General features: G+C 64.1%; 100 protein-coding genes, 2 pseudogenes and 1 riboswitch (1 of these 103 cut by a window edge). Of the genes and pseudogenes, 40 read left to right on the top strand and 62 right to left on the bottom strand.

Annotated features, from left to right (window positions below; translation table 11 throughout):
- Window positions 1-275: 275 nt before the first annotated feature.
- Both ACUYMZ_RS06480 and ACUYMZ_RS06475 read left to right on the top strand, forming a co-directional pair.
- Window positions 276-1,028: an ArsR/SmtB family transcription factor gene (locus ACUYMZ_RS06480; protein ID WP_442424038.1), complete on the top strand. Its 753-nt coding sequence runs from the start codon at window positions 276-278 to the stop codon at window positions 1,026-1,028.
- Between the two features lie 343 nt (window positions 1,029-1,371).
- Entirely contained in the window at window positions 1,372-2,610 is a 1,239-nt protein-coding gene (locus tag ACUYMZ_RS06475; protein WP_481602491.1) for an IS110 family RNA-guided transposase, read from the top strand.
- Between the two features lie 43 nt (window positions 2,611-2,653).
- Here the strand turns inward: ACUYMZ_RS06475 and ACUYMZ_RS06470 are convergent, their stop codons facing one another.
- Window positions 2,654-3,646 carry a nucleoside hydrolase gene (locus ACUYMZ_RS06470; RefSeq protein WP_481602490.1) on the bottom strand — a complete coding sequence of 331 codons (993 nt, stop codon included), beginning with the start codon at window positions 3,644-3,646 and terminating at the stop codon, window positions 2,654-2,656.
- Between the two features lie 72 nt (window positions 3,647-3,718).
- Entirely contained in the window at window positions 3,719-5,155 is a 1,437-nt protein-coding gene (locus tag ACUYMZ_RS06465) for an MFS transporter (RefSeq protein WP_481602489.1), read from the bottom strand.
- Window positions 5,156-5,290: 135 nt separating this feature from the next.
- Here ACUYMZ_RS06465 and ACUYMZ_RS06460 point away from each other — a divergent pair, with 135 nt between their 5' ends.
- The 3 genes and pseudogenes from ACUYMZ_RS06460 (at window position 5,291) to ACUYMZ_RS06450 (ending at window position 7,574) form a co-directional block, all read left to right on the top strand.
- A complete protein-coding gene (locus tag ACUYMZ_RS06460) occupies window positions 5,291-6,064 on the top strand; it encodes a GntR family transcriptional regulator (protein WP_481602488.1) in 774 nt (257 codons plus the stop codon).
- Between the two features lie 26 nt (window positions 6,065-6,090).
- Window positions 6,091-6,945: pseudogene (locus tag ACUYMZ_RS06455) on the top strand (PfkB family carbohydrate kinase); the annotation flags it as partial.
- A 236-nt stretch (window positions 6,946-7,181) separates the two neighbouring features.
- Window positions 7,182-7,574: a type II toxin-antitoxin system VapC family toxin gene (locus ACUYMZ_RS06450; RefSeq protein ID WP_481602487.1), complete on the top strand. Its 393-nt coding sequence runs from the start codon at window positions 7,182-7,184 to the stop codon at window positions 7,572-7,574.
- Here the strand turns inward: ACUYMZ_RS06450 and ACUYMZ_RS06445 are convergent.
- The 3 genes from ACUYMZ_RS06445 to ACUYMZ_RS06435 all read right to left on the bottom strand — a co-directional run bounded on the left by ACUYMZ_RS06445 (window position 7,571) and on the right by ACUYMZ_RS06435 (window position 9,958).
- The gene (locus tag ACUYMZ_RS06445) at window positions 7,571-7,855 is read right to left on the bottom strand and encodes an acylphosphatase (RefSeq protein ID WP_481602486.1); all 285 of its coding nucleotides are present in this window, start codon (window positions 7,853-7,855) and stop codon (window positions 7,571-7,573) included. The genes ACUYMZ_RS06450 and ACUYMZ_RS06445 overlap by 4 nt on opposite strands.
- A gap of 92 nt (window positions 7,856-7,947) precedes the next feature.
- Entirely contained in the window at window positions 7,948-8,763 is an 816-nt protein-coding gene (locus tag ACUYMZ_RS06440) for a pullulanase X25 domain-containing protein (protein ID WP_481602485.1), read from the bottom strand.
- Between the two features lie 163 nt (window positions 8,764-8,926).
- Window positions 8,927-9,958 (bottom strand): adenosine deaminase, encoded by a 1,032-nt coding sequence (locus ACUYMZ_RS06435; RefSeq protein ID WP_481602484.1) that lies wholly within the window; start codon window positions 9,956-9,958, stop codon window positions 8,927-8,929.
- Between the two features lie 83 nt (window positions 9,959-10,041).
- Between ACUYMZ_RS06435 and ACUYMZ_RS06430 the strand changes: the two genes are divergently transcribed.
- Complete coding sequence (locus tag ACUYMZ_RS06430; RefSeq protein ID WP_481602483.1) at window positions 10,042-10,944, top strand: MSMEG_6728 family protein; 903 nt, start codon at window positions 10,042-10,044, stop codon at window positions 10,942-10,944.
- 171 nt (window positions 10,945-11,115) lie between these two features.
- Here ACUYMZ_RS06430 and ACUYMZ_RS06425 read toward each other — a convergent pair whose 3' ends face one another.
- Entirely contained in the window at window positions 11,116-13,533 is a 2,418-nt protein-coding gene (locus ACUYMZ_RS06425; protein WP_481602482.1) for a Tex family protein, read from the bottom strand.
- An 87-nt stretch (window positions 13,534-13,620) separates the two neighbouring features.
- Here ACUYMZ_RS06425 and ACUYMZ_RS06420 point away from each other — a divergent pair, with 87 nt between their 5' ends.
- Window positions 13,621-13,917, top strand: a complete 297-nt coding sequence (locus ACUYMZ_RS06420) for a hypothetical protein (RefSeq protein ID WP_426006298.1) — start codon at window positions 13,621-13,623, stop codon at window positions 13,915-13,917.
- Between the two features lie 82 nt (window positions 13,918-13,999).
- Here the strand turns inward: ACUYMZ_RS06420 and ACUYMZ_RS06415 are convergent, their stop codons facing one another.
- Window positions 14,000-14,431 (bottom strand): CBS domain-containing protein, encoded by a 432-nt coding sequence (locus ACUYMZ_RS06415; RefSeq protein WP_481602481.1) that lies wholly within the window; start codon window positions 14,429-14,431, stop codon window positions 14,000-14,002.
- Window positions 14,432-14,747: 316 nt separating this feature from the next.
- Between ACUYMZ_RS06415 and ACUYMZ_RS06410 the strand changes: the two genes are divergently transcribed.
- Window positions 14,748-17,024 (top strand): hypothetical protein, encoded by a 2,277-nt coding sequence (locus tag ACUYMZ_RS06410; RefSeq protein ID WP_481602480.1) that lies wholly within the window; start codon window positions 14,748-14,750, stop codon window positions 17,022-17,024.
- A 107-nt stretch (window positions 17,025-17,131) separates the two neighbouring features.
- Here the strand turns inward: ACUYMZ_RS06410 and ACUYMZ_RS06405 are convergent, their stop codons facing one another.
- Window positions 17,132-17,596 carry a nucleoside deaminase gene (locus tag ACUYMZ_RS06405; protein ID WP_426006295.1) on the bottom strand — a complete coding sequence of 155 codons (465 nt, stop codon included), beginning with the start codon at window positions 17,594-17,596 and terminating at the stop codon, window positions 17,132-17,134.
- Window positions 17,597-17,695: 99 nt separating this feature from the next.
- On the opposite strand from ACUYMZ_RS06405, the gene ACUYMZ_RS06400 reads away from it, so the two are divergent.
- Window positions 17,696-21,259 (top strand): TM0106 family RecB-like putative nuclease, encoded by a 3,564-nt coding sequence (locus tag ACUYMZ_RS06400; protein WP_481602479.1) that lies wholly within the window; start codon window positions 17,696-17,698, stop codon window positions 21,257-21,259.
- 120 nt (window positions 21,260-21,379) lie between these two features.
- Here ACUYMZ_RS06400 and ACUYMZ_RS06395 read toward each other — a convergent pair whose 3' ends face one another.
- The 10 genes from ACUYMZ_RS06395 to ACUYMZ_RS06350 all read right to left on the bottom strand — a co-directional run bounded on the left by ACUYMZ_RS06395 (window position 21,380) and on the right by ACUYMZ_RS06350 (window position 31,636).
- Window positions 21,380-22,147, bottom strand: a complete 768-nt coding sequence (locus tag ACUYMZ_RS06395) for a triose-phosphate isomerase family protein (RefSeq protein WP_481602478.1) — start codon at window positions 22,145-22,147, stop codon at window positions 21,380-21,382.
- The gene (locus ACUYMZ_RS06390) at window positions 22,144-23,493 is read right to left on the bottom strand and encodes an MFS transporter (RefSeq protein WP_481602477.1); all 1,350 of its coding nucleotides are present in this window, start codon (window positions 23,491-23,493) and stop codon (window positions 22,144-22,146) included. Before ACUYMZ_RS06390 ends, ACUYMZ_RS06395 begins: the two co-directional genes overlap by 4 nt.
- A gap of 201 nt (window positions 23,494-23,694) precedes the next feature.
- Window positions 23,695-24,459, bottom strand: coding sequence for an SDR family NAD(P)-dependent oxidoreductase (locus ACUYMZ_RS06385; protein ID WP_442423847.1), 765 nt, complete (start codon window positions 24,457-24,459; stop codon window positions 23,695-23,697).
- 19 nt (window positions 24,460-24,478) lie between these two features.
- Window positions 24,479-25,447, bottom strand: coding sequence for a 3-hydroxyacyl-CoA dehydrogenase family protein (locus ACUYMZ_RS06380; RefSeq protein ID WP_481602476.1), 969 nt, complete (start codon window positions 25,445-25,447; stop codon window positions 24,479-24,481).
- A 2-nt stretch (window positions 25,448-25,449) separates the two neighbouring features.
- Window positions 25,450-25,932 (bottom strand): ribose-5-phosphate isomerase, encoded by a 483-nt coding sequence (locus ACUYMZ_RS06375; protein ID WP_426006288.1) that lies wholly within the window; start codon window positions 25,930-25,932, stop codon window positions 25,450-25,452.
- The gene (dhaL, locus tag ACUYMZ_RS06370; protein WP_481602475.1) at window positions 25,929-27,683 is read right to left on the bottom strand and encodes a dihydroxyacetone kinase subunit DhaL; all 1,755 of its coding nucleotides are present in this window, start codon (window positions 27,681-27,683) and stop codon (window positions 25,929-25,931) included. Before dhaL ends, ACUYMZ_RS06375 begins: the two co-directional genes overlap by 4 nt.
- A gap of 5 nt (window positions 27,684-27,688) precedes the next feature.
- The gene (locus tag ACUYMZ_RS06365) at window positions 27,689-28,693 is read right to left on the bottom strand and encodes a sugar phosphate isomerase/epimerase family protein (protein ID WP_481602474.1); all 1,005 of its coding nucleotides are present in this window, start codon (window positions 28,691-28,693) and stop codon (window positions 27,689-27,691) included.
- 265 nt (window positions 28,694-28,958) lie between these two features.
- Complete coding sequence (locus ACUYMZ_RS06360) at window positions 28,959-29,657, bottom strand: GntR family transcriptional regulator (protein WP_426006283.1); 699 nt, start codon at window positions 29,655-29,657, stop codon at window positions 28,959-28,961.
- A 224-nt stretch (window positions 29,658-29,881) separates the two neighbouring features.
- On the bottom strand, window positions 29,882-30,952 hold the full coding sequence (locus ACUYMZ_RS06355; protein ID WP_481602473.1) for an alkene reductase: 1,071 nt from the start codon (window positions 30,950-30,952) through the stop codon (window positions 29,882-29,884).
- A gap of 78 nt (window positions 30,953-31,030) precedes the next feature.
- Window positions 31,031-31,636, bottom strand: coding sequence for a PadR family transcriptional regulator (locus ACUYMZ_RS06350; protein ID WP_481602472.1), 606 nt, complete (start codon window positions 31,634-31,636; stop codon window positions 31,031-31,033).
- A gap of 164 nt (window positions 31,637-31,800) precedes the next feature.
- Between ACUYMZ_RS06350 and ACUYMZ_RS06345 the strand changes: the two genes are divergently transcribed.
- The 3 genes from ACUYMZ_RS06345 to ACUYMZ_RS06335 are packed head-to-tail and all read left to right on the top strand — an operon-like array spanning window position 31,801 to window position 35,284.
- Window positions 31,801-32,904 (top strand): aromatic ring-hydroxylating oxygenase subunit alpha, encoded by a 1,104-nt coding sequence (locus ACUYMZ_RS06345; protein ID WP_426006279.1) that lies wholly within the window; start codon window positions 31,801-31,803, stop codon window positions 32,902-32,904.
- A 17-nt stretch (window positions 32,905-32,921) separates the two neighbouring features.
- The gene (locus tag ACUYMZ_RS06340) at window positions 32,922-33,923 is read left to right on the top strand and encodes a PDR/VanB family oxidoreductase (protein ID WP_481602471.1); all 1,002 of its coding nucleotides are present in this window, start codon (window positions 32,922-32,924) and stop codon (window positions 33,921-33,923) included.
- A gap of 14 nt (window positions 33,924-33,937) precedes the next feature.
- A complete protein-coding gene (locus ACUYMZ_RS06335) occupies window positions 33,938-35,284 on the top strand; it encodes an MFS transporter (RefSeq protein WP_481602470.1) in 1,347 nt (448 codons plus the stop codon).
- Between the two features lie 79 nt (window positions 35,285-35,363).
- Here ACUYMZ_RS06335 and ACUYMZ_RS06330 read toward each other — a convergent pair whose 3' ends face one another.
- The 4 genes from ACUYMZ_RS06330 to ACUYMZ_RS06315 all read right to left on the bottom strand — a co-directional run bounded on the left by ACUYMZ_RS06330 (window position 35,364) and on the right by ACUYMZ_RS06315 (window position 37,523).
- On the bottom strand, window positions 35,364-35,984 hold the full coding sequence (locus ACUYMZ_RS06330) for an SIS domain-containing protein (protein ID WP_481602469.1): 621 nt from the start codon (window positions 35,982-35,984) through the stop codon (window positions 35,364-35,366).
- 28 nt (window positions 35,985-36,012) lie between these two features.
- Entirely contained in the window at window positions 36,013-36,627 is a 615-nt protein-coding gene (locus tag ACUYMZ_RS06325; protein WP_481602468.1) for a hypothetical protein, read from the bottom strand.
- Window positions 36,628-36,735: 108 nt separating this feature from the next.
- Window positions 36,736-37,176 (bottom strand): hypothetical protein, encoded by a 441-nt coding sequence (locus ACUYMZ_RS06320; RefSeq protein ID WP_481602467.1) that lies wholly within the window; start codon window positions 37,174-37,176, stop codon window positions 36,736-36,738.
- A gap of 143 nt (window positions 37,177-37,319) precedes the next feature.
- The gene (locus ACUYMZ_RS06315; protein WP_442423855.1) at window positions 37,320-37,523 is read right to left on the bottom strand and encodes a hypothetical protein; all 204 of its coding nucleotides are present in this window, start codon (window positions 37,521-37,523) and stop codon (window positions 37,320-37,322) included.
- A 129-nt stretch (window positions 37,524-37,652) separates the two neighbouring features.
- On the opposite strand from ACUYMZ_RS06315, the gene ACUYMZ_RS06310 reads away from it, so the two are divergent.
- A complete protein-coding gene (locus tag ACUYMZ_RS06310; protein ID WP_442423856.1) occupies window positions 37,653-38,828 on the top strand; it encodes a zinc-dependent alcohol dehydrogenase in 1,176 nt (391 codons plus the stop codon).
- Between the two features lie 71 nt (window positions 38,829-38,899).
- On the opposite strand, the gene ACUYMZ_RS06305 is transcribed toward ACUYMZ_RS06310, so the two are convergent.
- The gene (locus ACUYMZ_RS06305; RefSeq protein ID WP_481602466.1) at window positions 38,900-40,576 is read right to left on the bottom strand and encodes a purine-cytosine permease family protein; all 1,677 of its coding nucleotides are present in this window, start codon (window positions 40,574-40,576) and stop codon (window positions 38,900-38,902) included.
- Between the two features lie 232 nt (window positions 40,577-40,808).
- Between ACUYMZ_RS06305 and bioB the strand changes: the two genes are divergently transcribed.
- Genes bioB through ACUYMZ_RS06290 form a run of 3 tightly spaced genes read left to right on the top strand, consistent with a single transcriptional unit; the run spans window position 40,809 to window position 42,529 of the window.
- Window positions 40,809-41,834, top strand: coding sequence for a biotin synthase BioB (bioB, locus tag ACUYMZ_RS06300; protein ID WP_481602465.1), 1,026 nt, complete (start codon window positions 40,809-40,811; stop codon window positions 41,832-41,834).
- On the top strand, window positions 41,831-42,040 hold the full coding sequence (gene bsaP / locus ACUYMZ_RS06295) for a biotin synthase auxiliary protein BsaP (RefSeq protein ID WP_442423859.1): 210 nt from the start codon (window positions 41,831-41,833) through the stop codon (window positions 42,038-42,040). The genes bioB and bsaP overlap by 4 nt, the downstream gene beginning before the upstream one ends.
- A gap of 9 nt (window positions 42,041-42,049) precedes the next feature.
- On the top strand, window positions 42,050-42,529 hold the full coding sequence (locus tag ACUYMZ_RS06290) for a very short patch repair endonuclease (protein ID WP_481602464.1): 480 nt from the start codon (window positions 42,050-42,052) through the stop codon (window positions 42,527-42,529).
- Here the strand turns inward: ACUYMZ_RS06290 and ACUYMZ_RS06285 are convergent.
- Window positions 42,499-42,681 (bottom strand): hypothetical protein, encoded by a 183-nt coding sequence (locus ACUYMZ_RS06285; RefSeq protein WP_481602463.1) that lies wholly within the window; start codon window positions 42,679-42,681, stop codon window positions 42,499-42,501. The genes ACUYMZ_RS06290 and ACUYMZ_RS06285 overlap by 31 nt on opposite strands.
- 179 nt (window positions 42,682-42,860) lie before the next feature.
- Between ACUYMZ_RS06285 and ACUYMZ_RS06280 the strand changes: the two genes are divergently transcribed.
- The 10 genes from ACUYMZ_RS06280 to fdxA all read left to right on the top strand — a co-directional run bounded on the left by ACUYMZ_RS06280 (window position 42,861) and on the right by fdxA (window position 52,481).
- Entirely contained in the window at window positions 42,861-43,241 is a 381-nt protein-coding gene (locus ACUYMZ_RS06280; protein ID WP_481602462.1) for an Hpt domain-containing protein, read from the top strand.
- 90 nt (window positions 43,242-43,331) lie between these two features.
- Window positions 43,332-43,931: a helix-turn-helix domain-containing protein gene (locus ACUYMZ_RS06275; protein ID WP_442423861.1), complete on the top strand. Its 600-nt coding sequence runs from the start codon at window positions 43,332-43,334 to the stop codon at window positions 43,929-43,931.
- Between the two features lie 164 nt (window positions 43,932-44,095).
- Window positions 44,096-45,424, top strand: coding sequence for an MFS transporter (locus ACUYMZ_RS06270; RefSeq protein WP_442423862.1), 1,329 nt, complete (start codon window positions 44,096-44,098; stop codon window positions 45,422-45,424).
- A gap of 11 nt (window positions 45,425-45,435) precedes the next feature.
- On the top strand, window positions 45,436-46,800 hold the full coding sequence (locus ACUYMZ_RS06265) for an FAD-dependent oxidoreductase (protein WP_442423863.1): 1,365 nt from the start codon (window positions 45,436-45,438) through the stop codon (window positions 46,798-46,800).
- 5 nt (window positions 46,801-46,805) lie between these two features.
- Window positions 46,806-48,047, top strand: a complete 1,242-nt coding sequence (locus ACUYMZ_RS06260; RefSeq protein WP_442423931.1) for a CaiB/BaiF CoA transferase family protein — start codon at window positions 46,806-46,808, stop codon at window positions 48,045-48,047.
- A 3-nt stretch (window positions 48,048-48,050) separates the two neighbouring features.
- A complete protein-coding gene (locus tag ACUYMZ_RS06255) occupies window positions 48,051-48,848 on the top strand; it encodes an enoyl-CoA hydratase-related protein (RefSeq protein WP_481602461.1) in 798 nt (265 codons plus the stop codon).
- A gap of 53 nt (window positions 48,849-48,901) precedes the next feature.
- Window positions 48,902-49,843, top strand: coding sequence for a dihydrodipicolinate synthase family protein (locus ACUYMZ_RS06250; RefSeq protein WP_481602460.1), 942 nt, complete (start codon window positions 48,902-48,904; stop codon window positions 49,841-49,843).
- Complete coding sequence (locus tag ACUYMZ_RS06245) at window positions 49,843-50,670, top strand: SDR family oxidoreductase (RefSeq protein WP_442423866.1); 828 nt, start codon at window positions 49,843-49,845, stop codon at window positions 50,668-50,670. Before ACUYMZ_RS06250 ends, ACUYMZ_RS06245 begins: the two co-directional genes overlap by 1 nt.
- Before the next feature lie 19 nt (window positions 50,671-50,689).
- Window positions 50,690-52,165 carry an aldehyde dehydrogenase family protein gene (locus ACUYMZ_RS06240; RefSeq protein WP_481602459.1) on the top strand — a complete coding sequence of 492 codons (1,476 nt, stop codon included), beginning with the start codon at window positions 50,690-50,692 and terminating at the stop codon, window positions 52,163-52,165.
- A gap of 7 nt (window positions 52,166-52,172) precedes the next feature.
- On the top strand, window positions 52,173-52,481 hold the full coding sequence (gene fdxA / locus ACUYMZ_RS06235; protein WP_481602458.1) for a ferredoxin: 309 nt from the start codon (window positions 52,173-52,175) through the stop codon (window positions 52,479-52,481).
- A 72-nt stretch (window positions 52,482-52,553) separates the two neighbouring features.
- Here fdxA and ACUYMZ_RS06230 read toward each other — a convergent pair whose 3' ends face one another.
- Window positions 52,554-53,300, bottom strand: a complete 747-nt coding sequence (locus ACUYMZ_RS06230; protein WP_426006259.1) for a response regulator transcription factor — start codon at window positions 53,298-53,300, stop codon at window positions 52,554-52,556.
- Window positions 53,301-53,400: 100 nt separating this feature from the next.
- Here ACUYMZ_RS06230 and ACUYMZ_RS06225 point away from each other — a divergent pair, with 100 nt between their 5' ends.
- Window positions 53,401-55,071: a sensor histidine kinase gene (locus ACUYMZ_RS06225; protein WP_481602457.1), complete on the top strand. Its 1,671-nt coding sequence runs from the start codon at window positions 53,401-53,403 to the stop codon at window positions 55,069-55,071.
- Here the strand turns inward: ACUYMZ_RS06225 and ACUYMZ_RS06220 are convergent, their stop codons facing one another.
- The 13 genes and pseudogenes from ACUYMZ_RS06220 to ACUYMZ_RS06160 form a co-directional block, all read right to left on the bottom strand.
- The gene (locus ACUYMZ_RS06220; RefSeq protein WP_426006257.1) at window positions 55,072-55,320 is read right to left on the bottom strand and encodes a PLD nuclease N-terminal domain-containing protein; all 249 of its coding nucleotides are present in this window, start codon (window positions 55,318-55,320) and stop codon (window positions 55,072-55,074) included.
- 33 nt (window positions 55,321-55,353) lie between these two features.
- Window positions 55,354-56,562: a 5-methylcytosine restriction system specificity protein McrC gene (locus ACUYMZ_RS06215; protein WP_481602456.1), complete on the bottom strand. Its 1,209-nt coding sequence runs from the start codon at window positions 56,560-56,562 to the stop codon at window positions 55,354-55,356.
- 82 nt (window positions 56,563-56,644) lie between these two features.
- Window positions 56,645-58,874: pseudogene (locus tag ACUYMZ_RS06210) on the bottom strand (McrB family protein).
- Between the two features lie 47 nt (window positions 58,875-58,921).
- Window positions 58,922-60,853 (bottom strand): DUF5107 domain-containing protein, encoded by a 1,932-nt coding sequence (locus ACUYMZ_RS06205; RefSeq protein ID WP_481602455.1) that lies wholly within the window; start codon window positions 60,851-60,853, stop codon window positions 58,922-58,924.
- A 1-nt stretch (window position 60,854) separates the two neighbouring features.
- Window positions 60,855-63,899 carry a glycoside hydrolase domain-containing protein gene (locus ACUYMZ_RS06200; RefSeq protein ID WP_481602454.1) on the bottom strand — a complete coding sequence of 1,015 codons (3,045 nt, stop codon included), beginning with the start codon at window positions 63,897-63,899 and terminating at the stop codon, window positions 60,855-60,857.
- Between the two features lie 126 nt (window positions 63,900-64,025).
- Window positions 64,026-64,790: a copper homeostasis protein CutC gene (locus tag ACUYMZ_RS06195; protein ID WP_481602453.1), complete on the bottom strand. Its 765-nt coding sequence runs from the start codon at window positions 64,788-64,790 to the stop codon at window positions 64,026-64,028.
- An 85-nt stretch (window positions 64,791-64,875) separates the two neighbouring features.
- Window positions 64,876-65,292: an acyl-CoA thioesterase gene (locus ACUYMZ_RS06190; protein ID WP_481605824.1), complete on the bottom strand. Its 417-nt coding sequence runs from the start codon at window positions 65,290-65,292 to the stop codon at window positions 64,876-64,878.
- Between the two features lie 38 nt (window positions 65,293-65,330).
- Window positions 65,331-67,415 (bottom strand): ABC transporter ATP-binding protein, encoded by a 2,085-nt coding sequence (locus tag ACUYMZ_RS06185; protein WP_442423873.1) that lies wholly within the window; start codon window positions 67,413-67,415, stop codon window positions 65,331-65,333.
- Window positions 67,412-69,145, bottom strand: a complete 1,734-nt coding sequence (locus tag ACUYMZ_RS06180; protein ID WP_481602452.1) for an ABC transporter ATP-binding protein — start codon at window positions 69,143-69,145, stop codon at window positions 67,412-67,414. Before ACUYMZ_RS06180 ends, ACUYMZ_RS06185 begins: the two co-directional genes overlap by 4 nt.
- A 239-nt stretch (window positions 69,146-69,384) precedes the next feature.
- Window positions 69,385-69,633 carry a ribbon-helix-helix protein, CopG family gene (locus ACUYMZ_RS06175; RefSeq protein ID WP_426006247.1) on the bottom strand — a complete coding sequence of 83 codons (249 nt, stop codon included), beginning with the start codon at window positions 69,631-69,633 and terminating at the stop codon, window positions 69,385-69,387.
- Between the two features lie 186 nt (window positions 69,634-69,819).
- A complete protein-coding gene (locus ACUYMZ_RS06170; RefSeq protein WP_481602451.1) occupies window positions 69,820-71,928 on the bottom strand; it encodes an MFS transporter in 2,109 nt (702 codons plus the stop codon).
- Window positions 71,913-72,422, bottom strand: a complete 510-nt coding sequence (locus ACUYMZ_RS06165; protein WP_426006245.1) for a MarR family winged helix-turn-helix transcriptional regulator — start codon at window positions 72,420-72,422, stop codon at window positions 71,913-71,915. Before ACUYMZ_RS06165 ends, ACUYMZ_RS06170 begins: the two co-directional genes overlap by 16 nt.
- 148 nt (window positions 72,423-72,570) lie before the next feature.
- The gene (locus ACUYMZ_RS06160) at window positions 72,571-73,476 is read right to left on the bottom strand and encodes a LysR substrate-binding domain-containing protein (protein ID WP_481602450.1); all 906 of its coding nucleotides are present in this window, start codon (window positions 73,474-73,476) and stop codon (window positions 72,571-72,573) included.
- 94 nt (window positions 73,477-73,570) lie between these two features.
- Here ACUYMZ_RS06160 and ACUYMZ_RS06155 point away from each other — a divergent pair, with 94 nt between their 5' ends.
- Together ACUYMZ_RS06155 and ACUYMZ_RS06150 are read left to right on the top strand one after the other, a co-directional pair.
- A complete protein-coding gene (locus tag ACUYMZ_RS06155; protein ID WP_481602449.1) occupies window positions 73,571-74,599 on the top strand; it encodes an MBL fold metallo-hydrolase in 1,029 nt (342 codons plus the stop codon).
- A gap of 29 nt (window positions 74,600-74,628) precedes the next feature.
- Entirely contained in the window at window positions 74,629-75,957 is a 1,329-nt protein-coding gene (locus tag ACUYMZ_RS06150) for an MFS transporter (RefSeq protein WP_426006242.1), read from the top strand.
- Window positions 75,958-76,022: 65 nt separating this feature from the next.
- Here ACUYMZ_RS06150 and ACUYMZ_RS06145 read toward each other — a convergent pair whose 3' ends face one another.
- Together ACUYMZ_RS06145 and speB are read right to left on the bottom strand one after the other, a co-directional pair.
- Window positions 76,023-77,726, bottom strand: coding sequence for a thiamine pyrophosphate-binding protein (locus ACUYMZ_RS06145; protein ID WP_481602448.1), 1,704 nt, complete (start codon window positions 77,724-77,726; stop codon window positions 76,023-76,025).
- Window positions 77,723-78,778 carry an agmatinase gene (speB, locus tag ACUYMZ_RS06140; RefSeq protein ID WP_426006240.1) on the bottom strand — a complete coding sequence of 352 codons (1,056 nt, stop codon included), beginning with the start codon at window positions 78,776-78,778 and terminating at the stop codon, window positions 77,723-77,725. Before speB ends, ACUYMZ_RS06145 begins: the two co-directional genes overlap by 4 nt.
- A 222-nt stretch (window positions 78,779-79,000) precedes the next feature.
- Between speB and ACUYMZ_RS06135 the strand changes: the two genes are divergently transcribed.
- Window positions 79,001-80,974, top strand: a complete 1,974-nt coding sequence (locus ACUYMZ_RS06135) for an APC family permease (RefSeq protein ID WP_481602447.1) — start codon at window positions 79,001-79,003, stop codon at window positions 80,972-80,974.
- A gap of 80 nt (window positions 80,975-81,054) precedes the next feature.
- Here ACUYMZ_RS06135 and ACUYMZ_RS06130 read toward each other — a convergent pair whose 3' ends face one another.
- A complete protein-coding gene (locus ACUYMZ_RS06130) occupies window positions 81,055-81,630 on the bottom strand; it encodes a helix-turn-helix domain-containing protein (protein WP_481602446.1) in 576 nt (191 codons plus the stop codon).
- A 265-nt stretch (window positions 81,631-81,895) separates the two neighbouring features.
- On the opposite strand from ACUYMZ_RS06130, the gene ACUYMZ_RS06125 reads away from it, so the two are divergent.
- Window positions 81,896-83,413 carry a sodium:solute symporter family protein gene (locus ACUYMZ_RS06125; protein WP_481602445.1) on the top strand — a complete coding sequence of 506 codons (1,518 nt, stop codon included), beginning with the start codon at window positions 81,896-81,898 and terminating at the stop codon, window positions 83,411-83,413.
- Between the two features lie 130 nt (window positions 83,414-83,543).
- Here ACUYMZ_RS06125 and ACUYMZ_RS06120 read toward each other — a convergent pair whose 3' ends face one another.
- A complete protein-coding gene (locus ACUYMZ_RS06120) occupies window positions 83,544-83,723 on the bottom strand; it encodes an SRPBCC family protein (protein ID WP_481602444.1) in 180 nt (59 codons plus the stop codon).
- The gene (locus ACUYMZ_RS06115) at window positions 83,720-83,986 is read right to left on the bottom strand and encodes an SRPBCC family protein (RefSeq protein WP_481602443.1); all 267 of its coding nucleotides are present in this window, start codon (window positions 83,984-83,986) and stop codon (window positions 83,720-83,722) included. The genes ACUYMZ_RS06120 and ACUYMZ_RS06115 overlap by 4 nt, the downstream gene beginning before the upstream one ends.
- 93 nt (window positions 83,987-84,079) lie before the next feature.
- A riboswitch (SAM riboswitch) is annotated at window positions 84,080-84,199 on the top strand.
- 15 nt (window positions 84,200-84,214) lie between these two features.
- Here ACUYMZ_RS06115 and ACUYMZ_RS06110 point away from each other — a divergent pair.
- The gene (locus ACUYMZ_RS06110) at window positions 84,215-84,511 is read left to right on the top strand and encodes a hypothetical protein (protein WP_481602442.1); all 297 of its coding nucleotides are present in this window, start codon (window positions 84,215-84,217) and stop codon (window positions 84,509-84,511) included.
- On the opposite strand, the gene ACUYMZ_RS06105 is transcribed toward ACUYMZ_RS06110, so the two are convergent.
- A complete protein-coding gene (locus ACUYMZ_RS06105) occupies window positions 84,508-84,702 on the bottom strand; it encodes a hypothetical protein (protein WP_481602441.1) in 195 nt (64 codons plus the stop codon). The genes ACUYMZ_RS06110 and ACUYMZ_RS06105 overlap by 4 nt on opposite strands.
- Before the next feature lie 266 nt (window positions 84,703-84,968).
- Here ACUYMZ_RS06105 and ACUYMZ_RS06100 point away from each other — a divergent pair, with 266 nt between their 5' ends.
- From ACUYMZ_RS06100 to ACUYMZ_RS06090, 3 genes are all read left to right on the top strand, one after another.
- The gene (locus ACUYMZ_RS06100; RefSeq protein ID WP_481602440.1) at window positions 84,969-86,150 is read left to right on the top strand and encodes a VIT1/CCC1 transporter family protein; all 1,182 of its coding nucleotides are present in this window, start codon (window positions 84,969-84,971) and stop codon (window positions 86,148-86,150) included.
- 109 nt (window positions 86,151-86,259) lie between these two features.
- Complete coding sequence (locus ACUYMZ_RS06095; RefSeq protein WP_481602439.1) at window positions 86,260-87,153, top strand: matrixin family metalloprotease; 894 nt, start codon at window positions 86,260-86,262, stop codon at window positions 87,151-87,153.
- 105 nt (window positions 87,154-87,258) lie between these two features.
- Window positions 87,259-88,170, top strand: coding sequence for a matrixin family metalloprotease (locus ACUYMZ_RS06090; protein ID WP_481602438.1), 912 nt, complete (start codon window positions 87,259-87,261; stop codon window positions 88,168-88,170).
- 6 nt (window positions 88,171-88,176) lie between these two features.
- Here the strand turns inward: ACUYMZ_RS06090 and ACUYMZ_RS06085 are convergent, their stop codons facing one another.
- Window positions 88,177-89,310, bottom strand: coding sequence for an LOG family protein (locus ACUYMZ_RS06085; RefSeq protein ID WP_426006230.1), 1,134 nt, complete (start codon window positions 89,308-89,310; stop codon window positions 88,177-88,179).
- A 74-nt stretch (window positions 89,311-89,384) separates the two neighbouring features.
- On the opposite strand from ACUYMZ_RS06085, the gene ACUYMZ_RS06080 reads away from it, so the two are divergent.
- Entirely contained in the window at window positions 89,385-90,227 is an 843-nt protein-coding gene (locus tag ACUYMZ_RS06080) for a gamma-glutamyl-gamma-aminobutyrate hydrolase family protein (RefSeq protein ID WP_481602437.1), read from the top strand.
- A 207-nt stretch (window positions 90,228-90,434) separates the two neighbouring features.
- On the top strand, window positions 90,435-93,269 hold the full coding sequence (locus ACUYMZ_RS06075) for a chitobiase/beta-hexosaminidase C-terminal domain-containing protein (protein ID WP_481602436.1): 2,835 nt from the start codon (window positions 90,435-90,437) through the stop codon (window positions 93,267-93,269).
- A 119-nt stretch (window positions 93,270-93,388) separates the two neighbouring features.
- On the opposite strand, the gene ACUYMZ_RS06070 is transcribed toward ACUYMZ_RS06075, so the two are convergent.
- The 3 genes from ACUYMZ_RS06070 to ACUYMZ_RS06060 form a co-directional block, all read right to left on the bottom strand.
- Window positions 93,389-94,414, bottom strand: a complete 1,026-nt coding sequence (locus ACUYMZ_RS06070; RefSeq protein WP_481602435.1) for a Gfo/Idh/MocA family oxidoreductase — start codon at window positions 94,412-94,414, stop codon at window positions 93,389-93,391.
- Window positions 94,415-94,498: 84 nt separating this feature from the next.
- On the bottom strand, window positions 94,499-95,518 hold the full coding sequence (locus ACUYMZ_RS06065; RefSeq protein WP_481602434.1) for a sugar phosphate isomerase/epimerase family protein: 1,020 nt from the start codon (window positions 95,516-95,518) through the stop codon (window positions 94,499-94,501).
- Window positions 95,515-96,702 (bottom strand): Gfo/Idh/MocA family protein, encoded by a 1,188-nt coding sequence (locus ACUYMZ_RS06060; protein ID WP_481602433.1) that lies wholly within the window; start codon window positions 96,700-96,702, stop codon window positions 95,515-95,517. The genes ACUYMZ_RS06065 and ACUYMZ_RS06060 overlap by 4 nt, the downstream gene beginning before the upstream one ends.
- A 136-nt stretch (window positions 96,703-96,838) precedes the next feature.
- Here ACUYMZ_RS06060 and ACUYMZ_RS06055 point away from each other — a divergent pair, with 136 nt between their 5' ends.
- A complete protein-coding gene (locus ACUYMZ_RS06055) occupies window positions 96,839-97,861 on the top strand; it encodes a LacI family DNA-binding transcriptional regulator (RefSeq protein WP_442423888.1) in 1,023 nt (340 codons plus the stop codon).
- Between the two features lie 56 nt (window positions 97,862-97,917).
- Here ACUYMZ_RS06055 and ACUYMZ_RS06050 read toward each other — a convergent pair whose 3' ends face one another.
- From ACUYMZ_RS06050 to ACUYMZ_RS06040, 3 genes are all read right to left on the bottom strand, one after another.
- A complete protein-coding gene (locus ACUYMZ_RS06050) occupies window positions 97,918-98,844 on the bottom strand; it encodes an ATP-binding cassette domain-containing protein (protein ID WP_481602432.1) in 927 nt (308 codons plus the stop codon).
- A 12-nt stretch (window positions 98,845-98,856) separates the two neighbouring features.
- On the bottom strand, window positions 98,857-99,915 hold the full coding sequence (locus ACUYMZ_RS06045; protein WP_481602431.1) for an ABC transporter permease: 1,059 nt from the start codon (window positions 99,913-99,915) through the stop codon (window positions 98,857-98,859).
- A gap of 79 nt (window positions 99,916-99,994) precedes the next feature.
- Window positions 99,995-100,990, bottom strand: a complete 996-nt coding sequence (locus ACUYMZ_RS06040; RefSeq protein WP_426006221.1) for a substrate-binding domain-containing protein — start codon at window positions 100,988-100,990, stop codon at window positions 99,995-99,997.
- Window positions 100,991-101,329: 339 nt separating this feature from the next.
- On the opposite strand from ACUYMZ_RS06040, the gene ACUYMZ_RS06035 reads away from it, so the two are divergent.
- Together ACUYMZ_RS06035 and iolB are read left to right on the top strand one after the other, a co-directional pair.
- Complete coding sequence (locus ACUYMZ_RS06035) at window positions 101,330-102,070, top strand: GntR family transcriptional regulator (protein ID WP_426006220.1); 741 nt, start codon at window positions 101,330-101,332, stop codon at window positions 102,068-102,070.
- A 16-nt stretch (window positions 102,071-102,086) separates the two neighbouring features.
- The gene (gene iolB / locus ACUYMZ_RS06030; RefSeq protein WP_481602430.1) at window positions 102,087-102,980 is read left to right on the top strand and encodes a 5-deoxy-glucuronate isomerase; all 894 of its coding nucleotides are present in this window, start codon (window positions 102,087-102,089) and stop codon (window positions 102,978-102,980) included.
- A gap of 57 nt (window positions 102,981-103,037) precedes the next feature.
- On the opposite strand, the gene ACUYMZ_RS06025 is transcribed toward iolB, so the two are convergent.
- The 11 genes from ACUYMZ_RS06025 to ACUYMZ_RS05975 form a co-directional block, all read right to left on the bottom strand.
- Complete coding sequence (locus ACUYMZ_RS06025) at window positions 103,038-103,907, bottom strand: sugar phosphate isomerase/epimerase family protein (RefSeq protein ID WP_481602429.1); 870 nt, start codon at window positions 103,905-103,907, stop codon at window positions 103,038-103,040.
- 10 nt (window positions 103,908-103,917) lie between these two features.
- Entirely contained in the window at window positions 103,918-104,931 is a 1,014-nt protein-coding gene (locus ACUYMZ_RS06020; RefSeq protein WP_481602428.1) for a Gfo/Idh/MocA family protein, read from the bottom strand.
- 33 nt (window positions 104,932-104,964) lie between these two features.
- Window positions 104,965-105,882: a sugar phosphate isomerase/epimerase family protein gene (locus tag ACUYMZ_RS06015; RefSeq protein WP_442423894.1), complete on the bottom strand. Its 918-nt coding sequence runs from the start codon at window positions 105,880-105,882 to the stop codon at window positions 104,965-104,967.
- A gap of 64 nt (window positions 105,883-105,946) precedes the next feature.
- Window positions 105,947-107,458 carry a CoA-acylating methylmalonate-semialdehyde dehydrogenase gene (locus ACUYMZ_RS06010; protein ID WP_481602427.1) on the bottom strand — a complete coding sequence of 504 codons (1,512 nt, stop codon included), beginning with the start codon at window positions 107,456-107,458 and terminating at the stop codon, window positions 105,947-105,949.
- 34 nt (window positions 107,459-107,492) lie between these two features.
- A complete protein-coding gene (iolD, locus tag ACUYMZ_RS06005; RefSeq protein ID WP_481605822.1) occupies window positions 107,493-109,421 on the bottom strand; it encodes a 3D-(3,5/4)-trihydroxycyclohexane-1,2-dione acylhydrolase (decyclizing) in 1,929 nt (642 codons plus the stop codon).
- A gap of 24 nt (window positions 109,422-109,445) precedes the next feature.
- Window positions 109,446-110,408 (bottom strand): Cgl0159 family (beta/alpha)8-fold protein, encoded by a 963-nt coding sequence (locus ACUYMZ_RS06000; protein ID WP_481602426.1) that lies wholly within the window; start codon window positions 110,406-110,408, stop codon window positions 109,446-109,448.
- Window positions 110,405-111,412 carry a 5-dehydro-2-deoxygluconokinase gene (gene iolC / locus ACUYMZ_RS05995; protein ID WP_442423896.1) on the bottom strand — a complete coding sequence of 336 codons (1,008 nt, stop codon included), beginning with the start codon at window positions 111,410-111,412 and terminating at the stop codon, window positions 110,405-110,407. The genes ACUYMZ_RS06000 and iolC overlap by 4 nt, the downstream gene beginning before the upstream one ends.
- Before the next feature lie 161 nt (window positions 111,413-111,573).
- The gene (locus ACUYMZ_RS05990; RefSeq protein WP_481602425.1) at window positions 111,574-111,978 is read right to left on the bottom strand and encodes a tautomerase family protein; all 405 of its coding nucleotides are present in this window, start codon (window positions 111,976-111,978) and stop codon (window positions 111,574-111,576) included.
- Window positions 111,979-112,163: 185 nt separating this feature from the next.
- Window positions 112,164-113,066: a succinate--CoA ligase subunit alpha gene (gene sucD / locus ACUYMZ_RS05985; protein ID WP_426006211.1), complete on the bottom strand. Its 903-nt coding sequence runs from the start codon at window positions 113,064-113,066 to the stop codon at window positions 112,164-112,166.
- Window positions 113,067-113,078: 12 nt separating this feature from the next.
- Window positions 113,079-114,248: an ADP-forming succinate--CoA ligase subunit beta gene (gene sucC, locus ACUYMZ_RS05980; protein ID WP_481602424.1), complete on the bottom strand. Its 1,170-nt coding sequence runs from the start codon at window positions 114,246-114,248 to the stop codon at window positions 113,079-113,081.
- A gap of 262 nt (window positions 114,249-114,510) precedes the next feature.
- Window positions 114,511-114,876, bottom strand: partial view of a hypothetical protein gene (locus ACUYMZ_RS05975; RefSeq protein WP_481602423.1) — the 3' portion only. It continues 315 nt past the right edge of the window; 366 of the gene's 681 nt are visible here — the last part of the coding sequence; the start codon falls outside the window, past its right edge; it ends in the stop codon at window positions 114,511-114,513.

The raw sequence follows: 114,876 nt of genomic DNA, 5'->3' as shown, positions 1-114,876 counted from the left end.
TAACTTAGCGGCCCTTAATCGGCGCTGGCGTAGGACTTTCCGGCGATGGGTTGGCGTGGTGCCAGGGATGAATCGCAAAATTCCCACAGAATTTGGCTGTTTGTTTCTGCGATAATTCGGAAACTTTCCGGCTGCCGGGCCGTACTCGCGAGTTCGCGGGAAGCCTTCGAATGGGCCCGGAAAGGAACAGCGACCTCGGCGCATTCCCGCGATTGTGCGGAGAAGCTCAGGATAATCCGTTGACACGTGACTAAATGGTCACCTATTCTGAACCCATGGACGCCGTGTTTAAAGCACTGGCAGACCCCACCCGGAGGGAACTGCTCGATGAGTTGTTCCGCGAGGACGGGCAGACCCTCAGTGCCCTCGGAGCCCGGTTCGAGATGACCCGTTTCGGCATCGCAAAGCACCTCAAGCTGCTGGAAGATGCAGGCCTGGTGGTCACCCGCCGTCGGGGGCGTGAAAAGCTGCACTTCCTGAACCCGGTGCCCATCCGGCTCATCCACGATCGCTGGGTGAGCAAATATGCAGAACCATGGGCCGCTGCCCTCAGCGACCTGAAATCCAGATTGGAAAGTCCCATGGAAAAGATCTTCGAAATCTACATCAAGACCACGCCGGAGCGGCTCTGGGAAGCCATCACCACCAGTGAGATCCGGAGCAAGTACCAGTTCGGGAACACGTTCACCTCAGACTGGACGCCCGGTGGGAAGTTTGAGATGCGGAACGTCAAGGCTGATGAACCGCTCGGCGAAGGCGAGAACATCGAGGTCGATCCGCCCCGCCGGCTTGTCCAGACCATGCGCGCGTTGTGGGGCGAGGACGTCAAGGCCGAGGGAACCTCGCGGATCACGTGGGAGATTGAACCCGTGGGCGATTCGTGCCACCTCACCGTGACGCACGACCAGCTGCGCGAGGGCGCCAATGACCAACTCTACGGCGGCTGGCCCATGATCCTCTCCGGCCTGAAGACGTGGCTGGAGACCGGCGAAACGCTCACCACGCCGGGCTCGCTCATGTACGCCTAGGGGACCCCAACTGGGTCGCAGCTGTGCGCGTTTTGGGGGCTCAGAACGCGCACTAATGCGACCCAGCGTGTGAGTGCCTTCGGCGCGCCGTGATCCGGGAAAGTATGCGGTTGGCTCGCCTGGGCTCTGGTGGGCTCTGCCCATACGGGTTGATCATGGGATTGTTCGTCTCGGTGAACGCCGGCCCAACTTGGTGCCTTGAGTCCGTGACCCAGCGTGGCGTGGAGGACTTCCACGGGAACCGTGGATTGTTGCTTTCAAGCACGGGTACTAGATTCCTGAATATTCTCCCTGTCCTCCCCGAGACGACGCCGGTAACTGGATGTATTGAAGGGAAGCTGGAATGGACATTGTTCATGAACGGGCCGCGGGAATGGATATTTCCAAACGCGACGCGAAGGTCTGCGTGCGGGTCCCCGGAGAACGGGCAGGGACCTACACCTCAAAGGTCACAACCTGGGGCGCGACCACGCACGCGATCCTGGAACTTCGGGAGTTCCTCGAACGCGAACACGTCACTGTTGTGGTGATGGAAGCGACCAGCGATTACTGGAAACCGTTCTTCTACCTGTTCGAAGAAACCCTGCCGGTGATGCTGGTCAACGCCAAAGCCGCCCGGAACATCCCGGGACGCAAAACCGATGTCTCCGACGCCGCGTGGCTGGCCCAACTGGCCGCGCACGGGCTGCTGCGGGCATCATTCGTGCCGCCCGAACCCATCCGCGAACTGCGGGACCTCACCCGGGCCCGCGCCATCGCCACCCGCGACCGGGCCCGGGAAATCCAAAGGCTGGAGAAGTTCCTGGAAAGCTCCGGGATCAAACTCTCTTCCGTGGTTTCAGACCTGACCGGGGTCTCTTCCCGGGACATGCTCGAAGCCCTCATCAACGGCGAACGGAACCCCGAGGTGCTGGCCGGGATGGCCCGTGGAATGCTGCGCTCGAAAATCCCGGCACTGGTCGACGCCCTCACCGGCAGGTTCAAACCCCACCACGCATTCATGGCACGACTGCACCTGGACCAGATCGACGCCCACACCCGCACCATCGATACCCTCACGGCACGGATTGAGGAGGCGATGGAACCCTTTCGTGAGGCCAGGGAAGCCCTGGCCACCATCCCCGGAGTATCCCAACGAGTCGCCGAAGTGATCATCGCCGAAACCGGAGCTGACATGAGCGTGTTCGAAACCCCGGGCCGGCTCGCGTCCTGGGCCGGGGTCTGCCCCAGCGCCAACGAATCCGCCGGCAGGATCAAATCCAGCCACATCATGCCCGGCAACAAATACCTCAAAGCAGCACTCGGCACCGCGGCCATGTCCGCGACCCGATCCAAAAACACCTACCTCGCCGCGAGATACCGCCGCATCACCGCACGCTCCGGAACCAACAAAGCCCTCGTCGACATCGAACACTCCATCCTCACAGCGGCCTGGCACATGCTCCGCAACGGCGAGTGCTACACCGACCCCGGCGCCGACCACTTCAACAGGATCAACCCAACCAGAGCCAAGAACAACGCCATCAAACAACTCAACAACCTCGGCTACAACGTCACCATCACCCCGGTCACCGCAGCCTAACCCACCACTACTTTCGTACTAGTTGGGAGGGGACGCACCTGGGTTAGGCGGCGGGGGCTGGCGTCTGGGCGTCACTAAGCCAGGCGGCCTGCATGGTTCCCAGGAGATGCGGGGCGAACTCCTCCCCGATCGAGAGCACTACCCTGCACCGTGCGCCGCGCTGATCCGGGAAGCCCACATATTGCCCGCGGAGATCGCACACAGTCTGGCCACGGCCCGGGCCATGGGTGGTGTCCACGGCCACCCGCATCTTGGGCGCCACAGCCACTTCCACTCCCCTGACGGCGATGGCCGCGGCGAGGGGATCGTGCATTGCGGAACAGGCCCGGCCGAAGATGTCCACGTAGAAACCGAAGTAATAGCCCAGCATCCCGCCAAGAGCCTGCGAAACAGGGTGATCGAAGGCCAGGAGTTCCTGGCGGTGGCTCTCCTCCAGGACGTTGGTCATGGTGACATCCAGGGGCACCAGGGTCACATCCCAGTCGGCAGCCAGAACCTCCGCCGCGGCTTCGGGATCGTTGGCGATGTTGGCTTCGGCCACGGGCGTGATGTTTCCGGGGGCCAACGCCGCACCCCCCATGATGGTCAGCTCGGCCACGAGTTCGGGCAGCTTGGGTTCGAGCCGCAGGGCCTCGGCGATGTTGGTCAGCGGGCCGATGGCCACGACGCGCAGCTCACCGGCATGCTCATGCGCCAGCTTCACCAGGAGTTCCGCGGCCGTACCCGGCACGGGCTCACGGTCGGACGGCTCAAGGTCCACGCCCCCGATGCCGTTATCGCCGTGCACATGCGGGGCTCCACCGTGGAACGTGCCAACCTGCGGATCGTGGGCGCCCACGGCAACAGGAATATCCGGATGACCGGCAAGCTTCAGCAGGTCCAGGGTGTTCCGGGCGCCCCCGGCGGCGCTGATGTTGCCGCTGACCGTCCCGATCCCCACCAACTCCGCCCGCGGCGATGCCAGGAGATAGGCGAGGGCAAGGGCATCGTCGATACCTGTGTCGCAGTCGAGGAAGAAGGGTGCGGGATGGTTCATGGTTTTCTCATTTCGGGTCTTTCGGAACAGGGTTGGTCAGTGGCCCCCGGTGGCGGGGTCCGGCGTCGTGCGTCAGATCTTTTCGCCCCTGGGCGCTGCGATGAACAGGCTCACGATGAACGCGAGAACGGTGATGCCCACGGAAATCCAGAGGGCCGTGGAGTACCCGGCTGCGGTGCCCAGGCCGGCGAACGGCGCAACGACCACGACGCCGAGACTCGCCCCGATGCCGAAGCTCGCTCCGTTGATGCCCGGCAGGGCAGCCGGTGCTTCCTTGGGCGACAGCAGGACGGAGAGGCCGTTGATCGCGGTCAGGAAGAAGCCGTTGTAGAAAATGCCCAACGCGGCGATCGCGATCAGGACAGCCACCTGGTTGTTGGCGAACATGGCCGCGACGATCGCACAGGCAAGGCTGGCTGCAGAGCCGACGCGGACGGTTTTGATCCAGCCACGGCGGTCGGCGATCCAACCGGCAAGCGGAGCAGCGAATACGCCGATCAGGGCAGCGGGCGTCAGGAACAAGAGTGCCGCCACCGATGCGGTTAGGCCGAAACCACTGTTCTTGTCCTGGCTCAGCAGCACCACGGTGAAGTTGATGATGGCGAAGATGCCGGCCAGGGTCAGCACGGTGGTGGCGATCACCGGCCACACCTGGCGGGAACGGAGGTGGTGGACGGCAACCAGTGGAGTCTGGCGCTTCTTCTCAATCAGCCAGAAGGCGGTGAAGGACGCGATGCTGCCGGCGAGGAGGGCGAGTGCCGCCGGTGACGTCCAGCCTGCGGAGGAACCGGTGGACACGAAGTACGTGATGAAGACCAGGAACACCGAGAGCGAACCGGCGCCCCACCAGTCCATAGTGCCGGCGGCTGCAGCGGACCGTCCCTTGGGGACTACTTTGATGACGCAGACGACGGCGATCGCGGCCAGTACCAGCACGGCGACAAAGATCGACTGGAAGCCCATGGTTTCAGCCATGAGGCCACCGAAGTAGCCATCCACTCCGCCGACGCCGCCGTTGATGGCTGCGATGATGCCGATGGACGTGCCGAAAAGCCGTGCCGGCAGATGCTCGTTGAGGACGATGTAGGACAGCGCGAAGATGGCGCTCGAGACGCCCTGCAGGAAGCGTCCGGTGACCAGCAGGGGAAGGTTCGGGGCGAAGATGCACAGCACCGTACCTGCGCCCATGATGGCCAGGACCAGCAGAAGCGCGGTGCGGCGGCCGATGAAGTCGCTCCACCTCCCGATCACCGGGCCGGAGATGGCACCTGCCAGGAAGAACATGGACTGGACCTGGGCCACGGCCTCGGGAGATTCGCCAAAGAACGTACCGATGTGCGGCAGGGCCGGGGTGATCATGCTGGCGTTGAGCTGGAACGCCAGCACGGCCAGGACCAGGGTGGTGATCAGGAACGCTGCGGCCCTGCCGTGGAAACGGCCTGCCTTGGCTGTCTCGGCTGCCTCGAGCGTTGTCTCCTGCGGTTCCACCGCGGTGTTGGGGATGTTCACATCAAACTCCTTTGTCCGAGGGCGCCAGCAAGCGCCGCGAGATGTGAGTTGTTATACAAGCATGTATTACGAGCTTGTGCAACCTCTCACATTTCTCCGGTACAGTGTCCCTAACCGATTCCTAGCGAGGCTCCCTTGACCGACAACGCCGTCCAGTTCCTGTCCCGCCCCATCGCAGCCCAGCAGGGCCAACCCCTGCGCGTGGCCGCCTACTCCCGCATCGCCGAGGCGATCAGGACCAAGCTCCTGCCGCCGGGTTCACTCCTGCCCACGGAAACCGAACTGGGCAACATGATGGACGTCAGCCGCACCGTCATCCGGGAAGCGCTGATGCTCCTGGAGGAAGACGGGCTCACGCGGGCACGACGCGGAGTTGGCAGGTTTGTGGCCGACTCGTTGCCCCGGATTGGAATCGAGCACATCCGTCCGTTTGACCAACTGCTGGGTGGCCAGGACTCGGATATCCAGGTCAAACGGGTGGCGGCCATCAAACAGCCGGCCTCGGAATTCGTGGCGCCCGGCCTCGGCGACCAGCCCGATGACGACGTGTGGTTCTGGGAAAGCGTACTGATCCGCAACGGCGAGCCCGTGGCGCACCTGCAGGAGAACGTAGCGCAGGACATTCCTGAGGCCGGGGCCCTGACAGAGGCCGCCGAAGCTCCCGGGCTCCCCGCGCCGACACTCCTGGAACTCCTGGCCGGCCTGACCGGGACCACCCTGGGCCCAGGCGAGTGCCAGATCAGCCTCAGCACCGCCGGTCCCAGCCGCGCCAAACTCCTGGACCTCCGGCCTTCCGATCCGGTCCTGGTCCTCACCCAGTACGTCCGACGGAACGGAGCCCCGTTCTACTTGGCCAAGTGCCTCGTGGCTGCCAGGGCCGGGCACCTCTCCGTCATCCAGTCCTCCTGAAGTTCATTTCCCAGATAGGCCTTCCCATGAGCTCTTCCCTGACTTCGCCTGCGCTGACCGTCGTTGGCAGCATCAACCTCGACATCACGGCGACCACCCACAGGCTCCCCTCCCCCGGCGAAACAGTGGGCGACGGCGTCCTTCGCCAACAGCCCGGCGGAAAGGGCGCCAACCAGGCCGTCGCCGCTGCCCGGCTCGCTGGTGCCTCGCGCATGGTCGGGGCCGTTGGCCAGGATGAAGCGGGCCGCACCCTGCTGCATGCCATGGCGCGTGCCGGCGTCGACGTTGCGGACGTAGCGCAGGTTGACGGCGCCACCGGCACCGCGCTGGTCTTGGTGGATTCCGACGGCGAAAACCAGATCGTCGTGTGCCCGGGCGCCAACGGGCAGGTCTCCGTGGACGGCGTATCCTTCGCCGAGGACGAGGCAGTGCTGTGCCAACTCGAAGTCGACCAAAGGGTGGTCCTGGAGACCGCCCGCCGCACCAGGGGCTTCTTCGCCCTGAATGCCGCACCGGCCGCACCTTTGCTGCCCGAACTCCTGGAACGCTGCGACCTGGTGATCGTCAACGAAACGGAATATGAGCTCATCCCCGAGCTGCGGAACGCCCCGCTGGTGGCTGTGACCTACGGCGGGGAAGGTTCGGCGATCTTCAAGAACGGCGAAAGGGTGGCGGAAGCTCCCGCCGTCACGGTAAGCGACATCGCCAACACCATCGGCGCCGGGGATGCCTTCTGCGCAGCTTTGGTTCTGGCGCTGCAATCCGGGCTGCCGCATGGCCATGCCCTGGCCGCCGCAAACGCGGTGGGTGCCGATGCCGTCCGCGATTCCTCTTCCCAGCCGGCACTGCAGCGGTTGGAGCACTACATCGAAGCGACCCGCCCGATGGCTGGCACCCTCATCCTTGAGCGTGTCAAGAATGGCGAAGTCATTGATGTGACCAACAACGGCGAGGTCGCCGCTACGCTCATTCCACCCTCTTCGTCGCCCTTTGAACGGCTTTTGCAAGCAGGAAGCGTTCGGCCAGCGGTAGATTCGCCAGGGGATTTCCGTCTCATACCGCGAGTCAAAATTGAGCTTGGGACAGCCGAGATACTCGCCGACCTGCGCGGTGATCGTTGATCGTTTATGCAGACACTTCGGCGATCTTGAAGTTGGTGGCTGACGAACGGGAGTCGCAAACCCTCGCCGATCACCTGACCTACATCAGCTCCTCCGGAGGGCATCTGGTCGCTTCGATGCTGCTCTATACGGAACTCCACTGTGCAGCCCGCCGCCGAAGCTTACCTTTCGACGTGGTCAACGACGTCCTATCAGCGATCAACTTGGTGGATGTAACCCGTGCTGACCTGATGTTCGGTTCAGCAATGCCCAGGCAGCTCCGCAGCGCTGACGCGATTCATCTGGCCACGGCCATCCGACTCCAAGTGGACAACTTGGTTGCTTACGATCAGGAACTGCTGCTTGCTGCCAAAGAGTCCGGACTTGCAGCGTCGTCCCCAGGGGCCTAGCCGATAATCCGGAAGTCGTCGAATTCCCCGGTCGCGTCCGAGATGTCGGCCGCAACGTCCTCCACTTGCCCGGGAGCGTTGGACGAATTGAGCCAGTCCAGCAGGCGGTCGACGTCCGGGTGCGGCCCTTCGGCCACCACCTCAACGGACCCGTCAAAACGGTTCCGAACCGTCCCGCTCAGAAGGAGTTCCTCGGCCTTCCGAGCCGTCCAGTAGCGGAAACCAACGCCCTGCACCACGCCGGATACCCGTGCGGTAAACCTCACGTGCTCTGCACTCATGGACCCACCTTAACCAATCGTGCCCTTGTTCGCCGCTCCCCTCCTTCAAGGTAGGGATGGACGAACAAGGGCACGATTCGTGGGACGGGAAGCTAGGCCACTACGATGTCGCGCGTGGCGTGGTCGTACGTGAAGGTGACCGGTCCGCCGTCGTGGTTCAACTCATGGTTGGCACCATCGCGTGTGCCGAACGCGCCATAGTTCTCATCCCAGGAACGGTTCAGCGCGATCTTGTAGGTGTAGAAGCCGGACGGCAGTTCCGCGGTCAGCGACCACAGCTGGACCAACGGGTTGAACTCCATCTGCGCCTCGTCATACTGCGGGGCCCAGTCCTCGGGGGCGCCGAGGATCTTGTTGAAGTCACCAGCGATGGCAACGGCCTCGGGCTGGGGAAGGGTCTCGACGGCGGTGGTCGCCGCTGCCTCGACCGGAGCCTTGCGGGTGGACTTCTTCGCGGCGGCGACCTTCGGAGCCGCAGCCTTCTTGGGAACGGCAGCCTTTTTGGGTGCGGCGGCGCGCTTGGTCTTGGGCTTGGCCGGCGGGGCGGTCGGAACGGCGACATCGTCCGGAATGGGGGTCCCGGCGTCGAGCGCTTCCGCAAAAGCCGCAACGTCCGGGAAGGCGACCGTGGCACGCAGCCCATCCTCGGGAATGGTCCAGCCGGAACGGCCCTTGACCAGCCAACCGGCCTTGACCAGCTTGGCGGAGGCGGAGGTCAGGGTCTTGTGTCCGCGCGGGATGCCGCCACTGAGCAGTTCAGCCTCGTGGGCGTTGAACGGGACACGGGCAATCGCCTCGGCCAGTACCTCACCGGCGTTCAGCGTCGTTCCGGACCAGACACCTTCGGCGAGGATGTCCAATACGGCCTTCAAACGAAGGTTGGTGTTCTCGGCGGTGTTCGCGCCCATGCTTCTCCTTCAATGGGTGGATGCTCCCTAGAAGTTTGCCAATGATTTGTTAATTTGCGCGACTGTAATTGGTTAACAGCGTGTGTCGTGACCGAGTGTGACATCGGACGCGGCCGAAAGTGATGGGCGGGTCTCGCCTCCGGCAGCTCGACCCGCCCCAACGCTACTCAACCGGGACTGATGCCTTGACCCACTCCGTGACCTGGTCCAGTAGTTCAGCCTTCCGGGCATCGCTGGCGAACGATGACCGGATGGAGTTGGCGGCCAAAGTGGCCTGCTCCGGGACCGAGAACCCGTGCACCTTGACCAGTTGCTCGTAGTTGTCGTCAACATAACCGCCGAAGTACGCCGGATCGTCCGAATTCACGCAAACATTGAGCCCAATCGCCAGCATGTCCGGCAAGGGGTGGTCGCTCAGCTTGTCCACGGCCCGCAGCCGGACATTGGAGAGCGGACACACGGTCAGGGGCACTTGTTCGGCTACCAGCCGCTGCACCACCTCGGTGTCTTCCATGCAGCGGATCCCGTGGTCGATCCGTTCCACATGCAGGACGTCCAGCGCCTCCGTGATGTACGTGGCAGGACCTTCCTCTCCGGCATGGGCAATTCTGTGGAGTCCGGCTTCGGTGGCGCGCTGGTACAGCCGCTCGAACTTCGACGGCGGGTTGCCCACCTCTGCGGAGTCCAGGCCGATACCCGCGATAGGGGCATGCATGGCAAGGAGTTGCTCCAGCACTTCCAGCGCCGAGTCCTCGGATTCGTCCCGGAGGAACGCAGCGATCAGCAGCGTGGACACCCCGAAGTCCTCCTCGGAAGTAGCCAGGGCGTTGGCGATGCCGTTGACGCACGTCTCCAGCGGCACTCCCCGGTTCACGTGGGCCTGCGGGTCCATCATGATCTCCGCATGGCGCACTCCACCGGCCGCTGCGCGCTCCAAGTACGCCTTGGTCATGTCCGTGAAGTCCTGTTCCGTGCGCAGAACCGCCATGTTGGCGTAGTAGAGGTCCAGGAAGGACTGGAGGTCCGTGAATTCGTACTTTTCGCGCAGTTCGTCAAGATCTTCGTATGGCAGGTCAATGCCGTTGCGTTCAGCCAGGGAGAAGATCAGTTCCGGCTGAAGGGTCCCTTCAATGTGCAGGTGCAGTTCGGCAACCGGGGGCGCCGTCGTCGTCGTTTTCTCACCAATAGTTTCCACCCGACCACTGTAGGCCCGAACAACTGCATGTGTCCCGGGGCACCTAACTTGGTTATGCGCGGCCGCACCGCCAAACTGAAGGGATGCAGACTTTCCTCCCCTTCGCCGATTTCCGCGAGAGCGCCGCGGCGCTGGACACCGCGCGGCTCGGCAAACAGCGTGTTGAGGCCCTCCAGGTACTCCGCGCCCTGGTCATCCCCCACTACGGCTGGCAGCAACACCCCGCCGTCCGGATGTGGATGGGTCACGTCCCGGCACTGACCCTGTACGGCCTGGCGATGGCCGACGAGTGGATCCAGCGCGGACATCCGGACAACACCCGTTCCAATATCACCGAATTCGCTCCGCAGGCAGCCCACCCCGACTACGTTTCGCGGATCGCCATGCCGCCGTGGTTGGGCGACGAAGACCTGCACGCCAGCCACCGGTCCAAGCTGATCGGCAAGGATCCCCGGTTCTACGGCCCGCTGTTCCCCGGCACCGAAGAACGGCTGGACTACGTCTGGCCGGAACCGCGCCACACCTTCCACCCGGAAGATCCGGAAGACGAACGCCTCTGGATCCTGCGGGCTCCCGTCGAGGACCTCCGCCCGGAAGACCTGTCCACCGTCAGCCTGCCACCGCACCGCAAAGCCAAAGCCAAGGCAGATCCCGACGAGTATCAGTTCGTCTACGTGGAGGAAAAGTCACGCCGCAACCTCGGCGGGCCGAAGAAGAGGACCCCGCAGCCCCAGGCGAAGAAGCCAACCCGCAAGCGCCTCGCAGCAGAGGAAGCGTTCAGCACCCTGCCGGGCAAGACGGAGATCGCCGTTCCGTTCGAGGGCGGGAGGATCTTCGCACTGGGAAGGGTCGTGGGCCGTCCGATCACCGTTGACGGGCAGTTCGCGCGGAACTTCGAACTGACCGACGTCATTGACCGCGCAGCCTTCGACTACCCTGCCCTGCTGCAGGACCCCCGGGTCCTGTTCCCCGTCCCGGCACCATAGCCCCGCCCGCCCGGCCCGCCCCAGCCCGCCCTGCCCAGCCTCTGCCCGGCCTGCCCAGCCTCTGCCCGCCCTGCCCAACTAGGTCGCAGTTGTGCGCGTTTTGAGCACTCAAAACGCGCACAACTGCGACCTACTTGGGTGAGGGGTGGGAATCTGTGGGCTGGGGCGGCGCTATTTGCCGAGGCCGGCGCGTCGGAGGGCTTCGGCCATGGCCGTGTCCGCCGGCGCGGGACTGCCTTGGCGGGGGCTACCGGTGCGCGGGTTGCCCTGACCCTGCCGACGGTCGCCCTGCCTGTTGTCACCCTGCTTGCGCTGGCCCTGCCCACGCTGGCCATTCCCGCGCTGGCCGCTGTCACGTTCGCCTGCGCTCCGTCCACCGGCACCACGCCCGGCGGCACCGGGTTCGTCGTCGAGCCTCAACGTCAACGAGATGCGCTTGCGCTCCGGATCGGCTTCGAGCACCTTGACCCTTACCACCTGCCCGGACTTCACGATCTCGCGTGGATCGGAGACGAACTTGTTGGACAGGGCAGAAACGTGGACGAGTCCGTCCTGGTGTACGCCGACATCCACAAAGGCACCGAACGCGGCAACGTTGGTCACCGTACCTTCCAGGATCATGCCGGGCACCAGGTCCGAGATCTTCTCGATCCCCTCGGAGAACGAGGCTGCCTTGAAGGCAGGACGGGGGTCACGGCCGGGCTTTTCGAGCTCGGACATGATGTCCTTGACCGTCGGCAACCCGAAGGTTCCATCAACAAAAGCCTGCGGATCCAGGGACGTGGCTGGACCACCGCCGGCGGCAACCAGGATTTTCCGAGCGACTGAGTAGGCTTCCGGGTGAACGCTGGAGGCATCGAGCGGCTCTGCCCCGCCAGTGATCCGGAGGAATCCCGCGCACTGTTCAAACGCCTTGGCCCCCAGCCGGGGTACCTTCTTCAGGTCGCTGCGCTTGCCGAAGGGACCGTTCTCATTCCGGTAGGCCACGATGTTCTCGCTGAGCAGCGGACCAACACCTGCCACGCGGCTCAGGAGCGCCGGGGAGGCGGTGTTGACGTCCACGCCCACGGCATTCACGCAGTCTTCCACCACGGCATCCAGCGAACGGTCGAGCTTGGCCGCCGTGACATCGTGCTGGTACTGGCCCACGCCGATCGACTTGGGTTCGATCTTGACCAGTTCCGCCAAGGGATCCTGCAGGCGGCGCGCAATGGAAACCGCGCCGCGGAGCGAAACGTCCATGCCGGGAAGCTCGGAGGCAGCCAGTGCCGACGCGGAATACACGGATGCACCGGCCTCCGAGACCACCAGCTTCTGCACCCCTGGCATGCCTGCGGCATCGAGGGACTTGATGAGCTCCGTTGCCAGCTTGTCCGTTTCCCGCGAAGCTGTGCCGTTGCCGATAGCCACCAGTTCCACGCTGTGCTGCCTGGCCAAGCGTGCCAACGTGGCCAAAGCCTCGTCCCACTTCTTCGCGGGCGCGTGCGGATAGATGGTGTCCGTGGCAACCACTTTGCCCGTGCCGTCCACCACAGCCACCTTGACGCCGGTCCGGAGCCCGGGGTCGAGCCCCAGCGTGGCCCGGTTGCCGGCGGGAGCGGCCAACAGGACGTCCCGGAGGTTGGCAGCGAAGACACGGACGGCCTCATCCTCGGCGTCGGCGAAGAGACGACCGCGAAGGTCGGTGGTGAGCCGGTCCAGAATGCGTCCGCGCCACGCGAGCTGTGCCGTCTGTGTCAGCCACAGGTCAGCGGGGCGGCCCTGGTTGGCGACTCCAAGGCACTTGGCCACAGCGTTCTCGTACCTGGTGCGGGCGGCGGCCAGGGCGTCGTCGTCCGCGGGATCTGCCTCGGCGAGGTCCAACTCCAGGACACCGTCCTTTTCGCCGCGCAAGAGGGCAAGCACGCGGTGCGACGGCATTCCGGACGGGACCTGGGTGAAGTCGAAGTAGTCCTTGAACTTCTGGCCTTCGCTTTCCATCCCCTTCTTGACGCGGGACACCATGCGTCCCTGCTTCCACAGGCGTTCACGCAGGTCCTCAGCGAGGTCGGGATCCTGGGCCACGCGCTCCACCAGGATTGCCCGGGCGCCGGCGAGCGCTGCCGCAGAGTCCTCCACCGCGTGCTCTGCGTTGAGGTACTTGGCGGCTTCCGTCACGGGGTCCAACCGGGGGTTTGCCAGCAGCGCGTCGGCGAGCGGCTCCAGCCCGGCTTCGCGGGCTATCTGCGCTTTGGTGCGTCGCTTGGACTTGAAGGGCAGGTAAATGTCTTCCAGCCGCGCCTTGGTGTCTGCGACCACGACGGCGGCACGCAGTTCCGGGGTCAGCTTGCCTTGGGCTTCGATCGCTTCGAGGACGCTCTTGCGGCGTTCTTCAAGCTCCCGCAGGTAGCGGAGCCGTTCTTCCAGGTCCCGCAGTTGGGTGTCATCCAGCGTCCCGGTGGCTTCCTTACGGTAGCGGGCGATGAACGGAACGGTGGATCCGGCGTCGAGCAGTTCCACGGCGGCCTTGACCTGCCAGGCTTTGACACCAAGTTCCTTGGCGATCAGTTCATAGATGGCAGCGTCTGTGTGGAGTAGTTCAGTCACCATGACAGTTTGCCTTACCCGGCTGACAGTTTTCAGGTCGGGGCAGCACAGGGCCTATCCGGAACGGGGTCTTGGTGCTGTAGTTGGAGCATGCAGGAACTCCTGATCATCCTCCAGGACGGGTTCGAGTCCGATGACGTGTCGGTGACCGTCAACGGCAAGGAAGCCGTGTCCCAGCGGAACGTTTCCACCAAGATGCTGCTGGGCATGGCCGATGAATTGACAGTGGAGCTGCCGGCCAAGGGCGCCACCGTGGGCGTGGAGGTCAGCAGCAGGAATCTCAGCGCCACCAGGAAGCTGGCGGGAAAACCCAAGAGCCTGATCGTCTCCATCGAGGAAGGCGGGCTGGTGTTGCGTGAAGGAACGGGCCGCGAGGCGTTCCTCTGACGGGGAGCGCTTCGCGGCGGCTGGATTCATGGGTTTGGGCCGGATGGTTGACTGCCCCAGGGCCTCAACGACGGCGGACGCCTCAGTGGTGCATGTGCTCCTTGGCGGAGATGTGCTCCACCATCTCGCCCACGCGCTGTTCCGAGTAGTTCCTGGCGATGTCGCCCTGGCTGATGATGCCTACCAGCTTGTGGTCGCTGATGACAGGAAGCCGGCGCACCTGGTGCTCCTCCATCATGGAGATGGCCTCGTCAACGTTGGCGTCAGCGTCGATCCAGTAGGGCTTGCCGGTTGCGAGTTCGTTGGCACGGACTTCGCGTGCATCCTTGCCCTCGGCCAGGCACTTGACCACGATGTCGCGGTCGGTGATGAAGCCGGTGAGCTTGCCGTCCATGCCGCAGATCGGGAGTGAACCGCAGTCCAGATCCCTCATCATGCGGGCGGCTTCCTGGAGAGTCCTGTCTTCCGGGATACATTGGGCATCCGTTGTCATGAATTCGCGTACGACACTCATGGGTCCTCCTTCATCGATTGGGATTCATCGACGCGGGGTCCTTCGGCTCCTGCGCCGATACATGCCAGCCTACGCTTGGCTGCTACCGCTGACCAGCGGCCGGAACATCCCGGAGGGGAGAAAATTCCGCAACCCCTCTGGATATATTCCATTCGCTGGAGTATCCTCATTTTCGGGTTACTCACGGCTTCTGGGCACTGGCCATCCTTGACTCGTAAGGGCTTCCACATTCGCACCCCCTGCCCGGAACCGGCATGCCGCCTGAGCGAACTCCCAGGCGAACGCACATGTGATTCCAGCGCGAGAAAGAACCCCCATGGACTCCCCCAACGTCCCCGGATCCCAATTCACACCTGTCCCCGACGGCCCCCTTCCCGTACCGCCGCTCCCGCCGGTCCCACCGGGCCCTGGCCCCTTTCCCCTTCCTGATCCTTCGCCCCTGCCACCCGGTCCTGTTCCGTGGCCACCGGAAGACTGGTGGCGGTGCTGGCGGTCCACAGCAATCAGCGGCAGGTACGAAGGCCGCCAGGGAGGTGCTGCCCTGATCGGCAGTTCCCTGGATTTGCGCCTGGATATCGATCCACGAAGGAACCTGAAGGGCCCTGTCCTGAACAAAGTCAGCGGCGACTTCTACAGCACCCGGTTCGTCCGTGTGGGTGGGCGGTTCCAGCTGGTGAAGACGTATGTGGAATCGTGGATCGTGGACAGGCCGACGGTCAGCATCACCAGGTGCAACGCCCACATCACCGGAACTGTCCGCTACTGGAAAGGAACCCATCCGGCCACCACTGTGAAGATCGTGGTGTCCTGGTCGCAAGGCGCGATCACCGGGGCTGTGGCAACCTTCACCAGCGGGGGCACAGCGGGCCAGCCGTACGCCTGCGAGTACCGTTCGGACTGCTTCCGCGATATCAATCTTGAGTTGGATTACTGCGCCTCGGTGGATTCCGAGCCCAAGGTCCCCGTGTACAACACGCACCTCCACAACAACAGGCCGGCCGACCTTTCCAACCGCACCATCACGATCGAGTCCGCCTACCGCGACGCCGGAGTGGCGGTCACGGTGGATCCCGTCCACACGGTGATTGATGACAGTGCTGCCGGCTTCTCGTCCTGGAGCGTCGGTGAACTGCACGACGCCATGGAAACCTCGTTCGGCAAGTTCACCTCCGGCTGGCCGGCGTGGAACATGTGGGGCATCCAGGCCGGCATCTTTGACAATGCCGGGGTGGGTGGCATCATGTTCGACGCCGCCGCCGGTTTTGGCGGTGCCGGCCGCGGACCGGACAGGCAGGGCTTCGCAGTGTTCCGCAACCATTCGTGGTTCACCAACCTGGTGACCACCCCCACCACCCAGGACCAGGCATGGGCAATGCGCCACTTCCTGTACACCTGGGTCCACGAGGCCGGCCACGCCTTCAACTACCTGCACGCCTGGGACAAGGCGCGGCCCGATTCCCTCTCCTGGATGAACTACGACTGGAAGTACGACCAGCGCAACGGCGCAGATACGTTCTGGGGCAACTTCAGGTTCCGCTTCGACGACGACGAGTTGCTCCACCTGCGCCACGGGGATCGAGCCGCCGTGATCATGGGCGGCGATCCCTGGGCGTCCGGCGGGCACCTGGAATCTCCGGCCGGGTCCATGACGGTCTCCGGTCCCGGCAGCGATGTGGAATTGATGCTGTCCTCCAAGCCCCGTTTCGACTACATGGAGCCGGTGGCGATCGAATTCCGACTGAGGAACACCAGCGACGCTCCACTGCTGGTGGACGGGCGGCTTGATCCGCGTTTTGGAAATACCACCGTGTACGTGCAGAAGCCCAATGGCACCGTGGTGCTCCACGAATCCGTGGTGTGCTTCTACGGCCTTCCGGAACCGGTGACCCTGGCACCGGCGGGTGGGGACAGCGACGGCAGCGACCGGTACAGCGAATTGGTCCAGCTGGCTTTTGGCGTTGAAGGATTCGCCTTCGACGAGCCGGGCCAGTACCTGGTCAGGGCCGTGTACTCCACTGACGGCATCGTCCAGGCGTCGAACACCTTGCCTCTGCGCGTTGGTTTCCCTGTCACCCGGGAAGAGGACCGCTTCGCTCCTGAGTTCTTCACCCGCGAGGTCGGTCTCACCCTCGCTTTCGAAGGGTCCATGTCCCCGTACCTCAGCAAGGGGCTGGATACCCTGACCGAGGCAGCCGAGCGTTTCGGCGGCGAGCCTTTGGGCGTCAAGGCCGCGACCGCCGTCGCGCAGTCCGTGGGAGACGACTTCTACCGCCGGAAGGAAGCAAAGCTGGTCAAGCACCACAGCGCCGACCCGGAACGGGCACTTGCCCTGACCGACCCGGGGCTTGCCAGCTACCGGGAAGGCGGAGGCGCGGCGAACAACCTCGCCTACCGGAACCTGGTGGAGCTGCGGACCGGATTGCATGTCATGGCGGACGATGCTGCTGCAGCGAAGTCCGAGGTGGAGAAACTGGCCAAGGACCTGGGCAGCCGGGGTGCCAACCCCGCCGTGGTGGCCCAGGTCAAAGAACTGATCCCTTCCACTCCGGCGGCCCGTTCCCGCCGGTCGGCTCCAGGGAAGCCTGCCAAATAGTCGTCGGATGACTCTTTGACATGTGGCTCCCAGCAGCCGGCGACGGCGGCACCCCGCCCTTGGTGCCGCCGTCGCACCTTTACCGCTGGTCTTCCACGCGATGGCCGCTACTCGGCGATGTCCTCCGCCCACAGTTCGGGGCGTTCGCGCTGGAAGGTCCGCATCATGTCCACGCACCGGGGGTCGTTGAGGACCAGCACCTCAACGCCTCTGGAGCGCAGGAGGTCGAATTCGCCGGGGAAGGTCTCAGCCTCCCCCACCACGACGCGCGGGATCTTGAACTGGATAATGGTCCCGGTACACATGGCACAGGGAGCCAGCGTGGTGTAGAGGGTTGTGTCCCTGTAGCTCTTTTGACGCCCCGCTGCCCGCAGGGCTGACATCTCGCCGTGGGCGATCGGGTCGCCGTTCTGTACGCGCTCGTTGTGGCCGCTGGCGATAATTTCACCGCCGCGCGCCAAAGCGGCTCCGATCGGGATGCCGCCTTCCCGCAGGCTCTTCTGTGCTGCCTCAAAAGCTGCCTCGAAAGCTGCTTCGAAGGCGGGGTCCGTAGTGTGGGTTCCTTGCGTCATGGGGGCAGTCTAGAGGCACCGCACGCTAAAAACGTCGGTGGCCGCTGATAGCTTGGCTGCAAGGGTTTCAGCTTTGCTCAGCGATTGGAGTAGGTCACCGTGTTCTTCCTCGATCCGGAGACACCGGGCGCGCCGCAGGACCTGGTCTATTCGGCCAGCGACCTCGTCATAGCTGCCACCTGCGAGTACCAGCTGCTGCGCACACTGGACGTGAAACTGGGACGCTCGCCAGCCCCGGATTTCGCCAAGGACGCCATGCTGGAACGCACCGCCAAGCTGGGCGACGTCCACGAGCGTAAGGTTTTGGACGACTTCATCGCCGAGTTCGGGCCTTGGGATGCGGCTACTGGAAAAGGCGTGTACGACGTCGTTCCCGCCTCCGCGATGGACCGCGCCAGCCTTTCGGCCAAGCACGCGGAATCCATCGACGCCCTGCGGTCCGGGGCGGACATCGTATTCCAGGCTGCGTTCTTCGACGGACAATTCCACGGACGCTCCGACTTCCTGGTCAGGAAACCGGGCGGCACATACGCTGTGTTCGACACCAAACTGGCCCGGCACGCCAAGGTCACTGCGTTGCTGCAGTTGGCAGCTTATGGCGATCAGCTCCTCAAGGCCGGGATCACGCCTGACCCGACCGTGACGTTGGTCCTGGGCAACCGGGTCCACTCGGACCACCCTTTGTTGGAGATCCTGCCTGTTTTCCGGGAACGCCGGGACCGGTTCCTCAGGATGACAGCTGAGCATGTTGCCGCGCCCGGCCCGGTCCAGTGGGGAGATCCCCGCTACACCGCGTGCGGCCGCTGTGATTTCTGTGCCGAGCAGGTCCTGCTGCATCGAGACCTTCTGATGGTGGCGGGCATGCGCCTGAGCCGGAGGAAGAAGCTGATCGAGTCCGGCGTCACCACCATCGACCAACTGGCGGCCCTTCCCCAGGAGGGTGACCACACCCTCCTGCGGCTCCGCGAACAGGCCCAGCTCCAGACCGGCACCGGGAATCCGGACGGAACGGTCAACTACACGGACAAAGCGGGTACGGCCAAGACCGTGAGCTACAAGATCCTGCCGGACAACACCCTGGGCAGGCTGCCCGATCCTGATCCGGGAGATATCTTCTTCGACTTCGAAGGCGACCCCCTCTGGCAGGACCCGGTGACCGGCAAATGGGGACTGGAGTACTTGTTCGGGGTCATCGAAAACCCCACCGAACCCGGGGCAATACCAGTGTTCCGGCCGTTCTGGGCGCACTCCCGGCCTGAAGAGGGGCAAGCCTTCGTCGACTTCCTGGACTACGTTGCCAAGCGCCGGGCGCAGTACCCTGGCATGCACATCTACCACTACGCCGCCTACGAGAAAACCGCCCTTCGGAACCTGTCACTGACACATGTGGTGGGTGAGGCCGCCGTCGACGACCTCCTGCGCCAGGGCGTCCTCGTGGACCTGTATGACACCGTCCGGCACAGCCTCCGGGTGTCGGAGAACTCCTACAGCATCAAGAAACTCGAGCCCCTGTATATGGGCCGGCACTTGCGGTCCGGTGACGTGACCGACGCCGGCGCCTCCGTGGTTGCCTACGCCGACTACTGCACGGCACGGGACACCGGACAAGCGGAGCAGGCGGCAGCCATCCTGGAAAGCATCCGCGATTACAACGAGTACGACTGCCTCTCCACGCTGGAGCTAAGGAACTGGTTGCTGGCACGGGCTGCGGAGCGGGGCATTGTTCCCGCTGGGGCTGATGCCGCGTCGGAGGATTACGGGCCCCCACCGGAGGAGGACAAGTACCAAGCCGCACCGGAGGAACAGGCGCTGTTCCACTACCTTGACGGGTTGCCGGAGGACCAGCGTGCCTCAACGGATGCGCGGGCCATTGCCATCGTGGCAGCAGGGGTTGGGTATCACCGCCGGGAGGACAAACAGTACTGGTGGGGCCATTTTGATCGCCTTGAGAAACCCACCTCGCAGTGGGAGGACGGGCGGGATTTGTTCATTGTGGACCACGCTGAGGTAGTGAAGGACTGGGCCAAGCCAAGCCCCCGCAAACAGCCGGCAAGGATCGTCAAGCTAGTTGGCCGTTCCGGGGACGGTGCCGGGCTGGAGCCGGGCAAGACCTACTTCCGCATGTACGGCCCTCCCCTGCCCGACGCTTTGGCGGCCAAGGAATCCGCAGCGCTCGGCAGGGCGGGGTGGAACAACACAGAGGTCCTCGAAGTAGGCGACGAAGGGGACCTGGAGTCGGTCACCATCTGCGAGCCCCTCCGCAAAGACTCAGCAGAATTCAACCAGCTTCCCATGGCACTGACGCCGGACAGTCCCATACCCACCACCGGCCAAAAGGCCGCGTTGGCCGCTCTGGCCACCCGCCTGCGTAGCACCCTGCCGGAGTGGCCGGACCACCCTGGGCTGGATCTGGTCCGTAGGAAGCCACCCAGGCTGCGCACGCTAAGCGAGTTGCCGCCGGTACCATCCGGACCGGACGGCTACATCGAAGCGATCACGGCAGCCGTCAAGGATTTGGACAACTCCTACCTTGCCGTGCAGGGACCTCCGGGCAGCGGGAAGACCTACGTGGGGGCCCACGTTTTGGCCCGGCTGGTGGCTGACGGTTGGAAAGTGGGCGTCGTGGCGCAATCACACGCCGTGGTGGAACATATGCTCTGCGCTGCCGTGGAGAAAGCCGGCGTCGATCCGCAGAGGGTGGCCAAGGAGGTCAAACACCACGACCCCCTGCCGTGGACGCAATGCGCCAAGGCCGACGTTCAGGAAGCCCTCTCCAGGCCGGGCGGCGCACTGATCGGTGGAACCGCGTGGACCATGGTGGGAAGCTCCGTCCCCGCAGGTTCGTTGGACTTGCTGGTCATCGACGAGGCCGGGCAATTCTCGCTCGCCAATACCATGGCCGTGAGCCGCGCCGCCAAGCGCCTCCTGCTGTTGGGCGATCCCCAGCAACTGCCTCAGGTTACCCAGGGAACACATCCCGAGCCGGTTGATGAATCCGCTTTGGGCTGGCTCTCGGACGGCTACAACACCCTGCCACCGGAGCTCGGCTACTTCCTGGCACTCTCGTGGCGGATGCATCCTGCGCTGTGCGATGCCGTGTCCGCCCTGTCCTACGATGGCCGGCTCGAGGCGGCACTGGCTGCGTCAAAGCGACACCTCGACGCTGCACAGCCCGGGCTTTCGTGCGTCTATGTACACCACACCGGCAACTCCACGTCATCCCCGGAAGAGGCCGCAGAGGTGGTGCGCCAGGTGCAAGCCCATGTGGGCCTCACGTGGCTGGATCCCTCCGAAGAGGAAGCCGCCCCACGCCCCCTCTCCGAGACTGACATTCTGGTGGTCGCGGCCTACAACGCCCAGGTACAACTCATCAAGCACCAGCTCCGTGCCGCCGGGCTCGGCGCAGTCCGGGTGGGAACGGTGGACAAATTCCAGGGCCAGGAGGCTCCGGTGGTCATCGCGTCCATGGCCGCTTCGGCGGCCGGCGAAGTTCCGCGGGGCATGGAATTTCTTCTCTCCCGCAACCGGATCAACGTGGCGGTGTCGCGCGGGAAGTGGCGTGCCGTCGTCGTGCGTTCACCCGAACTGACCAACTACCTGCCCACACATCCCGAAGGCCTGGAGAACCTGGGCGGCTTCATCGCCCTCTGCCAGCGCGCCTAAGTACCCAAGTAGGTCGCACTTGTGCGCGTTATGAGGGCTCAAAACGCGCACAAGTGCGACCCAGTTGGGAGAACGGGGGCTGGTTGGGAGAACGGGGGCTAGCTTGGGGAAACGCGGGGCCTAGCTGGGGAGGGCCAGGGCTTCGTCCAGCACGCGGCCGAAGTTCAGGGGATCGTGCGCGAAGCGGCCCAGGAACAGCCCCGAAACCCCGTCCAGCTGAGGAAGGAGCCCAGGCTTGGCAGAGCCCCCATAGATGATGGGCAGCCCGGCCAGGTCCTGCGGGGCCAGCAGGCCACGCAGCCGCGACACCACATCAGAGACGAACTGCGCCGAAGCAGGTTCCGCAGCACCGATGGCCCATACAGGTTCATAGGCAACAGCCAGTTTCCCGGCGAGGGACCAGTCGCCGGACACTGCCGATTCAATCTGCCCGAACACAAAGGCCGCGGCTTCAGCCGGAGGCACCCGTTCGGTCTCCCCGACGCACAGCAAGGGAGTGAGACCATGCTCGACGGCGGCACGCACCTTGAGTGCGATCATCGCCTCGGACTCGCCGAACCAGCGCCGCCGCTCGGCATGCCCGATTTCAACAAGGCCCACCCCCAGCTCGGCCAGCATCGACGGGGAAACTTCGCCCGTCCAGGGCCCGTCCTCCCACCCGCAGTTCTGCGCACCGAGCACCAGGGGCGTACCGGCCACCACGTCGGACGCGTCCGGCAGCACGGGGAAGGACGGGATGACAAACGGGACTACCCGTCCGGCCGCGAGGGCCGGACGGGCGTCCACTTCTTTCACCAGGTGTCGCAACCACGCCAGGGATTGCGCGTAGCCGAGGTACATCTTGGTGCTGACCCCGATGTACTGGGTCCCGCTTTTGAGGAATGTCACTTGCCCAGCAGCTCGTCGGCCTTGTTGCTGAACGCGCGCGTTCCGAACATCATCACTGCGGCGACGAACGGCAGGATACCCAGCGCGTAGACGCCCATGGTTCCTGTGTCTGAGGCCGTGACCTGGTTGACCGTGGTCCGGAGGATCGGAGCCACGAAACCGCCCAGGTTGCCCAGGGAGTTGATCAGGCCGATGCCCGCAGCGGCAGCAGTACCGGTGAGGAACGCCGTCGGGTAGGACCAGCAGATGGGGCCGGTGGACAGGAAGCTGCACACGGCGAGGGTGATGAAGATGATGCCCACCGCCGGGAGGTGGTTGGCGCCGGCCCACGCGGAACCGAAGATGCAGATTCCGGTGGAGACGAAGAGTGCCGTGCCCCAGCGGCGGCGCCGCGCCACAGTGTTGGCGGCCTTGCCGATGAAGTAGCAGGCAAAGATGCCAAAGAACCACGGGATGGCGGCCAGGAGCCCGACGGCGAGCCCCACCTTTTGTCCCGTCAGCTGGGCGACCTGCTGCGGAAGGTAGAACGTGACACCGTACACCGCAACCTGCAGGCAGAAGTAGATCACGGTGAAGTACCAGACGCGGCCGTTCCGCATGGACGCCAGGACGCCGCGCGGGCCGGATTCTTCCTTGACGGTGTCTTCCAGCGCCATGACGTCGGTCAGGGCTTTCTTCTCTTCCTTGCTGAGGAACTTGGCGTCCTGCGGGCTGTTGATGAGGAAGAAGTAGGCGGCGATGCCGGCAACGACAGCCAGCATGCCTTCAACGAAGAACATGACCTGCCATCCGGCGACGCCGGGCACCTGGTCGCCGATGTTGATCAGCCATCCGGACAGCGGTGCACCCATCATCTGGGAGAAGGGCTGTGCCAGGTAGAAGATGGCGAACATCTTGACGCGGACCTTGTTGGGGAACCAGGCAGCAAGGAACATGATGACGCCGGGGAACAGTCCGGCCTCGGTGACACCGAGCAGGAAACGCAGGATCACGAAGGACGTCTCACCCTGGACGAACGCGAAGCAGGCAGAAACAATGCCCCAGGTCACGGCGATGCGGGCAAGCCACACCTTGGCGCCGAACTTGGTGAGCAGCAGGTTGCTGGGAATCTCGAACAGGGCATACCCGATGAAGAAGATCCCGGCACCCAGGGCGTAGGCGCCCGCTGTGATGCCCCGGTCTACTTCCAGCGCGGCCTCCGCGAAGCCAACGTTGGTGCGGTCAAGGAAGGCCACGATGTACAGGATGACAAGCATGGGCATCAGCCGCAGCGATGCCTTGGAAATGGCCGATTTCAGGACCGGCGTTTCCAGCAACTCCTTGGTGGAATTGGTGGCAACAGACATTGAAACTCCTCTTTGAGTAACCACAGGGGTAGTCAGTTTGTGGTGAAGCTGCCGCGCCAGGGCAGCACAAAGCCAGGCAGGGCCTTTGGCAGGGGTGAATCAGCGCGGGAAGAAAATGAGCACGAGGCCCACGGCGCAGGCAAGGACGCCCACGGCAAGGTAGATCTTGCGTTCTCTTGTCCAGGTCCGCATGGTCTGCGCCTAGTGCATGTACAGACCGCCATCCACATTCAGCGTCTGGCCGGAGATGTATCCGGCGTCCTCGCTGATGAGGAAGGCGATGGCTGCGGCGATGTCACGGGTGGAACCGACCCGGTTCACCACGAGGTCCTTGACGAGTTCGTCCTTGCGTTCCTCGCTCAAGGTTCCGCCCATGATGTCGGTATCGATCGGGCCGGGTGAGATCGCGTTGACGGTGATGTCGTACTCTCCCAGTTCCCGTGCCGTTGCGCGGGTCAGGCCGATGACGCCTGCCTTCGCCACTGAGTACGGGGTCTTGGAGAACGTGCCACCGCCGCGCTGCGCGGAGACGGAGGAGATGTTGACGATGCGGCCGATGCCGTTCTTGACCATGGATTCGGCTGCGCGCCGGGTAGCGAAGTGCACGCCGTTGAGGTTGATGCTGAGCACGCGGTCCCATTCGGCGGGTTCGAGTTCCAGGTAGCCGATGGGCGAGCTGACGCCGGCAACGTTGGCCAACGCCACGATCTGCGGCAGTTCGGCTTCCAGTTCGTCGATGGCGGCGCGGACCTCGGCTTCACTGGCCACGTTGGCCCCCACGCCGTGCGCCTGGACACCGTACTCGGCGGCGATTTCCTTGGCTGCAGCCTTGCACGCGGCGTCGTCAAGGTCGATGATGCCGATGTTCCAGCCCTGCGCGGCAAGGTAGTTGACGGTTGCGCGGCCGATGCCACGCTCCGAGACAGCTCCCGTAACGACAGCTGTCCGTGATGCGGGGAAAGTCATGCGTTTTCTCCTGTAAGTGTTAGTTGATCGGTGCCGGGCCAAGCTCTTCAATGAGCTTCTGCATGGCCACATACGCCTTGTTGCGGTAAGCGATAAGTTCCGGCGTGCGCTCGGCCGGAACGTTGAGGAATCCAGCGCCGGTCTTGGTGCCGAGCTTGCCGGCTTCCACCAGGTCGGACAGGATCTTCGGCGTCGCAAAGCGTTCCGGGAACCCGGTCTGCAGCGACTTGTAGCAGAAGTTGTAGACATCCAGGCCGGCCATGTCCGCGATGGCGAACGGACCAAAGAACGGCAGGCGGAAGCCGAACGTCGTACGGACCAGGGTGTCGACGTCGTCCGCTGTTGCGATCCCCTGCTCCACCAGCTGCGCGGCTTCGTGGAACAGCGCGTACTGCAGCCGGTTCAGGACGAATCCGGTGACGTCCTTCACCACGGCGGTCTGCTTGCCGGCCGCGTGCACCAGGTCCCGCGATGCGGACACTGTTTCCACGGAGGTTCCGGCGTGCGGAATGATTTCGACGCCGGGGATGAACGGCGACGGATTGGAGAAGTGAACGCCCAGGAACCGTTCCGGACCCGTGACTGCCTCAGCCAGAGCGGCAATGGAGATCGTGGACGTATTGGAACCGATCAGCGCGTCCGGCTTGGCCGCAGCGCTGATCCTGGCCAGGGTGGCGTGCTTGATCGCAAGCACCTCTGGAACGGCTTCCTCAATGAAGTCGGCGTCGGCAACGGCTTCTTCGATATCTTTGGCGGCCCACAGGTTCTGCTTCAGGATCTCGGTGGAGCCCGCCGGGAACAAACCGTCGGCGATGAACTGGTCGGACTCTTCCAACAAGCGGTCGTAGTTCTTCTGCGCTACTTCGGCGGACACGTCTGCCAGCGCCACGCGCGCGCCACCGAGCGCCAGCACCTGGGCGATCCCGCCGCCCATGTAGCCGGATCCTACGACGGCGATCTTCCGGGCTTGGTTTTCTGTTGACGTCATGGTCAGACTGCCTTCGTGTAGTCGGGTTCGTAGGAGCAGATCGCGTCTACCTTCGCGGCGGACGCAGAGTTCTGGTCGAAGCGGTGATCGAGCCATTCACCCACGAGCTTCTTGGCCAGTTCAAGGCCAATCACCCGCTGGCCGAGGGTAAGGACTTGGGCGTTGTTGCTCAGTACGGAGCGTTCCACAGAGTAGCTGTCGTGGGCTGTCACCGCACGGATGCCAGGGACCTTGTTGGCCGCGATGGCCACACCCAGGCCGGTACCGCAAATCAACAAGGCACGGTCGGCTTCTCCTTCGGCCACCTTGCGTGCGGCATCGACGGCGACGTGCGGGTAGGCGGTGGAGTCATTCGCCCCAACGCCCACGTCCGTCACGGAAGCTACGCGGGGATCGGCTTCAAGCAACGCTTTCAAGGCGTTCTTGTACTCGACGCCTGCCTCGTCATTGCCGACGACGATCCGCCAGCCTTCGGTTGTACTCATGCTTCTGCTCCGTTTCCGGCCGGTGCCGTGAAGGCGGCAGGGGCCAGTTGTGAATCGATGAATTGCGAGATACGTGCCGCGATCAGTCCAAAGGAAACCGCTCCGGGGTCCGGGTGGCCGAGGCTCTTCTCCGCCAGTGGACGGGCGCGGCCCTTGAGGGGGCGCAGGTCCGCGGTTGCCGCGGCAGCGGACTCCGCCGCAGCGGCGGCCACTGCCAGGGCCCGGTCAACCGGGGCACCGCCGTCGAGCTCTGCCAGGAAGGTGTCGCGGAACGGCAGCAGGGCGTCCACCATGGTCTTGTCCCCGGTGTCAGCCTTGCCCAGTTCGGTGATGGCGTTGGCGAATGCGGATACGGCTGCCCGGGCGTCGGCTGCTGCGTAGGACTCCCGGTTGCCGAGCGCCTGCCCCGCAGCGATGACGGCCGAACCCCACAGCGCACCGGACGTTCCGCCGGCCCTTTCGCTCCAGGCTTCACCGGCTTCCAGAAGCACCCGCGCGACCGACGCACCGGATGCTGCCTGAGCGGCAGCGGCCGCAGCGTCCACGCCCCGGCGCATGCCGATGCCGTGGTCACCGTCGCCGGCGATCGCGTCCAGCTTGCCGAGTTCGTCCTCATGTTCGACGACGACGTCCCTCACCTGCGCGAGCACGGCCACCGCCTGCCGCCCGAGGTCAGCCGCGGCTTCGGTGGGCTGTTCGCTCTCGGAGGTTTCGGCGTCGTCCGCCAACGCAGCGGTGCGGGGTGCGCGAGGTGCCATGCTTCCCTTGCGGAAGGCGGGGGTGTCGGCGGGCGCGGACCAGTACTGCTCCAGTTCGTCATCCAGCCACAGCAGCGTCAGCGACAAACCGGACATGTCCAGGCTGGTGACCAGCTCGCCGCATTCAGGCTCCACAACCTTGAGGCCGGCTGCGGTGAGGAGCTTCTCGATTTTGCCGAACAGCAGGAAGAGTTCGTCGTACTTAACCGTACCCAGCCCGTTGACGATCGCCACCACACGGTCACCTGCGTCGTCCGGCTTGTCCGCGAGGAGCCTGGAGACCAGGAGATCAGCAAGCTCGGAAGCTGTGGGCATGGGGTGCTCTGAGATGCCGGGTTCGCCGTGGATCCCCAGGCCGAGCGACATCTGGCCGGTGGGAACGTGGAACAGCGGGTCCTTGGCGCCCGGCAACGTGCAGCCGTCAAAGGCCACACCGAGCGAGCGCGTGCGGTAGTTGGTCTTGATGGCCAAACGCTCGACGTCGTCGAGGTTCAGTCCCGCTTCTGCTGCGGCTCCGGCAATCTTGAACACGGTGAGGTCGCCGGCGATGCCGCGGCGCTTCTCGATCTGGTCGAGGGGTGCGCTGGCGATGTCGTCCGTGACCAGGACAGTGCGGGTCTCGATGCCCTCGGCGTTGAGCCGGAGCTGCGCCTGGCCAAAGTGGAGGACGTCGCCGGCGTAGTTGCCGTAGCTCAGCAGCACTCCCCCGCCTGCATTGGAAGCCTTGGCCACGCGGTACACCTGGCCGGCTGCGGGAGAGGCGAACATGTTGCCGCACGCCGAGCCTGCCGCGATACCAGGGCCCACCAAGCCGGCGAAGGCCGGATAGTGTCCCGAACCGCCGCCGATCACCAACGCGACCTGGCCTGCGGGGATTTCCGTCGAGCGGACCACGCCGCCGTCAACACGGGCAACGTAGCTGCGGTTGGCGGCCACGAAGCCGTCCAGTGCCTCATCGGCAAAGTCCGCCGGGTTGTCGAAGATCTGAGTCATGGCGGTCAGACTCCGGCGAACTCGGAGGTGGCGGGCTGCTGGCGTCCTTGGGCCACCTTGCTCTGGCCCAGCGCGTAGCCGTCCTTCTTGGGGAGGATGTGGCGGCGCAGGTAGTCCTGGTTGCTGGCCGTGACGCTGAGACCGTCGCCGCCGTAGTGCTCTACGCAGAGGATGCCTTGGAAGCCCACGGAGAGAGCGAACTTGAACGCCTCGCGGTAGTTGATCAGGCCGCTCTCCATGGGGGACGGCATGGCGATGTAGCTGTCGCGGGCCACGTCTTCGTCGCGGATGTAGTTCTTCATGTGCCAGTAGTTGGAGTACGGCAGGGTCTTGTGGACCAGTTCACGCCAGTCCTCGATGGGCCGGTGCAAACGGATCAGGTTGCCGAGGTCCGGGTTGAGGCCCACATTGTCAAGGCCAATATCCTGAACGAGCTGCACGGACGAGTCGCCGGTGCCCAGGAAGGTGTCCTCGTACATCTCCAGCGAAATCAGGATGCCGGCCTCGGCTGCGTGGCGGCCAAGTTCGCGGATGCGGGTGACGGCGTTGTTCCAGGCTTCCTTGTCTCCGACCGGATCCTTGTAGCCCTCAACGGTCCAGAACCACAGCTGCTTCTGCTGTTCCGGCGTGATGGCCTGGTGCAGGCCGAAGGAGACGACTTCGCAGCCAAGTTCCGCAGCGGCATCGATGGTGCGGTGGCTATAGGCAAGGTTGTCAGCCCAGTCCTGCTGGTGGATGACGCTGCGGCGGATCGCCGAGATGACGGGAACGCCGATGCCCACCTCTTTTGCCGTGTGCTTGAACTCTGCGAGGCGCTCCTTGCTGAGGTCGCCCGGGCGGACCCAGCTGTCGGTGAGGTCCGCGTTCGCGAAACCTGCGTCCTTGACTTCCTGGAGGACTGCAGCCCAAACGGAAGCATCGGCGTCGTTGACCTGCTGGCCCGAGGCATCCGTGCCCGGGAACTGCAGGAGGGCCGCGGTGATGGGCCAGTTTTCGGCGGTGTACGCCATGAGTAATCACTCCTTCGGGCAATCCTGTTTCCTATAGGATTTACGAATCAAGGCAAGCTGTCAACCCTTTGCTGGAAACTTCCTAGATCCTATATGTCTTACATATGCTTGTGAAGAGGGTCACGGCGTGGGGTCGTTTGCTGCGCATCTCCTACCGCCGATCGCACCTGTACCCACCTATCCGCCGGGCGCGAAAGGGTGCGCTACCGGTTCATATCCGGTGCGTTTGGCGTAAAGGGGTGCGCAATCAATGCGCTCGAGCTTGTCAGTCCTGCGGCGCGTCCGCCATCGCGCGACCCCGGACTTGCTCCACGTGGTCAATCATCGCTTGGGCTGCTTTCTCGGGATCCCCGCCGATCATGGCATCAAGCACGGCCTGGTGTTCCGCGATAGCCTGCTCAGCATCAGTGATCCCAACTCCCCCGAACAATCTGAAACGCTGGATCTGCCCGCCGAGCGTGTTGTACGCGGCAAGGAGGAACTGGTTGCTGGCCTGGGCAGCGATGAGTTGGTGGAACCGCTCGTCGGCTTCAAGGTAGCTGCGATACTCGGCAAAAGTCCCACCACGGGGAGCCGTCTTCAGGTCCTCGACCGCCTGCTTCAGCGCGTCCAGGCCCTCCGGCGTCATCCGTGAGCACGCCAGGCGCGCGTTGACCGGCTCGATCGAAAGCCGTGCTTCCATCAGCTCCGCGAAGTCTTCACGGGTGAACACCGGGGCTACGCGATATCCCTTGAGGGCCACCCGGCGGACCATGCCGGTGTGCTCAAGCCGGGCCAGTGCTTCCCGGACGGGCGTCGGTGAAACCTCGAGTTCCCGCGCCATGCCATCGATGCTGACGGCAGCTCCCGGCTCGAGCCTCCCGTCCATCAGCCACTCAAGAAGTGCCTCATAGACGTGGTCGGCAAGGACTTGGCGGCTCACGGGAAAGCCGGCACGGACGGAGCTCGGGGAAGCTTCAGGCATGCACAAATCCTATAGGAACGTGCACTTCCTGGGCCGGACCCCGCCCAAACTGCCCCCTCCCGGGCGTCACATTCCGCCCCTCCCCCAACTGGGTCGCAGCAGAGCGCGTTTTGGGCGCTCAAAACGCGCTCTGCTGCGACCCAGTTGGGTGCTCGGGGGGTAACGTACGACGCCGGCACCTCAGGTGGGTGCCGGCGTCGTGGTTTCGCTGGGGTGCTTCGCGCCTAGTTGGCGTAGAAGGGGTAATCCGTATAGCCCTCGGCACCATCGGCGTAGAACGTCGCGGCGTTGGGCTCGTTGAGCGGAAGCCCCTCGCGCCAGCGGCGGGCGAGATCGGGATTCGCGATAGCCGGCCGGCCCACAACTACGCCGTCGGCCAGGCCATCTGCCACCAGGGCGATGGCTTCCTCACGCGTGGTGATCTCGCTGAATCCCGTGTTCACCAGGAACGTGCCGTTGAAGCGCTCGCGGAGGTCCTGGACCAGGGAGCCCTTGGGTTCGTGGTGCAGGATGCTCAGGTAGGCCAGGTTGAGCGGCGCGATGGTGTCCACCAGGACTTCGTAGGCCGCGCGGACGTCTGCGGCGTCCACCTCGGCAATGCCCTGCACGTTGTGTTCGGGCGAGATACGGATACCCACGCGGTTGGAACCGAGCGCCTCAACCACGGCATTCACGGTCTCGATGACAAAGCGGGCGCGGTTTTCCGGAGAACCGCCGTAGCTGTCAGTGCGGACATTCGAATTCGGCGCGAGGAACTCGTGCAGGAGGTAGCCGTTGGCGGAGTGCAGTTCCACGCCGTCGAAACCGGCCTCGATGGCGTTGCGGGAAGCGGTAACGATCTCCTGGATGACGGCCGGCAACTCATCGGTACGGAGTTCGCGAGGGACCGGGTAGGCCTGCTTGCCGTTCGGCGTGCGGACTTCACCTTCGATGGCGACGGCGCTAGGGCCAACAATCTCGTGACCACCTGTGATGTCTGCGTGGGAAACGCGGCCACCGTGCATGATTTGCGCGAAGATCCGGCCGCCTTTTGCGTGGACCGCGTCAGTGACCTTCTTCCAGCCGGCGATCTGCTCTTCCGTGACCAGGCCGGGCTGGCCCGTGTAGGACTGGCCAGCAGGAGTCGGGTACGTGCCTTCACTGACGATCAGTCCCAGCGATGCGCGCTGGCTGTAGTGCTCGGCGATGAGATCGTTAGGCACTCCATCCAGCCCTGCACGCAGGCGCGTCAACGGCGCCATGACCAGTCGGTTGGGGAGTTCGAGTTCACCGAGTGCCAGCGGAGAAAACAGCATGCGCAGTTCCTTTCAGAATGATCAGGTTCACCCTGAGCAACTGTGCAGCGTCTGCAACTATTCCGATTGAGGTGCAGATCACAACGAATCGGGGCTTTCGGGCCGCTCCGCCTCCCCAAGTATTTGCAGGCCCCTCTTGGCCCAGGCGATTTCCTGCTCGGCACGGGCGAGCTGCCCTTCATATGCGAAGACCTTGAAGCGGACCACCTGCTCCCGCTCCTCTTCGGCATATCGGCCAAGGCGATGGGCAAGAGTGGGATGGACGCGCCGCTCGAGGGCCTCGATCATGTGAAGCGTTTGGAGGCGCTGCTCCTCGTAATGGGCAATGTGGGCCCGCAACTGTTGGGCCGCTACGCCCGGGGGTGCCCACTCGAAGTAGGCAGCTTTGAGGCGTGCAGGATCCCGGTCACGGACGTAGGCCAGGGGCTGACTCTGCCACTCCCGCAGGGCGTCCTCGCCGTCCGGCGTGAGGGCATACTCGGTCTTGGTGGCTCCACGTGTCCCCCATGGCACGGACTGGCTGGAGAGGAGACCCTCGGCGAGCATCTTCCGCAACTCCGGATAGATCTGCGAATCGGGCGCATGCCAGACGTGGCCCACGGAGGAACTGAAGTGCTTGGCCACGTCATAGCCCGTCAGCGGGCCCGAGGACAGCAGCGCCAGCAAGGCCGAGCGAAGAGTCAAGGCGGGTCCTTTCAGGTCGGTATTGAACCCTCACCCAGCTTACTTCCAACAGACCTTTGCATATCACTATGAAGATAGCTAGTATGTGGTCTACCTCACCTACTAGCTATCTTCATAGTTAGTTTGGGTACTGTCCGGCCCCCTCAACGATGAAGGACCGCTCCATGTCTGTCTCCGCTTCGAAGACCACAACCACAGCCAAGCTCCTGCCCTCCCCGCTCAACGCCTGGTACGTCGCCGGGTGGGACCACGAGATCACCGCCAAAGGGATCCTGGCCCGCACGGTTGCCGGTCGCCCCTTGGCCCTGTACCGCACCGGTGATGGCCGGGCCGTGGCACTGGCTGACTCCTGCTGGCACCGCCTCGCCCCGCTGTCCCAGGGAAAGCTGGTGGGCCGCGACGAGATCCAGTGCCCCTACCACGGCCTGCGCTACAACGCCGCCGGGCGCTGCACCTCCATGCCCGCGCAGGAAACCCTGAATCCATCGGCTACCGTTCCCTCCTTCCCCGTGGTTGAGCGCTACCGCTATGTGTGGGTGTGGCTCGGTGACCCTACAAAAGCGGACCCGGGCCTCGTACCCGACATGCACCAGCTGCAAAGCTCCGAATGGGCCGGAGACGGTGAGACCATCCATGCACCGTGCAACTACCAACTGGTTTTGGACAATCTCATGGACCTCACCCATGAGGAGTTCGTTCACAGCTCATCGATCGGGCAAGAGGAACTGTCCGAATCCGAGTTCGAGGTGACCCATGACGAGTCCTCAGTGACAGTCACCCGTTGGATGCGCAACATCGACGCGCCGCCGTTCTGGTTGAAGAACATGCGGGACAAGTTCCCGGACTTCGAGGGAAAGGTGGACCGGTGGCAGATCATCCACTACTACTTCCCCTCAACGATCTGCATCGATGTCGGTGTAGCGGAGGCGGGGAGCGGAGCGCCTGAGGGCGACCGCTCACGGGGAGTGAACGGCTACGTCATGAACACGATCACGCCGGAAACCGACCGTTCGTGCCACTACTTCTGGGCTTTCATGCGCAACTACCGGCTGGAGAGCCAGCTCATCACCACACAGCTGCGCAGCGGGGTGCACGGCGTCTTCGGAGAGGACGAGGCGATGCTCCTGGCCCAGCAGTCGGCGATCGATGCCAACCCGGACTACGAGTTCTACAACCTCAACATCGATATGGGCGGGATGTGGGTGCGCCGGCTCCTGGAGCGCGCGCTCGAAGCTGAGGGCCGACTCGCCGCACTGCCGGACGCCTGAGCAGGAGGAGTTCCACCGTGGCCGATTCCCACCAGATCATCTGGCAGCAGGCAACCATCGACTCAGTGTCCGACGTCGCCGAGAACATCCGTCGCATCGTCCTGCGCCCCGAACGCCCGTGCACTGTGCGCCCGGGCGAGCACGTGGATGTCCGCACAGACATTGCAGGCGAGCAGCATGTCCGTTCGTACTCCGTGGTGGATGCGGCCGAGGACGGCACGCATCTCGCCCTCAGCGTCTTCCAAACACCTGCTTCCCGGGGAGGCTCCGTGTTCATGCACTCGCTCCGGCCCGGGGACGTCCTGGAGGTTACCCAGCCGCTGCAGAACTTCCCGCTTCGGGTCGGGGCGCCCTCCTATGTCCTGCTCGCAGGCGGCATCGGCATCACCGCTATCGCCGGAATGGCCGCGCTGCTGCGCCGCCTGGGCGCTGACTATCGCCTCGTCTACGTGGCCCGCTCCCGGGAGTCGATGGCCTACCTCGACGACCTTGCCGCCCTCCACGGGGACCGCCTCGAGCCACATATCGACGCCGAGGGCACCTCCCTCGATGTCCGCGCCCTCGTGGGTTCAGTACCGGACGGCGCGGAACTCTACATGTGCGGTCCCATCCGGCTCATGGACGCCGCACGCCGCGGATGGACTGAACGCGAGCTCGACCCCACGAACCTGCGCTACGAGACCTTCGGCAACAGCGGCTGGTACGAGGCTGAACCATTCACTGTCCGCATCCCCCGGCTGGGGATAGCGACAATTGTCGGCCCGGACGAGTCCGTGCTGGATGCCCTCCAGCGCGAGGGCGTGGACATGATGTCCGACTGCCGCAAGGGCGAGTGTGGCCTGTGCCAGGTCAAGGTGCTTGAGCTCAGCGGGCGGATCGACCACCGGGACGTCTTCTACTCGGACCGGCAGAAGGAACCCAACACCAGGATGTGCTGCTGCGTCTCGCGTGCGGTCGCTGCAGAGGCTTCCGCCGCGCCGACGCCCCGCCCCGCCATCCTTACCATCGACGTCCCCTGAGAGGCATCAGCAGCATGGATATCCGACACCAAATCGACGCATCCAGGATGTCGTCGTACCAGTGGATCATCATCGCGGTGACCACCTTCCTCAACGCCCTCGACGGTTATGACGTCCTGGCCATGGCCTTCACAGCAACCTCCGTGACCAAGGAGTTCGGACTCTCCGGCGCCCAGCTAGGCTGGCTGCTCAGCACCGGTCTCATCGGCATGGCTGCAGGCTCCCTGGTCCTCGGACCGTTTGCGGACCGCTACGGACGGCGCAAGATCCTCATCGTGGCCTTGGCGATCAATGCCCTGGGCTTGTTCCTCTCCAGCACGGCGAATTCCGCTTTCGAGCTCGGCCTGTGGCGGGTCCTAACCGGCCTGGGCGTTGGGGGCATCCTCGCCTCGGCTACCGTCATCACGAGCGAGTACGCCAACGCCCGCCGCCGCGGCATGGCCGTCAGCATCTTCACGGCCGGCTACGGTGTGGGCGCCACACTCGGCGGCATGGGCGCCACCAACCTGATCCCCGCCTTCGGGTGGCGCTCCGTGTTCCTCACCGGCGGCCTGCTGACCCTGCTGGCGATCGCCCTCACCGCGGCCCTCCTGCCCGAGTCGGTCGACTACCTCCGCACTCGGCGGCCGCAGAACGCCGTCGGGAAACTCCAGCACATTGCCCGCCGCCTGCGGCTCGAAGGCAGCGTCACCCTCGGTCCCGCTGCTGCGGGCAGTGGAAAACAGCAGGGCAGCGTGGCTACGCTGCTGAACTCCCGCTACCGCAAAGCCAGCATCCTGCTCTGGATCTCCTTCTTCGTGACCATGTTTGGCTTCTATTTCGCCAACTCCTGGACGCCCCGCCTGCTGGTGGAATCCGGGATGACCGAGCAACAGGGCATCATCGGCGGACTCATGCTCACCATGGGCGGTACCTTCGGCTCGCTCCTCTATGGCGCGCTCACTATCAAGTGGGACGAGCGGCGGACCCTGATGGCCTTTACGGTGCTCTGTGCCGTGACCCTGGTCCTCTTCATTACCACCACCGCTGTTCCCCTGCTGGCGTTCTCGTCAGGTGTGGTGGTGGGCATGCTCGTCAATGGCTGCATCGCCGGTCTCTACACGGTGGCTCCCATGGCCTACGAGCCCGGCGTCCGCACCACAGGGGTGGGGTGGGGCATCGGCGTCGGAAGGGCCGGTGCGATCCTTGCCCCTATTGCGGTCGGTGGCATGCTCGACAGCGGCTGGACCCCCACGCAGCTCTATATCGGCGTCGCGGTGGTAGTCCTCCTCGCGGCCGTCGCCCTGTTCCGGCTGCGCCCGTACGAAGAGGCCCAGGACCCCGTAACCGAGGACTCCGCTTCAGCAGCCAGCACCCGATAGAGGCAGGGCTGGGTGCTTTCCCGGGTCGGAGGGCACCCAGCCTGAAGCCCTGTGCAGTCGGAGGGGAAGAGCCGCTGAGCTAGTTCTTCCCCAATTCCCGCATCGACTCATCGAAGCATTCGCACAGCGCCAGGACTGCAACGAGGTGCGCTTCCTCGGCGTGCGGCGGATCTGTGTTGATATTGATGGCTTCATTGACGGCCTGGGCCAGGTCGCGGGACTCCCTTCCGGTGAGAGCCCACACCTTGGCTCCCGCCGACTTCGCGGCCGAAGCGGCATCGCGGAGATCCTCCGTTATGCCTTTGGCAGCCAGGAGCACCACAATGTCACCGCGCCGGACCACGCCCGGGATCTGGCCACTGATGGTCTGCCCTTGGTCCTTGTTTGCGACGATGGCAACAAAGGAACTGTCAGATCCGCCTCCGTTGTGTGCGGCATCATGGGCCGTAAGCTCGGAGGCAAAGCGCTGGGCTTCATGGGCTGAACCATCGCTGCCGGCGGCGAACACCTTGCCGCCGCGGAGCCTCGCCCTGGCCAACTCTTCACCCCACTCGGCAAGCCGTGACGATTCCCGCCGCAACGCCGCCACGGCCGGACCGATTTCGCCCAAGTGGCCGAGAACCACGTCCACAGCGTGCCGGTTACGCTTCGGATCCGCCGCACGCACCCCTTGGCCGGTCCGCCTCACCACGATGCTCATCTCCTGCCTCCGCTTCTTTCCACAAAAACTAAAGGTTTCTGCCGCCGTCCCGCCGCCCGTCACGGGCAGCACCGTCCCGAACGGAGTCATCACGCGTGGATCCCTCGCCCGCTGCGGTGCCGTTCGGGGAGGCGTCCCGCACTGAGGCGTCCCGGTGCGTGCCGTCCCGGTGGGACCGGTCCCGCAGGAGGCGCTGACCGCCGTCGTGAACGCCGTCCCGGTCCTCCGACCGGCCACGGTCCCCGTTCGAGCGGTCGCGGTCAGAGCGGTCGTGGTCCGAGCGGTCCCCCTCGGAGCGGCCGTCCCGCCCGGTGTTGACGTCGGGGTCGAGCTTGTCCGCGTGGCGCAGGTGCTCCTGGACGCGGCCATGCGCTTCGTCGGCCTTTTCTGCGTGGCGGTCGGCTTCGCGGCGCAGCCGGTTGGCTTCGACCTCGGCCTGCACGGCGGCTGCCTCGGCCTGGGCCGACTGCGCCTTGGCCTGATGCGCGCCAACGGCTTCCTGCTCGGCTTTCTCACGCAGTTCTTCGGCGCGGTGTCGGTTGACTTCCGCCTTCTTGCGCCGGCCTACCAGCACGGCGATGATAATGGCGGCCACCACAACCACGGCCACAATGATGATGGTCACCAACAGTCCGGTATCCATGTGGATTACCTCCCTCGTGAACGGCTTTGTTGGGCGCCGTTGCCAGCCCACGTCCCGTTCCCCGTCATGTACCCCATGTCCACTGCGCCCAAACGGTACGCCGGTTGCTCACGCCGGCAGTTCCATACGGAAGCCGCACCTGCATTCCAGGACCCGGGTCTTGAGATATACGTCCATCAGCGGATCATCGTTGTCCTCGGTGGTGATGGGTACATAAACGCTCTTCGCGGACGACGCGGCAAACTGCATCGGCTCGCCGCAGTGGAAGTACTCCCCGCCAAATTGCAGGAGGCCGGAGATCGCACTCCGGCTGTTGAGGACTGCGGCCACTTCGTGGAACGTGGCGGTATGGGAGAAAGAAGCCTCGCACCGGGTGCACGTGTAGGAGACGGCAACCAGGAGTTCGCCCGAGTGGGGCTCGATGGATTCGATGGTTTCCAGGTCCAGGTTCTCACTTGAGCCACAGTTGGTGCACTTCAGTGGCTGCACGGCGGGACGTGATGTATTTTCCGGAACCGGTGGGTTCTGTATGGTCGACAACCTGCTCACTCCTCGGTCAACTTTGTCCGACAGATGCTCTGCTTGCCAACATCTTAACTAATAATCAGATTGCTTACTAGTTTTTGAAGGCACTCTCCAGAGCAGCGGCGCGGAAGCCGCCGTCGTCATTGGAGGGAGCCGGGCCTGACGCGTCAGCTGCCAGTGGCCTCAGGATGCTCCCGCGCCCGCTTCTCCTCCGGCGTCTCGCCGCTGTCATCCGGGATGAACGCAGGGTCCACCTCCGTGGTGAAGTCACCTGTTCCGGGATCGCCTTCAGCCTGCCCGACGTCGGCAGGAACCTCTGTGGCGGACGTTCCGTCAGGTGTTTTGTCCGGTCTGCGCGCTTGGTCACCCATAGCCCCAATCTAGGCCGGGAGACAGCGCGAGTCGAGGCTTCGCCGCCTTGTGCGCCGCCCCCGACTCTGCTTCGCTGGGAGGGTCTCCTGCAGCGCGGGACACCTCCAGCTATGGTAGGGAGAACAATTGTGAAGGCAGTGACATGGCAAGGCCGGCGCTCGCTGAGCGTCACGGAAGTCCCGGATCCCACCATCCAGGAACCCACGGACGTGATCGTGCGGATCACGTCCACAGCTATCTGCGGTTCGGACCTGCACCTCTACGAAGTCCTCGGCCCTTACATGCACAAGGGCGACGTGATCGGACACGAGCCCATGGGCATTGTGGAAGAGGTGGGCCCGGAAGTCCACCGTCTCAAGAAGGGCGACCGCGTGGTGGTGCCCTTCAACATCTCCTGCGGCCACTGCTACATGTGCAACCAGGGGCTGCAGTCGCAGTGCGAGACCACGCAGGTCAAGGAAAAGGGTTCGGGTGCTGCCCTCTTTGGCTACTCCGAGCTCTATGGTTCCGTTCCCGGCGGGCAGGCCCAGTACCTGCGCGTGCCCTTTGGCGACTATGGGCCGGTGAAGATCGATTCCGACCTTCCGGACGAACGGTACCTCTTCCTCTCCGACATCCTTCCCACCGCGTGGCAGGCCGTTGAGTACGCCAATGTGCCGGAGGGCGGCACCCTGGCCGTGCTGGGCCTGGGCCCTGTAGGCCAGTTCGCCGCGAGGATCGGCAAGCACAAGGGCTTCCGTGTCATCGGCGTGGATCCTGTCCCCGAACGCCGGGCCATGGCCGAACAGCACGGTGTCCAAACCATGGACTACAGTCCGGACGTGGCAGGCATGGTCAAGGAGGAGACACTGGGACGCGGCCCCGATGCCGTGGTCGATGCCGTGGGCATGGAAGCGCACGGCTCGCCCGTGGCTTCCTTCCTCCACCGGGCTGTTTCGCTGCTGCCGGACAAGCCGGCCCAAGTGGCCATGGAAACCATCAGCGTGGACCGGCTCGCGGCCCTCCATACAGCCGTGGACATGGTGCGGCGCGGAGGCACGGTCTCCCTCAGCGGCGTCTATGGTGGCCAAGCGGACCCCATGCCCATGCTCACGATGTTCGACAAGCAGATCCAGCTGCGCATGGGCCAATGCAATGTGCGCAGCTGGACTGACCAGTTGCTTCCGCTGGTGGAGGACGACGCCGATCCGCTGGGGGTCATGCACCTGGTCACCCACACCGGCGGTCTGGATGACGCTCCGGAGCTGTACGAGAAATTCCAGAAGAAGCAGGATGGCTGCATCAAGGTCGTCCTGAAACCCTGATCCTGCCGACAAACAGGTAAGCCCCCGGCCCCGGCCTGAACCGGACAGGCCGGGGGCTTCACTGTGCCTGGCTAGTTCTTTTGCGGAGGCAACACGAACGCGCCCGACTTGTCCGTGGATAAGGCGAGTGAGGAGATGAACCGCGGCTCGCCGTCGGGTCCGTCCTGACCCGAGCGGAGCATGTCCGGACGTTCGAACTCCAAACCAGTGACGTGGCAGAGGAGCTTTTGGTCGCTGGGGTTGCCGTCGGAATCGAACATGGGCAGGTCAATACCGTCATCGGTGCGCCGCAGGTAGAAGCGGCCACGGGTGGCGATCGCCAGGACCGGCGGGAGGATCAGGGCCAGAAGCACCGCGAAGATCGGAGAGTAGGGCTGGACGGCCGCACCGAACGCTCCGAAGAAGACGGCGATGGAGACTCCAGCCGAGACCAGCATCGATACAAAGCCCACGGGGTTGACGGCGTGCAACATGCCGCGGCGGAATTCAGGCACCTTCGGCGAGATCTTCAAAAGGTACTTGTTGATGGCGATGTCGGAAGCCACGGTGACCACCCAGGCCATGGCGCAGTTGGCGTAGAAACCGAGGATGGTGTTCAGGAAGTCGAACATGTTCGCTTCCATAAGCACCAGGGCAATCACCAGGTTCACCACCACGAACACCATGCGGCCGGGGTAGGTCTTGGTGATGCGGGTGAACGAATTGGTCCATGCCAGGGAGCCGGAGTAGGCGTTGGTGACGTTGATCTTGATCTGCGAGATGACCACCAGCACCACGGCAAGGGTCATGGCCAGCCATGCCGGCATCATCTCCTGGTACACGCCAAGGAACTGGTGGACCGGCTCATTGGCGTGCACTGAGGCCGCAGGGTCAAGAGTGGCGATCAGGTAGATGGCAATGAACAGCCCGACGACCTGCTTGATCGCCCCGAACAGCACCCATCCCGGGCCTGCCAGGATCACTGCCCGCCACCACGCACCCTTGTTGGCTGCTGTCTTGGGAGGCATGAACCTGAGGTAGTCGATCTGTTCGGCAATTTGTGCCATGAGGGACAGACAAACTCCTGCGGCCAGCATCACCGAGGCAAGGTTCGGCCCACCATTACCGGATGCACCGGTGTAGGCGAAGAAGGAGTCGATGCTTTCAGGGTGCGAAACCACCAGGTAGCCCACCGGGATGACCATGAGCAGCAGCCACAGCGGGGTCGTCCACACCTGCAGGGTGGCGAGGGTCTTCATCCCGTAGACAACCAACGGAATGATGATGACCGTGGACACCGCGTAACCCAGCCATTGCGGGACCCCAAGGCCGAGCTCCAGCCCCTGGGCCATGATGGAGCCTTCCAGCGCGAAAAAGATAAAGGTGAAGGTTGCAAAGATCACGTTGGTCACCACGGATCCGTAGTAACCGAAACCTGATCCACGCGTAATGAGATCGAGGTCGATGTTGTACCGCGCGGCGTAATAGGCGAGCGGGAAGCCGGTCACGAAGATGATGACCGCCGCCACAATGATGCCGAGGACGGCATTGGCCGTGCCGTAAGCGATGCCGATGTTTGCGCCGATGGAAAAGTCGGCCAGGTAGGCGATGCCTCCCAGCGCACTAGTGGCCACCACCCCAGCGCTCCACTTGCGATAGGACCTGGGTGCAAACCGGAGGGTGTAGTCCTCCAGGCTCTCTTTGGCCGCGCTGATCGCATCGGCATTGGGTGTGGCTTGTCTTTGGCTTTGGGTCAGGACGTCGCTCATCCTTGCTCTCTTTCGCTCATGGGGGTTCTCAGGGGCACCGCTGGAACCCTGGTGCTGCCCACGACGCTAGTCACGCTGGTTGTCCGCACGGTCACGGCGGTGTTTCACAGGTGTAACTTCTGCATCAGCGGTCACGGGCTATGGCGGGTCACGGAAGCGCCCAAAAACGGCCGCGGCCCTTTGTGACTACTCTCCAAAATCAACTGTCACCGCCCCCGATAGCGTCATGTCCATGACCGCAGACACAGCTACTGACGCCACTGCCCATGCCATTCTGGACCTCGCAAGGGAGCAGGTCCTGGGACGGGGCGAGGGCCTCACTGAACCCCAGCTTGTTGACATCCTCCGACTGCCCGACGAGGCCATCCCGGCAGCCCTGCAACTGGCCCATGAGGTCCGGCTGAAGCACTGCGGCGAGGACGTCGAGGTGGAGGGGATCATTTCCATCAAGACCGGCGGGTGCCCCGAAGACTGCCATTTCTGCAGCCAGTCGGGGGTGTTCGATTCACCCGTCCGCGGCGTGTGGCTGGACATTCCGGAACTGGTCAAGGCAGCCAAGGAAACTGCCGCCACCGGAGCCACCGAGTTCTGCATTGTTGCAGCAGTCCGTGGCCCGGACATCAAGCTGATGAACCAGATCAAGTTCGCCATCGACCGCATCAACGAGGAAGTGGACATCAACATCGCCTGCTCGCTGGGCATGCTGACCCAGCGCCAGGTGGACCAATTGGCCGCCTGGGGCGTCCATCGCTACAACCACAACCTGGAAACCGCCCGCAGCTACTTTCCGCAGGTAGTGACCACCCACAGCTACGAGGAACGGCTGGAGACGTGTGCCATGGTCAAGGCTGCCGGCATGGAGCTGTGCTGTGGTGCCTTGATCGGCATGGGCGAGACCTTAGAACAGCGCGCGGAACTCGCAGCGCAGCTGGCCGCCCTGGACCCCCACGAAGTCCCCCTCAACTTCCTCAATCCCCGTCCCGGAACACCCTTGGAGAACCAGGGCATCATGGACGGCAAGGACGCCCTTCGCGCGATCGCCGCTTTCCGCCTCGCCATGCCGCGCACCGTTCTTCGCTACGCGGGCGGCCGCGAACTGACGCTCGGCGACCTTGGGACCCGCGAAGGCCTGCTGGGCGGAATCAACGCCGTGATCGTGGGGAACTATCTCACCACGCTGGGCCGTCCGGCGACTGCCGACCTCAGTCTCCTGGTCGAGCTGAACATGCCCATCAAGGAGCTCCAGAAGTCACTGTGAGCAGCTACTGCAGCCACTGCGGGGGTGCGGTGGGAACCAAAGGCGAGGGCCCGACGTCGGACGCCCACCAGAGCTGCCAACAGCAGCTGTTGATGGAGCCGCCCAGGTTTTGCCCGCACTGTGGCCGGCGCATGAAAGTCCAGGTCACGCCCACGGGATGGACGGCGGAGTGTTCCCGCCACGGCGCCTCCGTCTCCCCTGGGTAGGCTTGTTGCATGGGCGAAAGCCGGGATCTCCTGACGCCGGAACAGCGCAGCCGGAACATGTCCCGGATCCGGGGCAAGAACACCAAACCCGAGTTGTTGGTGCGGAAGTTGCTGCACGCCAAAGGCTACAGGTACAGGCTCCACGGCCAGGCGGGCGGGTCCAAACTGCCGGGGCGGCCGGACCTGGTGTTTGCCGGGCGGCGCAAGGTCATCTTTGTTAACGGCTGCTTCTGGCATTTTCATGACTGCAAGGCAGGACTCCACGCGCCCGCCGCCAACGCGGAGTTCTGGGAGGCCAAACGCGCCCGAACCAGGGAACGCGATGCCCTGCAGCGCCGGCAACTCGACGCTGAGGGGTGGAGGGTGCTGACGGTCTGGGAATGCGAACTGAAAGACCGGGCGGGTTTGGAAAGGCGCCTGACAGGATTCCTGGACAGCGGCTTCGGTACAGCCCGCGACTACGGTGAGGACACTGAATCGGCGGACTGATGGGCCGGGCTGCCGTGGCCCTGCTCCCACAGTGCGAAGGCTGCTGTTCCTCCGATCCCCAGCAAAACGGCCAGGCAAAAGACGATCACTGCCATCGGCGCGGCAGAGGGTCGGGCACCACCGTCCATGAGGTTTTCTGTTCCTTCAAACATGCCGGGACTCCCCATTCCGCGATCATTGGGCTGACCAACCTAACTGTCAGGGCCTCCGATCAAGACTCCCGCGGGGTCCGCTCAAGATTGGATCAAGCTTTCGTTTTGGGGCAGTACGGCTGTTCCGGGACACCTAATGTTGAATCGTGAATCCATTGTTCGGAGGCGGGAGGGGTTTGGTGTCTGACTATGACGAGTGCACAGACTCCCTGGTGGATCCCGCTGTCCTCCTTGGACTCCAGGCCGAACTTGGCGGGGACGCGTCCATCGTCACCACATTCGTCAAGAACTATGTGGAACTGCTTCCCTGGCGCGTAGCACGGCTTCATCAATCCTTGGTCAACCTGGACATGGAAGATGCCATGGACGCGGTCCTGAGCTTGAAGACTTCCAGCCATATGGTTGGGGCCGTCTGCATTGAACGGCTCGCCGCGGAGCTGGAAGTCAGCATGAAGCTGCTGCCCGGTGGTGACCATCTGATGCAGCTCAGCCCACAGCTGGACGAGATCGACCGCTTCGTCTTCGGGACGATCTGCGAGCTTGGATCACCACTTTCCTAAAAATCTTTACTTAATTGAAAAAAATCATTGACCGGCTAAAAATCTTCACTATAGTTGTGTGAGTTAGCTCATCCAGCAAAGGACCCGGCAATGACCACCGAGACTCCTGCCCCACTGGCCACCAGCGAACTGTTGGCGACCGTCGGGAACAAGGTGCGCACCATGCGCAAGGCAAAGGGCATGACCCTGGCCCAACTCTCGGACATCACCGGCCTCAGCCAAGCGATCGTCAGCCAAATCGAACGCGGCATGGCCAACCCTTCCTTCACCACGTTGGCGCAGTTGGCCCACGGTCTGGACATCCCCGTAGGGAGGTTCTTCATAGGCCAGGACGAGTCCAGGTCACCCGTGGTCAGAAGGTCCGAACGGCGTAACTTGAAAAACGTCACCCGGGAATCCGTGGGCGAGGCAGTCCATGAACTGCTCACCCCCAACCGGGACGGAAGCATCGAGGCGCAATGGATCAGTACGCCCCCAGGGCACGACACCAGCGCAACACCTTTTACCCACAGCGGTGAAGAGTTCTGCTACATCATCTCCGGCCGTAAGGACGTCTACTTGGACGGCGTCTGCTACAGCCTTGAAGAGGGCGACTCGATCACCTACTCCTCAGAGATCCCCCACTGGTACAAGAACAGCTACGAAGAGGTATGCGTAGCCATCTGGGTCAACGCACCACACGCGTGGTAACGCACCCGCCCTCAGGCGGCTTGGGCGTTCTCCCTTAACTGTCCGGACACGATCCCGTGGCCGCTGACACTCCTTGCCACTTTCGCATCAGACGCCTCGTTCAACAGGCGTTCCTGCGTCATACCCTCCCACGCCCTCCGGGGCGTCAGCGTAAGGAAACTTCCATGCTCGACATCCAAACGGACAACGCCGTCCCCACGCCAAAACCAACTACCCACTCCCCCGGCAAGAACGCAAAGTTCACGCCCGAAGTCCGCAAGGGACTCCTCGGCCTTGGCCTCGGCAACGCCCTGGAGTGGTACGACTGGATGGTCTTCGGCCTCCTGTCAGCCTTCATTGGACCGAACTTCTTCCCCAACACCGATCCCCTCTCGGCAACGCTGAACGCCCTGGCCGTGTTCGCCGTCGGGTTCGCTTTCCGTCCCCTGGGCGGCATACTGCTCGGAACGCTCGCTGACCGCATTGGCCGCCGACGCGTCATGCTGCTGTCCATCATGCTCATGGCCGGCACCACCCTGGTCATCGCCATCACCCCGAACTACACCACCATCGGCGCCTGGGCCGGCATCATTTTGGTGGTGTGCCGCATCCTGCAGGGCATCTCCACCGGTATTGAAGCTCCCCTCTCCACCTCCCACGCCGTAGAGCTGGCGCCCGAAGGCCGTGAAGGCTACGTCGCAGGCATCATGTCCTTCTACGTCAACATCGGCATTCTCATGGCCTCCCTGGTGAGCTTCCTGTGCAGCCTGGTGATCGGGGGCGCGGCAATGGGCGAATGGGGCTGGCGCGTCCCGTTCATCATCGGCGCCCTCTTCGGCTTCGTGGTCCTCTACCTGCGGCGGGCCCTCCCGGAGACCCTCAAGAAAGAGGAAATGGCCACCAACACGCCCCGTGCAGTCTGGAAGGGCGTCAGCAAGCACTGGCTGTCCGTCTTGGCCATCATCTTCGTCGTCGGCGCTGCACAGGCCTACAACTACGCCTGGAACGTCGGCCTCCCCAGTGCCGCACGCAGCGGCTTCAAGGAAGACCCCACGGCCGTCTTCGCCCTCACCACTATCCTGGGCGTCATCCTCGTCATCGGTTCCTGGGTCGTCGGCAAGCTGGCAGACGGCAAGGCGATGTCCAAGTGGTTCCTGGTCACCCGCGTCCTCGCCATCCCGGCCGTGTTCCTGATGCTGCTCTACGTACAGCCGGGCATCGGCGGCTTCGCAGCAGTCCTGCTGGGCGGCTCCATTGTCCTGGTACTCAACATGACCCTCTACAACGTGGTCAGCTCCTCCCTGATGCCCAAGAACATCCGCGGCACCGGTGTAGCCCTCGGCTACGGAATCGGCGTAGCGATCTTCGGCGGCACCGCCTCCTACCTCCTGGTCTGGTTCCAGTCGCTGAACCTCACCTGGGTCTTCCCGGTCTACGTGGCCGTCCTGTCCATCCTCAGCATCGTTTTCTACATCGCCGCACGCCGCACCAACGGCATCCACGTCGGCAAGTAAGGACCAAGAACATGAACTCCCTCGAACTCGCTACCACCACCGCAGACCTCAAAGCCCCCGTGATCTCCCACTCCGACGTGCTGGTGGTTGGCGGTGGCCCAGCAGGTGTGGCCGCTGCCGTCACCGCAGCCCGCTCCGGCGCGAAAGTCACGCTGCTGGAACGCTACTCGTCCCTGGGCGGGCTGGCCTCCGGCGGCATGGTCCTGGTGCTCGATGACATGATCAACGGCCAGGAAATCACCGTCACCGGCATTGTCTCCGAGTACGTCGAACGCCTCCAGAAGCTGGGCCTGGCCATCGTTCCGCCCGCCGATGACCGCAGGACCTCCGAGGAACTTTGGAACAAGTGGGGACGTTACGGCACCTTCGATTTCCACTCCCACACCAACCCCAAGCCCATCTGCTACGCCGCAGCGTTCGACCCCGATGGCTGGAAGCGCGTGTCCAACGACCTCGTCCGCGAGGCCGGGGTGGACCTCCGCCTGCACTCGTGGTTCTCACGTCCGATCGTGGACAACGGGGTCATCAAGGGCGTCATCTGCGAAACGAAACTGGGCCCGCAGGCCTTCCTGGCCGACATCGTCATCGACACCACCGGCGATATTGATGTCGCTTCGCGTGCCGGCGCCAGCTACGCAAAGGACAACTACCTCACCACCCTCGTCTTCCGCCTCGGCAACGTGGACACCAACGCAGCCGAAGCCTTCGAACAGGCCAACCCCAAGGAAGCCCGAGCCATCAACCGCAAGATCAAGCGCATCCTCGGCGGCGCTTGGGAACTTTGGTGGCTCAAGACGCCCATTGAAGGCGTCGTGTGGTGCAACGCCCCGCACATGACCGGCTTCGACGGCGTGGACCCTGCAGACATGACCGCGGCCGAGTTCGCCGCCCGCGACCGGATCTCCGAGGCCGTGGATTACGTCCGGGCCAACCTCCCCGGCTTCGAAAACGCGTACATGTTGGATGTCGCCTCCCAGATGGGCGTCCGCCAGACCCGCCTCCTGCAGGGCGAGTACATCATGACCAAGGACGACGTCACCCAGCGCCGCCACTTTGCCGATACCGTGGCCCGCGGCCGCGACTACTACTACCCGTACCGCTCGCTGCTGCCCAAGGAAGTCGATCAGCTCCTGGTGGCCGGCCGCCACTACTCCGCCACCCCAGAAGCCCAGAAGATGTCGCGCGAAATTCCGCCCTGCATGGCCATGGGCCAGGCTGTCGGTGTGGCAGCGGCCCTCGCCGTCGAGAACAACATCCTGGTCCGCGATGTCGCGGCAGCGGACATCCAATTGGGCATGCGCCGGCACGGTGCCGACCCGGGTGACATCCCGTCGTCGAACGCCACCATCGATGCGGATGCTGTGGTGCCGGCATGAGCCTCATGACTGCAGAAAATACGGAAAGCACGACGGCGGCCCGCGCCGCCGCGGCTCCGGAACCAACAGCCCTCCCGCTGGAGGGCATCAAGATCGTCGACTTCACCCAGGTGTTCATGGGTCCGTCCTGCACCCAACTCCTGGGCGACTACGGCGCGGACATCATCAAGGTGGAACGTCCTGGCGCCGGCGACATCTCCCGCAATTCCTTCCCGGACCAGGACGGCCAGGACAACCCGATCTTCCTCTCCATCAACCGCAACAAGCGCAGCGTCTCCGTTGACACCCGAACCGAGGAAGGCCGCGAAGTCCTCCACCGGCTCATGGCCGACGCCGACGTCGTGGTCAGCAACTTCCGCTCCGGCGTCATGGAACGCATGGGCTTCGGCTATGAGGACCTGCGCGCAAAGAACCCTGGCATCATCTGGGCTTCCGGCACAGGCTTCGGCCCTGAAGGACCCTACTCCCACAAAGGCGGACAGGACGCGATCGCCCAGGCCTACTCCGGCGTGATGTGGCGGCGCGAGTCCGAGGACACCAAGCCTGCCATCTACCCCACCACCCTGTGCGACTACATCACCGGCATGCACCTCATGCAGGGCATCCTACTGGCCCTGCGCACCCGCGAATCCTCCGGCCTCGGCCAGAAGGTGGAAGTGACCATGTACGACTCCATGCTGCACCTGCAGATGCAGGAAGCATGCATGCAGCTCAACCGCGGCTACGAGGTCAACTGGGGAGCCATGCCGCTCAGCGGCGTCTTCGAAACCACCGACGGCGCCGTGTGCATGGTCGGTGGATTCACCCCGGACCCGCTCGCCCGGATCTCCGAGGCGCTGGAACTGGACGAAGACCTGACCGAGCGCCCGGGCTTCGCCACGCTGGAGCAACAGTTCAAGAACAAACCCGCCCTGCAAGCCATCTTCCGCGAGCAGTTCGCCACCAACACCACCGAGTACTGGACCGGCAAACTCGAGGAACAGGGTTTGCTCAACGCTCCCGTACACACCCTGGAACAGGCCCTCGCCGACGCTCAGACCGAGGCCAACGGCATGATCGTGGAGGCCGACCATCCCTCGGTCGGCACTGTGAAAATGCTGAATGCCCCCATCCGGCTCTCGGCCACTCCCCCCTCGATCCGCCGCGCAGCCCCACGCCTGGGCGAGCACAACGTTGAGGTCCTGCTCGAGAACGGCTTCGACGCCGAAACCATTGAGCGCCTCCAGCAGTTGGGGGTCCTGCGATGAGCGTTGCCGCAGAGGAACGCGGACGAGGTTACCCTGGACATCAAGGACGGCGTGGCAACCGTGACGATCGACCGCCAGCATGTCCTGAACGCCGTGGATGCCGCCACGCACGAGCGGCTCAACGGGATCTGGTCGCTGCTGGAAGGCGATGCATCCGTACGCGCCGTGGTGGTCACCGGAGCCGGCGCCCGTGCCTTCTGCGTCGGCGCCGACATGTCCGCCGATGCCGTGGACAAGACCGGACTGGAATATTGGGCCGGACTTGATCCCAACGGCTTCGGCGGCCTGAGCCTCCGCACCAGCCTGGACGTTCCCGTGATCGCCCGGGTCAACGGCTACGCATTGGGCGGCGGCATGGAAATCGTCCTCGGCGCCGACATCGTGGTGGCAGCTTCAAGCGCGAAGTTCGGCCTGACGGAGCCCCGGGTCGGGCGGTTGGCGCTCGACGGCGGCATCCACCAACTGGTGCGACGGGTCCCGTACACGCAGGCCATGGGGATGCTGCTCACCGGACGCAAAGCCGATGCTGCGGAAATGCACTCCATGGGCCTGGTCAACGAAGTAGTGCCCGCTGACGAGCTGGACTCAGCCGTACAACGCTGGGTGGACCAGATCCTGGCGTGCGCCCCCACCTCCGTGCGCGCCGTGAAGCAGATGGTCACGCAGACCTCTCATCTCACGGCCAAGGAAGCCCGCGGCCTCAGGCTGCCGGCCCTCATGGCCGCGCTGGACAGCGAAGACTCAGCCGAAGGTGTGCGGGCGTTTCAGGAAAAGCGCCCGCCCGTGTGGCCGGGACGCTAGGCATCCCGGCACAAGCCACTCCATCCAGCAGACCGCATTGAAAAGGAACCACCATGCCTCACCCTTCTGCGCCCAAAAACCGTGAATCCCTTCCCGCAGGCGTCTGGGGTGTTGTCGCCACCCCCTTCCAAGGCAGCACCTTGGACGTCGACCTGGACAGCCTCGCCGAACTCGTGGAGCACTACGAAAAAATCGGAACAACCGGCCTCACGGTGCTTGGCGTGTTCGGCGAAGCAGCCGCCCTCACTCCGCAGGAACGCCGCGATGTCCTCGAAACCGTGATCGAATCCACCACCCTCCCCCTGGTAGTGGGAGTGACCGCACTGGCCACCCGGCCCGCCATCGAAGAGGTCATGGCAGCGCAGGAAGTTGCGGGGCCACGCCTCTCGGCCGTCATGGTGCAGGCCAACTCGGCCCGGGCAGAAGCGGTGACCTCCCACTTCGATGCCATCCACCGGGCAACCGGCGCCAAGGTGGTCCTCCAGGACTACCCGCTGGCCAGCGGAGTCAGCATCCCCACACCGGCACTGATCTCCGTGGTCAACGCCTGCGACTACGTCATCGCCGTCAAAGCCGAGGCCCCGCCCACCAGCGTGGCCATCGCAGACCTGAATGCCGCCGTCGGGGTTTCCATCTTCGGTGGGCTCGGCGGACAAGGCCTCCTGGACGAACTCATGGCAGGCGCCTCCGGTGCCATGACGGGCTTCTCCTATCCCGAAGCCCTGATCGCCTGCGTGAAGGCGTGGCAGGACGGCGGATACCAAGCCGCCGAACGCGAACTGCAGCCCTACCTGCCGCTCATCAACTTCGAACAACAGGCAAAGGTGGCGTTGGCCATCCGCAAGGAATGCCTCCGCGAGCGCAGACTCATCAAGGACTCAGGGGTCCGGGCACCGGCTGCCCTGTTCCCCGAAACTCTGCGGGACTCCATGGCAGTCCACTTGAAAGAAGCGGCGTCTGCGTTGGATGCCCGTGTAACGGTAGGGAGTTTCTGATGGACCTCGGAATCGGAGGAAAGACAGCACTCGTAGCCGCCTCCACCGGCGGGCTCGGGCTTGCCGTGGCCAGGGCGCTCGCTGCCGAGGGTGTCCGGGTGGCGGTGGTGGGGCGTCGCCGGGACCGCGCCAAGGAAATTGTTGCCGAACTGCAGGCAGCCTACGGAACCGGCGTGTTGGGCAGCGGTTCTTTGGGAACCAGCGGCTTCGACGCAGTCGCCATCGAAGCCGACCTCGGCACTCCGGAGGGCATCGAATCCGCAGTGGACCAGACCGTGGCCAACCTCGGGCCGATCGACATCCTGGTGCTCAACGGACCCGGACCCAAACCGGGTGCCGCCGCAACCCTGACCTCCGAGGACATGGCTGCTGCGTTCGACCTTTTGGTCAAGCCGCATCATGCCTTGGTCTCACAGGTCCTGCCCGGCATGCGTGAACGCCGTTGGGGCCGCATCCTGGCGATCGGTTCCAGCGGAGTGACCGCTCCCCTGCCCAACCTGGCTGTTTCCAATACCGGCAGGGCTGCCTTGGCCGGTTACCTCAAGACCCTTGCGGCCGAGGTCGCGCTGGATGAGGTCACCGTGAACCTGCTCCTTCCTGGCCGGATCGCCACCGACCGCGTCACGCAACTGGACCAAGCCGCAGCCAAGCGCCGCGGCACCACCCTGGTGGAAATCCAGCTGGAGTCCCGCAAGACCATCCCTGCCCGCCGTTACGGAGAACCCGCCGAGTTCGGTGCCGCCGCCGCCTTCCTGTGCAGCGCACCGGCGTCGTACATCACAGGGGTCGCACTCAGGTGCGACGGCGGCCTGATCCGCAGCCTCTGAACCCCTCGAAAGGACCACCATGACTTCCACCGCACTGGATACCGCCCTCACCGCTGAGGACACCCTTACCGCCCAACACCTCATTAACGGCCAATGGCTTGGTTCGGCTGACACGAAACGGATGAACCCCGCACGCCCCGATGAGCTCGCAGCCCTGTCTCCCAGCGGCACCGCCGCGGATGTGGACGCCGCCATTACCGCCGCCGCCGCTGCCCAGCCCGGGTGGGCTGCACTCCCTGCCCCGTCCCGCGGCGCCATCCTGATTACTGCCGGGAACCTGTTGATCGAACGGCAGGGGGCAATCGCCGAGGACCTGGTCCGTGAAGAAGGCAAGACTTTGGCAGAGGCCAAGGGCGAAGTGAAGCGGGCCTCGGACGTCCTGCGCTTCTTCGGCTCCCTCGGTTGGGCCGCCACCGGCGAAGTCCTGCCCAGTGGGCTGCCGGACACCACCATCACTACCCGCCGCGAGGCACTGGGCGTTGTTGGCCTGATTACCCCGTGGAACTTCCCTATCGCCATCCCCGCGTGGAAAACGGCACCGGCCTTGATCAGCGGCAACACCGTGGTCATCAAACCGGCCGAGCTCACCCCGCTCTCCGCAACCCACCTTGCCCGGGCGTTGCAGGACGCCGGCCTCCCCTCCGGTGTGTTCAACGTGGTCCATGGCAAGGGCCGGGTTGTTGGTGACGCCTTGGCCCGCGATCCCCGCATCGCCGGGCTCTCCTTCACCGGTTCCACCAACGTGGGCCTGGGGCTGCAAGAGATCCTCAACTCCCGGCGCGCCCGGGTGCAGCTGGAAATGGGCGGAAAGAACGGCGTCCTGGTCCTGGACGACGCCGATCCCGGCAAGGCCGCGCAGGTGGTTGCCGCCGGAGCTTTTGGGCTGACTGGCCAAGCCTGCACCGCAACCTCGCGGGTGTACGTGACCCCCGGAATCCATGCAGCGTTCCTGGAAGCGCTGGTGGCCGAAGCCGCCGCGTACAGCACCGGCGACGGCCTCACGGAAGGTACCCGGATGGGCGCCGTGGTGAGCAGGCAGCAATTCGAGCAGGACCAAGCGGCGGTGCGTACCGCCGTCGAACGCGGTGCCACGCTGCTGCACGGAAGCTACGACGGCGATCCCTCCGGCGCGCTGTTCTTCCCGGCGGTGGTCCTCACCGACTTGCCCTTTGACGACGCAGCGGTGACCGAGGAAATATTTGGACCGGTTGTGGCCGTGCTCGAAGTTTCCGACTACGAGGCAGGCCTGGCCGCCGTCAACAATTCCCGTTACGGACTGACCGCCAGCATCTGCACCGATTCCCTCGCCCTCGCCACGGACTTTTCCGCCCGGGTGCAGGCTGGCGTGGTCAAGGTCAACCGGCCCACCGCGGGCCTGGACCTCAACGTCCCGTTCGGCGGGGTCAAGGACTCCTCCACCAACACGTTCCGCGAACAAGGACGGTCCGCCGTGGACTTCTTCACGTGGGGCAAGACCGTCTACACGGGCGTGTAGGCCCGCCATGAGTTACGTGATCGCGCAGCCCTGCGTGGATGTGAAAGACAAAGCGTGCATCAACGAATGCCCTGTCGATTGCATCTACGAGGGCGCGCGTTCCCTCTACATCCACCCTTCCGAATGCGTTGACTGCGGGGCGTGCGATCCCGTGTGCCCCGTGGAAGCCATCTACTTTTCCGAGGATGTCCCGGACGAATGGGCAGATTATGTCCGGGCCAACGCGGAATTTTTCGACAACGGCCCCGGGCGTTCGCTGCCGGAGACGGACCACCCAGTGATAGAGGCGGAACCCCTCCGCAGTCCCGCTCACTGATCCCAACTAGGTCGCATTTGTGCGCGTTTTGACGGCTCAAAACGCGCACAAATGCGACCTAGTTGGGTGAGGTTAGTTGTTCTGGATCGCCGGGGCCAGGCGGTACCCGACGCCGCGGACGGTTTCCAGCCAGCGCGGGTTCTGGATGCTGTCGCCGAGCTTCTTGCGCAGGTTGCCCATGTGGACTTCAACTGCGCGTTCGTCGGCGTCGCTGACGTAACTTCCGACGTCGTAGGGCTCGTTGCGGAGGCGGCGCGCCAGGTCGGCCTTGGTGCGGACAATGCGACCGGTCTCCAACAGCGCCACCAGGAGGTCGAACTCCGTGCGGGTCAGCTTCACTTCGGTTCCGTTGAGGACCGCCGTGCGGGACCCTGCGGACACCGCCAGTCCGTTATGGACAAGTTCCGGGTCCGTGTCTGCCCCGGCGGGGCGGGATTCCGACGACGACGCGCGCGGCCTGCGCATCATGGCCTCCACCCGGGCACGCAGCTCGCGGGGACGGAAAGGCTTGGTGAGGTAATCGTCGCCACCGGCCTCGAGGCCCATGAGCGTATCCAGCTCCTCCGCACGCGCGGTCAGCATGATGATGTAGGCGTCCGATGACTTCCGGATCTGCCGGGCGACTTCGAAACCGTCAATGTCGGGGAGTCCGAGGTCCAGGGTGATGACGTCAGGGTTCAGTTCACGGGCGGAGAGGACGCCGGCGGATCCGGTGGAAGCGACATGGACGTCGAACCCGGCCTGGGAGAGGACCACGCGTACCAATTCGCGAATATCCTGGTCATCTTCGATGACCAGCCCCACACGTACTTCACTCATTGCTACCCCTCAGCCCCTTTGATAACCCTTCGAAGTATAACCATTATGGTTAGGCTGATCTCATGAACCGACTCGGTCCCCCGTCCCTGGTGGTTGTGCCATGACCCCTCCCGCCACCTGGGACCTTGGAGAGAAGAAGAAGCTTTTCTTCTTCCAACGCTCCTTCCACGAGCACACCTTGCGCATGCGCGTGGTCCTGAGCCAGCTTCCGCTGTCTGTTTGTGTCTGCATCTCCGCCATCCTGGTTTGGTTGTTTTTCCCGGCCACGCTGGAGAATCCGCTCTTCCTGGTGTTCCTGTTGAGCCAGGCTTTCCTGCTGGCACTGTGCATCGCGGTGCCGTGGCACCGGCTGCCGTTCCCCAGCTTCCTGGCCATCCCCATCCTGGACATGATCTCCATCGGTTTCGGACGGGAAGGCGGGCAGGAAGCCCTGACCGGCCTCAGCGTGCTGGTGGTCCTGCCCGTCATCTGGTTGTGCGCCTCAGGGCTCTTTCCCCGCACTGCCATGGCCCTGTCCTTCGTGGGACCACTGGGCATTGTGTGGGTTCCCTTGTTCATCAATGGCAGGCTCACGGAACAGGACCTGACCAAGCCCCTGCTGTTTCCCATCCTCATGCTGGGCATCGGCGTCTCCGTCAGTGTGCTGACCCTGAGCATGGTGCGGCAGCAGCGTGCCCTCGAACAGAAAGACGAGGCCTTGAAGGAGGCCCTCGAGGCCAGTACCAAGCAGGAACGGCTGCTGAATACCGTCATGGAAGCGCTCCCGCTGGGCGTCGTCGCCGTGGACGGCGACGGACATGACATCCTCATGAACCGCCGCCAGCGGCTGACCCACACCCTGGCCAGTCCCGAGGACAACGACGATCCCAACGAATCCCAACTCCTGGTCTTCGACACGGACAGGACCACCCCGCTGCCGCCGGACATCCGACCCGTACGGCGTGCTGTGCTGGGCGAACGGTTCACAGACCAGTTGGTGTGGCTCGGAACGGGACCGGAGCAACGGGCCTTCACCACCAGTGCCCGGCCCATGCTGGATGATGAAGGTAAGTTTGCCGGCTCCGTGGTGGTGTTCAGCGATGTCACGGACCTGGTCAATGCACTGGCCGCCAAGGACGATTTCGTGGCCAGTGTCTCCCACGAATTCCGGACTCCGCTGACCTCCATCCTGGGTTACGTGGAACTTATTCTGGACGACCCCACCGGACTCGATCCGAAATACCGCAAGCAGCTGGACATTGTGCGCAGGAATGCCGAGCGCCTGCTCACGTTGGTATCCGACCTGCTGTCCGTCCGGTCCGGCCAGATCGTGGTGCAGCCGCACACCGTGGACGTGGCCGAACTGGTGCGCGGCAGTGTGAACTCTGCGGAGCCACGGGCTGCCAAGGCCGGAATCCGCCTGTCCGTGGATGCTCCCCCGGCCCTGCTCGCGCGGGTGGACTCCTCGCGGTTGTCGCAGGTCCTGGACAACCTGGTCTCCAACGCCATCAAGTACTCCCCCGACGGCGGCGACGTGGTGGTGGCGGCCTGGGAGGACGAGGACCACATCTACTGCCGCGTCTCGGACACCGGCATGGGCATGTCGGAGGACGAGCAGGCAGAAGCCTTCACCAAGTTCTTCCGTGCCGGAGCGGTGCGCAACAGCGCCATACCGGGAGTGGGCCTGGGCCTTCCCATCAGCAAGGCAATCGTGGAGGCGCACGGCGGCACCATCACCTTGGAAAGCGAGCCCGGGCAGGGCACCACGTTTACGGTGAAGGTCCCGGCCTGATCAGCGTTTGATGGTCGCCTTGCCGGCGGCTTCCCGACGGCGGCCGAACAGGAAGTAGCTCAGCGGACCAAAGAAGTTGATGAAGGATGCCAGGCGCCACAGCACCTTGTTACCCCTGATCTGCGAGTCCGGTGTCTTGGCGATGCTCCTTTGCGCGGCGCCCAGCAACGCCATGTTCAGCGCTCCGCTTCCCATGAGCATGACCCTTTGGCCTTTGCTCATATCGCGCCACGATTTCCTGCGGGCCATGATGCCTCCTTGGCGGTGGGTTACCTTTTCAGGCTAGTCCGACGCCGTTCGTCCCGCCACAGCTTGGCGCAGCACCTCTCCCCAGGACTGTTCCGCGAGGTCGGCCACTGCCTCCAGAATCCGGCCGGGCGGCAATGAGAGGTCCAGCGGATACTCCACGATGTCGATATCGGTATTGAGGATCCTCCGGAGCTTTACTTCCCCGGCACCGGCATAGACGAGCCAGGCCGTGGGGACGCGCAGGGCTGTGCAGTAGGCCAGCAGCTGGTAGTGGTCGGCGTTCAGCGAAGCGCCGATGTCTCCGGCTGCGGTGTATTTGAAGTCGTACACCACCACCGGGCGGCCGCCCAGGAAATGAACGGCATCCGGCCGAACGGTCAAACGGTCGGTGTCCCGCACGGCCTCATTCAGCAGGGCCCCGTACTGCAGCCGCATCTCTCCCGGGTACGCCCCCATGGCAAGGCGCAGAGCCCTGCCCACGAATTCCTCGAAGACCTGGGCCATGTCCACCACGAACGAGGCCGTCTGCTGCGTACCCACCCCTGCTTCTGCGGAGCCGTTGCGGAGGATCACCTCGGCCAGCCTCAGGGCGGCGTGGTAACGGAGGTTCATGCGCGTGGCCTGCCACGGCGGGAGCGGAGCGCCGGACGCCAGGCGGGTAACGGCGTCGAGCTTTCCCTTGAGCTGCCGCAAGCGGCTGAGGACGTCGGGACGGACGCCGGGCACCTTGCCCATGCGTTCGAGCGCGGCACGCAGAATGCGGTTTTCCGCAATGTCCTCGGTGAACTCGTCATAGGACACTTCCAGCGGGACCAGCATCCCCGGCCGGCGGGAGATCTGGTCGGAAATGCGGATGCGCCCCTTGACCGTCCGGAGCGACTCATCCACTGTCAGGTAACCCTGAAGTACCCCACGGTTCAGTGCCCGCTCAGCCAATTGGGCCAGGGACTCCGCCAATGCGCTCCACAGATCGGGGTGCTCCACGGCTTCCACGGAGTGGTCGCCGAATCCTTGGTCTCCGGCGTAGCTCAGGAGGAACAGCAGCCGGCTCAGGCCCAAACGGTCCTTGGGCCGGACTTCCAACTGGACCGTCCCGGTGCGGACCGACCCCACCTTGCCCACCGGTTCAATCCTGTAGAGGCCCATTCCCAGGGGTGATGCCTTGGCCAGCCCGCTGGAGTTGATGAACGCAGCCGACTCCGGATCAAGCTTGTCCACTACCCCGCGAGAGAGCTCGTCCATCACCACGTGCCGCAGACCAGTGGTCCGCCCCGGGCCTGGTTTCGCGCTGGATGGCGCCCTGGTGGGCCTGGGCGGGATGGCCTTACCGGGCAGCAAGACGTCCCAACAACTGGTCGAGGCCGAACCGTTCCTCCAACTGGGCACGGTTCAACTGGCCGTGATAGTGCTCTTCGAGCAACGGCATGAGCTCGTACTTCCAGATCCTGCGGAGGCCCGTGGGGGTCTGGGCGGCGGTCTTCATGAAGTAGGACGGCCCGATCATGAGGTCGCGGTCCCAGTCGTCCATGGCGTCGTTCAGCGCATCCAGCAGGTCGGCATTGAGGGTGTCCAGTCCCCGCGCCTCCAGGAACCGGCGCAGCGAACCGCGCACGGGTTCTTCCTTGGGGTGCAGCTCGATGAAGGCAAACCGACGCCGGATGGCCGCGTCCATCATGGCGATGGACCGGTCGGCCGTGTTCATGGTGCCGATGATGTAGAGATTGTCCGGCAGGCTGAAGGGCTCGTTGGGGCTGTATTGCAGGTAGATCCGGTCGTCCCGGTATTCCAGCAGGAAGTACAGCTCACCGAAGACCTTGGCCAGGTTGGCGCGGTTCATCTCGTCGATGATGAGGAAGTACGGTTTGTGGGCGTTCTCCGGCTTGGCGGCTTCCTCCGCCAACCTGCGCAAAGGTCCGGCCACAAGTTTGAAGGAAACCTGGCCGTCGTCGGTCTTGTCCGGGCGGTAGCCCTCAAAGAAGTCCTCGTAGGCGTACGACGGGTGGAACTGCACCAGCTTGACGCGTTCATCCGTGCTGTCGCCGGCGAGCTCGGCGGCCAGGTGCTTGGCAATGTAGGTTTTGCCCGTGCCGGGAGGGCCGTAGAGGACCAGTTGGCGGTTGTCCTCCAGCAGCTCCGCGATCTCCTTCAACGGCTCCAGCTCCATGTGCAGGGATGCTGCGAACTCTTCCGTCAGCGGGCGGAAACCCTGCTGGACGACCTCGACGGCGACCGTGGGCGGGGCTTCGTCCTCGCCGTCGGTTTCGGCTTCTCCAGGGAGCAGTTCCTGGAAGTGCCTGGATGACCCTGGTGACGTCCACGATGATGCCCGGCGTGGAAAGCTGGCGTTGCGCGTGGCGCGGCAGTTCGGTGATGGCGTAGCTGTCGTCGAACCAGCGGACCTTGCGGCGGATCCTGCGGCTGTCCTCGTCCGGTTCGCCCAGGACCACGCCCACGCGGACGCGGCCCGCGTGCTGGTACAGGGTGAGGTCACCGGGTTTCATGACGGTGAGGAAGGCAAAGACCGCGGTTTTGGTGTCCTCGCGCTCGACGTAGCCCAGGTGCTTGTAGTCCTCGTCCACGGCGTGCTGGACCACTCCGGCGGTGACGCCGGCGGTGAGTGGGCGCAGGTGTTCGACGTCCAGGGTCGCCTTCTCCTCCGCCACCCAGGAGGCCAGGAGGTCGGCGTTGTCATGATGGGTACGCAGCAACCAGGAGCGGCGGCCCGGGTCTCCCACCTTTCGCCACTGGCTGACCAACTGGCGTGAGTACCAATCGATCCGCTGGCCTGCCTGCTCATCCAGATGCAGCCTGATCCGGTGGATGTCCGCGGTGATGTCTTCTTCCGTGTCGCCCTTGGCGCCACCCACCAGCGAGGCGAAGGCGTCACGGATTTCACGGCGTTCGACGTCGGCCACCACGGGTTCGAAATAGCTGGGCCAGACCAGGTACTCGATGCTGCGCCGGAGGGCGGGCTGGTCGTCAGGCGTGCCGACAGCCAGTTCGTGGAACTTGTGCGGATCCGCGAGCGCCTGGTTGATGGCCTCAGTGCTCTGGCTGTCCAGGTGGGCGACGAACCGGCAGAGCCATTTCAGGTGGTCCCAGATAGTCCAGTTGAATTCGGCGGTGCGGTCCCGGATCACCCCGTGGTCCGTCATGCCGCCGTAGAGTTCCTCCGGCAGTTCGATGGCCGGTTCCACCCATGACGCTGCCTCGGCGACCCGGGCGCGTTTGACCCGCAGGGACTTGACCTCGTGGGCCAAGGGCAGCGACTGCAGATACAGGAGTTCAACGGCGAGCAGCTTGGCTTCCCGGGATGCGCCATCAAGGTTCTGCCGCAGGTTGGTCATCATGGGCGCCTTGGAGTCGGCAACTCCCCGCTCCAGCCGTTCCAGGAGTTCGCCGGCGGCATCTGCCGTCCAGGTGAGTGTCCTGCCGTCCAGCGCCGATGGCTTGCCGTGGAGTGCCGGATCGAGCACATACCAGGCAGCGTCCTCGATCTCCTTGGAGATTCCGGGAGCACGGTCAAGGGCTGTTTTCACGGAGGGGGTCACCATGCCAACTTACCTTGTTTGGTTTAACCAAGCATCTGGATATCCACACCCTAATGCATGCCGAATTGGTATTCCCTGGGGACGGGTTCACCGGGACAGACTTCCTGCCACAGGGCCGAGATCGCGTCCTCACCTTCGCGGAGGTCGGGAATTTCCACGCCTTGTCGAAGGATTGCTGCGGCGGCTGCCTGATCGCCGGTACGGGCCAGAGCGAGCGACTTAAGGAACGTCAAACGCCCGACGGCGGCGCCCTGCGTGGGTGCCGATTCTGCCAGTTCCAGCGTCATGGCCGGGTCGCCGTGACGGACGGCCAAGGTGGCCGCCTCGACCACCAGCGATGTGCTGGATGGGTCGTTCCGGACAGCCGTCCCGAGTTCAGCCAGGCCTTCCTGGTCCGCCCCCTCCGCCAGCAGCACCAAGCCGAGACCGCGATGGGCCAGGGCCCGGGTCTGCGGACGCACACCGTCGGCGGCCAGGACCAGCCGGTACCCTTCCTTGGCCCCCTCGAGGTCCTGCCTGGCGTGGCGCATGGTGGCCAGCTGGAAGCCTGCTTCCGGGCTTTCCTGAGCGCCAAGCAGTTCCTCCCAGTCCGCCCCGGCAACAAAGGAGGGTGCGCCGTCGAACGGTTGACCCTTCAGCAGCCCAAGCCAGGGCTCCTGTTCCGCAGTGACGCTTTCACTGACGAACGGCGTGCCGCTCTCGTCTATCCACCCCTTGCCGGCACGGCGCCGCCGGGCCCGTTCCACAACGCCCCACCCGCTGCCCGTCAAGAGCATTTTCGACGGCGGGACATCGGCATTGCTGATTGCTGCGGGGAGAAGGGCTTCCAGTTGGTCGTGCGGCTGCAGCTCTTCGAGCCGCCGGCCGGTGTGCTCCACGGCTGCGTCCCAGTCCTCGCCGTGCGAAATGCCCGGGTCGAGGTGACCATTGCCGTAGGCCTCAACCCAGGACCAGACCGCACCGGCCGGCATCACCAGGTGCTCGAACTGCGTCTGTGCCAGCCCGGCCTGGATCTCGGCATAGGGGCCGGCACCCGGGCTCAGCCACTCCTGCCACCGCTTGCCGCCCTGGCCTTGGCCCCACACAAAGAGCTTCTTCCCGCGCAACAGGCCGGTGGAGAGCATCGCCAGCCCGTCGCCGTCGTCATCCGCTGCCACCACCCAACCACGCTCGGCCGGATCGATATCGAAGAAGAAGTCCGCCGCGTGCGGGCTGTTCACCAGCCACGTGCCGTCGTAGCCTTCATGGGCGGTGGGCCGCACCCGGGTGATGTCCGTGGCGTAGTCGCTGCCGAACGCCTCGTCGGCGGGCGCGATCACGCGTGTCCTTGCCGTCTCCGGAATGGCGGCGTTGCTCCACCAGTACATGGGGATGTCCTGGTCATTGGGGTTCCGGATCCGGACCGCGGCGAACAATACTGCCGAATCCTCCGGCAGCCAGATGTCCACCTGGAACACCACTTCACGGAGCCGTTCGAACTCCCACATGCGCAGGATGTGCTTGCCGTCCGGCGTATGGACGATCGCTGTGTGGAGCGGATCGCAGCTGGTTGGCGAGTGGCCACGCGTGCCAATGTTCCACTCCAGGCCGCCGGCGAACCATGCCTTGCGCAAGGCAATGTTGGCAAGCTGCGGCGCCCCGTGGGTATGCAGCAGCTGCTTGCCGCTCGTCTTGTCGAACAGCTCCCAGATCCGGCCGCCCAGCGACGGCAGCACCGTGGCGCGCAGCTTGCTGTTTTCAAGCACGACGGCGGGCAGCTCCTTAGGTGCCGCCGCCCGGCTGTACCCGTCCTGCATGAGATACGGGTACACGTTGGGCACCAGTCCGTACCGGGCGGACGCCTGGAGTTCCTCGGGGACACCCTCGCCCACGGTGTAGGGCTGGTCCAGTTCGGAGGCCACCACGGGCAAGGGGTTCAGCGGGCCCACATCGGCCATGCTCAGCGTCAGGGTGGTCACTGTGAGGTTCGATGGTGTTGCCACGTCAGTATCCAATCGTGAGGAGGAGCCCGCGGTTCGGCTCGATGGTGAGAGTTTGGCCGGGTTTGAAATGCGCGGCGGTTTGGAAGCCGTGGATGGCCGGGGCTTCCAAACCGGCAGACGCAAGGTGGGCGAGACCGGCGTCGAACATCAACTGCACGTCCACAGTCTCCCCGGCCCAGGAGGCGAGCGCCACCACTGCCTTGTCCCCCTTGGCCCACGTGGTTGCGAGGATGTCCGGGCGGCTGGTTCTCACTGGAGCCCGGGGATCCCAGTGGCCGATCATGTCCAGGTGTTCCAGGCCGGTTCGTGCCCAAAATTCCCAGAGGGGGCGGTTATCCACCCGCGGAGCCCTGCCGGTCATGCCAAAGACCATGCCGCGCCAGGGGTTGCCGCCGCCCTCCAGCATCTCGCCCATGAGGCCGAACGGTATGCCGGAGAGCTCCACCAGCCAGTAGTCCGGGTCGCTGCGTTCGTAGTCGAAGTACTCCCCCAGCCAGAGCCGGTCCACATAGGGCAACTGCTCCATGTACAAGTTGGCCGACGATGTGTACCCGTCGCGAGCCGTGAACTGGTTCGCCGAATGCAGGTCGATCTCCGGACCTTCCACGCCGCGTTGACTGCAGGCCCTTTCCAGCACTTTCCGGACCCGCAGCATGGCGTGGCGGTCGTAGGCGATGTCGTCCAGGTAGATACCGTCGATTCCGTCTTCGCCTTCGGCGAGCTCAGCGAGGCTGCGCACATAGAAGTTCTCCAGCCGCGAGCCTCCCGTGGTGACCACGGCGATGTCCTCCACATTCGGCGCGAACCATGCCGAGACGTAGCGGCTTCCCGCATGTTCCTGCAGCCAGATGTGGCCCTTGCCCGGGCCGTCGCTGAAGACCTCGTGGTCCAGCTGGAGCATTGGCAACAGTTCGGGGCTGTGGAACGTGAGCTCACGGACGGTGTTGTAGATCTTGGCCTTGAGCCCGTGTTTGTGGCACGCGGCTATGTAGCTGCGCAGTTTGTCCTCATGCAGCAGAGGATGGTTGATGTAGGGAGCCGGTGCCGTGGCATGGTGGATGTTCACCACCGTGGCGCCCGCGGCCTTTATCAGCTCAGGGTCCGCCGGCTCATGGAAGTACCGCTTGGACAGGTGCTTGCCGGGTTCGATCGGCTTGAACGGAGTCAGGAGCAGGCGGAAGTCGAAGTCCAGGGGTTGCCCGGGGTGCAGGGTGCGGGGACCGCTGGAGGCTTTCAATGTGACGGCCTCGTCTGCTGTTCGAAGCATCACTCCCCCGGTTCCCCAAGAGCGAGGTTCCAGCAACGGCTTCTCACGGTAAAAATTCGTGTTCAGCGGGCGTTCGTAGTTCGAATCCCGCAGCGCCAATTGAACGCCCGCGTTGATGCCGCCCAACCACAGCGCATCCTGGTTCTTAGACGCCACGTCCCACGACCAGTCCAGCTCCGTGGGTCGCCGGCCTCCGGGGACACCCAGACCCATGGCGAGCGGAACCGCAGCCTCATCGAACCCAAGGTGCAGCTCGACGTCGGGCACGTCCACCCTCTCCCACGGCGTGAGCCGAAGCGAGTACGAAACTGCCCCATCGGCGTCGAGCACGCCGGTCAAGTCCAGCGTCACCACCGCGTTTCCCTTGGCGTGGCCGGTCCACTGGCACCGCCACGCCACCCTCGCCGGGCCTTCCACCATGTACCTGATGGGGCCGTAGGTCCAGTCGGTGTTTTCCATCCGGAAACCCATGGGCTGGTTGAAAAGCCCGACGGCGGGACCGTCCGTTGCGGTCACAGCCGCGGCGAAGGTGGACGTCACCTGCTCCGGCAGGCCTGAGTCGGCCAACGTCACTGTCCGGCCGAGGATCCCGAGCGTCTTGCTTCCCTCATCGAGAGTGATGGCGGTGAACGGCGCCACAAGTTCAGCGTCCTGGGCGATGGTCGAGTCGAGCCACACGAGCCGCCGCAGCAAACGTGGATCGTTGCTTGCCTCAGATGGCTCTTTGACATCCAGCACCACGTTCACTCGTTGGATTGCGCCGCCGCCCGTTCGGACCGTGATATCCGCCGTGACCTTGGTCCCCGCTGCTTGGGCCGGAACCGGAAGCACCACGTAGAGAGCCTGCACCGTGCCCGCGCTGATGCTCAAGGTCTTCCGCAGGGGCTTGCCCAAGCGATCCGTTCCTTCGGTGTTGATGCAATGGCCGTTGGTTACCTCAACCGTGATGTCGCTGAGGTCCTGCAGGGCGTACACACCGACTTGGACCACATAGTCCTCACCCGGCTCTGCTGTTCCGCGGAACCCGCCCGCGGGACCGTTGATGGCCCAATGCGCCGGCAACGTCTCCCGCAAGGAGGTGGGATTGAGCCGGTCCTCGGGAAACAGGAGGAATGTCTCGCCGGGGTGATCGGCATGAAGTCGGTCCAGTTCCGCTGACGTGGCAGTGAAGTTCATCGGCGCGAACGAGTCACGCTCGCTGGCCGCTTCATAGCGGAGAACCCGCGCTACGGGCAGCTGTCCTTGCTTACTCGCCCACGGCGAGTCCACGACGGCGGCAGCCCACGCCGGTTCCGCAGCCGACCGACGTGGGAGGTACTGCGCCTGCGGATAGTGGGCCTTGCCCACCATCGCGTAGGGCAAGTAGTAGACGAAGTAGTCTCCGGGCCCGTCGATGGCCTCGAAAATCAGGGCGCCGGACTCCTGTGTGGCCTCCTCGACGATGACGTTCGCGGTTCTCGCGCCGGATGCGTCAGAGACGACGATGACTTCGACGCCGGCGGGGTCCTGGTCTTGCCGACGCCACGGAATGGTCATACGCCTGTTCTTGCCCAGGCCATCGTCCGGCACCTCCACAACGAAGCGATGGTTGCCGTAAAGGAGTTTGTCCCATGTTCCGATTCCACACTCGACGTCGGGGTGTCCTGTGGCGGCTTTTGTTTCCTGGGCCTGCACGCTTTCTGGTTCCTGTCCGGCGCGGCCGGATCGTGTGTTGTGGGTGGTTGTTCCGGAGTCGGCAGAACGGATAGTGGCCGGTGTGAGCGGCTCGGGCAGCGGCATCGCTGAGGCTCCTGAGGGTAGCTTTCGGGGCGGATTCACCATGTTGGTGAATCCTTACATCATCCGGGTATTTTGCGGAGACTGTAAAGGGTACTGCGATGCGCGATGAGTGGGATTGGGGGGTTCCTAGATCCTCGACTGCAGGTTGACGGCATTCACCGCAGCCCTCGCTGCGCGAACGGTCTCACGGTCAGTCACCGTGTACGCCGTGGGGTCTTCGCCATCCTGGGTGCCGAGGGAAACCGTCTGATCGGCAAGTGTGGACACAGTCCTCTTGGCGGACAGATGAACAGCGGCGAGCCCGGCGGCGTGCATGTCCGGGATGTCAGAGAGCTTCAGTCCTCCCCCGGCCATGATCTCGATCTTCCCGGCTGAGCGCTCAACCAGCCGGGACAGCGTGGCCAGCCCTGCTCCGGCTGTTGCTTCGTGGCCGGAAGTCAGGACGCGAGTGAAACCGAGCTCGAGAAGTTGTTCGAGCGCCCGCAGGGGGTCCTGAGACTGATCGATGGCACGATGGAACGTCACGTGCGCATCCGGACGGGTCTGCCTGGCACTGTCCACGAGCCGCCGAATGACCGGCACATCCACTTCGCCGTCACGGGTCAGGGCTCCCACCACCACCCCATCGGCTCCCAGCGCCAGCACATGGCGGATCTCGTGAACCATGGTGTCCACATCCGAGGCCGAATAGTGGAAGTCGCCGGGGCGGCACCGGACCAGGGCGTGGATGCCCAAGCGTCCGTCAACGTGCTCCATGCTCGCTTCAAGGAGGCCTTGGCTGGGTGTGATGCCGCCGAGCTCCAAAGCACCGCAGAGTTCGATCCTGTTGGCGCCCTCCGCAGCAGAGGTTCCGGCGCCCGCAGCGCTCGTTACGGCGATCTCGAGGTCCATGGTCAAACTCTACGTGCGCCGGACTCTGCACACACGTGCGGCCCGGAGGATGAAACCCTCCGGGCCGCGCATCCGGAAGCCTGGCTCACGCCTGGTAGGCAACCAGCTGTTCTTTTTGCTCGGGGGTAAGCCGCAAGACCCGTCCCGTGTCCTCGGCAACGAAAGCGAGGTGGGTGCTGGCCTTGACGCAGTCCTCCAGGGTCACAGGATCCTTGATGACGTAGTGGAGGTCGAAGCTGGCACCCTTGATGGCGCCCACCCAAATCTCCACGACGGCTGGGATGTTGCGGTAATCAAGGGTGCGCACGTACCGCACCTTGTGTTCGACAACCAGGGTCATGACACCCTCGCCAACGTCGTTGAACAACGCGGCAGGCGGCTCTATGCCGGGTAAACCGGCGCCCGCGGGCGGCCCGAAGGCTGCGATACGTGCTTCCTCCAACATGCGCACGATCTGCACGTTGTTGATGTGTCCATAAGCGTCCATGTCACCCCAGCGCATGGGCACGTGGACCTCTATGCGCCGGGGTGCCTTGTCGTTCAGCTGTGCACCGCCGTTGAATCGTCGACCGCGGTTTCCCCGGCGTTCTCACCCGCGAACTGGGACATGTACAAACGGTTGTAGGCACCCTGCAGTGCAAGCAGCTGGTTGTGGTTGCCTTGTTCCACGATTCGCCCGTTCTCCATGACGAGGATGGTATCGGCATCACGGATGGTGGAGAGGCGGTGGGCAATGACGAAGCTCGTGCGGTCTGTGCGGAGGGCGGCCATGGCCTTCTGCAGCAACAGTTCCGTACGGGTGTCCACGGAGCTGGTGGCTTCGTCGAGGATCAGCAACGAGGGATCGGAAACGAACGCCCGCGCGATGGTGATCAGCTGCTTCTCACCGGCACTGACATTGTTGCCTTCTTCGTCGATGATTGTTTGGTACCCATCGGGCAGCGCCCGGACAAACCGGTCCACGTAAGTGGCCTTGGCGGCTTCCATGATCTGTTCCTCGGTGGCGTCGAGGTTGCCGTACCGGATGTTGTCGTAGATGGTTCCGCCGAAGAGCCAGGCGTCCTGCAGCACCATCCCCACCTTCGAGCGCAGTTCGGCACGGCTGAGGTCCTTGATGTCCACGCCGTCCAGGGTGATCCGCCCCGCGTTGAGCTCGTAGAATCGCATGACCAGATTCACGAGGGTGGTTTTCCCGGCGCCTGTAGGACCCACGATTGCCACGGTGTGGCCGGGTTCGGCGCTGAACGAGAGATCCTCAATCAGCGGCTTGTCCTCGACGTAACTGAAGCTCACGTGTTCGAACTCCACATGGCCGTCCGTCTTGGCCGGCAAGTGCTTGGTGCCGGATTCCTGGACTTCCTCGTCGGCATCGAGGAACTCGAACACCCGCTCTGCCGAGGCCACACCGGACTGCAGCATGTTGGCCATGCCCGCGATTTGGCCGAGGGGCTGGGTGAATTCACGGGAGTACTGGATAAATGCCGTGGCATCGCCCAGGCTCATGGATCCTGATGCCACGCGGAGTCCACCCACCACGGCAATTCCGACGTACGACAGGTAGGACACAAAGTTCATGGCCGGGAAAATGATGCCGGACACGAATTGGGCGCCAAATGACGCCTTGTACAGTTCCTCGTTCTTCTCGTCGAATCGCACCAGCATGTCAGCGTCCCGGCCGAACACCTTGACGAGGTCGTGACCGGAGAAGGACTCCTCGATCTGGCCATTCAGTGCGCCCGTGTTCTTCCACTGCGCGGCGAAGAGCTTCTGGCTCCTGGCACCGATGACACCGGCCATGACGCCGGAAAGCGGCAGGGCGATCAGCGCAATCAGCGCCAGCTCCCAGGACACGATGAACATCATGACGATGATGCCCAGAACAGTCAGGACAGAGCTGACGAGCTGCGCGAAGGCCTGCTGGAGGCCCTGCTGGACGTTGTCGACATCGTTGGTGACGCGTGAAAGGATGTCGCCGCGCTGGCGGGTATCGAAGTAGTTCAGCGGGAGGCGGTTCAGCTTGGCCTGGACATCGTCACGGAGCTTCTTGATGACGCGCATGACGATCCTGTTCAGAAGCCAGCCCTGGGCCCACAGGAAAATGTTGGCAACAAAATACATCAGCAACACGATCGAGATCAGGAACGTCAGCTTGGGGAAGTCGATCCCGTTGGTGAGTTCCATCTTGGAGACCATGTCCGCGAAGTTGTCCTGGCCTTGCTGGCGCATAAGCTCTGCGAACTGCTCCGGCGTAACACCGGGGGGAAGCTGCTTGCCGATGACACCACCGAAGATGACGTCCATGGCACTGCCCAGGACCTTGGGGGCGATGACGTTCAGGACCACCGAGACCACCACAAGGCCGATCACGATGTACACCCCAACGCTCTCGGGCTTGAGCAACCCCATCAGCCGTTTGGCTGACGGCCAGAACGCCTTGGCCTTCTTGGCCGGAACATCGCCGAACATGCCACCGTCGGCTTCAGTCGGAACGTACTCCTCCTCGACGAAATCCTCGTCCTCGACGACGTCAGTGGCCACCTCGGCCTCGGTGTTGGCACGAGCGGCTTTGGCGGCCTCAGCTTTGGCAGCCCAACCACGCTTCTTTTGCTGGTCCTGCCCGCTCATGCCACTTCCTCCACGCTCAACTGGGATTCAACGATTTCCTGGTAAGTGGGCGAAGTTTCCAGAAGTTCCTCATGGGTCCCACGGTCCACGATCCGTCCGTTGTCCAGGACCAGGATCTGGTCGGCCTCGGCAATCGTGGACACCCGCTGCGCCACGATGATCACCGTGGCGTCCTGTGTCTTGGCCTTCAGTGCCTTGCGCAGGCGGGCATCCGTGGCGACATCGAGGGCGGAGAACGAATCATCAAAGAGGTACACGTTGGGCTTGGTAACCAAAGCCCTCGCTATGGACAGCCGCTGCCGCTGACCGCCGGACACGTTAGTGCCGCCCTGCGCAATGCGCCGGCCCAGCCCGGATGCCTTCTCCATGACGAAGTCCTTGGCCTGCGCGGTTTCCAGCGCGTCCCACAGTTCCTCGTCAGTAGCGTTTGGTTTGCCAAAACGGAGGTTGTGTTCGATGGTCCCGGAGAACAGGTATGGCTTTTGTGGAACTGCCGCGACACGGCTGGTGATTTCGGAGGCATCCAGCCTGGTGACCGGAACGCCGTCGAGCAGTACATCGCCGGACGCGACGTCATAGAGCCGCGGCAGCAGGGAGATCAGCGTGGTCTTGCCGGCCCCGGTGGATCCGATGATGGCCAGCGTCTGGCCTGGCTCGGCAGTGAACGAGACGTTGCTCAGCACGGGCGCCTCAGCGCCCGGGTACTTGAAAGTGACGTTGCGGAATTCGACATGGCCCTTCTTCTGGGCGGGCACCACCGGCGAGCTGGGGTTGTGGATGGAAGGTTCGACGTCGAGAACCTCGCCGATGCGGTCCGCACACACCGAGGCGCGCGGAATCATCATGGCCATGAAGGTGCCCATCATGACGGCGATCAGGATCTGCAGGAGGTATTGCAGGAACGCGGTCAGGGCACCGACCTGCATTTCGCCGGAGTCCACCCGCTGGCCGCCAAACCACAGCACCGCCGCAGTGGACAGGTGCAGGATCATGCCGATGGCCGGGAACATGAGGACAAAAAGGTTGCCGATCTTGACGGATACTGCAGTGAGATCCTGGTTGGCCTCACCAAAACGCTTGGCCTCGTAGGGCTCGCGGACGAAGGCCCGGACCACGCGGATGCCAATGATCTGCTCACGCAGCACACCATTAATGGAATCGATCTTGGCCTGCATGGAACGGAACAGGGGCATCAGGCGCACCACCAAGTAGCCAACCACGGCCACCAGCACTGGAACCGAGACCCACACCAGCCATGAAAGGCTTAAGTCCTCGCGCAGGGCCATGATGATGCCGCCAACGCACATGATCGGCGTGGAAACCATGAAGTTCAGGCCCATCAGGACCAGCATCTGCACCTGCTGGACATCGTTGGTGCCGCGCGTGATGAGGGTGGGCGCGCCGAACTTGTTAACGTCCTGGGCGGAGAAACTGCTGACTTGTCGGAACACACTGCGCCGGAGGTCGCGCCCGATGGCCATGGCCGTCCGCGAGCCGAAATAGACGGCCGCTATGGCTGTCACCACCTGGCCCAATGCCACCGCGAGCATAAGTGCGCCGGTCCGCCAGATGAAGTCGGTGTCTCCGCGGGAGACTCCCTCATCAATGATCCGGGCATTAAGGCTGGGGAGATAGAGCGTGGCGATGGTGGACGCCAGCTGGAAGATGAGGACGGCCACAATCTGCGGCACATACGGTCTTGAATAGCGCCGTATCAGGGTGACAAGCATGCCCACGAATCCTTAAGGAGAGAGTGAGTGAATGAGGTAAGAAAAGTTCTAGCAGCAGGCGCTGACAGTATTAGCCTCCCCACTCTACGAAATCCGTTGCCCCAGCGAAACAACCTCGGGGAAAGATCATCCCAGCGGAGTATCTCGTCGGCGGATAAGGCATGCGACGGATAGGTAAGTCGCCGCCTCAACCGCGTCAGCGGAGCTGATCCCGTGCTTGTGTGCCGAGCGGCGGACGTTCACGCCGCGTGTGACCAAGCGGCCAATGCGGCGCGGATCGCTTCAGACCGGTTGAGGTGCTCCCGCTCTGCTCGTGCCATCACCGCTGCAAGCTCGTCGACTGTCAGTCGTACGGGAATGACCTGAGACGCCTCCGCTCCCCGGGCCGGGCGCCCCATCCGCGCCTTCAACTCCTCGGGGTCGTAACCGGCGTCGGCCTCCTCGACCCATTCATCGATCTCGGTCTCCGAGACCTCTCTGCCGTGCATCTTGCGTTCCATGCACACAATCGTATTACGAATATCGGTGAGTGACCATGGCAGACTCATCGAGGCTGGCGGGCCCAATCACGGCAAAGCGCCGGCTGGGATCCCAACCGGCGCTTTCATCATGCCCTGTCCGCCTCATTCCGCACAGTTCGGAGGAGCAAATCTGCACAGGAACTGCTGGCGGTTCTAGCCTGCGTGCTTGCCGTGGTCGGCCCGGGACTCAACTCCCTGCAGAAGCAGCAACGCCATGCGCTCCTGCTCGCGGCGCTCACGCCTGAGTTCCTTCCGGAGTGCCTTCAACTCGTCGGCAGTGCGGGCCTGCTGTTCCGCAACAGTCTGCTGGTCACGGAGACGCGCCTGGAGCTCAACATTGGCCCGGCTGAGCTGGAGCTGCTGTTCAGCCAGGACATATTGCGTCCTGGAGAGTTGCTCTTGGAGTTCCTTGACGTCGGACGCGGCGTGGGGCCGTTCCTGCGTCAGGATCCTGGCGAACTCGAGGTCAAGGTCATCGGCTGACCGTTCCCCCGCCGCCGGACGGCTGGGAACCTCACCGGAACCCGCGCCCTCCCGGGAACCAGCACCCGGGTGGTTCCCCGCATTCAGGGGAGCTCCGGCACCCAGCCGCGTTCCGGCGTCGTGCGCCTGGTCCGCACCGGACGGGCCCGGCACCGCGTCCATGGACGTTGTATCCAGTGCCATCGCGGCCTCGCCGGAAGCGGCGGCGATGAGTTCCTTTTCGGGTGCCGCATCAACGGTCCGGCGAAGCGGGCGTTCCTTGATGAACAGGACAGCCAGGAGGGCAACGACGCTGATGAAGGCAGAGATCAGGAAGATCTGCGCGGTGGCATCGCCGTAAGCGGCACGCATGATGTCGCGGATCGGAGCGGGCATGTCCGCCAGGTCCATACTGGCCCCGGAGGCACCGCCCTGGACGGGAATGCCTGCCGCTGCCAGGCCTTCGGTGGCCAGGTCCTTCACATGGTTGGACATGATGGCCCCGAGGACCGAAACGCCGATCGCCCCACCTACGGAGCGGAAGAAAGCAACCGAAGCACTGGCAGTACCAATGTCCTTGGCCTGCACGGTGTTCTGTACCGCGAGCACCAGGTTCTGCATGAGCATGCCTAGGCCGAGGCCGAACACGCCGGTGTAGATGGCTACGATCCACAGCTCGGTGGTGTGGTCCATGGTGCCCGCGAAGGCGAGCCCGCCGATCAAAAGGACAGAACCTGCAATCAGGAACCGCTTCCATTTGCCGAAGCGGCTGATCAACACACCTGAAGCCACCGAACCCACCAAGTTTCCTGCGATCATCGGCAGCGTCAGGAGGCCTGCCTCAGTGGGTGTGGCGCCGCGGGAGACCTGGAAGTACTGGCCCAGAAAGGTGGAGGAACCGAACATCGCAATACCAACGGCAACGGATGCCAGGATGGCCAGGGCGGTGGTGCGCTCCGAGATGATCTTGAGGGGAATGATCGGCTGGGAAACCTTGGTCTCCACGAACACCAGGAGGGCCAGGAGCGCCACGCCGCCGCCCACCATGAGGGCCGACTGCCAGGACACCCAGTCGTAGTATTCGGGGTTGCCCGCGAAGGAAACCCAGATCAGGAGGAGGCTCACGCCGGAAGTCAGCAGGATCGCACCGAGCCAGTCGATCCTGGCCGGCCGCTTGATGTGTTCGATCTTCAGGGTGATCTGGAGCAGGATCAGCGCAATGACGGCCAGCGGCACGCAGACGAAGAACGTCCAGCGCCAGCCGAGCGGACTGTCCACGATGAAGCCACCCAGCAACGGGCCACCGGCTGTACCTACAGCCATGACTGCACCCATGTAGCCGGAGTACTTGCCGCGGTCCCGGGGCGGGATCATGGAGCCGATGATGGCCTGGGCAAGGGCGGTGAGACCGCCCATCGCCACACCTTGGATGACGCGTGCGGTCAGCAGCAGCGGAATGGTCTCGGACAAACCGGCCATGACCGAGCCGGCTACGAAGATGATGATGCTGAGCTGGACCAGGAGTTTCTTGTCGAAAAGGTCGGCCAGCTTGCCCCAGATGGGCGTTGTGGCGGCGTTCGCCAGGAGTGCCGCGGTAATGACCCAGGCGAAGTCCGTCTGGGTGCCCTTGAGCTCGGACATTATGGTGGGCAGGGCATTTGCAACGATGGTGCTGCTCAGGATGGCGGTAAAGAATGCTGCCAGGAGACCGGTGAGGGCCTCCATGATCTGGCGGTGCGTCATAGGTGCCGGGGCTGCATTCCGCCCTGCGGCCGGTGTTTGGACTACTGGTGTGGCCATAGTTGTGGCTCCTGAACTGTGGGATTCGTTGTTGTGGAACCGGCCGCCGTTGCCCGGATTGAGTCTTTAAGGGACCCGGTGAGTTTCTGCAGCACCAGGGATGCCTCGAGCGCATCTTCTTCACTCCAGTCCGCGAGATAGTCGCGTAGCCTGGCGCTGCGTTGTTCTTCGACCTCGCGGAGCTTTGCCGTCCCGCTTTCGGTCAATGCAAGGAGTTGCGCCCTTCCGTCTGCGGGGTCGGGCCGGCGCACCACGTAGCCAAGCTCTTCCAGCTCGGACACGTGCCGGCTGAGGACCGGTGCGCTCACTCCCAGCCGTGCGGCCAGGTGCGTCGCGCGGGTCTCCCCCTCGCCAATGAACCGCATCACGCCCTGGACTGCCATTCCGACGTCGGGAACGCGGGCCAGGTGGGCGGTCACCACACAGCGCAGAGTCCGCTGGAGGTCGAAGATGTGATGAACAAGATCGGTTGCCGTGGCTGAACCGACGGACATGGAAAACACCCCTTTTTGTTTGCCTAAAGCAACTATACTCCTAAATGATTGCTTTGGGAAACTAAAGAAGGTAACCCAGAACTGACTGGCAGTAGTGGTTGTATTGACGTCTCAAAACAACCACTACTGCCAGTCAGTTGGGTTCTGGCTACTCCGGTTGCCGCGTCAGCGCCCTGGCCGCGAGAATCACTTCCTCCACGCGCCGGGGGCGGCTGACACCCGGCGGAACCACTGCTACGAGCTCGTTGGCCGGCAACTTGTCTTCGATGGGAACCAGCGCCACCCGGGCCCCGGTATACAGGGACTCAATGCCGGGCCAGACATTGGTCACCGAATACGCCCGGCCACTGGCCACGATGCCACGGATGGTCTGCGCCACCACGCTCCTCCACCGCACCTTAGGTTCGATGCCAGCCGAGTGGAACATCGCAATGACACGCTCGGCACTGGGTGGAACATCGAACAGGACCACGTCTTCCCCGGCCAGGTCGGCGAACCTGAGGGACTTCCGGCTGGCCAGAGGATGGTCTGCGGCCAGCATGAACTGCGGCCGTGACGCGGCTACCGTCAGGATTTCGACGCCGGGCACCGCCTGGAGCGAATAGATGAAGGCAACGTCCAACTCACCTTCCCCCACCGCCCTTTGCAGCTCCTCCGCGTTGCCTTCCACGAAGTCCAGTTCCACCTCCGGCCACTTGGCGGCGAAGGCCCGGATGAGTTCGGGGATCAGCCGGGGCGAGATCGCAATCATGCACCCGATGGACACGCGCCCCCGCATGTCTTCGTGGGAACCGCGCAAGGCCCCTTGCAAGTCGGCCGTTTCGCGGAGGATCCGCCGTGCCCGCACACCCAACTCCACCCCCGCAGCTGTGGGCTCCACGCGCTTGGCGCGGGTCCGGATCAGGAGGTCCAGCCCGAGGCTCTTTTCCAATTGGGCAATTGCCATGGAGGCAGCGGCCTGGGAGATATTGCTCTCGCTGGCGGCCTTGGTCAGCGATCCGTGATCCAGCACGGCCACAAAATACTCGAGCTGCCGCAGCGTGAACTCACCCATCAGTTCTCCTTATGAACTCCTTAGAATTGATTGATTATACAAGTGACGTGGTGCGGACCACACTGGAAGAAAGCCATTCCGAACAAGGAGAACCATGACGCCGACGTCATCCCTCAAGCCGCACATCGTCACGCTGGGAACAGCAGGCGGACCACGTTGGTGGGCCGCAGCCGACTCCGGCGAGCGCACGGGAATCGCCACGGCCGTTGTGGTTGGGGATGCCTTTTACCTGGTGGACTTCGGACAGGGCGCGGGACGTCGGCTCAGCCAGTCAGGATTGCAGCTGAAGGACCTGCGTGCCCTCTTCATCACGCACCTCCACTCGGACCACGTCTACGACCTCGCCGGTCTCGGCATCTTCGGGCTCTACGCCTTGACCGACCGCACGGAGAATCCAGTGCGCATCATTGGACCCGGCAACCGGGGCGAGCTTCCCGCTGTGTCGCCGCGCGCCGTCGTCGAACCCCAACCGCTGGCGCCGGAGAATCCGACGCCGGGCACCCGCCAGATGTTCGAACAGCTCATGAAGGCGCATGCGACGGACCTCAACGACCGCATCCTGGACAGCCTTCGGCCAAGCCCGCTGGACATCTTCCACGCTGAAGACATCGTCATTCCGGAGGACTCGGGCTACCACCCTAACAACAATCCGACTCCGGACATGGAACCGTTCGAGGTGTACCGCGACGAACTGGTGACCGTGACGGCCATCCTGGTGGAACATCCTCCTGTGGCCCCGGCTTTCGCCTTCCGGTTCGATACCGCCGAAGGCTCGGTCACGATCTCCGGAGACACCGCGTACACGCAGAACATGATCACCCTGGCACAGGATACGGACCTCCTCCTGCACGAGGCGATCGACTTCGCGTGGGTGGAGTCGCTCTATGCCGACAAGACCGACGAATCCAGCCGCGCCTCCCGTGACCACCACTACAAATCCCACACCAGCGTCCGCGAAGCGGCCAAGCTGGCCGAAGTTGCCGGCGTCGGGCATTTGGCCCTGCACCACCTGGTTCCCGGGTCCGCTTCCGCAGCCGTCTGGCAGGAGGCCGGCGAGCACTTCAGCGGCACCTTCACCATTCCCAACGACCTCGACGCCATTCCGTTCGACCGTCAGCGCTGACGGACGAAGAAACCAACCTGAGGAAGCACATGAGCACAGCACCAACAGCCCCTGACACAGGCGCTGCCACTCCCACAGCCACGTCCATGAACTCCAAGGACATGCGCCGCATTCTCGCCTCCAGCTTCGTCGGCAGTGCCATTGAGTACTACGACTTTGTCCTTTACGCGACGGCGGCGAGCCTGGTCTTCAACAAGGTCTTCTTCGCCAACCTTGGCCCCGGATTCGACCTCTTCGCTTCCTTCGTGACGCTCGCCGTAGGGTACATCGCCCGGCCCTTGGGCGGCCTGATCTTCGGCCACTTCGGAGACCGCCTGGGCCGCAAAAAGATGCTGGTCCTGTCCATGCTGATCATGGGACTCGGCACGACGGCGATCGGCCTGCTTCCGCCCACCGCCCAAATTGGCATGGCTGCACCGATCGCCCTGGTGATTCTCCGCCTGGTCCAGGGCGTCGCCGTAGGTGGCGAATGGGGCGGCGCGGCACTCATGGCCATTGAGCACGCACCCAAGGAGCACCGGGGGTTCGCTGCGGCCTTCGCCAACGCCGGCGGGCCGGCGGGCGCGATCCTTGGCACGCTGGCACTGTCCCTTTTCGCGGCGGTTTCCGGCAACGATTTCCTTGTCTGGGGCTGGCGCATACCGTTCCTGCTGAGCGCACTGCTCATTGTGGTTGGCATGGTGATCCGCTTGAAGGTTGCCGAGACACCTGCGTTCCAACGCCTTGAAGCAGCCGGCGAAAAGCGCCGCGTGCCGCTGCTCGATGTCCTGAAGAACAACCCCCGGGCCGTGGTACTTGGCCTGCTCGCGACCACGTCGTTCTATGTCTGCCAGTCGATGACCACCGTATGGGGCGTTTCCGTGGCAGTTGAAAGCGGCGCCGACAAGAACGGCGTCCTGAACATCAAGGCCCTGGCTGCGCTCCTGACCTTGGTGATCTGTTTCTACTCCGCACGCCTCAGCGACCGGATCGGCCGCCGTCGGGTGCTGATCGGGGCCTCCCTTTTGGGTGTGGTGCTGGTCTACCCGATCCTGCTGCTCATGAGCAACGGTGAACTGTGGGGCTTCGCCCTCGCGATCATCCTGGGCAACGGGCTGGTTCAGGGTTTCCTCTACGGTCCGATTGCCGCCTACGTGGCCGAGCAGTTCCCCACCCGCAACCGTTACACCGGCGCCTCCCTCGCCTACCAGGGCGCTTCGATGGTGGGCGCAGGCTTCACGCCGATGATCGTGGCTGGCCTGAGCCTCGTTGCCGGTGGTGGATTGTGGCTGATTGCCGCGTTCTGGATCGTCGCCCTGCTGGCCTCGGCCATCGCCGTCAAGGCCACGCCGGAAGGCACCCACCGCGAACTCGACTGACGTGCGTGGCCCGCAACGCAGGAAGCCCCCGCATGGTGTTCCATGCGGGGGCTTCCTGCTGTTCGTTAATCGTCCAGGTGGGTGGGACCGAACATCTTGAGGAGCGTTTCAACCACGACGACGTTGGGTCCGTCCGCGGCGAAGGACGCCTTGAGCGCGTCCCCCACCTGGTCCGGGTCGACCCGGACGGCCGGCACGCCGAAGGACTCGGCCAGCTTGACGAAGTCGGGGCGGGCGAGCTCGGTGGCCGTGGCCTTGCCGAAGGCGCCCACCATGTATTCGCGGAGGATGCCGTAGCCGCCGTCGTCCACGATCAGCCAGGTGACCGGGATGTTGTGCTGTTTGGCGGTGGCGAGTTCGGAGATGGAGTACATGGACGAACCGTCACCGGAGACGGCCAGCACCCGGCTCGGCTTTCCAGTGGTTTCCAGGCCCACGGCCCCGCCGATCGCAGCCGGGAAGCCGTAGCCGAGCCCACCGGCTCCCTGGGCGGAGTGGAACTGCCCGTCACGGGAATCCCAGCAGGACCAGCCCCAGTACGCGGAGATGGTCATGTCCCAGAAGGTCTGCATGTCCGCCGGTACAGCCTCACGGATGTCCGACATGAACTTCAGTTCCTTGGCCAGGTCCTGTGATTCCAGACGGGCCTTGACCTTGGCCAGGGATTCCTTGACCAGTTCTTCCGGGCTGGTGCCGTGCCAGGACCGGACAGCCGACGTTGCTGCCCTCGCCTCGGAGAGGGCCGCATCCAGTGCCGCGAGGGCCTGCCCGGCATCGGCGCGGATGCCCAGGCCGGGGCGATTGGATTCCAGGACCCGGGGTTCGGCGTCGATCTGGATGATCCGGCCGCGGGGTTCGAACGTGAAGTAGTTCGAGGTCACCTCGCCCAGGGACGAACCGATCACGATCAGCACATCCGCGTCCTCAAGGACATCGGTCATGTACCGGTCCTCGATCCAGGACTGCAGGGACAATTCGTGGTTCCACGGGAACGCACCATTACCGCCCGGGGTGCAGATGACCGGCGCCCGGAGCTGTTCGGCGATGGAGAGCAGCGACTTCTCCGCCCGGCCACGGCGCGTACCGCCGCCTGCGATGATTGCCGGACGTTCCGCCGTCGAGAGCCACTTCACGGCTTCGCGGACCAATTCCACGCGCGGCGGGTTATCGAAGGCGTCAGCCAGCGCGTCCTCCACCGGCGGCACCACGATCGGGTCCAGCAGCACGTTCTGCGGGATCTCGATCCACACCGGGCCCTGCGGGGAGGAAATGGCCTCGGTCCACGCGTCCTGGATGGCCGACGGGATACCAGAAGCATGCTGGATCAGCCGCTGGCTCTTGGTCACGTTCGCGGCCGAGGCCTTTTGGTCATCGAGCTGGTGGAGCATGCCCTTGCGGCGCGCTCCCAGGCCTTCCAACGGGATCTGGCTCGCAACCACAACCATCGGCACGCCCGTGGCGTACGCCTCCTGCAAACCCGCAAGCGAGGTCAACGCCCCCGGGCCGGTGGACAGGAACAACACGCCCACCTCACCCGTGGCACGGGAATAACCATCAGCGGCGAACGCCGAGTTGTTCTCCACCCGCGAGGAAACGAAGTGCAGGTTCCCGCGGCCCATGGCGTCAAACAAGCCAAGGGCGTGTTGGCCCGGAATACCGAAAACCGTCTTCGCGCCGAGCGCTTCAAGGGTCTCGACGACGAGGTCCCCGCCGTTACGCTCCCCGGTCTCCCTGGTAGGGGCTGCCGTGCCCGGGTCGAAATCGATCATCGCTGCGTGGCCTTCGCGAGTTCCTCAATGCGCGCACTGAGGGCCTGCTGGGCGTAACCGTTCGGCGCACCGTGTCGGTCCCCTTCCACGGCGTTGTCGGCCATGAGGGTCACCAGTTCATAGGCCACGTGGCTGCCCGCAACACCGGTGATTTCGGCGTGGTCGTAAGCCGGAGCAACTTCCACTACATCAGCGCCAACGAGGTTCATGCCGCGGAAGCCACGGATGATCTCCAGGAGCTCACGGCTGGTGATGCCGCCGGCTTCCGGTGTTCCCGTGCCGGGTGCGTGGGCCGGATCCAGGACATCAATGTCAACGGAAATGTACAGCGGGCGGTTGCCGATGCGGTCCCGGATCTTGGCCACCGTCTCGGCCACGCCCTGGTAGTAGACATCCGCGGAGGTGACGATGCCGAAGCCAAAGCGGTGGTCGTCGTCGAGGTCCTTCTTGCCGTAGAGCGGACCGCGGGTACCAACGTGGCTGATGGCTTCAGTGTCCAGGATCCCCTCTTCCACTGCGCGGCGGAACGGGGTGCCGTGCGTGTACTCGGCACCGAAGTAGGTGTCCCAGGTATCCAGGTGGGCGTCGAAGTGCAGCATGGCGATGGGTTCACCGGCACGTTCGGCCGCGGCCCGCAGAAGCGGCAGTGCGATGGTGTGGTCGCCACCGAGGGTGACCAGCTTACTGCCGTTCGCGGTCAGGTCCAGCGCGTTCTGCTGGATGGTCTCAATGGCCTCGTTGATGTTGAACGGGTTCACGGCCATGTCACCGGCATCGGCGACCTGGATGTTCTCGAACGGGCTGACGTCCCAGGCCGGGTTGTACGGGCGCAGCAGACGGCTGGCCTCGCGAACATGGTTGGCGCCGAAACGGGCGCCTGGACGATAGGAAACGCCGGAGTCGAAAGGCACGCCGACAACGGTGACGTCGGCCTTGGTGACCTGGTCCAGACGGGGAAGCCGGGCATAGGTCGCAGCGCCGGCGTAGCGCGGGATACGGGATGAATCGATAGGGCCGAGGTTCCCGTTGGCTTCAATGCGGAGCTCTTCCAAAGTTGCGCCACTCCTTAGATAGATGGATCTGGGTTGTGACACCCATCATACACTCAAAGTTGTCCAATATGCATCATCTGTTTACAAGTGAGCCAGCGTATCCGGATGCAGTGAGATGCCGGTCACAGGAGGCGTTAAGATTCCATAAAAACCGGGGTCTGCGGCGGAAACGGCGTCCTACGCTCCTTGCTGAAGCAGCAGGGTGCTGCGCGAGAGGACACCGTGACAACGCTGACGAGGCCCCCGGCCGATCCGTCCAACCGGCCCAAGGGCGGCTTTCACTTGAAGGCCTGGCTGCTGGAAGGCATGCCGGACACGTCGGGAAAACGGCAGGGGCCCCACGGGAGGCCGTCGGACTCCCACAAGCCGCAGTCATGGTGGAAGGTCATGTGCCTGACGGGCCTGGACTACTTCTCCACCCTCGGCTACCAGCCCGCCATCGCCGCGCTTGCTGCCGGCCTTCTGTCACCGCTGGCCACCCTTCTGCTGGTAATCGCTACGCTGGCCGGCGCATTGCCCGTCTACCGGCGGGTTGCCAAGGAAAGCCCCCGCGGCGAAGGATCCATCGCCATGCTTGAACGGCTCCTTCCGCGCTGGGGTGGCAAGCTCTTTGTCTTGGCACTCCTGGGCTTTGCCGCTACCGACTTCATGATCACCATTACCCTCTCCGCCGCCGACGCGACAGCCCACCTGATCGAGAATCCGTTTGCTCCGCACTTCCTCGAGGGACAGCAAGTGGTCATCACCCTTGCCCTGATCGCAGGGCTGGGCATTGTCTTCCTTCGCGGATTCAAGGAAGCCATCAACGTGGCGGTCGTCCTGGTGGGCGTCTTCCTGGCCCTGAACCTTGTTGTGGTCGTTGTGGCGCTCAGCCACCTCTTTACCGAATCCCACGTCATCACCGACTGGTGGGCGGCACTGACCACGTCCCATGGCGATCCCCTCCTGATGATCGGCCTGGCCCTCCTGGTCTTTCCCCGCCTGGCACTTGGCCTGTCCGGGTTTGAGACCGGCGTGGCCGTCATGCCGCAGATCAAGGGCCACGCCACCGATACGGACAAGAACCCCGCAGGCAGGATCAAGGGCGCGCACAAGCTCCTGACCACGGCGGCCATCATCATGAGTTCGTTCCTGATCACCTCCAGCTTCACCACCGTGATGCTGATTCCCGCAGCGGAATTCGAAACAGGTGGCAAGGCCGAGGGGCGTGCCCTTGCCTACCTGGCCCATCAGTTCCTGGGTGACGGATTCGGCACGGTTTACGACATCAGCACCATTGCCATCCTGTGGTTCGCCGGGGCGTCGGCCATGGCAGGACTCCTCAACCTGGTCCCGCGGTACCTTCCCCGCTACGGCATGGCCCCCGCCTGGGCCCGCGCACTGCGCCCGCTGGTCCTCGTTTTCACCGTGATCGCCTTCGCTGTGACCATCATCTTCCAAGCGGACGTGAACGCGCAGGGCGGTGCGTACGCCACCGGCGTGCTGGTCCTCATCACCTCGGCTTCCATCGCCGTGACCCTCTCAGCGCGACGCAAGAAGCAGCGCGGCCAGTTCATTGGCTTCGGCATTGTCTCCCTGGCGTTCATCTACACCACGGTGGTCAACTCGATCGAGCGTCCCGACGGCCTGAAAATCGCAGCCTTGTTCATCCTGGGCATCGTGGCGGTCAGCTTCGTTTCACGGATACGACGGGCCTTCGAGCTCAGGGCCACCCACATCAAAATGGACGAGGCGGCCTTGGAATTCACCGCTAACAACGCCGACGGTCCGGTGCGGATCATCGCCCACGAGCCCAAGCACCTGAGCGCCAGCCGGTACCGGGAAAAGCTGCGGCACGCCCAGCAGGCCAACCACTTGCCCGTGGACAGCGACGCCGTATTCATCGAGATCATCGTGGACGACAGTTCCGACTTCGAGCAGGAACTCCAAGTGGTGGGCAGGAAGCGCCACGGCTTCAAGATCCTGGAAGTCCACAGCAACAACGTGCCCAACACGCTGGCAGCCGTTCTCCTCCACATCCGGGACGTCACCGGCTACATGCCGCACATCTACTTCCGGTGGACGGAGGGCAACCCCATCTCCAACCTGAGCAAATTCCTGTTCTTCGGCGAAGGCGAGATCGCTCCCGTGACCCGCGAAGTGCTTCGGGAAGCAGAGCCGGACGTGACCCGCAGGCCTTGGGTCCACGTGGGCTAGCAATCCCCGCCCAGATGGCACTTAATGACAATGTTTCCCCCAAACATTGTCATTAAGTGCCATCTCGCGGAGACGAAAAATTACCGGCTGGCTGCCGGAACCAGGACCCAGAGCACTTCCACGGTTTCATCGGTGGGATTGATCCACGTATGTGGTTCCCGGCCGGGGAAGGAAAGGGTGTCCCCTTCCTCGAGGTCATATTCCTCATTGGTGAGGATGAGCTTGATACGTCCCTTGACCACATGGAGGACGTCAACATCGCAGTCCACGGCGTAGAGCTCATTCTCACCACGGCCATGCGGTTCGATGGTTGCCTGCAGGATCTGCAGCCGGCGCTCCGATCGCGCGGTGAGAAGCCGTTCAACGATGCCCTGGCCACCCAGGGAAATGCGGGGACCATCATCCCGCAGCGTCAGGTGGGTTTCCGGCGCCGCGAACAAATCGCCAACCGACACTGAAAGCACCTGGCACAGGGTAACCAGTGAGGCGACCGACGGCGAGGTGAGGTCCCGCTCCACGCGGCTCAGGAAGCCTTTGGTCAGGCCGGTGGCATCCGCCACTTGCTCAATGGTCAGCCGCTGGGCCTGCCGCGCGGCGCGGATGCGGGAACCGATGGCAACGGGGACGTTGCTCGGTTCAACGGGGAGAGCCTTCATTCACGAACCTTTCAGGCCTGCCATGCGGCCCTGTCATTGGAGCAATAGTAGCCGGATCATCTTCCGCGCAGCGCGGTTCCGGCGTAACCATAACCAAAGGACCTTGACTGTTACTCCAGTCACAACATATCCTCATAGGCAACAAGTGTTGTCTGTGAGGCACACAACACGAGCCAATCTCCCGTCATCACGCACAGAGCTTCCGGCCAGCCCAACACAGCGCCGGAAATCCCAACCTCTGTGCATCAGCTCCAAGGAGCCACTCATGGACTCTTCGTTCATAAACATCGCCATCGTGGTGGTGTACTTGCTGGCCATGCTGGCCTTCGGTTGGTGGGGCAAGTCCCGCACCAAGAACAACAGCGATTTCCTGGTGGCCGGCCGCCGCCTGGGTCCCTTCCTGTACACAGGCACCATGGCCGCCGTGGTCCTTGGCGGCGCATCCACCGTGGGCGGCGTTGGCCTGGGCTACAAGTTCGGTATCTCCGGCATGTGGCTGGTGGTGGCCATCGGTTCAGGCGTGCTGCTGCTCAGCCTCCTGTTCGCCGGCACCATCCAGAAGCTCAAGATCTACACCGTCTCCCAGATGCTGACCCTTCGCTACGGCAGCAGGGCGACGCAGACCTCCGGCATTGTCATGCTGGCCTACACCCTGATGCTGTGCGCCACGTCCACCGGCGCCTACGCCACCATCTTCGTGGTGCTGTTCGGATGGGAGCGCTGGCTGGCCATCGCCATCGGCGGTGCGATCGTGCTGGTGTACTCCACCATCGGCGGCATGTGGTCCATCACCCTGGCCGACCAGGTCCAGTTCGTCATCAAGACGGTGGGCATCTTCTTCCTGATGCTTCCGTTCGCCATGAACGCTGCCGGCGGCCTGGACGGCATCCGTGCACGCGTTGATGAAAGCTTCTTCGACATCGGCGGAATCGGCCTCCAGACGATCATCACGTACTTTGTGGTCTACACGCTCGGGCTCCTGATCGGCCAGGACATCTGGCAGCGCGTCTTCACGGCCAAGACGCCCAAGGTAGCCCGCTGGGGCGGCGCAACCGCAGGCGTGTACTGCATCCTCTACGGCCTGGCCGGCGCCCTGATCGGCATGGCTGCAAGCGTTGCCTTGTCCGGTATCGAGATCGAAGCCAAGGACGACGTCTACGCCGAAGTCGCCACCAACCTGCTCCCGATCGGCATCGGCGGCCTGGTCCTCGCCGCAGCCGTCGCAGCCATGATGTCCACCGCCTCCGGCGCACTCATCGCAGCCGCAACCGTGGCCCGCGCCGACGTTCTCCCGTTCGTGGCCGGCTGGTTCGGCAAGACCGTCAACACCGACGACTCCGACAACCCTGAGCACGACGTCAAGGCCAACCGCTACTGGGTCCTGGGACTCGGCATCCTGGCCATCATCATCGCCATCTCCACCAAGGACGTCGTGGCGGCACTGACCATTGCGTACGACATCCTGGTGGGCGGCCTCCTGGTCGCGATCATCGGTGGCCTGGTGTGGAAGCGTGGCACGGGAATTGCCGCCGCTGCGTCCATGGCCGTGGGCTCCGTGGTCACCCTGGGCACCATGATCATCCTTGAGATCAACGCCAAGGCTCCCCTGGACGGCATTTACGCGAACGAGCCCATCTACTATGGCCTGCTCGCCTCTGCGATCGTCTACGTGGCTGTTTCACTGTTCAGCAAGCCCACCGACCCGGCGGTCATGAAGGCCTGGACGGACCGTGTTGCCGGTACCCGCGTGGCCGAGGATGAGCTGAGCTCACCGGCCAAGTAGCTGCAGCTTCTGCAAGCAACGTCCGACGGCGGCGCTTCCCTTTGCGGGGAGCGCCGCCTTGTTGTTTTCCCGGGCCAGGGGACCGAATCCGGCAAACTTCTCGTTGCCCGGGTGCTGTGAGTGGGCAGTGTCAGGCAGCCAGCACCTTGGCGAGGTTCTTGAGGTTGCGGCGGAGGGACAGACCCAGGAACCATTCCACCAGCGGCCCAGGCAGTCTGCCCATCAGGCCCTCCATGGGTGTATTGAGCCGCAGTTGCTCGGTAACGCGGGGCCCGCCGTCAACGGATTCCAGGGTGAACGTCGCCGTCAAATCCCGCTCACCTTCGATCGAGCGGGACACCCCATGCGGCGGGGTGGATCGAATTCCGTATATTCAACCATCCAGTCAAACTGCCGCCCCATGATCCTGGTGGTTCCCCGGCCCCGGGTTCCCAGCCCTGGCGGAGCATCGCCGAGCGGCCCGGACGAAATGACAAAAGCATCATAGGTGGAGAGGTTTTCGAACCGTGCCAGGAAGTCGAAGACCTCCTGCTGGGGCCGGGGAATATCCACGCTTTTCTCTATCGAGGGCATTGGGCCTCCTGGTGCTGACTGATGCTTCCTTGAACAGTGTGTTCCTGCGGACGGGACCGGAACAAGAAGGCCCATGCGGTAGGGTGGTGCCAGCTTCAAGAGAGGTGGCGCCAAGCTCCGACTGGCCACACACCAACCCCATGTTCACGGGTGGTTCGGATGAGGAAGCGGCCCGTTCCGGACCAGAGACAACCGAGCGGGCAAGAGCACTCCCCAGGAGATCCATCCTTGCCGTTCCAAGCCCACCCCCTGAGCGAAACAAACACCCCTGCCCTCCCCCGACGTCCCGGCGTGCCGGTGGTTCCCGGCGTGGACGTTGTCAGGGGAACCGTGACGCTGTTCCTGGACGGCCGCTTGCAGCGGTTCCTCTGCGCGGACGCTCACAGGATGGAACGCGCCCTGGGCCAAGCGGTCCGTCCCACGCGATGGTGCAGCGCGATGCGGACGCTGACGGTGACCGTTGCCGCCGTCGGACAACCTCGGGGGCGCGAGCGGCACTTCCTGCTGAGCGACATGCAGGACTAGAGTTCGTCGTCGTCGTCCTCGCGGAAGTCGTCCGCGTCGTCGATCGGGACCACCCGCTCGTCGTCGTCGGGAGCGTCCACTTCCTCAACCCACGGTTCGTCCACTTCCTGGTCCTCGCCGTAATCGTAGGCAGGATCCGACTCGATGGTTGCCCGTTCGGGGTGGCTTGCGTGCGGTTCGGTGCTGTTCATGCTCCAACCTCCGTGTGGTGGGCCGGCAAGCAGCCCTTCGGCCGAATGCGGGGAGTCCCCCGCCCCTGTCCTTCCATCTGAGCACCGGCCCCGGCGAACGGTCAAGACACCCGACCGGCACGTCGGAACGCAGGTTGAGCGGGGCTCCGAATTAAGGTCCGCCGAACATTCCGGTTGAGGAATACCGGCCAAAAAACCGCGGAAATAAGCGGTACAGTGGGCGGTGCAATGGGGCCGAAACCACCCCACCCAGCACAGGAGATAACGTGCAGAAGCACCATGAATCCCATGATCCGTTGAGCCCCGCTCCGGGTCCCGCCCCTGAAACGGCCCCGGCAGCGGAATCAGCTCCGGCAGCGGAAACGCCGCCACCGCCGTCCGCCTCCGACATCAAGCGCTGGCGCCAGTACCTGGCCGACGAACGGGCCGAAGCCGCGGTGTACCGGGAACTCGCGCAGCGGCGTGAGGGCGAAGAACGCCAGATCCTGCTGGCCCTGTCCGAAGCCGAGGGCCGCCACGAGGCCCACTGGCTCAAACTCCTCGGCGAACACGCCGGAATGCCCAAGGCAGCATCCGGCCGGAGCCGCTTCCTGGGCTTCCTCGCCCGCAACTTCGGATCGGTCTTTGTCCTTGCGCTCGCGCAGCGGGCCGAAGGCAGGTCGCCGTACGGTGCCGAGCCGGCCGCCACGCCCGCCATGGTGGCCGACGAGCAGATCCACGAGGAAGTTGTCCGCGGCCTGGCAACCCGGGGGCGGAACAGGTTGTCGGGCACCTTCCGGGCAGCCGTGTTCGGTGCCAACGACGGCCTGGTGAGCAACCTTTCGCTGGTCATGGGCATGGCGGCCACCGGCGTTCCCAGTTCCGTGGTGCTGATGAGCGGCGTGGCCGGCCTTCTCGCCGGAGCGCTGTCCATGGGTGCCGGCGAGTACGTATCCGTCCGGTCCCAGCGGGAGCTGCTCAGCGCCACCCTCCCCACCCAGGCGACGCTGACCGCGGCACCGTCACTGGACATCGAGCACAACGAACTCGTGCTGGTCTACCTGGCCCGCGGCATGACGCGTGAGGCAGCCGAACACCGCGCCGCCGAACGCCTGGGCCTGTTCAGCTGCGACTGCGACCCCAGCCTGTCCCTGCAGCCGGAAAAGCCGCCCACCGACGACCACGAAACCGTAGGGTCTGCTTGGGGAGCGGCACTGTCCAGCTTCTGTTTCTTCGCCTCCGGAGCCATCGTCCCCATCATCCCCTTCATCTTCGGCATGACGGGCGTGGCCGCGCTGGCAGTAGCCGGTGCGCTGGTGGGCATCGCACTGTTGGCGACGGGCGCCGTCGTGGGCTTGCTGTCCGGAACATCGCCGCTCAGCCGGGGTCTGCGGCAGCTGGCCATCGGCCTGGGGGCAGCGGCCGCCACCTACGGGTTGGGGCTGGCTTTCGGCGCCGCGATCGTTTAGGACGGGCCTTTCCTGGGCACATGTGAATGGACGCCATAGAGCAGGTGCCCGTAATGTTGGTTCGTCCTCCGCGCGGCCCGCGTGACCGGGGCGCAAGGAATGGAGAGCCGTGGAGCCGGAAAGTGAGACGCCGCGCGCGCCGAAACACCGGCGTGCGCTGACCACGTTGAAGGTTGTCCGCGGCCTGCTGATGGCCGCCGTGGCCGCTGTCGTGGCAGTCCTGGTGAGCGGATTTCTCCACGGCGACCCGCGCATCACGGGCCTCTTCCCGGGCGTTGCGCTGCCTGACACCCCGCAGATCGGGCAGGTGGTTCCATCGCCGGCACGGGCATTGGATGCGCCACCGCCGGGACTCGAAGAGGCAGATGCGCCACTGGCCTCGCCACTTCCTCCGGGCGCGCCCAGTGACTCGTACAAGTTCCTGGCCACCAACGACGACGGCACACCGGTGGGGTACTCACCGTGCCGTCCTCTGCACTACGTGGTGAATGACGCCGGCGCCCCCGCCGGAACCGGCCAACTGCTGGCGACCGCGATCGCCAACGTGTCCGAAGCCTCCGGCATCCAGTTCGTCAACGACGGAACCACCGACGAACCACCCGCTGACAAGCGTGAGCCCTACCAGCCGGACAGGTACGGCGACAGGTGGGCTCCACTGCTGATCTCGTGGACCACCCCGGCTGAAGCTCCGACACTGGCCGGGAACGTGATCGGCACCGGCGGAAGCACCATGTACTCCCTGAACAATGGCGCCAAAAGCTACATCACCGGCAGCCTGGAACTGGACACCCCGCAAGTGGCCGAGCTGCTGGCAGAAGAAGGCGGCTCGGACTACGTGCTCGCCGTCATGCAGCATGAACTGGGGCATGTGATGGGCCTTGACCACGTGGAGGACCCCATCCAGCTCATGTACCCGGAGATCGGCGCCCCCGACGGGCTGGCCGACGGGGACCTCAACGGGCTGCACCTTTTGGCTTCCGCACCGTGCCGCAAGGACATTTAGCCGCGACGGCCCATGGACGCGTCGCCGGAGCGGCTCTATGCTTGCGGGAAGCGGCCGACGGCGGCGCCCCCACCGTCCGCCCGGACCGCAGCGTCAGGGGGTTCAATGGAACCTTATGGGTCGCCGCAGTGGCCGGACCCCTATCCCCCTCCGCCCGGCCGGCCACCTGATCCGCCGGGCAGGCCGCCGATCAGACACACCAGCATCGCAGCCATTGTGTTCCTGCTGGCCGTGCTGGCGTTGGTCTGCGCCGGCGCATACTTCAGCGGCGGACTGCAGCAGTTCTGGAATGGCTCCTCTTCGCAGAGCCAGGGAGTTCGTCCGGGACTCCTGCCGTTCGGCCAACGCCAGGAGCCACCACCAGGCCTGGAGGAAGCCGATGCACCCCTGGGGACACCGGGACCCGTGCAACGCGCCAGCACCTCCTACAAATTCCTGGCCGTCAAGGAGGACGGCACTCCCCTGGCCTACTCCCCCTGCCGGCCCATCCATTACGTGGTGAACTCCGGAGCGGCACCGGCGAGCTGGCAACCATTGGTGGAAGAAGCCGTGCGGCAGGCCAGCCTGGCGTCGGGCCTCCAATTCATTTACGACGGCCCGACCTCCGAGACACCCTCCACCAACAGGGACGGCTATCAGCCTGAAGTGTACGGGGACCGCTGGGCACCGGTCCTGATTGCATGGACCACCCCCGAACAGGTGCCCCGCCTCACCGGCCAGACCGTGGGGCTGGGCGGGAGCTCCTCGATTGGCCTGAGCAACGGCTACCAGGCGTACGTGACGGGCACGGTTTCCCTGGATGCGCCGCAATTCTCGGAGATCATGGACTCGCCACACGGAAAGGACATCGGGGTGGCGGTGATCATGCACGAGCTGGGGCACCTGCTGGGACTGGACCACATCGACGACCCCCGCCAGCTCATGTACGACGAAGCGTCCTGGGTGCGTGACTACGCCTCCGGCGACCGGACGGGACTGGCGAAGCTCGGGTCCGGGCCCTGCAGCAAGGACTTCTGAGCCGCCTCAGCGCTGGACCACGGCGAGCGCTTCCTCCACGGTGTCCACCAGGAAGATCCTGTCCGCCATGGGTCTACCGGCCGCGAGGCTCTGCAGCATGGGCCACGCCGGGTATGTGTGTTCCCAGTGCCGGCGGCCAACCAGGACCATGGGAGTGATGGTTTCCGGGGCGGCATAGTAGTTCTCGCAGGCATCCTGGAAGATCTCCTGGACTGTGCCTGCAGCGCCGGGCAGGAAGACAATGCCGCCATTGCACAGTTCCAGCAGGATGGCTTCGCGGATGGCATTGGCGAAGTACTTGGCGATGTGGGTGGCAAACAGGTTGGGCGGCTCATGGCCGTAGAACCATGTGGGGATGCCCAGCGTCGGGGTTCCGCCCGGATAGCGTTCGACGACGGCCGCTGCTTGCCGCGCCCAAGCCGTCACCGAGGGCCTGAACCCGGGAACAGCGGCGAGCGCTTGCAGCGCAACGTCAGTGCCGTCGTCGGGCAGTCCGCTCAGGTACGCCCCCATATTGGCCGCTTCCATGGCGCCCGGACCTCCTCCGGTTGCGACGGTGAAGCCGGCACGTGCCAACAGCCGGCCCAGGCGTGCGGCTTGGGCGTACTCCTGGCTGCCGCGTTGGGCTGCGTGGCCGCCCATGACTCCCACCAGTGGTTTACCGGCGAGCTCACCGTCGGCGCGGAGTTCGTCCAGGGCGTCGCCGATCGCATGGTCGTGGAGTGCCGCGGCGAGGGTCGCTTCGAGGCTGGTGCGCTGGCCGGGCAGGATGCTCCACTGGTACACCCGGGCGTCGGGGGTGGATTCGTACTCCGTGGCGGCGATGTCCTGGTACAGCTCGGCGGCGGTGTAGAGACTGCCGCGATAGGGATTGAACGGGACCCCGTGCAGCTTTGGGAAAATGAGCGCACCACGGCTCCGCAGGCTGGCTTCCACGCCGTCGTCGAAGGTACAGCCCAGGAAGATGGCTCCTTGGGCGTCGAGTCGGCGCAGTTCCTGGGAGCGGCCGCGCAGGTCCAGCGACTGGGCGTGCCAGCCCCGCATGGTCACGGCTCCGGTGTGCAGGAGCCGGTCGAAGTGGGCCACGCTCTCGATGTCCAGGGTGCGGGGACTTGGGTTCAAAGCGCCGGAGGGGTTCATGCCCAACAGCGTAACGGCGCCCTTTGATGACGGACGTGTTTGCCTGGGCGCGGCCGGTCGGGTACTCATGGAGCATGACCCCTGCAGATGGGACCGGCGCACGGCCCAGGATCGGTGTCCCGGTCCGTTTGAGCGATCCGCACACTGCTGATGCCCGGGTAGGCGAAGCGAATGGGCTGTTCACGTACATCATCGACCTCCTCCGTGAGGCCGGCGGGGAGCCGGTGCTGTTGGAGGACGCTGCCGACGTCCGTGCCGACCTCGCGACGCTCGACGGCGTGCTGTTGCCCGGTGGCGGCGACCTTGACCCGCGCCTCTACGGCCAGGAACCGGTGGAGGCGGTGTACGACGTCAATCCCGACCAGGACCGCCTGGATCTGGAGGCCGCCCGTGCAGCCATCGACGCCGGCCTGCCGCTGTTCGGCATCTGCCGTGGCCACCAATTGCTGAACGTCCTCTATGGGGGCACCTTGGTCCAGGACATGGACCCTTCCGGAGTGTTGCACAACGGACTGGCCGGGCAGGGAGGGATGGCCGGGCAGGACGCCGCACCCGCCGGGGAGGACGCCGGCCTGGCCGGGCAGGACGCCGAAGGCAGCCTGTGGGCGTGGCATGAGGTAGTCCTTGCGGCCGGTTCGCGGGCGGCAGCCCTGTACGGCTCGGAGGGCGAAACCACCATCAGGATCGCCTCCGGCCATCACCAGGCTGTAGCCACCGTGGGCGAGGGACTGACAGTTACGGCAATCGCCGACGACGGCACGGTGGAAGCGCTGGAAGACCCCTCGCGGTGGGTAGCCTCGGTGCAGTGGCACCCGGAAGCCTCGCAGCTTCCGGAAGGCGAGCGCCTTGCGCCGTTCAGGGCCTTCGTCAATGTCTGCCGGAGCCCTATCAATGAGCTTCCCGGAGGAGTACAGTAGCGCTCACTGGTCCGGTGCCCGCAAGGCAGCGGACGGTAAAACTTCATTCGCATGGCGTCCTGGGGGCGTCTTAAAGTTTGCCGGCTGGGGGGCCCAACATCTGCTCAAAGGAGCATGGTTGTGGACCGTCCAAAACACTTTCGCCGTCCGAGTCATCCGAAATCCCCGTTCAAAAAGTTCCGTTCCGCCACCCGCCGGCTGCTGGGCTTGCTGCTTGCACCAGCCGTAGCCACGGGTGGCTTTGTTCTTTCCACCGCCGCCCCGGCCACTGCTGCGGTTCCGCCGTGCGCAGGGACGGGCGGGGCCATGCAGATCGTCGCGCACACGGACGACGACCTGTTGTTCCTTAGTCCCGACTTCATGCGGGACATCCAGGCAAAGCGGTGTGTCCAGACCGTATTCACCACCGCCGGCGAGGCCGGCGAAGGCGCAGCGTACTGGCGAAGCCTGGAAGCGGGCATCCGGGCAAGCTACTCCAAAATGGCCGGAGTGGCGGACTCCTGGACCACGTCCGATGCCGGGGTCCCCAACCGTCCCCTGACCATGCAGACCCTGAACGGGGCACCCAACATCTCCGTGGTGTTCATGCGCCTCCCGGACGGCTTTCCCAATGGTGACGGCAGTGCGGCGTACAACGACCAAAGCATCCTCAAGCTCTGGGACGGCCGGTTGTCCTCCATCCGGCCCGTGGACAACGCCGCCACGTTCACCAAGTCGCAGTTCCAAACAGCACTGAACCGCCTGGTGGCCAACTTCCAACCCACCACATTCCGCACCCAGGACTGGACCGGGAACTTCACCAGCCCCTACGACCACAGTGACCACTGGGCCACCGCCAAGTTCGCCCAACTGGCCACCCGCAGCTACACGGGACCGCACACGTCCATGGCCTACGATGCCTACGTCATTGACGAGTACCCGCAGAACGTCACCGGAGCCGAGCTGACCAACAAGGTGGACACATTTGTCCGGTTCGCCGACTTCGATATGTACCTGTGCAGCAGCCCCGGGGAAGGTTGCCCCGATTCGCCCTACAACGAGTGGTTGAAGCGGCAGTACATCACGGCCATCGAATGGGTGGGCAACGCAGCCAAGTCGGCCGGCACCACTGTCACCGCGTCCACTCAGAAAGCAACAGGCCAAAGCCCTGAAAAGGCCAGGGACGGCTACTTCTGGGGTGCGCCCATGGACGCCAACCGGGAATGGGTCACCGCCGCAGAAAAAACCGGCAGCTGGATCCAGTACAACTTCTCACCCACCCGGACCATCAACGCCGTCACGCTTTCCGACCGTCCGCTCCTGAGCGACCAGGTCACAGCCGGCAACCTGCAGTTCTCCGACGGAAGTACCGTCCCGGTGCCTGCGCTGCCCAACAACGGTTCCGGCCTGACCATCAACTTCCCCGCCAAGACCGTGAGTTCGGTTCGGTTCAACATCACCGGTGTCAGCTCCACCACCACCAACGCCGGCCTGGCGGAGTTTGAGGCATACCTGGGAGCGGACACGGTTGCTCCCGTGGTTACTGCCGATCCCCCGGGTGGAACGTACGCCGCCGGCCAGACCATCGCCCTCAAAGCCAATGAAACGGCCACGATCTACTACACCACCAACGGCACCACTCCCACGACGGCCAGCACCAGGTACACCGCTCCGTTGACCCTCAGCGGGCCACTGACGCTCAAGTACTTTGCCGTGGACGGTGCCAACAACTCCTCCGCGGTGGTGACACAGACCTACTCCACCGGGCCCGATGTCACCAAACCTGTTGTCACGGCAAACCCGGCCAGCGGAGCCTACGCGGCCGGTACCACCATCGCACTGAGCGCCAATGAACCGGCCGAGATACGGTACACCACCGACGGCACTGATCCTTTGACAGCAGGCCTGCTGTACTCGGCTCCCATCACCTTCAACGGACCCGGTCCGATGACGCTGAAATACTTCGCCAAGGACACCGCAGGAAACAGCTCGGACGTCGCGACACAGACGTACACGATTCCTCCGGACACCACCGCACCGGTGGTAACGGCCAACCCCACAGGAAAGGCACTGGCCAGCGGAGCAACCATCACCTTGACCGCCAACGAGGCAGCAGCCATCTACTACACCACCGATGGCAGCACACCCACCGCCACGGAATCGGCCACCAACATCAAGTACGCCACTCCAATCGTGATGGGCAGCTCCACGCTGACCCTCAAGTACATCGGCGTGGACACCGCAGGCAATGCCTCGGCAGTGGGAACCCAGACCTACACCGTTCCCGCAGCCGGACCGCCGTCGGCCCATGACTTCACCGGTGACGGCCGTGCGGACGTCCTCGCAGCCGATACGGCAGGAAACCTGTACATCTACCCGGGCAACGGCACCGGCGGTCTGTCCGCCAGGACCCTCGCCCTCCCCGCCCCCGCGTGGTCCTCCATCACGGACACCATCACGCCGGGCGACTTCAACAGGGACGGCAAGAACGACCTTTTGGCAAGGGCGGGAGACATTCTGTACTTCTACCCCGGCAACGGTGCTGGCAGCTTCGGCACCCGCACACAGGTCAGCATCGGCTGGAGCACCATGACGCAGCTGTTCTCCCCCGGCGATTTCAGCGGCGACGGCATCCCCGATTTCATCGGCCGCCGCAGCAACGGTGAACTGCGCCTTTACGAGGGCAACGGCACCGGAGGGCAGCGTACTCCCTACACCGTCGGCTGGGGCTGGGGCGTCATGAACTCCATCTTCAGCACCGGCGATTTCAACGGCGACGGGAAGGGCGACGTACTGGCGCGGCGTGCCGATACAGGAGCATTATGGCTATATCCGGGTAACGGTTCCGCCGGCTGGTTGCAATGGACACAGATCGGGACAGGCTGGGGAACCCGGACTGCACTGGCAGGACCACGCGACCTTGACGGCGACGCAAGGAACGACGTCCTGGGGCGGATCGGAGACACCTTGTACCTGTATCCCGGATCAGGCAGCGGAACGCTCAGCAACGTCCCGCCCATCAGCCTCGGCACCGGCTGGCAGAACATGAAAGTGATTGCCTGACCAGGTGCCCCCAGACCTGGCGCGGGTCGGAGTTTTCCCCCAGACTCATCCGGCCCGCGTCAGCCACGCCCGATCCTCTCTCACTTGCCTGAAGAAAGCCGGCGGCACGTGAGAGAGCGTCAGGGGGCTACTCTCACGGGAACGCCGGTTTCCAGTGATTCCTGGGCGGCGTCAGCCACCTTGGACGCGGCGACAGCGTCCTCGGGAGTGCACGGATTCTTCCGTTCTCCGAGGATCACTTCCACAAAGGCGGCCATTTCCGAACGGTACGCCTGGTCGAAGCGCTCGGCGAACGTCTTGTGCGGGGTCCCGGCAGGGAAGGCAATTCCGGGTTCCGCCGACCTAAGGGCCAGCTGCTGATCCATCCCCACCAGGACGGAACCCTCCGATCCCTGCAGTTCCAACCGGACATCATGGCCGGCCCCGTTGTAGCGGCTGGCCGAGACCGTACCTACCGTGCCGTCGTCGAGCGTCACCACCGCCAGGGCGGTATCGACGTCGCCCACCTCGCCGATGGCCGGATCGCCGTTGTTGGACCCCTTGGCGTAGACCTCCACGATTTCCTTGCCCGTGAGCCAGCGCAGGATGTCGAAGTCGTGAACCGAACAGTCCCGGAAGAGTCCGCCGGAGGTAGCGAGGAACTCCACAGGCGGCGGTGTCATGTCGCAGGTGACAGCCCTGATTGAATGGATCCAGCCGAGTTCGCCGGCATCGTAGGCACGCTTGGCTTCAAGGTAGCCCGCGTCGAAGCGGCGCTGGTGGCCGATCTGGACAGTACCGCCCTTCTCCCGGATGTACTCAACCACCGGCAGGGACTCGGCCACGTTGACAGCAACGGGCTTCTCGCAGAACACAGGAATGCCCGCGTCCACGCCCGCCCTGATCAGGTCCGGGTGGGTTGCCGTCCCGGTTGCAATGACCAATCCATCGATGCCGGAGGCGATCAACTCCGGCACGGACGGAAGGAATTCCGCGCCGAATTCCCCGGCCACCGATCGGGCATGCTCCTCGGCAACATCCGTGAGCTTGAGCCGAAGATGGACTCCGTCCGGGTTGAGGATCCCGTTCAATGCGGTGATGTTCCTGGCGTGCATCACGCCGATCCTTCCCACCCCCACCAGCCCGAGCGTCACTTGCCTGGTCATATGTCATGGTCCTTTTCGTTGTATGGCCTGTTTTATAAGAAATGGGGGTTTCACAACGCCACCCCGTGCCGGATGTCACCTTCGTCAGGCAGGGACGTTCAGTGACGCTTCCAATGCTGCATCGGCATCCCGCAGAACTTTCGCGGCTACCTCAAGGCCCTCGATCCGGCCCAGGGAGACATCCTCGTGCTCGATGTTGACCAGCATGTCCGGGTCAACATCGTGGAGGGCGCGGAGGAATTCGGTCCAGTAGGCGGTGTCGTGTCCACGGCCCAAGGCGACGAAGTCCCACGCGGAGTTCGTCGGCCACTCGTTTGCCCACTCGTCTCCGCCCAGGTTGGTGCGGTTCTCCTGTGGTGAGAGCCGGCGGAAGCTGTTGTCCAGCACACCGTAGAGCGCGGCATTCCCTTTGTTGATGCGGACGTCCTTTGCCGCGGCCTGGAACACCAGTGAACCCAGTTCGCGGACCACCGCTACCGGGTCCATTTGCTGCCAGAACAGGTGTGAGGCATCCAGTTCGACGCCCACGTGGGTGGCGCCTGTGAGTTCAATGAACTTGTACACATCGGCAGTGTTGAACACGATGTTCTGGGGGTGGAGTTCCAGGGCCACCTTGACGCCATGGTCTGCAGCAAGCCGGTCTGTTTCCTTCCAGAACTCCGCCGCGACGCCCCATTGGTAATCCAGGACATCAAGGGCTGCCGAGTTCCACGCGTTCACCACCCAGTTGACGGTGGTTGCTCCGGGCTCGCCGCCGGGCAGGCCTGACATGGTTACCACGCGGTTCTGGCCGAGACGATGGGCCAAGCGGATGGACCGTCGAATGTCTTCGGCATGCTTTTCACCGATTTCCCGGCGCGGATGCAGTGGGTTTCCGTTGCAGTTCAGGCCCGCGATGGACACGCCGCTGCCTTCGAAGAGGCCCAGGAAGTCGTCCCTTGCGGTGTCCGAAACCAGGATCTGGTCGAAGGTGGGTACGTGGACAGCAGGCAGGAAGCCGCCGGTGTTGATTTCGATTCCGGTCAGGCCCAGCTCTGCGATGACCTTCAAGGCTTCGGGCAGGGACCGGTCATGCAGGATCGCGTTGTAGACGCCGAGTTTCATAGCGTGATCTTCTTTCCGTTGTTCAAAGCTGATTCAGTGACGGCACCGAGGAGTTCCATGTTGCGGACGCCCTCGTCGAACGTGGCGCAGCGGGGCAACGACTCTGCTTCGGACAGTCCGGCTACCTCTTCCAGGAACGCCCGGGCCTGGTAGCCGAAAGCATCGTTCTGGCCGAAACCGACCTCTGGGGCATCCATGGCGAGGCCGCCTGCAATGTAGGGGTGCCCCGGGCCTAGGATGACTTGCCGGTAGCCGTTCTGCAGGCCGGAGTCGTCGTTGAGGAAGAGCTGGATTTCGTTGGGGCGGCGTTGGTCGAACTTGGCGCCACCGTTTTCGCAGAACACCTCGAACTGGAGGCTGTTGGCGTGGCCGGCAGCAACACGGGACACTTCGAAACTTCCGGCGCCATTGGCGAACTCTGCATTGAAGGCCGCATAGTCGTCGTTCTCCACCGCTTCGAAAGTGTCGCTGACGGCAACGTGGTCGTGACCCATGACGGCACTCAGGGGCAGCGGGCGCTTGTCGATCGAGGTGGCCAGCCGGCCACCGCTGATGGACTTGATGTCGCCGCACAGGAACTCGGAAACGTACGTCAGGTGGCTCCCGACGTCGGCCAGCGCACCGGAGCCGGGTCCGCCCTTGTAGCGCCAACTCATGGGAGCTGAAGGGCTGAAACCGTAGTCGGTCCAGTACCGGCCACTGAAGTGCAGCACGTTTCCGAGGACGCCGTTCTGGATGAGTTCACGGATGTAGGCGATGCCGGGAGTGCGGCGGAACGTGAAGCCGATCCGGGCCAGGTTTCCGCGGGACTCGGCGGCACGGGCAGCACCGGCCATGGCACGGGCGTCCTCCAGGGTGTCGCTGAGGGGCTTCTCGCAGAGCACGTGCTTTCCGGCAGCGAGCAGGCCTTCCACCACTTCGCGGTGCAGCGAGTTGGCGATTACCACGCTGACAACGTCAATGTCGTCGGCCTCGGCAATGGCCTGCCACGAGGTGTCGTTGCGCTCGTACCCAAACCGGCGGGCAGCGAGGGAACCGAACTCCGCATTCACATCGCCAATGGAAACCAGCCGGATCTGTGGCAGCACAGGGCTGTAAAGGGCAGATGCTGTGCGATAAGCGGCAGCATGGGCCTTGCCGGCCATGCCTGCACCGATGACGGCGACGCCGAGGCTTTCAGCCATTGATTTCTCCTTCGAAATTTCACCGACACATGGGGCTCTGTGCGGATTTTGTAGCGCTACAATTTTGACGCTGAACTCGATCGTAACCATGTCCATATGTCCTGTCAATCCTTCGCCGACTATCCTCGAAGCAGACATGAAAGGCACCGAACATTCCGTGAACAGTCCCCAGACCCGACGCCCCACCCTCTACGACGTCGCCACCCAGGCCGGCGTCTCGCCGTCGTTGGTTTCGCTCTTCCTTAAGAACCCCGAAAGGGTCAGCGCGAAACGCCGGGACGCTGTCCAAAACGCCATCAGCGAACTCGGCTACCGGCCCAGCCGCGCCGCGACTACCTTGGCCAGCACCCGCACCAAGAGCATCGGATTGGTGATCGACGACTACCGGAACCTGTGGTTCGTTGACCTCCTCCGCGGCATGGAATCCGTCCTCTCCGAGCGCGGCTACCAAGTCACGCTCGCCGATTCCCGGCCTGGCGAGAACCGCATCAAGGAGGCCACCGACGGCCTGCTCGCCATGCACGTGGACGCACTGGTCATCGCAGCAGAACCAAGCGAAGCGATGCTGGAGCGCACCTGGGTGCCCACGGTCGTGGTCGGCTGGCGTAACGGCCTCCCCGAGGGCGCCGACTTGATCACCAACGACGACGACGCCGGTGGAAGCATGGCAACCAACCACTTGCTGCAGTTGGGACATCGGCGGATCGGGCACCTGTCAGGGCACGACGGCGCGTCCCGGCACCGGCGGTCGGGTTACCAGCGGGCCATGGAGACTTCCGGCCTCGAAGTACTGACAGGCCAGGCCGAGGGAACCTCCGAGGAGGACGGATACCAGTCGGCAAGCTGGCTCCTGGACCACTATCCGGACATCACAGCGATCTTCGCCGCCAACGACACCATGGCACTGGGGGCCTTCGCCGCCCTCAAAGCCCGGGGACTGTCCGTTCCAACAGATGTCTCCGTGATCGGCTACGACAACTCCCCCCTGGCCAAGTTCCGCTACCTGGACCTGACATCCATCGACAACCGAAGCGACCTGGTGGGCGCCGATGCAGCGAACAGGCTCCTTGCCCGGCTCGAAGAACCTTCTCTTCAACTGGAGCAGAAGTTGATCGAACCTCTGCTGGTCCTGCGGAGCACAACTGCAACCCCACGTTAAAAGACGACTCTGCCCGGAGCCACGCAAGGCACCGGGCAGAGTTGACCGAGGAAGGCCTAGTGGCGTTTCGTGGTGTTCTCCGGTGCGGCGTCAGCCACCCCGGCCACTTCTGCCTTCACTTCCTCAAGGGCCTCGTTGTGGCCGCCGAGTTGCTCGAGCTCATGGGCCAGTTCAGCCAGTTCCGCGCCGCCGGCCATCTGGGCGGTGAGCTCTTCCAGGGTGATGTCCTTCTTCTCGTAGTAGCCGATCGACTTACCGCGCTTTAGCAGCAGGAACCGGTCACCGACAGGGAAAGCATGGTGCGGGTTGTGGGTGATGAAGATGACGCCGAGGCCGCGGTCGCGGGCCTGCAGGATGTAGCGGAGTACGACGCCGGACTGCTTGACTCCCAGCGCGGCCGTCGGTTCGTCGAGGATCAGGACCTTGGCGCCGAAGTACACGGCGCGGGCGATTGCCACACACTGGCGTTCACCGCCGGAGAGCTGCCCGATGGGCTGTTCAACGTCGCGCAGGTCAATGCCCATGTCTGCCAGTTCCTTCTTGGTGATGTCCTTCATCTTCTGGACATCCATGCGCCTGAACGGTCCCACGCCGGTGGTCAGCTCGGAGCCGAGGAAGAAGTTCCGCCAAATCGGCATGAGCGAGACGACGGCGAGGTCCTGGTACACAGCCGCGATGCCGGCGTCGAGGGCCTCACGCGGTGAGCCGAGCTTGCGGTCCTCGCCCATGATCTTGAATGAACCTTCATCGTGCTGGTGCAGGCCGGCGATGATCTTGATCAGGGTGGACTTGCCGGCGCCGTTGTCGCCCAGGACACACGTGACGCGGCCGTTGTCCACAGCCATGGTCACGTCCCGCAGTGCGATGATGTTGCCGTAATGCTTGCCCACGGATTCGAGGGAAAGCAGGTGCACGGGCGTGTGGGTCAAGGGGTCCTTCTCGTCTTTCAGCAGTGTTCGCTGGTCGATCTGTTGTGCATTCATTGGTCCGGCCCCTTACTTCAGCTCTGCCCGGCGTTTGACGATGAGGTTGACGATGGTGGCCAGCAGCAGCATCAAGCCCAGGAAGAACTTGAACCAGTCCGGATTCCATTGTGCGTAGACAATGCCCTTGTTGGCCATGCCGAAGATGAACGCACCGATCGCGCCACCAACAGCGGAGCCGTAGCCACCGGTCAGCAGGCAGCCACCGATCACGGCGGCGATGATGTAAAGGAACTCGTTACCCACGCCTTCACCGGACTGGACGGCGTCGAAGGCGAACAGGTTGTGCATGCCCAGGATCCAGCCACAGAAACCCACGGCCATGAACAGGCCGATCTTGGTCTTGGTCACCGGGACGCCCACGGCGCGGGCAGCGTTGGCATCGCCGCCGACGGCGAAGATCCAGTTGCCGATGCGGGTGCGCAGCAGAACCCAGGAAGCGATCAGGACCATGACGATCCAGAAGAACACCGTGATCTTCACTTCCACGCCGCCGATGCTGATGGAGGAGGCGAACACGGCACGGGCGGAGTCGAAGCCGTCCAGTTTGGAGATCGACGGCGAGGAAACGGAACCGCCGATGAGCCGGGTCAGTGCCAGGTTCAGGCCGGTCAGCATGAGGAACGTGGCCAGGGTGACGATGAAGCTGGGCAGCTTGGTCTTGACAAGGATCCAGCCGTTGATGAAGCCAATACCCAGGGAAACCACCAGGGCCAGCAAGACACCCACCCAGGCGTTCATGGAGAAGTACCAGCTGAACAACGAGGCCGTCAGGGCCGAGGAAATAACGGCCACGCCGGTGGAGAGGTCGAACTCGCCACCGATCATCAGCAGCGACACTCCCACTGCCATGATTCCGATGGTGGAAGAACCGTAAAGCACCGTAGCCAGTGCGTTTGGCTGGGTGAACGTCTGGGAGACCGATGCGAAAAAGATGAAGAGGACAACGGCTCCAACGAGCGCACCGACCTCGGGGCGGGCGAGGAACTTCTGGAACGGGTTGCGGCGCCCTACCCGTTCATCACCGGACGCGGAGGCCGGCGCCGGGGGCAGGGTTGCTGTGTTTGCCATGGGGATGACTCCTTGTTGATCTGGCTGCGCTGATGGTCAGGCTGCGCGGCGTGCTCCGCCGCGCAGCCGGAAGCCTGATCTAGCGCACGCCCTGCTGGGCGAACTTGAGGACATCGGAAGCGTTGGACTTGTCAACAATGGTGGGACCGGTCAGAACAGGCTGGCCCCCACCGATCTTGAAGCCCCCTCGCTTGGCCTGCCACAAGGCGTCGACCGACATGTAACCCTGGAGCCACGGTTGCTGGTCCACCGTAAAGATCACGGCACCGTCCACGATCTTCTGGGCAAGTTCGGCATTGAGGTCAAAGCTGGCTACCTTGGCCGCGCTGCCGGCGTCGGACACCGATTTCAGGAGGGTCAGGGTGATGGGCGCCCCGAGGCCGATAATGACGTCAGCGTCCTTGGACGCCTGGAGCTTGGCGGTGGCGGTGGACTGGACAGCGGTCATGTCCTTGCCATCCACATAGAGAATTTCGGTGGCGGGAACCTTGGCCTTAACGCCCGCGCAACGTGCTTCCAAGCCGACGTGGCCCTGCTGCTGGATAACGCAGACCGGGTGCTTGTATCCCTCGGCGGCAAGGCGGGTGCCTACGGCTTCACCGGCCAACTGTTCGTTGGAGCCGAAGTGGGTGAAGGCACCGAGCTTGGCGGACTCGGACTCACCAGCGTTGAGGCTGACAACCGGGATGCCGGCGTCGGTTGCCTTCTTGAGGACGTCCTTCAGGGCGTCGGGGGTAGCAACCGTAACCGCGATGCCGTCAACCTTCTGGTCGATGGCCTGCTGCACCAGCTGCGCCTGGCGCCCTGCTTCGGGATCGCTCGTGTAAAGCAGTTCCACATTGTCCTTGGCGGATGCTTCCTCAGCACCCTTGCGCACGATGTCCCAGAAGGTGTCGCCGGCTGCGGCGTGCGTAATCAGGGCCACCTTGATGCGATCGGTGGATGCCACCTGACCTCCGGCAGCACCACCGCCGGAATCGGACGGCCTGCCGCCCTGGCTCGAACAAGCGCTCAGTGCTACCAGGGGAACCACTGCTGCGGCGAGGGCCGCTTTGCGCCACGAGAATTTTGCCACCGTTATCTCCTTTGATGTCAGCTTGAGGGCGTCCATAAGACTCGTATCCGGATCACCCACTACTCAGATCATGGTGACTCGCCTCACACTTTGTCAATACTTTGTCCTGACATTAGGATGTTTTTACTTATCACCTCGAGTAGATGGGTTTACGACGGCGGCCGAAGGTCACCAAGCGCGGGGCGGCCGCAACTTCCTTGACGCTCCAAACCCGGCTGCTATGATCAGAAAAAGGCAGTATGTCCTATCAAGAGAACATGAGCGGACAAGTATGTCCTTCCGGCAGAGGAGCCGAAACCCTGCTCCCGCCGGTCTTGCGCAGCCGTCCAGGAGGAAACCGTGGCGAACCAACTCAGCCTCAGCATCGATCGTTCGTCCCCGGTGCCGCTTTACCATCAGGTTGTCCAAGGCATCGAAAATGCCATCCACAGCGGCGTGCTCGAACCGGGCAGCAGGCTGGACAACGAGATCGAACTAGCAGCCCAACTGAACCTTTCCCGGCCCACCATGCGCAAGGCCATGGATGAACTGGTCCGGGCAGGATTGCTTGTACGCAAGCGGGGCGTGGGCACTCAGGTAGTAGCCAGCCAGGTCCGTCGGCCGCTGGAACTCTCCAGCCTCTACGACGACCTCAGCAACAACGGCAAAAAGCCCACCACCGAGGTCCTCAGCTTCTCCCACGTCGAGGCCGACGCCGCAACGCTCACCGCCCTCCAGCTGCCTGCCGGGTCCAAGGTCTACCACTTCACCCGGCTCCGCAAAGTGGGCGGGAAGCCCTTGGCCCTCATGGAAAACTGGGTCCGGGACGACATCACCAGCATGGATGAAGCCCAGCTCGCCAGCGAAGGCCTCTACGCCATCCTGCGGCGCGGCGGCGTCAATTTCCGCCTCGCCTCGCAACGCATCGGCGCCATGATCGCCAATGACTACCAGGCTCCCCTGCTCGAAACCGAAGTGGGCTCGGCCTTGGTCACCATGGAACGCACCGCGGTGGACGACACCGGACGCATGGTCGAAACCGGACACCACGTCTACCGCGCCGATTCCTACAGCTTTGAAATGACCCTCGTACAGCGCTAACGCAAGGACTTAACTTATGGCCAACTGGGTATACCCGCTGGGAACCGCCACTGACGGCAAGTGGGACATCTCCCTCGGCACCTCCGATTCGTCCCTCGCCGTCGACGGCTGGGCCCACACGGGACTGAAGGCCGCCACGCTCGCCCCGGGTGCCGCCGTCGAGCTTTCCGCCGCCGCTGAAGAGCGCATCGTGGTGCCGCTGAGCGGCTCCTTCACGGTAACGGTCGACGGCGAGGCGTACAGTCTCGCTGGCCGGCAGTCCGTTTTCCACGGCCCCACCGATGTCCTCTACACCGGCATCGACAAAGCGCTCACCATCAGCTCGAACGACGGCGGCAGGGTCGCGGTCGCGACCGCCCCCGCCAAAGCGTCGTACCCCACCAGGCTGGTCACCGCCGCAGAAACGCCCGTGGAACTGCGCGGCGCAGGCAACTGCTCCCGCCAAGTCCACAACTTCGGCACCCCCGCCGCGCTGGAAGCGGACCGCTTCATCGTCTGCGAAGTCATCACCCCCGCCGGCAACTGGTCCTCCTACCCTCCGCACAAGCACGACGAGGAAAAAGAAGGCGAAACCAGCCTCGAGGAAATCTACTACTTCGAAACCCGCGTAGCTCCAGGCTCCCCGGCCCCGCAGGAAAACGACGCCATCGGCTACGCCCGCGTCTACGCCTCCGACGAACGACCCATCGACGTCTCCGCCGAAGTCCGCACCGGAGACGTGGTCCTGGTCCCCTACGGCTGGCACGGCCCCGCCATGGCAGCCCCCGGCTACGACCTCTACTACCTCAACGTCATGGCCGGCCCCGGACGCGTCCGCGACTGGCTCATCAGCGACGACCCCCACCACGGCTGGATCCGCCAGACCTGGGAAGGACAGGACGTGGATTCCAGGCTCCCGTTCACGGCCTAGTCCGCAACGCGAAGAAAGCCCCTGTGACTCACAGGGGCTTTCTTCTGCTGTTCGCTGCTAGGCCTGGGCGATGTAGTCCGTCATCGTCTTGAGCTGGTAGCGGGAGACTTCCTCGGCGTTCTCGTCCTCGGCGAAGACGGAAGAGACCATCACCGTGTTTTCCTTGTCCAGGAACCCGATCTCCTTGAGACCGCCGAAGAACTCGTTCCAGTTCACATCGCCGTCACCGATCTTCAGGTGCTGATGGACACGCACGGCGTTCCCGGGCGGGTTGGTGATGTACCGCAGGCCGTGGGAGGCGTGGTGGTTCATGGTGTCCGAGACGTGCACCAGGCGTAGCTTGTCCCCGGCGGCACGCATGATGTCAAGCGGCTTGTTGCCCATGTGGAACGTATGCGAGGCAACGTAGACCATGCCGATGTTCGGCGAATTGACGCCACGGATGACGCGCAGTGCGGCCAGGCCATCCTCCACGAAGTCGTCCGGGTGGGGGTCGATCAGTACGTCCAGGCCTTCGCGCTCGATGATCGGCAGGAGTTCCTCCATGGAGCGGTAGAAGGCCCGCTCGGATTCCTCGGCCTTCTCGGGGCGGCCGCTGAACTCGGTGTTCATGGTCTGCACGCCCAGGTCAACGGCGATCTGGATGGCACGCTTCCAGTAGCGGACCGCGGCTTCGCGGGCGTCCTCGTCCGGTCCGGACCAGCGAAGCACGGGCAGGACAGAGGCGATTTCCACGCCGGCGTCCTTGCACGCTGCCTTGAGCTTGCCCACCAGTTCGTCGTCGGCCTTGGGGTGGTTGAAGAAGGGAATAAGGTCCGCGTGCGGCGTCATCTGCAGGTACTTGTACCCGAGGTCGGCAGCAACGCGGGGAAACTCCAACAGGCTGTGGCTGTGGTGGAAAGGGGTGGGGTCAAGTGCTATCTTCATGCCCGGGTCCTTACTTGTACAGGTCCGGCTTGGTGTTCAGCTGGACTTTGACCTTCTCGCCGGATTTCTGCGCTTCGACGCCGGCCTCGCAGCACGCTGCCGTCGCGTAACCATCCCAAGCCGTGGGTCCGCCGATTTCGCCACGAAGTGCCGCGTCCACCCAGGCCTGCACCTCGACGTCGTACGCGGCACCAAAACGTTCCTCGAAACCGGGGGTGACGTTGCCGCCCCACTTACCGGCGGTCTGGACGTACGGGCCGCTGTCACCACCGATGCTCACGATGCCGTCTTCGAAGGACGCCTGCGTGGCCACCTGGTAGCCGAACTTGGCATTGACGTAAATTTCGACGTCGGCCAGCACACCGGATTCTGTTTCGATCAGGACCTGCTGGGGATCGTGCTGACCGCTGGGCGCGTTGCGCGTCGGCTTGCCCAGCCGGACCTGCACGGACGTGATTTCCTCACCGGTAAAGTAGCGGATCGCGTCGAACTCGTGGACCACGGAGTCGTTGATCAGCATCTCGTTGGTGAAGCCCTCGGGAGTGCTCGGGTTCCGGTGCTGGTGGTGCAGCATCAACAGCTCCCCCAATTCGCTGTTGCGGATGATGGAACCCAAGGCCGAGTACTCGGCGTCGAACCGGCGCATGAAGCCGACCTGGATGCGCTTGTGGCCCAAGGCCAGCTCCGCCTGGACAACCTTCCACGAGCTCTCGGCATCCGGGGTCAGTGGCTTCTCGCACAGGATCGGGAAGTCCTTCTCCAGCGCCTTGTACAGGATCTCCTCGTGGAGGAATCCCGGCGTGGCGATCAGGACGGCGTTGACGTCACCGTTGTTGAGTGCCTCGTCAGCACTGGCCAGGGCCACTGCGCCCTCGATGCCTTCGATGGCGGCTTGCGCACGGGCCAGGTCAACGTCGACGACGGCGGCAACTTCAGCGCCGTGGATGCGCGTGCTGAGGCGCTTGATGTGGTCCGCACCCATGCGGCCTGCGCCGATGACGGCTACGCGGAGAGTCTTAGTCACTGTTTCTATCCTTCGTGAGGTGGGTTGGCGGTGCTACTGGACCCGGGTACGGGAACCGCAGGAGAGCAGGTAGTTGCGGGTGCGCTTGGCGATCGGCATCGGAACATCGAAGGCTACGGGGTACATGTCCTGCTCGACGATGCCGAAGATGGGACGGTTCAAGCCCTCAACGGCTTCGATGACGGCACGGAGGTCCGGCAGGCCGTTCGGCGGCTCCGTCATGACGCCGGCCAGATTTGCCGCTGCCCAGGTCATGTTCTCTTCGTTGACCTTCTTCAGGACCTCGGGGTTGATCTGCTTTAGGTGCAGGTAGCCGATCCGGTCCGGGTAGTTCTTGATAAGTTCCAGGCTGGAAGCACCGCAGTACTCGGCGTGGCCGGTGTCCAGGCACAGGTTCAGGTACTCCGGGTCCGTGGCCGCGAGGAGGGTCTCGATGTCCTTCTGGGCACCGACGTGCGAATCGGCGTGGGAGTGGAACTGCTGGTGCAGGCCGAAGTCCTCCAGGAGGACCTTGCCCATGCGGTTGTGGCCGGCGAAGAGATCCGCCCACTGCTCATCGCTGAGCTCCCCGTTTTCCACGGCCTCGCCAGTGACGTCGTCACGCCACATGGCCGGAATGACCACGATGTGCTCGCCGCCCATGGCTGCCGTGAGTTCCGCTACCTTGCGGGCGGGCTCCCAGGCTTCGTCGTACTGCTTGGCACCGCGGTGGAACGCAGTGAAGACGGTACCGGCGGTGACCTTCAGGTCACGCTGCTTGAGTTCTTCCGCGAGTCGGGTGGGGTCGTTCGGCAGGTAGCCGTACGGGCCCAGTTCGATCCACTTGTACCCGGACTCTGCAACCTCGTCCAGGAATCGCTCCCACGGTGTCTGCTGGGGGTCGTCCGCAAACCAAACGCCCCAGGAATCGGGTGCGGTGCCGATGATGAGCTTGTTCTCGACGTCTGTCATGACAACGGTGTCTTTCTTCGTGGCCGTGGTGCCCTGGCGTTGTTGCCAGGGCACCACAGTGGGGCTAGTTGGAGGGGAAGTTGTAGGAGGCGCCGGAGGCGTGGTGGGTTTCGGGCCAGCGGGAGGTGATGACTTTGCCGCGGGTGTAGAAGGAGACGCCTTCGGGGCCGTAGATGTGTTTGTCGCCGAAGAGGGAGGCTTTCCAGCCACCGAAGGAGTGGTAGGCCACCGGGACGGGCAGGGGCACGTTGATGCCGATCATGCCCACGGTGACTGAGCGCTGGAACTTCCGTGCCGCGGCGCCGGAGGAGGTGAAGATCGCGGTGCCGTTGCCGTAGGGGTTGGAGTTGATCAGTGTGATGCCCTCTTCGAGCGTGTCCACGCGGACCACTACCAGGACGGGGCCGAAGATCTCCTCGGTGTAGGCGGTCATTTCGGTTTTGCCGTGGTCGATCACGGTGGGGCCGACCCAGAAGCCTTCTTCGTGGCCCGGGACCACGAGGTCGCGGCCGTCCACCACCATGGCAGCACCAGCGGCTTCGGCTTCGGTGACGATCTTCACGATGCGTTCCTTGGAGGCCGGGGTGATCACCGGGCCCATTTCGGCGCCGGGTTCGGTGCCGTTGTTGACCTTCACGGCCAGGGCACGCTCTTGAACCTTCTTCACCAACAAATCAGCAGCGTCCCCGACCGCGACGGCGACCGAGATCGCCATGCACCGCTCCCCTGCGGAGCCGAACGCGGCGGCGGCGAGGTGGTCCGCGGCGTTGTCCAGGTCAGCGTCCGGCAGCACGATCGCGTGGTTCTTCGCCCCACCCAACGCCTGGACCCTCTTGCCGTGCTTAGTGGCGGTTTCGTGGACGTACTGGGCGATCGGGGTGGACCCGACAAAGCTGATGCCGTCCACGTCCGGGTGGGTCAGGAGGCCGTCGACGGTTTCCTTGCCGCCGTGCAGGACCTGGAACACACCATCGGGCAGGCCGGCTTCCTGCCAGAGCCTGGCCAGCAGCAGCGACGGGGACGGGTCCCGCTCGGAGGGCTTGAGGATGAACGCGTTACCGGTGGCGATCGCCATCGGGGCCATCCACAACGGCACCATCACGGGGAAGTTGAACGGGGTAATACCGGCCACCACACCGAGCGGTTCGCGGAAGGAGAACACATCGATGCCGGTGGAAACCTGGTCCGAGTAATCACCCTTCAACAAAGAAGGAATACCGCAGGCGAATTCGATCACTTCCAGGCCGCGGCCGATCTCGCCCTTGGCATCGGAGAGGACCTTGCCGTGCTCGGCCGTGATCAGCTCAGCGAGTTCGTCCACGTGCGCTGCGACCAGTTCACGGAACTTGAACAACACCGCGGTGCGCTTGGCCAGGGAGATATCGCCCCAGGAATCAGCGGCTTTGCGGGCAGCGGCAACAACCGTGTTCAGGTCGGCCTCGTTCGCCAGGCGCAGCTCGGCGGTGACCTGCCCGGTCGCAGGGTTGTACACCGGCTGGGTCCGGTCACCCTCACCGGAGGACTCGGCACCGTTGATGAAATGGTTGATAGTGGTCAAAGTGGTCGTCGTCGACATGTGTGGACTTCCTTGTCGGTGGTTCAGGGGTTGGTCAGCCGAGCAGTTTGCGCTGGCGGTTCTTGTGGTCGGTGTAGGTCTGGTAGGCCTGCTGGGTGGATTCGAGCTCCGAGACCGCGGAAACGGGCACGTCCCACCAGGACTCCGAGGACGGGGCGTCCAGGAGTGGATCGGACTCAACGTGGATCACGATAGGCCCGGTTTCCTCAGGGGCTGCCTTGGCGTCCCGGATGGCCTGCTCGAGCTCAGCGATGACCTTCTCACCGGGTTCGATCCGGATCACCTTCGCGCCGAGTGATTCGGCGTTGGTGGCCAGATCGATAGGCAGGTGCTCGCCGGCGTCGAAGGAGTGCTGTTCCTTGTCCAGGACCCGGTACTGGGTGCCGAAACGCTGCGACCCCAGGGATTCGGACAGGGATCCGATGGAGGCGTAGCCGTGGTTCTGGATCAGGACCACGATCAGTTTGATGCGCTCGGCGACGGCGGTGACCAGTTCGGTGTGCATCATCAGATAGGAGCCGTCCCCCACCATGACCACCACGTCCCTGTCCACGCCACCGGCGGCGGCTTCGGCAAGCGCGGCGCGCTTCACGCCCAGGCCACCCGGGATCTCGTAGCCCATGCAGGAGTACGCGTACTCGACGTGGTAACCGAACGCATCACGCACGCGCCACATCTTGTGCAGGTCACCCGGCAACGAACCAGCAGCGCAGATCACTACGTCCTGGGCGTCCATGGCCTTGTTCGTGGCCCCGATGATCGCATTCTGGCTGACCAACGGTGCGTAGTCCTGCGCGTACGCGGCATCCACTGTCGCGTCCCAGCGCTGCTTTTCGGCTGCGACTTTCTCTTCCAGATCCGCGCCGACGCGGTAGCCGCCCAGTGCCTGGTTCAACTTCACCAACGCCTTGCGGGCATCGGCAACGATCGGCAAGTGGGTGCCATGCTTGTACGCATCGATTGCCGCGACGTTGATGTTCACGAACTTCACGTCCGGGTTCTGGAACGCGGTCCGGGACGCGGTGGTGAAGTCTTCGTAGCGGGTGCCGATGCCGATGATCAGGTCCGCCTCGGCAGCGATGGCGTTCGCCGCCGTCGTGCCGGTTGAACCAATGGCTCCGAGCGCCTGCGGAGCGTCCCACGGCAGCACCCCAACACCGGCCTGGGTCCAGCCCACCGGGATCCCGCTCAGCTCGGCGAACTTAGCGAGTTCCTCGTTCGCGTAGGCGTAGAGCACGCCGCCGCCGGCGATGATCAGCGGGCGCTTTGCTGCACGGATGGCTTCGACGGCGCGGCGGATGTCATCGTCCTCGGCCTCGGGACGGCGGATGCGCCACTCCCGCTCGGCCAGGAACTCCTCGGGCACATCGAACGCCTCAGCCTGGACATCCTGCGGCAGCGAAATGGTCACCGCACCGGTCTCGGCCGGGTCCGTCAACACCCGCAGGCCATGATGGAAGGCGGAGAACAACTGCTCCGGCCGGGACACCCGGTCAAAGAACTTGGACAGCGGACGGAAGGCATCGTTGACCGTGATGTCATATGCGTACGGCTGCTCCAGCTGCTGCAACACCGGATCAGCGGCACGCGTCGCGAACGTATCGCTGGGAAGCAACAGCACAGGAAGACGGTTGGTGGTGGCCAGCGCCGCACCCGTGAGCAGGTTCGAGGAACCCGGGCCGATCGAGGTGCTGATCGCAAACGTCTGCCGGCGGCGCGTATGCCGGGCGTACCCCACCGCCTGATGCACCTGGGCCTGCTCGTTCCGGCCCTGGTAGTACGGCATGATCGTCGGGTCCGCGGCCTGGTACTGCTTCAACGCCTGGCCCACACCGGCCACGTTGCCGTGCCCGAAAATACCGAACGTGCCCGGAATCAGGCGCTCACGGAACTCCACACCGGCAACAGAGTCCACGGTGTACTGCTTGGACAAGAACTCGACCACGGCCTGCGCCACGGTCATCCGACGGGTTGATCCCACTGGTCTCTACTCCGATACTTTCACGGGAATACGGTCTGACGAGGTGTGCCCTGCAGCCTCGGCGACAGCGGGCGAACTGTTGTTCAGCAGCGAAGCGGCCGTTGCCACGGCCCCTGCCACGTCGCCGTCGTGCGGGTACAGCAGGGTGCGTCCGACGGTGAGGCCCTGCACGCCCGGAAGGGCGAGGGCTGTCTGCCACGAAGCGAATACTTCATCGGGGCTACCGTCAGGGTCACCGCCCAGCAGCACCGTGGGCAGCGTGGTGGAGGCCATGACGCGCTCCATCCCGGCGACCACCGGCAACTTCATCCAGGTGTAGGCGCTGGTGGAACCGAGGCCTTCGGCAATACCGACGGACTTGATCACGGCGTCGGCGCGGAGGTCGTTGCGCACCTTCCCGTGGGCGTCGCGAACAGACAGGAAAGGCTCCACCATGGCGATGAGCTTCCGGTCAGCCAAGGAGTCAATCGCCTTCGCGGTGGCTTCAAGGGTGGCCACCGTGTCCGGGTCGCCCAAACAAATCCGGGTGAGCATCTTGCCGCCATCGGCACCGAGCGCCTGCAAAGCCGCCGCAGTATGACCGGTGAAGCGGTCATCGAACTCGTTCACCAGCCCGGCAAGGCCGCCACGGTTCATCGAACCGAAGACCAGTTTTCCCTCGAGGGCACCGAGGAGCAGGAGGTCGTCCATGATGTCCGGCGAGGCCAGGATGCCGTCAACGGCGGGGTTGGCCAAGGCGATCTGCAGACGGTCCAGCAGGTCGCGCCGGTCTGCCATGGCCATCGGATCGGTACCAACTGCGAGGGCACCCCGGGCCGGATGGTCGGCGGCGACGATGAAGTTCTGCACGCCGTGCTTCAGGCCGGGATGACGACGGCGGGTGGCAGCTGCGCGTGCCACGGCCTCCGGGTCCTCCAGCCGCAAGCGGCTCAAGTGTTCGTAACGGCGGGGGTCATCATTGATGCTCAACGCACGGCTCCTTCTGCGAGTGCGGCGGATGCGCCGGGGATGGGGCGGCCGCGTTCGGCCAGCAGCGAGGTGACCTCATCCGGCGTCGGCATGGCATCCGCGCAGGAAAGGCGGGAGGCGACAATCGCACCCGAGGCATTCGCGTAATCGAGGACCTCCGAGAGCGGCCACCCGGACAGCAGGCCATGGCAGAACGCCCCACCGAAGGAGTCGCCGGCGCCGAGGCCGTTGACGGTCTCAACGGGGACCGGCGCAGACACCACGCGTTCGGTGCGGGTCTTCGCCATGACGCCTTCAGCGCCCAGCTTCACGACCGCGATCTCGACACCCGCGGCCAGGAGGCGGTCCGCCTGCTCATCAGGGGTCCCCTCCCCTACCGCCACGGAGCACTCCTTGTCGTTACCGATCGCGACCGTGACGTGCGGAAGGATCTTGGCCACTTCGGCGCGGGCTTCCTCTTCGGAAGCCCAGAACATCGGCCGGTAGTCCAGGTCCAGAATGGTGAACTGGCCATCCTTCAAGCTGGTCCGCGGACGGGCCTCATGCGCGGCAAGGTGTGCGGCGCGGGAGGGTTCCTGGCACAGGCCCGTCACGGTGGACCAGAAGATTCCGGCCTCGCGGATGGCGTCCAGGTCCAGCTCTTCGGCCTTGATCTGCAGGTCCGGGGCCGTGGGGAAACGGCCGTAGAAGTAAAGCGGGAACTCATCGGTAGCCGGCTTGATAGCACAGAACGTGGCCGGCGTCTGGCCCGGCGCCGGCGAGACGAAGGAGTCGTCCACGTTGAACTTGCGCAGTTCGCGGTGCAGGAAACTACCGAAAGGATCATCGCCCGTGCGGGTGATCACGCCTGTGCGGCGGCCGTGGCGGGCGGCTGCGACGGCCACGTTGGACGGCGAGCCTCCAAGGTACTTGCCGAAGGACGTCACATCCTCCAGTCCGACGCCGATGTCGTTCGGGTAGATATCAACGCTGATGCGCCCGATCGTGAGCAGTTCGTGGGTCACGGTACTCGTGGACCTTTCTCTTGTGAACTCTGAACCTTTGAGCGCTGGGCCCCAATGCCTTGCTACCCCTCAGTGAGCGGGGCCACATGACTACTGTGCACCAGAATCAATGTCCTGTCAAAGGTTTGTACTGACATATTTACAACATGACACAGCACTTGCTATTTGGCAGGAACAGCCAGCTCTCCGGTGACATACTGGCTGCGGCCAAAGCCGAAGGACCAATCCCCCGCCGTATTTTCGACGTATCCGACAAACACGTCCTCGCCGGCCACGCCGACCTCTGCCAGATTGGCCGCAAGAGCTTCGAACAGCGAGCTCTTGGCCACCTGGCTGCGACCCCCCTGGGTGAAGATCTGGATCATCACCACCCCGGAACTGCGCTCGAATCCAAGCCCTGCATCCTGGGCAATGATGTGTCCCTGCGGATGCTCGGTCAGGATGTGGAAGTAGTCCCGCTCGGGAATTCCATACTCCTCCAGGATGGCGTCATGGATGGCGCGGCTGAGACGGGCGAGCTCCTCGGGCGAGCGGCCCTGGTTGACGTCGATGCGAACGAGAGGCATTGCGGATCCCTTCGAAATAGTTTGTCCTAACATACTAACAAACTTGGCGGATTCTGGGTACAGCAAAGTCCCGCCGGAAGCACCGCCGGGACTTTGCTCCCCACAACGGGGCTTAAAGTACGACGGCGGCCCGCCACCTTCCATTCGAAAGGTGACGGGCCGCCGTCGGGGGTCAGCCGTGGAGACTAGAGCGCTGCGTAAACCTCGCGCAGGAGCTTGGCGGTCTCGGACGGCGTCTTGCCGACCTTCACGCCTGCTGCCTCGAGGGCTTCCTTCTTGGCCTGCGCGGTTCCGGCGGAACCGGAGACGATGGCGCCTGCGTGGCCCATGGTCTTGCCTTCAGGAGCCGTGAAGCCTGCCACGTAGCCCACAACGGGCTTGGTGACGTTGGCCTTGATGAAGTCGGCTGCGCGCTCTTCAGCGTCGCCACCGATTTCGCCGATCATGACGATGGCCTTGGTCTCCGGGTCGGCTTCGAACGCGGCCAGGGCGTCGATATGTGTGGTGCCGATGATCGGGTCACCGCCGATGCCGATCGCGGTGGAGAAGCCGAGGTCGCGGAGTTCGTACATCATCTGGTAGGTCAAGGTACCGGACTTGGAAACCAAGCCGATGGGGCCCTTGCCCGTGATGTTCGCCGGGGTGATGCCAACCAGGGCTTCACCCGGGGTGATGATGCCGGGGCAGTTCGGTCCGATGATGCGGGTGATCTGCTTGCCGTCAGCGTCCACCTTGGACTGGGCGAGTGCCCAGAACTCGGCGGAGTCCTGAACCGGAACGCCTTCGGTGATGACCACGACGAGGCCGATTTCGGCTTCGATGGCTTCAACCACGGCGTCCTTGGTGAATGCCGGCGGAACGAAGACGATGGAGACGTCCGCGCCGGTTTCGGCGATGGCTTCCTTGACGGTGCCGAAGACGTTGATTTCCTTGTCACCGTGCAGGACCGTGGTGCCGGCCTTGCGTGCGTTGACGCCACCGACAATGTTGGTGCCGGCCTTGAGCATCAGCGCGGTGTGCTTGGTGCCCTCGCCGCCGGTGATGCCCTGGACGATGACCTTGGAGTCCTTGTTGAGGTAGATAGACATTGTCGCGTCCCTTTACTTAGCTGCGTTGGCGAGCTCGGCGGCCTTGTCGGCGCCCTCGTCCATGGTGGCGGCCAGGGTAACCAGCGGGTGGTTGGCCTCGGTCAGGATGCGGCGGCCCTCTTCGACGTTGTTGCCGTCGAGGCGAACAACCAGCGGCTTGTTCGCAGAGGAACCGAGCTCAGCCAGTGCACCAACGATGCCCTTGGCCACGGCGTCACAGGCGGTGATGCCACCGAAGACGTTGACAAAGACGCTCTTGACCTGGGAGTCACCCAGGATAACGTCCAGGCCGTTGGCCATGACCTCGGCAGAAGCTCCACCACCGATGTCCAGGAAGTTGGCGGGCTTCACGTTGCCGTGGTTCTCGCCGGCGTAGGCAACGACGTCGAGGGTGGACATCACGAGACCGGCGCCATTGCCGATGATGCCTACTTCGCCATCCAGCTTCACGTAGTTGAGGTCCTGCGCCTTTGCCTTGGCCTCAAGCGGATCTGCTGCGTCCTTGTCCTCCAGTGCTGCGTGGTGCACGTGGCGGAAATCTGCGTTCTCGTCCAGGGTAACCTTGCCGTCCAAGGCAACGATGTCGCCGGTACCGGTACGGACCAGCGGGTTCACCTCGACCAGGGTTGCGTCTTCCTTCTTGAAAACGTCCCAGAGCTTCAGGATGACGTCCGCAACCTTGCCGCGCAGTTCTTCGGCGAAGCCTGCAGCCGCAACGATTTCGTCAGCCTTGGCCTGGTCGATGCCGACAGCCGGGTCGATGGCGATCTTGGCGAGGGCCTCGGGGCGCTCGACAGCCAGCTGCTCGATTTCCATGCCACCCTCGACCGAGCACATGGCCAGGTAGTTGCGGTTTGCACGGTCAAGAAGGATGGAGAAGTAGAATTCCTCGGCAATGTCCGCACCCTGGGCGATCATCACCTTGTTGACGGTGTGGCCCTTGATGTCCATGCCCAGGATGTTGGTGGAGTGCTCAAGCGCCTCGTCAGCGGACTTGGCAACCTTGACGCCGCCGGCCTTGCCGCGGCCACCGACCTTAACCTGTGCCTTGACGACAGTAACGCCGCCGATCTTCTCAGCAGCTGCCTTCGCTTCTTCAGGAGTGTGCGCCACGATGCCGGCGAGCACGGGTACACCGTGCGCCTCGAACATATCGCGCGCCTGATATTCAAACAGGTCCACGGTTTAGTGTCCTTCTACGTCGAAGTAGTTTTCTGTTCAGCCGGGAACCGCGATGACCGCGATAGCCAGCTGCGGAAAGTACGCGGTCACAACCAGGATTTAAGCCGGTCACATTGCGTAAGGTCCTCTCGGAACTTTAGCCCTTTGAGGAGTCCCGCCAGCTCCACACTACCGGTTAAGTGAGTAAGCTTACACTTCTATCGGACGTAGAAAATCCGCGCGATATCGCGGGTTTTCGCCCCCGGCCAGGTGTCCAGGAGCTCTAGCCCAGGGTTCCGCGGACTGTCTTGCCGCCGTCGGAAATCAACTGGTAGCCCTCACGGCTGACGAAGAACGCCACCCCGCCGGAAACATTCCCGCAGGCGACGCCGCCGTTGTAGGCCGAACAGCGCAGTCCATTGCGTTCAATGTTCTGCCCCTCCCCCAGTTCACGCAGCTTGGAGATCGGACCGTCCTTGGTGCCCTTGGGCCCAAATTCCGATTCCATCTGTGTTACGCCGGACCGACACGATCCATAGACTGCCTTGTCCGGCGTCAGGAGGACGGTCCCGCCCAGATAGCCGAGGCCGGTCCCTGCGCAGTCGTCACTGAAGTCCTCCGGCGCGGGCTTGCCGTACTTGGCGAGTTC

It is taken from the genome of Arthrobacter sp. T572 (assembly GCF_056780115.1).
Note: the sequence above shows the minus strand (reverse complement) of the source record. Positions and strands in the feature narration are given on the sequence as shown.

Bases quoted from the DNA above. Each gene is read 5' to 3' on its own strand.
- ACUYMZ_RS06385 (WP_442423847.1), bottom strand. From the start codon at position 24,459: ATGACTTTCCCCGCATCACGGACAGCTGTCGTTACGGGAGCTGTCTCG.
- ACUYMZ_RS06250 (WP_481602460.1), top strand. From the start codon at position 48,902: ATGCCTCACCCTTCTGCGCCCAAAAACCGTGAATCCCTTCCCGCAGGC.
- iolD (WP_481605822.1), bottom strand. From the start codon at position 109,421: ATGACCGTGGCGCAGGCCGTGGTCGAGTTCTTGTCCAAGCAGTACACC.
- ACUYMZ_RS06130 (WP_481602446.1), bottom strand. From the start codon at position 81,630: ATGAAGGCTCTCCCCGTTGAACCGAGCAACGTCCCCGTTGCCATCGGT.
- ACUYMZ_RS06325 (WP_481602468.1), bottom strand. From the start codon at position 36,627: ATGGATACCGGACTGTTGGTGACCATCATCATTGTGGCCGTGGTTGTG.
- ACUYMZ_RS06415 (WP_481602481.1), bottom strand. From the start codon at position 14,431: ATGAGTGTCGTACGCGAATTCATGACAACGGATGCCCAATGTATCCCG.
- ACUYMZ_RS06275 (WP_442423861.1), top strand. From the start codon at position 43,332: ATGACCACCGAGACTCCTGCCCCACTGGCCACCAGCGAACTGTTGGCG.
- ACUYMZ_RS06475 (WP_481602491.1), top strand. From the start codon at position 1,372: ATGGACATTGTTCATGAACGGGCCGCGGGAATGGATATTTCCAAACGC.
- dhaL (WP_481602475.1), bottom strand. From the start codon at position 27,683: ATGACTCAGATCTTCGACAACCCGGCGGACTTTGCCGATGAGGCACTG.
- ACUYMZ_RS06245 (WP_442423866.1), top strand. From the start codon at position 49,843: ATGGACCTCGGAATCGGAGGAAAGACAGCACTCGTAGCCGCCTCCACC.
- ACUYMZ_RS06150 (WP_426006242.1), top strand. From the start codon at position 74,629: ATGAGCACAGCACCAACAGCCCCTGACACAGGCGCTGCCACTCCCACA.
- ACUYMZ_RS06445 (WP_481602486.1), bottom strand. From the start codon at position 7,855: ATGAGTGCAGAGCACGTGAGGTTTACCGCACGGGTATCCGGCGTGGTG.
- fdxA (WP_481602458.1), top strand. From the start codon at position 52,173: ATGAGTTACGTGATCGCGCAGCCCTGCGTGGATGTGAAAGACAAAGCG.
- ACUYMZ_RS06380 (WP_481602476.1), bottom strand. From the start codon at position 25,447: ATGACGTCAACAGAAAACCAAGCCCGGAAGATCGCCGTCGTAGGATCC.
- ACUYMZ_RS06230 (WP_426006259.1), bottom strand. From the start codon at position 53,300: ATGAGTGAAGTACGTGTGGGGCTGGTCATCGAAGATGACCAGGATATT.
- ACUYMZ_RS06335 (WP_481602470.1), top strand. From the start codon at position 33,938: ATGGATATCCGACACCAAATCGACGCATCCAGGATGTCGTCGTACCAG.
- ACUYMZ_RS06360 (WP_426006283.1), bottom strand. From the start codon at position 29,657: ATGCCTGAAGCTTCCCCGAGCTCCGTCCGTGCCGGCTTTCCCGTGAGC.
- ACUYMZ_RS06155 (WP_481602449.1), top strand. From the start codon at position 73,571: ATGACGCCGACGTCATCCCTCAAGCCGCACATCGTCACGCTGGGAACA.
- sucD (WP_426006211.1), bottom strand. From the start codon at position 113,066: ATGTCTATCTACCTCAACAAGGACTCCAAGGTCATCGTCCAGGGCATC.
- ACUYMZ_RS06345 (WP_426006279.1), top strand. From the start codon at position 31,801: ATGTCTGTCTCCGCTTCGAAGACCACAACCACAGCCAAGCTCCTGCCC.
- ACUYMZ_RS06160 (WP_481602450.1), bottom strand. From the start codon at position 73,476: ATGGGTGAGTTCACGCTGCGGCAGCTCGAGTATTTTGTGGCCGTGCTG.
- ACUYMZ_RS06045 (WP_481602431.1), bottom strand. From the start codon at position 99,915: ATGGCAAACACAGCAACCCTGCCCCCGGCGCCGGCCTCCGCGTCCGGT.
- ACUYMZ_RS06085 (WP_426006230.1), bottom strand. From the start codon at position 89,310: ATGAACCCCTCCGGCGCTTTGAACCCAAGTCCCCGCACCCTGGACATC.
- ACUYMZ_RS06220 (WP_426006257.1), bottom strand. From the start codon at position 55,320: ATGGCCCGCAGGAAATCGTGGCGCGATATGAGCAAAGGCCAAAGGGTC.
- ACUYMZ_RS06105 (WP_481602441.1), bottom strand. From the start codon at position 84,702: ATGAACAGCACCGAACCGCACGCAAGCCACCCCGAACGGGCAACCATC.
- ACUYMZ_RS06165 (WP_426006245.1), bottom strand. From the start codon at position 72,422: ATGTCCGTCGGTTCAGCCACGGCAACCGATCTTGTTCATCACATCTTC.
- ACUYMZ_RS06240 (WP_481602459.1), top strand. From the start codon at position 50,690: ATGACTTCCACCGCACTGGATACCGCCCTCACCGCTGAGGACACCCTT.
- ACUYMZ_RS06410 (WP_481602480.1), top strand. From the start codon at position 14,748: ATGGACTCCCCCAACGTCCCCGGATCCCAATTCACACCTGTCCCCGAC.
- ACUYMZ_RS06430 (WP_481602483.1), top strand. From the start codon at position 10,042: ATGCAGACTTTCCTCCCCTTCGCCGATTTCCGCGAGAGCGCCGCGGCG.
- ACUYMZ_RS06365 (WP_481602474.1), bottom strand. From the start codon at position 28,693: ATGGCGTACACCGCCGAAAACTGGCCCATCACCGCGGCCCTCCTGCAG.
- ACUYMZ_RS06260 (WP_442423931.1), top strand. From the start codon at position 46,806: ATGACTGCAGAAAATACGGAAAGCACGACGGCGGCCCGCGCCGCCGCG.
- ACUYMZ_RS06025 (WP_481602429.1), bottom strand. From the start codon at position 103,907: ATGAAGATAGCACTTGACCCCACCCCTTTCCACCACAGCCACAGCCTG.
- ACUYMZ_RS06015 (WP_442423894.1), bottom strand. From the start codon at position 105,882: ATGACAGACGTCGAGAACAAGCTCATCATCGGCACCGCACCCGATTCC.
- ACUYMZ_RS06470 (WP_481602490.1), bottom strand. From the start codon at position 3,646: ATGAACCATCCCGCACCCTTCTTCCTCGACTGCGACACAGGTATCGAC.
- ACUYMZ_RS06305 (WP_481602466.1), bottom strand. From the start codon at position 40,576: ATGAGCGACGTCCTGACCCAAAGCCAAAGACAAGCCACACCCAATGCC.
- ACUYMZ_RS06355 (WP_481602473.1), bottom strand. From the start codon at position 30,952: ATGCTGTTTTCTCCGCTGGCACTCGGTGAACTCGAACTCCCCAACCGA.
- bioB (WP_481602465.1), top strand. From the start codon at position 40,809: ATGACCGCAGACACAGCTACTGACGCCACTGCCCATGCCATTCTGGAC.
- ACUYMZ_RS06265 (WP_442423863.1), top strand. From the start codon at position 45,436: ATGAACTCCCTCGAACTCGCTACCACCACCGCAGACCTCAAAGCCCCC.
- ACUYMZ_RS06285 (WP_481602463.1), bottom strand. From the start codon at position 42,681: ATGTTTGAAGGAACAGAAAACCTCATGGACGGTGGTGCCCGACCCTCT.
- iolB (WP_481602430.1), top strand. From the start codon at position 102,087: ATGGCCAACTGGGTATACCCGCTGGGAACCGCCACTGACGGCAAGTGG.
- ACUYMZ_RS05990 (WP_481602425.1), bottom strand. From the start codon at position 111,978: ATGCCTCTCGTTCGCATCGACGTCAACCAGGGCCGCTCGCCCGAGGAG.
- ACUYMZ_RS06170 (WP_481602451.1), bottom strand. From the start codon at position 71,928: ATGGCCACACCAGTAGTCCAAACACCGGCCGCAGGGCGGAATGCAGCC.
- ACUYMZ_RS06440 (WP_481602485.1), bottom strand. From the start codon at position 8,763: ATGGGCGCGAACACCGCCGAGAACACCAACCTTCGTTTGAAGGCCGTA.
- ACUYMZ_RS06070 (WP_481602435.1), bottom strand. From the start codon at position 94,414: ATGACCAGGCAAGTGACGCTCGGGCTGGTGGGGGTGGGAAGGATCGGC.
- ACUYMZ_RS06185 (WP_442423873.1), bottom strand. From the start codon at position 67,415: ATGAGCGGGCAGGACCAGCAAAAGAAGCGTGGTTGGGCTGCCAAAGCT.
- ACUYMZ_RS06080 (WP_481602437.1), top strand. From the start codon at position 89,385: ATGACCCCTGCAGATGGGACCGGCGCACGGCCCAGGATCGGTGTCCCG.
- ACUYMZ_RS06060 (WP_481602433.1), bottom strand. From the start codon at position 96,702: ATGGCTGAAAGCCTCGGCGTCGCCGTCATCGGTGCAGGCATGGCCGGC.
- ACUYMZ_RS06405 (WP_426006295.1), bottom strand. From the start codon at position 17,596: ATGACGCAAGGAACCCACACTACGGACCCCGCCTTCGAAGCAGCTTTC.
- ACUYMZ_RS06190 (WP_481605824.1), bottom strand. From the start codon at position 65,292: ATGCGCTGGGGTGACATGGACGCTTATGGACACATCAACAACGTGCAG.
- ACUYMZ_RS06390 (WP_481602477.1), bottom strand. From the start codon at position 23,493: ATGTCTGTTGCCACCAATTCCACCAAGGAGTTGCTGGAAACGCCGGTC.
- ACUYMZ_RS06010 (WP_481602427.1), bottom strand. From the start codon at position 107,458: ATGTCGACGACGACCACTTTGACCACTATCAACCATTTCATCAACGGT.
- ACUYMZ_RS06330 (WP_481602469.1), bottom strand. From the start codon at position 35,984: ATGAGCATCGTGGTGAGGCGGACCGGCCAAGGGGTGCGTGCGGCGGAT.
- ACUYMZ_RS06315 (WP_442423855.1), bottom strand. From the start codon at position 37,523: ATGGGTGACCAAGCGCGCAGACCGGACAAAACACCTGACGGAACGTCC.
- ACUYMZ_RS06175 (WP_426006247.1), bottom strand. From the start codon at position 69,633: ATGCACGGCAGAGAGGTCTCGGAGACCGAGATCGATGAATGGGTCGAG.
- ACUYMZ_RS06215 (WP_481602456.1), bottom strand. From the start codon at position 56,562: ATGGACGAGCTCTCTCGCGGGGTAGTGGACAAGCTTGATCCGGAGTCG.
- ACUYMZ_RS06145 (WP_481602448.1), bottom strand. From the start codon at position 77,726: ATGATCGATTTCGACCCGGGCACGGCAGCCCCTACCAGGGAGACCGGG.
- ACUYMZ_RS06375 (WP_426006288.1), bottom strand. From the start codon at position 25,932: ATGAGTACAACCGAAGGCTGGCGGATCGTCGTCGGCAATGACGAGGCA.
- ACUYMZ_RS06050 (WP_481602432.1), bottom strand. From the start codon at position 98,844: ATGAATGCACAACAGATCGACCAGCGAACACTGCTGAAAGACGAGAAG.
- ACUYMZ_RS06055 (WP_442423888.1), top strand. From the start codon at position 96,839: ATGAAAGGCACCGAACATTCCGTGAACAGTCCCCAGACCCGACGCCCC.
- ACUYMZ_RS06225 (WP_481602457.1), top strand. From the start codon at position 53,401: ATGACCCCTCCCGCCACCTGGGACCTTGGAGAGAAGAAGAAGCTTTTC.
- ACUYMZ_RS06115 (WP_481602443.1), bottom strand. From the start codon at position 83,986: ATGCCCTCGATAGAGAAAAGCGTGGATATTCCCCGGCCCCAGCAGGAG.
- ACUYMZ_RS06180 (WP_481602452.1), bottom strand. From the start codon at position 69,145: ATGCTTGTCACCCTGATACGGCGCTATTCAAGACCGTATGTGCCGCAG.
- ACUYMZ_RS06425 (WP_481602482.1), bottom strand. From the start codon at position 13,533: ATGGTGACTGAACTACTCCACACAGACGCTGCCATCTATGAACTGATC.
- ACUYMZ_RS06090 (WP_481602438.1), top strand. From the start codon at position 87,259: ATGGAACCTTATGGGTCGCCGCAGTGGCCGGACCCCTATCCCCCTCCG.
- ACUYMZ_RS06290 (WP_481602464.1), top strand. From the start codon at position 42,050: ATGGGCGAAAGCCGGGATCTCCTGACGCCGGAACAGCGCAGCCGGAAC.
- ACUYMZ_RS06270 (WP_442423862.1), top strand. From the start codon at position 44,096: ATGCTCGACATCCAAACGGACAACGCCGTCCCCACGCCAAAACCAACT.
- ACUYMZ_RS06195 (WP_481602453.1), bottom strand. From the start codon at position 64,790: ATGGACCTCGAGATCGCCGTAACGAGCGCTGCGGGCGCCGGAACCTCT.
- ACUYMZ_RS06480 (WP_442424038.1), top strand. From the start codon at position 276: ATGGACGCCGTGTTTAAAGCACTGGCAGACCCCACCCGGAGGGAACTG.
- ACUYMZ_RS06200 (WP_481602454.1), bottom strand. From the start codon at position 63,899: ATGCCGCTGCCCGAGCCGCTCACACCGGCCACTATCCGTTCTGCCGAC.
- ACUYMZ_RS06125 (WP_481602445.1), top strand. From the start codon at position 81,896: ATGGACTCTTCGTTCATAAACATCGCCATCGTGGTGGTGTACTTGCTG.
- ACUYMZ_RS06420 (WP_426006298.1), top strand. From the start codon at position 13,621: ATGCAGGAACTCCTGATCATCCTCCAGGACGGGTTCGAGTCCGATGAC.
- ACUYMZ_RS06065 (WP_481602434.1), bottom strand. From the start codon at position 95,518: ATGAAACTCGGCGTCTACAACGCGATCCTGCATGACCGGTCCCTGCCC.